Source organism: Caulobacter sp. GW821-FHT10A10, assembly GCF_059415745.1.
In genome coordinates this window covers 316,130-430,258 of sequence record NZ_JBWKNV010000001.1, presented here as the reverse complement: position 1 = coordinate 430,258, position 114,129 = coordinate 316,130, and the positions used below count along the sequence as shown (strand labels likewise).

Sequence of the window (114,129 nt, the reverse complement as noted above, 5' to 3'; positions counted from 1 at the left end):
GCTGGCCAAGCAGCAGGCGGCCCAGCGCTGGTCGGTGATCCATCCCGCCCTGGTGGCGCGGCTGAAGCAGTCACGGCCGCTGGAGCTGGGCGGGGTGTGGATGATGCGCGGCGGCCGGGTCTGCGGCGTGGTCAACGGCAAGACCAGCTTTGGCGGCTTCACGGGCATGACGCGGTTCTACACCGACGGGGATACGCCGGTGTTCGCCTATGACGACCGCGGGGCGTTCCGCGAGCACTGGCACCAGTGCGATCGCGACCGCTGGGCGGTGATCCGCCAGGGCTCGGACGAGACCGGCCTCTGCGCCACGAAGTTCGGCGCGACGCGGTGCTACACGGTGCGGCGAGAGGCGAGGACGATGCCGCGGTGAGGGGGGCGAGCGTCTAATGCTCCCTCTCCCATAGGGAGAGGGCTGGGGTGAGGGGTTACGGTGTTTGACGGAGTGCCGGCACGCCGTCAAACACCGTAACCCCTCACCCTCCCACGCTTCGCGCGGGCCCCTCCCTCTCCCTCTGGGAGAGGGGCTTTTAGGTCACCGCGCGAACGGGAACGGCGTCACCGACTTGCTCGCCTCTTCCACCAGCAGGGTCCGGTTGATCGGGGCCGCCGCGCGCTGCGGGCAGGCGGGGCGTTCGCAGATGCGGCAGGAGGGGCCGATCTCGACGGTGACGGGCGAGGCGATGTCGAGGCCCCGGGCGTAGACCAGCTTGGACGCGTATTTCAGTTCGCAGCCCAGGCCGATGACCAGCTCGTCCTCCAGCCCCGCCTGCAGGCCCGACACCCGCCGCACGGTGCGCGACAGGGTGAAGTAGCGCTCACCGTCGGGGGTCTCGATCACCTGGGTGACGATGCGGCCGGGGGTCTTGAAGCTGTCGTGCACGTTCCAGCGCGGGCAGGCGCCGCCGAAGCGCGAGAACGGGAAGGGGCCGGCGGCGAAGCGCTTGGAGATGTTCCCCGCCGCATCCAGCCGCATCATGAAGAACGGCACGCCCCGGGCGCCGGGGCGGCTGAGCGTGGTCAGCCGTTGCGCGGCCTGTTCGTAGCTGACGCCGAACCGCGAGCGGGCCCGCTCGATGTCGTAGCCGGTGGCCTCCATGGCCGCCTGGAACGGCTCGTAGGGCATCATGATCGCGGCGGCGAGGTAGTTGTCGAGGAACACCTTCAGCAGTTGGCGCGTGGCGCGATCGGGGGCGGCGAAGCGGTCGGCCAGGCGGGTGAGGGCGTCCGGCGTCTCCATCAGGCCCAGCTGGTAGCACATGGCGAAGATGCGGCTGGCCGGGGCCAGGGTCTCGGAGATCATCAGCCGCTTGCGGTGGTGGTCGTAGCGGCGCAGCGAGCCGGACATCACCTCGACCGGCATGACCCGTACCTGGATGCCGAACCGCTCCAGCAGGCGTTCGCGCACGGCGGGGCCCAGGTCCTGCGGGTCGGCGTCGAGGGCGGCGACGATGGCCTCGGCCGCCGTCTCCAGTTCGGCGAAGTGGTTGCGCTGCGAGCCGACCAGGTCGCGCACCCAGTCGGTGGGCGAGGACGAGACGGCGGGCGTTCCGTCCGGCCGCTCGAAGGCGCCCAGGTCGATCATCCGGCCGCGGTCGAGATAGGCGCGGTAGAGGCGGGCCACGGCCTCGGCCAGGCCCGGCGACAGCTCGGCCACCTCGGCGGCCTCGTGGCGGCCGATGCCGAGGTCGGCGAACATCTTGTCGGCCAGAACCTCTTCCAGACCCGCGCCGCCGCCGGGATCGTCGGCCGACAGGGTGCGCAGGTCCAGATCGTAGGCTTCGGCCAGCCGCAGCAGCATCTGGGCCGTGACCGGCCGCTGGTTGCGTTCCAGCAGGTTCAGGTAGCTGGGCGAGACGCCCAGTTCCTCGGCCATGCGGGCCTGGGTGACGCCGATGTCGCGCCGCAGCCGCTTGAGCCGGCCGCCCAGGAAAAGCTTCTTGTCCGTCGTCGTGACCATGGATGTCACGTTGTCATGGATTTACAAATTACACAAAGTCAATTCGTGACAAATCGTCTTCAATAGGTTCGACCGTATCAGCCCGGCCGCGTTAGCTCCCCAAGACGAAATCAACGCCCGCCTCCCAATCAGCGGGCCCCGATGGGGAAGTACGACGACCATGCGCAAGACCTACGCCGAGCACCGCCAGGACCTCCTCGCCCGCTACCCGCAGGGCCTGACGCCGGGCGGCGTCGCCATCGACGACATCATCCAGCTGAAGCTGCAGAACACCTATTCGACCCACCTGGACATCGCCCGCGACATGGCGACCGTCATGCGCGCCGACATGGCCGCCTACGACGCCGACAGCAGCCAGTTCACCCAGTCGCTGGGCTGCTGGTCGGGCTTCCACGCCCAGCAGATGATCAAGTCGGTCAAGCGCCTGCGCGGCACCACCAAGGGCGCCTATGTCTATCTGTCGGGCTGGATGGTCGCGGGCCTTCGCAACCGCTTCGGCCACCTGCCGGACCAGTCGATGCACGAGAAGACCTCGGTCGTCGATCTGATCGAGGAGATCTACGTCTCGCTGCGTCAGGCCGACGAAGTGGCGATCAACGACCTCTTCAAGGCCCTGACCGCCGCCCGCAAGGCCGGCGACCAGGTCGCCGAACAGGCCGCGATCAAGGCCATCGACGGCTTCGAGACCCACGTCGTTCCGATCATCGCCGACATCGACGCCGGCTTCGGCAACGAGAACGCCACCTACCTGCTGGCCAAGGAGATGATCAAGGCCGGCGCCTGCTGCCTGCAGATCGAAAACCAGGTCAGCGACGCCAAGCAGTGCGGCCACCAGGACGGCAAGGTCACCGTGCCGCGCGAGGACTTCATCGAGAAGCTGCGCGCCTGCCGCCTGGCCTTCGAGGAACTGGGCGTCGACGAGGGCGTCATCGTCGCCCGCACCGACAGCCTGGGCGCTGGCCTGACCCAGAAGATCCCGGTCAGCCAGGAGCCGGGCGACCTGGCTTCGGACTACATCAAGTGGCTGAAGACCGAGGCGATCACGCCGGAAAACCCGATCCAGCCCGGCGAGCTGGCCCTCTATCGCGACGGCGAGTTCCAGAAGCCGGTGCGCATGCCCAACGGCCTGTTCGCCTTCCAGGACGGCACCGGCCGGGCGCGCGTCATCGAGGACTGCATCGCGTCTCTGACCCAGGGCGGCGCCGACCTGCTGTGGATCGAGACCGACACCCCCAATGTCGACGAGATCGCCTCGATGGTGGCCGAGGTCCGCAAGGCCGTGCCGAACGCCAAGCTGACCTACAACAACTCGCCGTCGTTCAACTGGACGCTCAATCTGCGCAAGCAGGTGCGCGACCAGTGGATCGCCGAGGGCAAGATCCATGCGGACAGCTATCCGGAAGGCGCGGCCCTGATGTCGGCCGACCTGGACGACACCGACCTTGGTCGCGAGACCGACGAGCGCCTGGCGCGCTTCCAGGTCGACATCGCCGCCCGGGCCGGGGTGTTCCACAACCTGATCACCCTGCCGACCTTCCACCTGACCGCCAAGAGCATGGACGAGCTGTCGCGCGGCTACTTCGGCGAGGGCCGCATGCGGGCCTACGTCAACACCGTGCAGCGCGAGGAAATCCGCCGCGGCGTGTCGGCCGTGAAGCACCAGCACGAGGTCGGTTCCGACCTCGGCGACAGCTTCAAGGAAATGGTCGCCGGCGAGCGCGCCCTGAAGGCCGGCGGCCACGCCAACACCATGAACCAGTTCGCCGCCGAATAGCGGCGAGCTTCAACCCCTCCCGTCCCCCCAAAGCCCGAACTGAGGAGAAACGTCATGACCAACGTCACGCAATTCGCTCCCGCCGCCATGCCGGATTCGACGGCCCAGGACCGCGCCGTGGACCGTCTCGCCGAGGCCTCGCACCGCCTCAACGAAGCTGTCCGCCGCGCCATCGAGGCCGGCTACTCGGTCGAACTGGTGCGCACCTCGCGCCACCACGACGGCTCGGGCAACTGGGGCGACCAGATCGTCCCCACCATCCGGGCCACTGAAAAGAGCGCGTAAGACGCTCGATGCGTAGCGGGGAAGGAGGCGCCTGCTTCCTCCCTTCATCCGCTCGCTCAAATCGTCATCCCGGAAAGCGCGCAGCGCTTATCCGGGACCCAGGGGCCGGCGCATCGTCGTCGAGGCTTCTTCGCGGTGGCCGACGCAATGCGGTCGCCCCTGGGTCCCGGCTCTTTCGCCCGCCTTCGCGGCGGGCGACCGGGATGACGAGCATTGGGTGCGCCCCGCGCATCCGATAGATTTTCCAAAGTCCGCGTCACCACACCACGGAACACGCCATGCCCCTCGACATCGCCGCCAACGTCCAGATCCTCGGTCCGATCGAGGGTCGCGCGGTAGAGATCCTCACCCCCGAGGCCGTGGCCTTCGTGGCCGACCTGCACCGTCGCTTCGACGCCCGCCGCCGCGCCCTGCTGGCCGCGCGCGAGGCCCGGCAAGTCCGGTTCGACGCCGGCGAGCTGCCCGATTTCCTGGCCGAGACCTCGCACGTCCGCGCCGCCGACTGGACCGTCGCGCCGATCCCGGCCGACCTCCAGGACCGCCGCGTCGAGATCACCGGTCCGGTCGACCGCAAGATGATCATCAACGCCCTCAACTGCGGGGCCAAGGTGTTCATGGCCGACTTCGAAGACGCCACGGCCCCCACCTGGGCCAATGTCGTCGAGGGTCAGGTCAACCTGAAGGACCGCTGGAACGGCGTCTTGGACCACGTCGATCCGAAGTCCGGAAAGGCTTACGCGCTGGGAACCAACCCGGCCGTCCTGAAGGTCCGGCCGCGCGGCTGGCACCTTCCCGAACGCCACCTCGAAGTCGACGGCGCGCCTGTCGCCGGCGCGCTGTTCGACTTCGGCCTCTATGTCTTCCACAACGCCCACGCCGCCATCGAAAAGGGCTCGGGCCCGTACTTCTACCTGCCCAAGCTCGAGAGCCATCTTGAGGCCCGGCTGTGGAACGAGGTGTTCGTCCGCGCCCAGGAGGCGCTGGGCCTGCCCGTCGGAACCTTCAAGGCCACGGTGCTGATCGAGACGATCCCGGCCGCCTTCGAGATGGACGAGATCCTGTTCGAGCTGAAGGACCACATCGTCGGCCTCAACTGCGGCCGCTGGGACTACATCTTCTCGTTCATCAAGCGCCTGGGCCGCACCCCCGCCTTCCTGACGCCGGACCGCTCGGCGATGGTGATGGGCAAGGCCTTCCTGGGCGCCTATTCGCTGAAGCTGATCCAGACCTGCCATCGTCGCGGCGCCTTCGCCATGGGCGGCATGGCCGCCCAGATTCCGGTCAAGGGCGACGAGGCCGCCAACCAGGCCGCCTTCGCCAAGGTCAAGGCCGACAAGGAGCGCGAGGCCGGGGCTGGTCACGACGGCACGTGGGTCGCCCACCCCGATCTGGTGCCGGTGGCCATGGAGGTCTTCGACCGCCTGATGCCGGCTCCCAACCAGCTCGACAAGACGCTGGAGGGCCTGGAGATCACCCAAGCCCAGATGCTGGAGCTGCACGACGGCGCCCGCACCGAGACCGGCGTGCGCGAGGCCATCCGCGTCGGCGTCCGCTACACCCAGGCCTGGCTGGAAGGCCGGGGCGCGGTGCCGCTCTACAACCTGATGGAGGACGCGGCGACCGCCGAGATCTGCCGCACGCAACTGTGGCAGTGGGTGCGTCTGGCCGCCGAGCTCGACGACGGCCGCGTGCTGACCTCGGAGCTGTTCATCAGCCTGTTCACTCAGGAGATGGGCGACCTGCGCCGCGAGCACGGCTCGCCCAAGCTGGAAGAAGCCGCACACCTCTTCACGCGCATGGTGCTGGAGGACGGGCTGGAGGAGTTCCTGACCCTGCCGGCGTACGAGCTGATCGCTTAAGCGCCCAACTCTTCGACCGATAACTTTCAGCCCGTCATCCCGGAAAGCGCGTAGCGCTTATCCGGGACCCAGGGGCGGCCGCACCGTCGTCGAGGCTTCTTCGCGGTGGCCGGCGCGCTGCGGCGCCCCCTGGGTCCCGGCTCTCCGCTACGCTGCGGCCGGGATGACGTGTTGGAGAGCGGAGCGGCAGGCCGGGCCGGGTCTGTCGCTTCGCCATCCGCCTCAGGAAGACCTCACCGACACAGCCCCTTCGGATCCACCGGCTTGCTCAGCGGCGGCGGCAGGGCCGACAGGTCGACGCCGGTGTTGCGGGCCGTGCGTTCCATGATGCCGTCGCCGCCGAGCCACTGCTCGGCTTGCACATAGGCTGGGTCCTTCTGGGCTTCTTCCAGAGTCACGTAGTGGCCGCCGGCCGCGTCGAGGCGGTCGAGCACCTGGGGCAGCATCCGCGCCGACCAGCCGCCGACATGGGTCAGCAGCACCTGAGGGATCACCCGGCCGTAGACCTTCAGCGAGACCGCCCGCATCCGCACCAGGGCGTCGTCGACGCCCTTGAGGTACTGATCCTCCATCAGCTTGATCGCGGCCGCATCGCCCTTGGCGGCGCAGCGGGCGTAGGCGTCGGTATAGGCCCAGTCGTCGAACGAGACGCTGACGTGGGCGATCTTGTAGCCGTGGGCCTTAAGCCAGGCGGCCGCGCCGTCGTGGCGTTCGCGGGTCGCGCCTGTCGAAAGATTGGGAAACCTCAGATACCGCCAATCCTGGCGCCGCATCCGCGAGGCCACGGCCGGTTCGCCGGCTTCGAGGTCGGCGATCCAGGCCTCGAGGCTGGCGGCCTTGTCGATGTTGAGGTGGGTGGCGGTGTGGTTGCCCAGCGGATGGCCGGCGGCGCGCCAGGCGTCGAGCGCGGCGTTGCTGTCGGGATCGTCGGCGTTGGCGCTGTTGACGAAGCCGAAGGCCTCGACCACGCCGTGGGCCTTGAACAGGGCCATGTGCTCCTGGGTGATCGACAGCCGCGTCATGCCCGGCGGCAGGGCGCCGTGGTCGGGCAGGTCGTCGACCGTGACGGCGATGTCGAAACGTTCAGGAAGCGGCTTTGGTGGGGCGGCGAGGACAGGGCCGGCGGCCAGGGCCAGCAGCAAAGGCAAGGCGGTGGCGGCGCGCGCGATCTGGCGGTGGCTGGGCGTCATGAAGCTTCCCCCGGACTGTCCTGGGCTCCGTCCCTATCAGGTCGAAAGCGGCCTTGGCCAGGGCGTTGGGGTGTTTCGCGGACAATTGGTATGGCCAATTGTCCGCGGGTTGCAGCCATCCGTCAGGCGGTGCGGTGAAGCCTATGCATGTCGTCGCGCCGCAGGCCGCCGATCGCGGCGGCGACGCTGGCGGCGAAGGCGCTGGTCAGGGCGCCGATCCCCAGGAACAGCGAGATTTGGGCCGCGATCTGGCCGGCCCGCATCACCTCGGCCGGGGCCAGGGTGTCGGGCGGGCTCACCGCGGGCGAGGCGGTCAGGGCGCCCAGCAGCAGCAGGGCCACGACGCTGGTCGCCCAGGCCAGCAGGCCGTGGGCGGTGTCGCGGAAATGCACCTCGTGGTCATGGACGTGCAGCCACTTGGTGCGCAGCCGCCCGGCCAGGTAGCCGCCCAGCATGCTGGCTACGACCTGGCAGGCGACGAAGACCGCGCCGACCAGAGGTGTGAAGTCGGCCGCGGTCAGCCCTGTCGGCCAGCGCGGGGCCATCTTCAAGCCAAGGCCGGCGCCCAGCGACACCAGCACGAACAGCAGGGCCACGGTCGCCGCGGCGCCGGCCAGGACGGCGTCCCAGCTGACGGCGGACTGGTGCTCTTCGGGGACGAGGTCCGACATCCGATCTGCTCCCGCCGGTTCAGAAGTGATGGGTGCAGAAGGCGAGCAGCAGGATGATCGGCAGGGGCACGCCGAGGAGCATCAGAAGGATCGATCGCATGGCCGGGTCATCCCTGCGCGAGGTGGGGGCGGAGGCCTCTTTCGAGGCGGCGCCTGTTGCTCGCTGAACGGCCCCGGTCGGCCAATCGTTCCGGCCCCGTCGCGCGGGGCGCGCCTCAGGTGTAGCGGTCGCGTGTGGCGGCGATGCGGGCCTTGGCCTCTTCCAGCTCCTGCACCTCGGTCGCCGCCAGCAACGAGTTGAGCACGCGGGTGAGGTGGCGGCGCATGGCGTCGCGGGCGTCTTCCGAGGAGCGGGCGCGCAGGGCGGTGACGATGGCCGTGTGTTCGTCGATGCGCGGGATCACCCCGGCGGCGTGGGCCTTCTGGCCCATCAGCTTGGTCTGGGGGGAGCGGGCGCGGGCCTCCCACAGCATCTCGACGGCGGCGACCATGGCGCTGTTCTGGGTCTCGGTCGCGATCAGCATGTGGAAGCGGCGGTCGGCGTCCTCGGCGCGGTCGACGTCGCGGGCGTTCTCGGCCTGCATCTCGCCGACTAGGCGGTCGAGCTCGTCCAAGGCCTCGTCGGTGATGCGCTTGGCGGCCATGGCGCAGGCCTCGGCCTCAATGGCGCGGCGGGCCTCGAGCAGCTCGAACGGGCCGATGTCGGTGTCGCCGGCCTGGCCCTGGGCCGGGGCCTGGGCCTTGACGTAGACGCCCGAGCCCAGCCGCACCTCGACCAGTCCGTCCAGCTCCAGCGCGATGATGGCTTCGCGGATGGTCGGGCGGGAGACCGAATAGGTCTGGGCCAGGTCGCGCTCGGACGGCAGGCGCTGGCCCACGACGTAGCGGCCCTCGGCGATCTGGCCGGCCAGATCGCGGGCGACGCGCTCGTAAAGACGGCTTTCGGCCTTGGTGGACATAAGCGACCTTATAAATTGGTCAGGCCAATATGGACAGGCCGAACCGCTGGGACTATTGAACTCCCAATGGAAGACCACGGGAATCTCGACGTGCATACTAGTCAAACCGAGCCGTTCAAGGCAGCCGGCCTGCCGCCGCTGCGAATTACGGCGGCGCGGGTGATCGTCACCTCGCCTGGCCGCAACTTCGTCACCCTGAAGATCGAGACCGACCAGGGGGTCTACGGCATCGGCGACGCCACCCTGAACGGGCGCGAGAAGGCGGTGGTTTCCTATCTGGAAGACCATGTGATCCCAGTGCTGATCGGCCGCGACGCGCGCCGCATCGAGGACATCTGGCAGTATCTCTATCGCGGGGCCTATTGGCGTCGCGGCCCCGTGACCATGCGGGCCATCGCCGCCGTCGACGTGGCCCTGTGGGACATCAAGGCCAAGGCGCTGGGCGCGCCGCTGTACGATCTGCTGGGCGGGCGTTCGCGCGACGGCGTGCTGGTCTACGGCCACGCCAACGGCTCGGACCTGGAAGACACCGTCGAGGCCGTCGGCCGCTATATCGACGCCGGCTACAAGGCCGTGCGCGCCCAGTCGGGCGTGCCGGGGCTGGATCTCGCCTACGGCGTGGGCCGCGGCGACATGTACTACGAGCCGGCCGACGCCACCCTGCCGACCGAGACCACCTGGGACACCCGCAAGTACCTGCGCTATCTGCCGACCCTGTTCGAGGCGCTGCGCAAGGAGCACGGCTTCGACGTCGCCCTGCTGCACGACGGTCACCACCGGATGACCCCGCGCGAGGCGGCCCAGCTGGGCAAGAGCCTGGAGCCCTACGACCTCTTCTGGCTGGAGGACTCGACCCCGGCCGAGAACCAGGAAGCCTTCCGCCTGATCCGCCAGCACACCACCACGCCGCTGGCCGTGGGCGAGGTGTTCAACACGATCTGGGACGCCAAGGACCTGATCCAGGAACAGCTGATCGACTATATCCGCACCACCATCGTCGGGGCCGGCGGCCTGACCCACCTGCGCCGCATCGCCGACTTCGCCTCGCTGTGGCAGGTGCGCACCGGCTGCCACGGCGCCACCGACCTGTCGCCGGTGACCATGGGGACCGCGCTGCACTTCGATACCTGGGTGCCGAACTTCGGCATCCAGGAATACATGCGCCACTCGCCCGAGACCGACGCGGTGTTCCCGCACGACTACCGGTTCGACAAGGGCCTGCTCTACGTCGGCGACACCCCTGGCCACGGCGTCGACATCGACGAGGCCCTGGCGGCCAAGTACCCGTACGAGCCGCGCCAGCTGCCGGTGGCGCGTCTGGAAGACGGGACGATGTGGAACTGGTGAGGCGGGGCTGACGCGCTTCACCCAAAACGCCCGTCATTCCCGCCCTTGTGGCGGGAAGCCCTGGTTCCGCGCGTACGTGAGGCGCAAGCGGCGTGCTTGGCACGCCGCCCCATCCGCCCTTGCGGTTGACAGAGGGGTTCCCGCCACAAGGGCGGGAATGACGGGAGTTCAGGAACGGCCAGCGGTGAAACCTCTCACCCTCCCACCGCTTCGCGGCGGGCCCCGCCCTCTCTCTCAGAGAGAGGGTTTCAGGTCGGCCGCCGCCTCTGCATCCGCGTGAGGTCCAGCGGCTCCAGGATCCGCAGCAGCAGGTCGCGCATGGCGGCCTCGGCGTCGGCGGGGCGGCGGGCGAGGATGGCGTCGGCGATGCGGGCGTGGGCGGGCAGGTGCTGGTCGGCCTGCTGCTCGATCCCCGGCCGCTGGGCGCCGAAGCGTAGCGCCGCCTCGATGACGTCGCGCATGTGGCGGTGGAAGCGGTTGCCGCTGGCCTCGAGCACGGCCACGTGGAAGGCGATGTCGGCCGTCAGCGGATCCTCGTCGCCCTGCTCGGCGGCGGCCATGCGGGCCAGGGCCTGCTCGATCCCGGCCCGGCGGCGGGCGTCGGCCTCGCGCGCGGCCAGGGCGGCGGCCATGGGCTCGACGCTGAGCCGCAGCTGGGTGAACTCGATCAGCAGGTCCAGCGAGAACTTCCGTGTACGGATCCACGACAGGATGTCCGGATCCAGCAGGTTCCAGTCGTCCTCGGCGTTGACCGTCGTGCCGCGCCGCGCGCGGCTGGCCACCAGGCCCTTGGCGATCAGCATCTTCACCGCCTCGCGCACCACGGTGCGGGAGGTCTGGTAGCGATCGCAGATCTCGGTCTCGGTCGGGAAGGCCCGTACGGCGAAGGCGCCGGTGACGATCAGCTGGCCCAGGTCGTTGGCCAGGGTCTGGCTGAGGGTTCCCGCCGTGGTCAGCGAACGCGTCACGAGCGGGCTCCGTAGATGGGCGTTTGGCGGGGCGAGGGCGAGGGCGGGGACGGCCGCGGCGTCGGCGCGCCCACCCCCTTGACGGTCAGGTCGTCGAACCACGGCGTGGACAGGCGGGTCTTGTCGGCGCCGGCCAGCAGGCCCGCCATGCCGGCAGGATAGAGCGTGTCCTCGGCGGTCAGCACCGGGGCGTCGTTGACCAGGCCGGTGATGCGCGGACCCTGGAACCGCAGGGCCAGCCGCAGCCAGCGGCCAGGTCCGGCGCCGGCCAGGACGGTGTCGCCCAGCACCAGTTCGCCGCCTTCCCCTTCGAACTTGCCGGCCTTGATCAGGGCCTGCTGCTCGGCGTCGCCCACGGCCTTCTTCGGATCCTTCTTGCCGCGGATGGCGACCAGGCGGCAGCGGCCGTCGTGGGCCAGCTCCAGAAAATAGCCCTTGGGAACGAAGCCGTAGCCGGTGCCGACATGGTTGATCCGGCCCATCACGGCGGCCGTGTCGCCGGGGTTCAGCCAGACGGCGGCCGAGACCTCGTAGTCGGTCCAGTCGGCGTCGCCGAGGATGCTGTAGGGCCGCCAGTCCGGGGCCCAGGAGATGGTCGGGATCGGCACGACCTGGCGCAGGCATCGGCCGGCCTTGCCGTCCGGCCGATCGGCCAGCTCGAAGGCGCCGGCGATGTCGGCGGTGTAGCGCGGCAGCCAGCCGTGGGCGGCCGGACGCGCGTAGGTCGCGAAGGTCTCGCGATAGGGGAACGGGAAGCGGGCCGGCGGCGGCACGGTCTCGAACGATCCTTTGCGCTGGCCGCGCGTGGTCGACAGCGAATAGATGGCGTTCGGCGCCAGGGTGATCGAGACCGCCCCGTCCTCGACGGCGAGGTCGCCCTGGCGGACGAACTGCTCGTCCGCGTCGCTGCGCCAGACGCATAGGGGCTTGATGGAAAGCCCGCCGCCGACGGCGATCCGCAGCGTCTGCGGGCCTTCCGCGTCCTTGGTCTCGACGATCAAGCTCCAGTCTTCGCCCGGCGACTTCAGCGTCACGTAGGAGCCGCCGCCGGGCAGCATGCCGCTGCCGCCGGCGAGATAGGTCCAGCCGACCTGGCTGAACTGGCCGTAGTGGGCGTAGCCCCACAGGGCCTCGCGCACCTTGTAATGGCCGCTCCACGGCTGGTGGGCGAGGACGGCGGCGGGGTCTTCCGGATAGGGCTCGATCGGATAGACGCCGGCGATGTCGTACCAGTTGACCACCTTGGTCGCGCCGCTGAGGACGAAGTTGTGGTTGAAGGCGCGGACGATGCCGATCGTGCAGTCGAAGCCCTTCAGATAGACGTGGTCCTCGGTGTTCCAGATCGGCTTGCCCATCGCTTTGGCCATGGCCTGCACCTCGGGCGAGGCGTGGCCGTTGGCGTAGAAGACGTGGGCCCCGATGACGTCGATGGCGGCCGCCAGCTCAGGATCGGCCCGCATGTCGGCGACGAAGTCGAGCTTGTCCTTGGGCCAGTTGTCGAAGGCGTGCAGCTTGACCTTGGCGAACCTGCGCTGGTTCAGCGCCTGGCGGAAGGCCTTCACGAACGGATAGTCCGCGCCCTTCTCGTTGCGGCAGCCGATGGCGTCCATCTCCAGGCCGTGGACCGAGCGCAGGCCCTCCAGCCACTTGATGTAGTAGTCGATGGTGTCGGCCGACCAGAACTGGCCGCCGCCCAGCCAGCCGGGCGCGCTCCAGGCCGCGCCGTCGAGGCTCAGGTCGGGGTTGCGCTTCCTGGCCTCGCGCAGGATCCACCACGTGTAGCCGCGCTCGTAGCTGAGGTCGCCGCGCGTGTGCATGTGGCTGGGCATCGAGCCTTGGGTGGAATTGCCGTCGCCGGGAATCTCGACCAGCAGGGCGCTGACCGAGGCGCCGAATTTCGGCTTGTAGAGCAGGTCGAGGATCTGGCCGCGCTGGGGCTCGGGATAGTCCTTCAGCAGCACCGAGGTGGCGCCGCCGCCATTGACCACGCCGATCCCGTCGAAGCGCGGGCCGCCGGCGTCGCCGCGCAGGGTGACGGTGTGAGCGGCTGGCGCGGCGAAGGCGCGGCCGATGAAGGCGTGGCAGAGGAGCGAGGTCGCGCCCAGCAGGTGCAGGCGGCGCGAGAGGTCCGGTCGGCCGGACGGCGGGCGCGGCCCGCGGAATTTCCAGATCGCCATCGGTGAGCCCTGTCGGTCGCGGACCGGCGGGGGCCGGTCGCAGGTACAAGCAAAGGGGGCCCGGAGGGCTCCGCCCCGGCGCGGACGCCGGGGCGGAAGGCAGGCTTAGTTGCGGTAGGTGAAGCCCACCGCGACGCGGGCGCCGCCGTAGGACACCGACCACGGGTTGGGCTTGCCGTCGAAGCCGCGGCTGTCCGAACCGACCGACAGGCGGGCGGCGTTCAGCATGTTGCGGGCTTCGGCGTAGATCTCGAAGTTGCGGTTCAGGCGACGCGAGATCTTGGCGTCGAGGTACTCGTACTTCTCCGAGTAGAAGGGCTCGCTCGGATTGTACGGGAAGCCGACGAAGTTACCGATGTTGGTGTTCGGCGGGTTGCGCACCGGCGAGGCGCTGGTGTTGCCGCACGGCGAGATGCAGCTCAGCACCCGGTCGCGGGTCTGGTAGGCGATGCGGGCCTTGGTGACGCCGTCGTCGTACCAGAACACCAGGTTGGCGAAGTACTTGGACTGGCCGATCGGGTCGAGCGCCTCGCCGGTCAGCGGGTCCATGTAGGTGACCGAGTTGTTCGACTTGGTGGTCGAGACGTTGAAGTCCATCCCGGTCTTGCTGAACTTCCAGGGCAGGAAGGTGAAGGCGGTCTTGGCCACGAACTCCCAGCCCGACTGCACGTAGCCCGGACCGTTCTGGTAGGTGGTCATGGCGAAGTCGACGTCGGACAGCTGGCGGTCGGTGCCGGGCACCACCGTGTCGCTGCCGTCGAAGATCGAGCGGTTGTTCTTCAGCGGCACGGCGATAGCGCCGCCGACCCGGACCTTCTGGCGGTAGTAGGCGAGGCTGAACGAGGTGTCCTTGTTGGGATACCACTCGATCGAGGTGTTGTTCTTGGTCGCCTGATAGGGCTTCAGGTCCGCGTTGCCGAAGGTGCCGCAGCTCATGTCCTGCGCCGAGCCGTCGGTCTCGAGCGTGTCGAGGCGGCGTTCGTCATAGGTGCACGAGCCGCCCGGCCAGAGGTACTTCATGGCCGGCGGGGCGACGGTCTTGGCCCAGTTGTAGCGCAGCGCGACCTTGTCCGGGATGGTCCAGAGGACGGCGTTGTACGACGGCAGCCAGCCCGTGTAGGACTTGTTGAGGGTCACCTGCTTGGTGATCGCGCCGGTGCTGATCCCGAGGGGGTTGGTCGGGTCGGCCGGGTTGAAGCTGCTGTTCTTCAGCGTGTAGTTCAGCGTGACGTAGCCCGAGCCGGCCACCTCGGTCTTGAACATCCGGCTGCCCAGGTTGCCCTTCAGTTCCATGCCGAACGGCAGGTCGTACGCCAGGTCGGCCATCCAGTACCACGAGCTCATGGTCTCTTCGGTGGCGTTGAACGGCTGGTCGTAGACCTTGCCGTCGCTGGCCGTGCACGACTTGATGCAGCCCAGGTTGTAGTTGGCGGCGCTGGCCAGCTGCGAATAGGCCTTCGGCACGTCGATGCTGTCCCACAGCTCCAGGCCCGAAGTGCCCTCGTAGCCCTTCATGAAGGGGCCCGAGTTCTCTTCCAGCGAGTTCTGGTAGATCGAGATCAGCTGGGCCTGGGTCAGGGTCTCGATGCCGTACAGGAAGTTCAGGCCCGTGGTCGGGTTCGGGGCGTAGCCGTAGACGCAGGCGTTGGCCGCGGTGGTGGTCGGCAGGTTCTGACAGGCCCGCACGTCGCTGCGCAGGGTCAGGGTCGGCACGAAGACGCCGGTGGTGGGCGAGTAGCCGCCGTTGCCCCAGGATTCGGCCGTGGCGTTGCGGTACAGGGCGCCCACCTTGAAGCGGGTGAACACCGGCATGTCGGGCAGGTAGGTCAGGTCGAACTTGACCTGGTCCTCGGCGCTTTCAACGAGGCGCGGCGTGAACGACAGGCGATAGGCGTTGCTGTACGACGGCATGCCAACCGCCGTGGGGTTCAGCATCTGCACGAAGTTCGTCATGTTGGTCTCGTCGTACGAGGCCGGCGTGTCGATCGTCCAGATGCCGTTCTCCAGCACGCGCATCGTCGCGTTGCCGTAGTTGTAGGAGCGCGTCAGGCGAATGTCCTGGCGGCTGTACTTGCTGTCGTTGTGGCCGTAGGTCAGGTCGGCGGTGATCGGGCCGTGTTCGTACTTGGCGCCGCCCGACCAGTACTTGGTGTGCCAGTCCTGCTGGTTGTTGATGTGGTCGATATTGACCCCGGCGTTGGTGATGTCGAACTGGGTCAGGTGGTGGTTGCCGTCGACCTGGATCGAGCCCGGCACGATGTTGGCCGCCACGCCGTACAGCGGGAAGGCGTTGTTGGTGACAGCCGTGCCCGGCGTGGTGTCGATGGTGAAGGCGCTGGTCGGCAGGCCCGGCATGTAGATGTAGTAGCCGCCGCCGTTGATGGCGCTCAGCACGTTGGGCGTGCCGGCCGGATAGAAGGTGTTGGTGGTCAGCGAGGTGGCCGTCTGGCCGGTGGACGCCGTGTACAGGGTGGCGATGCCGCCGCGGGTGCGCTGGCGGTTCTCTTCCAGCTGGTCACGGTTGGAGACCTGGTACTTGGCGAAGATCGTCAGGTCGTCGTTGACGCGGTAGTCCAGGCGGATGTCCCACGACAGGCGCTCTTCGTACTGCGACCAGTTCTGGTCGCGCACCAGGTTGGGCGTGTAGTCGTTCCACTGGTTGAGGCAGCTGATCTGCGAGTTGATCTGGGCCTGCTGGGCCGCCAGGCGGTTGGCGCCGTTGCTGCCGGCGACGATCGTGTTCAGCTGGGCGTCGTTCAGCAGCGGGAAGGCGGCCAGACACTCGGCCTTGGTCTTGGCCGCGGCCGACTTGGTCAGCACGTCGGTCGGGGTCGGGGCGTTCCAGAAGCCGCCGCCGGTCAGGGCCCACGAGCCGATCGGGTCGGTGGCGCCGGTGCCGTTGGCGGTGGCCGGGTTGTAGGTGAAGGTCTTGTCCGGCGAGTTGTCGAAGTCGGCGAAGCGCGTGTAGCCCTGGGCGTTGTTCGAGCCGCCGTTGTTCAGCGAGTGGCTGTCGTTCAGGCGCTTGCTGTAGCTGATGTTGGCGATGACGCCGAGGCGGTCGTCGAGGAACTTGCGCGAGGCGACGACGCCGATTTCCGGCGAGGCCTTCTGCGACAGGGTGTTGCCGGCGGCCGCGCCGCGCACCGAGATGTAGGGCTTCTTGAAGTCCAGGCCCGTGCGGGTCTGGATCTGGATCGTGGCGCCCAGGCCGCCCGGGGTCATGTCGGCCGTCTGGCCCTTGATGACGTCCAGGCTCTTGATCATTTCGGCGGGGAATTCGCGCAGGTCGGCGCTGCGGCCGTCGCCGCCGCCCACGGCCAGGTTGGCGCCCGAGGCGGCCACGCCCATGCCGTCCAGTTCCACGCGGGTCAGGTCGGCGCCGTTGCCGCGGACCACAACGCCGTCGCCTTCGCCCCAGCCGTTACGCTCGATGGCGACGCCGGCGATGCGCGACATGGCTTCGTTGACGTTGCTGTCGGGGAAGGAGCCGACGTCGTCGGCGACGATGGAGTCCTGGGCGGTGACGCTGCGCTTCTTGCGCGAGATCGACGACTGCTGCGAGGCGCGGGCGCCGACGACGATGGTCTCGACCTGCGTGGGCTCTTCCCGCTGCGCGGCGGCCGGGGCTCCGGCCGAAGAAGCGGTCTTGATGACTTCCTGCGCTCCGGCGATCTGCGGCGCGATAGCCGCGCTCAAGGCAATGACGGACACAGCAGCGGCCATCTGGCCGCGCGCGCTTAGGCGCTCCATTAGATTTCCTCCCGATGTATTTTATTTGGTCGAGGGCCCCTCAGCCCCCGCCGGACCTTGCAAGTCCGTTCATGCCCCCTGCGGTCACGCCTGCACGCGACCGGGCCGGCCTAGGGCGGTCCCGCCCTTGGTCTGAAAGCCATTGTTCCCTCTCCCCAGCCCTAGCGGGTGAACTTGGCCAGTCCCAATATGTTCAGGCCAGTTCCACTATGTGGCATGACCACTTCATTACATATCGGAGATATTTTGGCAAGAATTGATATTATCAATGTGATGAGGGCTGTGGCCGAAAAGGCGCGCTTCCGAGCGCCGCCGCCACAGGTGGATACGCCGTTTTCTATTGAAAATTAAAGGGTTGGGCTGGTTGAGCGATTGCTTCGCGGGGCATCGTGCCACGCGGCGGCGGACGCGAAATCCGCCGCATTGTCGCCGCATGTTTCGTGAGCGCCACATATCCGCGCCGCGAGAGACGACTCGTGGCCTGACCGCCTGCGCCGGTGAAATCTCGGGGCGGCAGGCGGCCGTCACATGCCCCTGGCGGTCCAGGAGGGACTCGAACCCCCGACCTTCGCTTTAGGAAAGCGCTGCTCTATCCTGCTGAGCTACTGGACCGTGCGGCATGGCGCGGATCGGGTGCATAGCGCATGTTGCGGCGGGTGCGAAGCCCGGCTGCTGCGGCGGCGCGGCTGATTGTCGCAAGTAGAGCGCGCGTCGGCGGCCGCAAGCGCAAACGGTAGCGCTACAAAGCCTTGATCTCCTTCGGCTGTCGGTCAGCGAAAGGACTCTGTTAACCTTCCCGGCAACCGGGAGTAATCATGTGCGGCGCCACGCCTCTTGTTGTTGTCCCCCCGACGCGTGCTAGGTTTGGGGGCAAGTAGCCCCGCGAGCGTCAAATCCTTATGCTGGACATGGCCGAACACGACTTGTCGGGCGGTGAAGATGATTCTGCGCTGCTGACTCTGGTCGAGACGATCGAGGAGCTGTCGGCGACGCGCACGATCGACGAGGTGGCCGCCGTGGTCCGCTCGTCCGCGCGCCGGATCTCCGGCGCCGACGGCGTGGCCTTCGTGCTGCGCGACAACGACTGCTGCTGGTACCTGGACGAAGACGCCATCGGCCCGCTGTGGAAGGGCAAGCGCTTCCCGCTGACCGCCTGCATCTCGGGCTGGGCGATGCTGAACCGCCAGACGGTGGTGATCCCCGACATCTACAAGGACGACCGGATCCCGCACGACGCCTACCGGCCGACCTTCGTCAAAAGCCTGGTGATGACGCCGGTGCGCACCCGCGATCCGATCGCGGCCCTGGGCGCCTACTGGGCCAAGGAGCACACCCCCGCGCCGGAGATCGTCGCCAAGCTGCAGGTCATGGCCCGCGCCACGGCCGCGGCCCTGGAAAGCGGCCGGCTGCACGCCTCGCTCAACAAGGAACTGGAGCGGCGCACCTTCCTGATGCGCGAACTGGACCACCGGGTGAAGAACACCCTGGCCTCGGTGCAGTCGATCGCCAGCCAGACCCTGCGGACGGCGACCTCGCCGGCGGCGTTCAACGAGTCGTTCGAGTCGCGCCTGCTGGCCCTGTCGCAGGCCCATGAGTTGCTGACCAAGCAGGCCTGGGGCAAGGCTCACCTGCGCGAGATCCTGGCCGCCGCCATGCGCCCGTTCGGAGGGCTGGAGGACGGCCGTTTCGTGGTCGAGGGGCCGCCGATCGAGATCACCCCCGAGGCGGCGGTGGCCGTGCACATGACCCTGCACGAACTGATCGTCAACGCGGCCAAGTACGGAGCGCTGTCGGCCCCGGAAGGCAAGGTGTTCGTCTCCTGGCGGGTCGAGAACGAGGGTGGGCTGCACCCGACCTTCGCCCTGGAATGGCGCGAGCGCGGCGGTCCGCCCGTCGTGGCGCCGGCGCCTGGCGGCGAGGGTTTCGGCTCGCGGCTGATCCGGCGCGGCCTGTCGCGCGACCTGGGCGGTTCGGCGCAGCTGGACTTCGCTCCCGAAGGCCTGGTCTTCACCTTCCGCGCGCCCCTGTCGCAAAGGCTGGCGGCGGCATGAACGGGCGGCGGATCATGATCGTCGAAGACGAGGCCCTGGTGGCCATGATGGTCGAGGACCTGCTGACGGATCTCGGCTGCGAGGTCTCCGGCTCGTTCGGGGCGGTGGGCGAGGCCCTGGCCTATCTCGACGACGACAAGCCCAGTCTCGACGGCGCGGTGCTCGACATCAATATCGGCGGCGAGATGGTGTTTCCCGTGGCCGAGGCGCTGCGGGCCAAGGGCGTGCCGTTCGTGTTCGCCACCGGCTACGGCGCCCTGCCGCGCAAGGGCTTCGAAGACGTCACCGTGCTGGCCAAGCCGATCAATTTCGGTCACCTGCGCGACGCCGTGCACGGGTTCGGCCACGCGGCCTGAAGCCGCCCCGAAAAAGCCGCGCTTGGGCGAGCCGATATTGCTCGCCATGACCCGCAAGATCCTTACCGCCGCCGTGATCGGCGCCCTGAGCCTGGGCGCTCTGAGCATGGGCGTGCTCGCCGCCGAGGCCCAGCCGCTGCGCAACCACATGCGCGAGCGCATCGCCCAGCGCCTGCAGGAAAGGCGCGCGGAAGAGGAGCGGCCGGTCGACCTGCAGGCCATCGTCCCAGGCGCCCGCAAGCTCACCGAGGCCTATGGGACGGCCAAGGGCCAGGCGATCGACGTCTATATTCCGCCGGGCGCGCACGATGCGCCGGTGATCGTCATGGTCCACGGCGGGGCGTGGAAGATCGGCGACAAGGCCAATGTCGGCTCGATCGAGAACAAGCTGAAATACTGGCTGCCCAAGGGCTACGTGTTCGTCAGCGTCAACTATCGCCTCTTGCCCGAGGCGATGGCCTACGAGCAGGCGCAGGACGTGGCGCAGGCCGTGCAGTGGGTGCAGGGCCACGCCGCCGACTGGGGCGCCAGCGACCGGCGGATCGTGCTGATGGGCCATTCGGCCGGGGCGCACATCGTGGCCCTGCTGTCGTCCAAGCCCGAGATGGTCGGCAGGCCCTGGGCCGGCACGGTGGTGCTGGACTCGGCGGCGATGAAGGTCTCGTCGGTGATGGACGGTCGCCACCCGGGTTTCTACGACGAGGCGTTCGGCAGCGATCCGGCCGGCTGGGCGAAGGTCTCGCCGATGGACCAGTGGACGCCGGCGGCCGTGCCGATGCTGGTGGTCTGCTCGACCAAGCGCCCCGACAAGCCCTGCGACGACGCCCGGGCGTTCCGGGCGCAGGTGGAGAAGGCCGGCCAGGCCATGCCTGTGCTGCCGCAGGGCCTCAGCCACGCCGACGTCAACCGCACGCTGGGTTTGCCGGGGGCGTATACGCAGGCGGTGGACGGGTGGATCACGCAGCGGGTCGGGCGCTGACCTCGTACCTTCTCCCATGGGGAGAAGGAGGGGCCCGCGCCGCAGGCGTGGGAGGATGAGGGGGTAAGGCGTCAGGCGGTGTAACCCCTCACCCTCCCACCGCTTCGCGGCGGGCCCCTCCCTCTCCCTATGGGAGAGGTTCTACGAGTTAGGCTCCCCGTACACGATCCCGCGCCCGTCCGTGCCGACATAGACCCGGCCATAGACGCGCATGTCGGCCGCCAGGCACCGGAAGCGGCGGCCGTATTCGTGGCGGGGGTCGTTGACGCGGACCCAGGTCTTGCCCTCGTCGTCCGAGCGCCAGATGGCCTTCACCCCGTCCTTGCGGCCAATGGCGAAGAGGGCGGGCCAGGGCTTGCCGGGCGGCGGGGCGCCGAGGTCGAGCTGGTCGACCTGCACGCCGCCGTCGATCCGCGTGAAGCGCGCGCCGCCGTTGGTGGAACGGAACAGGCCCTGGGTCGAGACCAGCCACAGATGACCGGCCTGGCCCGGAACGGCCTTCAGCGGCCAGGGGATCTCGCGCCAGGTCACCTGGTCGGTCGAGAGGTCGGCGGGCAGGCCGCGCACGGGCGCCTCGGCGAAGCTCGTACCGGCGTCGGTGCTGAGGAAGCGCTTGCCGGTCGAAAGGTCGAGGGCGGTGAAGCGCCTGGGATCGACGCGGTCGGGCACGGGGCGCACCCAGGCCGGCAGGCCCTTGCTGGCTTGCCAGGTCGCGCCGCGGTCGCGGGTGATCTGGGCCTGGGCGGTCATGACCATGAACACCGAGCCGTCGGCGTTGACGACGATGGCGGCGTCGTCGTGCGGGTCGGGGCCGCGCCGGCCCTGGCCGGGGGGCGGCGGGGCGCCCGTGATGCGTGGCGCGGTCATCGGCGCCCAGGTCCGCCCGTGGTCGCCGGACCAGGCCAGGGTCGGGCCGCCGTGACGCTGGTGCGGCGTGCCGCTGCGAACGACTATGGCGGGCTGCACACCCGCGTAGTCGATGAAGTTGGTGTTGCCGAACACCGGGGTGGTGAACTGGTCGGTCGGCGAGACGGCCAGGTCGTCGTGCACGAAGCCGGAGATGTCGCCGAAGCCGCTGAGCAGCTGCGGGCCTTCCGGCAGGCTGGCCAGGGTGATGATCGCCGTCTGCTCGATGCCCTCGACCCACGGGAACCAGGTGGTGGGGCGGCCGGCGGCGGCCTTGGTGAACTCGCGGGTGGCGTAGATGGTCGCGCCGGTGGTGTAGCAGGCGAAGTCGGGGTCGAACGGATCGATGGCCAGGCCCGCCATCCACCAGCCGAAGTCGGCCTCCGGCTCGCCCCAGTGCAGGAACGGCGTGGTGCTCACGTCGCGGTGGGCGTCGGGATAGAGGTCGGTCCAGGTCGCGCCGTGGTCGGTGGAGCGCCACAGGGTGTCGTGCGGGTTCCAGCGGTTGAGGCTGGTCACCGCCACCGCGCCGCTTCCGTCCACCGCCACGCCCATGAAGCCGCCGCCGCGCTGGGGGGCGGGTTTCGCGGGCGTGACCTCGGTCCAGGCGTTGGTCGCCGTGTCGAGCCGCCAGACCGCGCCGTCGGCGACGTTCGACGGGCCGATCCCGCTGGAATAGGTGACGTAGAGCCGGCCCTGGCCGTCGAGCGCCGCCTTGCAGGCCAGATAGGCGTGGGGGGCGGGGATCGGCTTCCAGCTCGTCCCGCCGTCGTCGCTGCGCCATAGGTGATGCTCGGACGGGTCGGCGACGCCGACGAAGATCGTCTTGCTGCCCTGGCCCGGCTGGCCGCTGCGGGGATCGAAGATCACGAACGACAGGCCGCCGTGCGTGGGCGCGGGCCGGGCGTTGAGGCCCAGGCCCGGCAGCGGGAAGCTGGCGGACTTGACCCAGGTCGCGCCCCGGTCGCGGCTGACCTGCAGGCCGTCGTGGCGCGAGGCGAAGTAAAGGGTGCGGGTGTCGTTGGGATCGATGGCCAGGCGCTCGCCCAGGCCCCGGCCGTCCTCGTTGCCGCCCATGCGGAAGGGGACGGGGATCACGGTCCAGTCGGTTCCGCGGTTCTCCGAGCGCAGGATGGCGGCCGGGTCGGGCCGGCCCATGCCGCAGGCCAGGTAGACGAGGTTCGCATCAATGGGATCGGGCGCGACGCTCTCGACGCCCTGCCAGCTGCCCTGGGCTTGGTCGTCGAGCAGCGGGATCCAGCGGCTTTCCGAGACCTGCCAGCGATAGGCCCCGCCCATGTCCGAGCGCAGATAGGCCAGGCCCCTCTCGACCGGGCTGAACACCACGCTGGGCACGAAGCCGCCGCCGCCGACCCGCACGTTGCGCCAGCGATAGGGCAGGGCGCGCGTCGCCGCGTGGGCCGTCGCCCCAAAAGGCAGCGCTGTCATCGCCGTTCCGAGAAGCAGGCCCTGGAGGGTTTCGCGGCGGCTCGGAGCGGAAGTGGACGACATGGCGACCCTAATGCGAAGCGTAGTTTTCCGACGATCTCGCATGAGCCGAGGCCGTTTCGCCAGCCACAATTGTTAGCGCTAACCAAGCTCTACCGACGCGCGCCGTGGCCGAAAGGACGCAGCCTGAACGCAAATGCGAATCCATTGCATCCTGAGGTTTGACACTACTGGGGTTGGCGCCTATTCGCTCCTGCGACTTATTATTGATTGCACGAGCGCCCCCATGTCCCGATCCCTTCGCGCCTTCCTCCTCGCCGCGGCCATGAGCCCGGCCCTGCTGGCCGCCGCCCACGCGGCCGAGGCTCCGGCCGCCGACGGAACGGCCGATAACCTGGACGGCGTTGTGGTGACGGGCGCCAAGACCCGCACCTCGGCGGTGACGGGCCTGGACATGAGCCTGCGCGAGACGCCGCAGTCGGTGACCATTATCGACGGCGCGACGATCCACGACTTCGCCCTTACCAACATCAACGACGTGCTGGCCCTGACCACGGGCGTCAATGTCGAGAAGGTCGAGACCGACCGCACCTATTACAACTCGCGCGGCTTCGACATCACCAACTTCCAGGTCGACGGCGTGGGGCTGCCGCTGATCTGGGGGATCCAGTTCGGCGAACTCGACACCGTGCTGTTCGACCGCGTCGAAGTGGTGCGCGGCGCCAACAGCATGATGACCGGCACCGGCAACCCGTCGGCCACCGTCAACTACGTGCGCAAGCGCCCGACCGCCGAGTTCCAGGCGAGCGGCGCCCTGCAGTACGGCTCGTGGGACTCCAAGCGCCTGGAGGCCGACGTCTCGGGCCCGCTGAACGAGAGCGGCACGCTGCGCGGCCGGCTGATCTACGCCAACGAGGACCGCGACTCCTATCTCGACCACTACAAGGTCAACCGGAACGTCTACGCCGCCCTGCTGGCCTGGGACGCCACCCCCAACACCACGGCCACCTTCGGCTGGTCGATGCAGGACAACCGGGCTTCGGGCGTGCTGTGGGGCGCCCTGCCGCTGACCTACAACGACGGGTCCTTGATCAACTACGACGTCTCGTCCTCGACCTCGGCCGACTGGACCTATTGGGACGTTCGCGATCAGACCGCCTTCGCCGAGGTCGAGCATCGCCTCGACAACGGCTGGCGCCTGAAGGCCATCGCCACGGCCAAGCGCTTCGAGGAGCACGCCAAGCTGCTCTACGCCTACACCGGCGAGGACGGCATCGACCCGACGACGGGCCTGGGCGTCTACGGCATGGCGGGCGTCTATCCGTCGATCTATGAGAGCTACACCCTGGACGCCTACGCCTCGGGTCCGTTCCAGGCCTTCGGGCGCGAGCACCAGCTGGTGGTCGGCGGCCAGGTGTCGCGCTCGGAAGGGCATGAGTACGAGGACTTCTCGAACGACTCGATCACCTATGCGCCGGTCACGAGCTGGGGTTCGACCCAGCCGGCCGAGCCGACCTATCCGGGCGCCTATCTGGCGGCCAACGAGACCACCAAGCTGGCCCGCTTCTACGCCGGCGCCCACATCAGCGTGACCGACAAGCTGAAGCTGGTGACGGGCTTCAACGCCCTGAAGCTGAAGGCCTACGGCTTCTCGTACGGCGCCGACATGGCTCGCGACGAAAGCAAGGTCAGCCCGTATCTCGGCGCGGTCTACGACCTGAACAAGAACGTCTCGCTCTACGCCAGCTACACGGACATCTTCAATCCGCAGTCGGAGGTCGACTCCACCCGCGCCAAGCTCGCCGCCGTGCACGGCAAGAGCTACGAGGCCGGGGTCAAGAGCGAGTGGTTCGACGGCCGCCTTTACGTGACCGGCTCGGTGTTCAAGGCCGTGCAGAACGGCCTGGCCGCCTGGGCCGGCTATTTCGACGACGGCAAGAGCTACTATTCGGCTCAGGACACCGAATCCAAGGGCTACGAGATCGAGGCCAGCGGCCGGATCACCGACAACTGGCGCATCGGCGCCGGCTGGACGTCGCTGGAGATCGAGGACAAGGCGACCGGCGCCGACGCCCGCGTCTTCCTGCCGCGCAAGACGCTGAAGGCCTCGACCACCTACAGCGTGCCGTCGCTGCGCAACCTCAAGCTCGGCGCCGCCGTGCGCTGGCAGGACGAGATCACCACCGACGCCGCCGATGTCACCCAGGACGCCTATGCGGTGGTCGACCTGATGGCCGGCGTCGACGTCACCGACCGCATCCGGGGCACGTTGAACCTCAAGAACGCCGGCGACGAGAAGTACCTCAACAGCCTGATGTGGGGGCAAGCCTACTACGCCGCGCCCCGCAGCGTGTCGGTTCGCCTGGACTATCGCTTCTAATAATCGTTATTAAGAGGGCGCGGCGGCTCGAAAGGCCGCCGCGCCCTTGATGTTTGTTTTCGAGCCTTTCAGCCGCGTCGCATGGCGCGGAACCGAAGGGCTCCGGGAGGCCGGATGGACGCGCGCAATCTGGAAACACCCTACGCGCCGGACGTCACGCCGGTCCCGCAGCCGCCCGCGGCCTCGGTGGCCAAGGCCGTGCGCGCGGCCGTGCGGCCGACCCTGACCTTCGTCCACCGTTGGGTGGGCCTGTTCATCGCCGGCTTCCTGTTCATCTCGGGCGTCACCGGCGCGGTGATCTCGTGGGACCACGAGTTGGACGACGTCCTCAATCCGCACCTGATGCACGCCCGGACCGACGGTCCGGCCCTGCCGACGCTGGACATCGTCAAGCAGGTCGAGGCCCGCGATCCCCGGGTGATCGTCTCCTACTTTCCGCTGGTGGCCGAGCCGGGCGAGGCCTTGGCCATCGGCGTCGACGCCCGCCAGGACCCCAAGACCGGCAAGCATTACGAGCTGGGCTACAACCAGGTGTTCATCGACCCGGCGACCGGCGTCGAGCAGGGCCGGCGCGAGTGGGGCGCGGTGTGGCCGATCACCACCGAGACCTTCGTCTCGTTCCTCTACGTGCTGCACTACACCCTGCACATCCCCGAGTTCTGGGGCATCGACCGCTGGGGCGTCTGGCTGCTGGGCGGGGTGGCGGTGCTGTGGACGCTGGACTGCTTCGTCGGCTTCTACCTGACCCTGCCGGCCAGCCCGACCAACGGCCGCAAGCCCGCCAAGAGCTTCTGGAGCCGCTGGAAGCCGGCCTGGCAGATCAAGACCAAGGCCAGCGCCTACCGGATCAATTTCGACATCCACCGGGCCTTTGGCCTGTGGCTGTGGGGCGTGCTGTTCGTGGTGGCCTTCACGGCCTTCTCGCTGAACCTCTACAGCGAGGTGTTCTATCCGGTGATGTCGAAGATCTCGAAGGTCTCGCCGACGCCGTTCGACACCCGCGTGCCGACCAGCCACGACAACCCGATCCTGCCCAAGCAGACCTACGAGGCGATCATCGCCAAGGCGCGGGCCGACGCGCAGGCGCGCGGCTTCACCGCCCCGGTGGGCGGGGCGTTCTACTCGCCGCACTACGGCGTCTACGGCGTGGCCTTCCACAAGGTGGGCGACGACCATGGGGCCGGCGGCGTGGGTCCGCCCTACCTCTATTACGACGGCGCCGACGGCCGCTATCTGGGCGAACGCCTGCCCTGGAAGGGCACGGCCGCGGACATCTTCGTCCAGGCCCAGTTCCCGCTGCACTCGGGCCGGATCCTGGGTCTGCCGGGCCGCATCCTGATCTCGCTGACCGGCCTGGTCGTGGCCGCGCTGAGCGTCACGGGCGTGGTGATCTGGCTGAAGAAGCGCCGGGCGCGGGTGCTGCGCCGGAAGCCGGCTTAGGGCAGTTCGTCACCTCCTCGTCGTCATCCCGGAAAGCCCGCAGGGCTTATCCGGGACCCAGGGGGGCTGGGCGCGGCGCTCGAGCAGGCGTTGGCCGGCGCACTGCGGCGGCCCCTGGGTCCGGCTCTCCGCTACGCTGCGGCCGGGATGACGAACGAAGGGATCAGCAGGTCGTGTGGCCGCTTCGCGTCCAGGCGGCCGAGGCTTCGGCGATTTCCCGCAGGACCTCCAGGTCCACGTCCGCCAGCCGCTTGACGTAGACGCAGGAGACGGCGGAGCGGTGCTTGCCGAGCTTCGCCAGCAGGGCCTCGCGTTCGGGGAAGTCCGAGGCGAAATAGAGCACCAACTCGGTCTTGCGCGGCGAGAAGCCGAGCAGCGGCCAGTCCATCGGCTTGGCGCCGCCGGTCGAATAGGACCCGAAGCCGACGATCGAAGAGCCCCACATCACCGCCGGGGCGCCGGCGACCTCGGCCAGCAGGACGCGGACGGCCTGCGCGTCGGCCCGACGGCTTTCGGGCGAAGCGGCCAGGAAGTCGTCGACGCTGGCGTCCGTCGGACGGGTCTTGGGTTCGGCGGCCATGGCGGGCTCCTGAGCGAGCGGCGAGATTGAGCGGCGAGGCGGCTTCTGCCAAGCTCTCGCGTGGAGGGGCCCATGCATACGCAGCTGAACCGGGGCGAGAGCCGCCGGGTGATGTACCTGGAAAACAAGGACGGACTGATCGACGGCGTCCAGGCGCGGATCGGCTGGGTGGAGTTCTCCCGCAGCGGTCAGACCGTCTACTACCGCGGCCGCGCCCTGCAGAAGGGCCAGGGGATCCGCGGCAACTTCTTCGACGCCGACACGGGCGAGGAATACTGGTTGTCGGGCGTCAAGCAGCGCGGCTCCAACGCCCATCCGGGCGAGCGCGGCGTCGCCATCGAGATCGATCCCGACGCGGCCGAGGCCTATCAGGCGCTGCGGGCGGGCTGACCCCCAAACGAAAAACGCCCCCGGTGAACCGGGGGCGTCTTCGAAGACGTCGTCGTGGAGGCTAGGGCCTCAGGCGGCGGTCTTGACCAGCGACTTGGTCAGGATGCCGATGGCGGCTTCGCGGTCGATGCGCTCGATGGCGGCGACTTCGCGGGCCATGCGGTCCAGGGCCGATTCATAGAGCTGACGCTCCGAATAGGACTGTTCCGGCTGGTTTTCGGCGCGGTGCAGGTCGCGGACCACCTCGGCGATCGACACCAGGTCGCCCGAGTTGATCTTGGCTTCGTATTCCTGGGCGCGACGCGACCACATGGTGCGCTTCACGCGGGCGCGGCCCTTCAGGGTGGTCAGCGCCTGATTGACGACGTCGCCTTCGGCCAGCGGGCGCAGGCCGGCGGCCTTGGCCTTCTTGGTCGGGACGCGCAGGGTCATCTTTTCGTGGTCGAAGGTGATGACGTAGACTTCGAGCGACATCCCGGCCACTTCCTGGGTCTCGATGCCCTGGATCGTCCCCACGCCGTGGGCGGGGTAGACGACGTGATCGCCGACCGAGAATTCCAGACCGCTCTTGCTCATTCGTTCGTCCTCATAAAATTGGGCTCGCGCCCAAAACGCCGTTTCCAAGCATCCCAAAAAGCGATAGCAACCCGTCCGTCGGAGAGGCGGGGCCAAGTCGGATCAGGATTTGGAGTGTCTCTTAAGTCACCCTTCGCCTTCGATCGGGCGAGCCGTTGGACGGCTGTCGTCTTCCACGAGACATGCGGGTGCGAGGGCGCATCCGTCACGTCGGAAGCGACAATAGCATAAAATTCAGCCTCATGAAAGGCTTGCGACCCGGCATGGGGTCGCGACGGCTGTAAACCGGCCGTGGAAACGGGGATTCAGGCCCGGATCAGGAGCCCTTGCCGGGCTTTTCGCTGAAGTACTTCTCGAACTTGCCGGTCTCGCGCTCGAAGTCGGCGCGGTCGGCCGGCGGCTCGCCCTTGACGGTGATGTTCGGCCAGACCTTGGCGTAGTCCGAGTTGATCCGCAGCCACTTGCCGTCGGCGTCGTCCTCGGTGTCCGGCTTGATGGCGTCGACCGGGCACTCCGGTTCGCAGACGCCGCAGTCGATGCATTCGTCCGGATTGATCACGAGGGTGTTCTCGCCCTCGTAGAAGCAATCCACCGGGCACACCTCGACGCAGTCCATGAACTTGCAGCGGATGCAGGCGTCGGTGACGATGTAGGTCATCGGAACTTGGCGGCTTTCTGGGACGGACGGACGTAACGCGGCCGCGTTTTCGGAGCGACGGGCTCGAATGTCAATGCGGCGCGGCGCGCGGCGGGGCTAGGATTTCTGACGACGCCCGTAGACGGGCGCCCCCGAACAGCGCTTTGACCACGCTCTGTCGGGCTTCCGACCATGAAGAACGAGGTTCGTCGAAAGATACCAATTCTTATGGAAGGCGTTTCACTGTGTAGTTGAGGATACGCCGCACAACAACGTCGGGAAGCCGACACCAGAATGACCAGCATGGCCCTGAAGACCGCTCCGCCGGCGACGGCGGAGGACATCAACGCGCAACTGCGGCTTCGAATGGCCTCGTTCGAGGCCTTCGTCGCGCATGCGCCGTTCGCGGCCGCGCTGATCGATCGTTCGGGCCGGCTGGCGGCCGTCAGCGCCGAGTGGGGCGACGAGGACCTGACCCCGGGCCTGGCGCCGGGCGAGCCCTTCGCCCGCTGCCTGATGAACCTGGAGGACGTCGAGAGCCTGGAGCGCTGCCTGGCGTCGGGCGAGCCGTTCTCGCGCTACCGGGCCCAGGTGGTGGAGGGCGCCCAGCGGATCTGGCGTAGCGAGTTCGCCGCCTGCCGCAGCGACGAGGGGATCATCTTCGCCGTCATCGTCACCGCCCGCGACGTCACCGGCTACGCCCAGACCGCGCTGCGGGCCGAGCGCAACGAGCAGCGGCTGAAGCTGGCGCTCGAGCTCGACGACCTGATGGTGCGCGAGGTCGACCTGAAGACCGGCGAGGTCTACGTCTCGGGCACCTGCCCCGAGCTGGAGAAGTGGTGCCTGTTCGACGCCGATCCGCTGGAGATCGTGCACGAGGACGACCGCGAGCGGATGGCCCAGATCATGCGCGCCCGCCGCGACGGCGAGGCGGCGGTGTTCGAGTTCCGCCTCAACCGCGACGACGGGATCGAGACCTGGGTGCGCTCGGTCGGCAAGCGCTTCGTCGGCGGCGACGGCAAGCCCGAGCGGCTGGTCAACCTGTTCAAGGACATCACCGACCGCCGCCGGCAGACCGAGGCCGTCGAGAACCTGGCCTTCCGCGATCCGCTGACCAGCCTGCCCAACCGCGCCTATTTCCAGCGCAAGTTCCAGGAGGCGGTCGACGCCTCGGAGATGGCCGGCGAGATCTTCGGCCTGATCATGATCGACGTCGATCACTTCAAGGACATCAACGACACCCTGGGCCACGACGCCGGCGACGCCTTGCTGCGGCGGCTGGCCGACGTGCTGCGCCACGCCTTCCGGGCCGGCGACACGGTGGCCCGCCTGGGCGGCGACGAGTTCGCGGTGATCCTGCGCGGCCTGCACGGCGAGGGCGACATGCTGCGGCCGATAAAGGCCCTGCAGGAGCTGCTGCGCCAGCCGATCCAGCACGCCGGCCGCAGCTTCTCGGTCAGCGCCAGCATCGGCGCGGCCCTGCACGGCGACCCGGACGCCGACCCCAGCCACATCTTCAAGAACGCCGACATCGCCCTCTATCGGGCCAAGGACGAGGGGCGAAACCGCTCGATCCTGTTCGACCCGTCGATGCGCTCGGCCCTGGAGCAGCGGCTGGAGCTGCTGCGCGACGTGCGCGCGGCGATCGAGGCCGACGAGTTCATCCTCTACTACCAGCCGGTGATCGACCTGGAGAGCGGCAGCGTGGCCGGTTTCGAGGCGCTGATGCGCTGGGCTCACCCCGAGCAGGGAATCCTGACGCCCGACCGCTTCATGCCGGCCTTCGAGGATCAGGACCTGTCGCTCAAGCTGGGCGACGTGGCCTTCGAGACGGCGCTGAAGCAGATGCGGGCCTGGCTGGACGCCGGGATCGAGTTCGGCCGGGTGGCGGTCAACATCTCGGCCGCCCAGTTCCGCTCCGGCCGTCTGGCCGAGGAGGTGCAGGAGCGCCTGGCTCGCTGGGGCGTGCCTTGCGACCGCCTGACCATCGAGGTCACCGAGCACGTCTACATGGGCTGGGCCTCGGACGTGGTCAGCGACACGGTCCGCAAGCTGCACGCGGCCGGGGTGATGATCGCCCTGGACGACTTCGGCACCGGCTACGCCAGCCTCGCCAATCTGCGGCAGTTCCCGATCGACCGCCTGAAGATCGACAAGGGCTTCGTCCAGAACGCCGAGGACGCGGCGATCGTGAAGGCGGTGATCACGCTCGGCTCATCGATGGGCATGAAGGTAGTGGCCGAGGGCGTCGAGGACCTGGCCCAGCTGGAAGCCCTGGCGACCTATGGCTGCGACCAGGTGCAGGGCTACCACTTCAGCCGCCCGATGCCGCCCGAGAAGGTGCCGGGGTTCGTGGACGGGTTTTCGCTCTGAAGCGGGTGAGCGCCGCCCCGAGGGGCGACGCTCCGATCCGGACCGTCAGGCCAGGACCTCCGCATCGTTGTACAGCGTCCGCCACTTGCTGGCCGAGCGGTAGACGACCACGCCGGTGCCGGCGCCGGAGGCTTCGCCGGTCTTGCGGCCGTTGGTGGCGTAGGCCAGCGAACCATCGCCGCCGCCCGACGCATTGAGCGTCGCGACCGTCGCCGGGACCAGCTTCAGCGACTTGGCCAGCGAGACGGCGCTGGCCGTGATGTTGATGTCGGCCGAACCGTTCAGGCCCAGGGCGAAGCCGGCGATCGTGGTGGTCTCGCCGTTCTGGCCAAACAGCGCGACGCTGTTGCCGTTGGGAGTGGCCGCCACCAGGCTGGCGTCGAAGCCGCTGCTGTTGCGGGCCAGCGCCCACCGCTGCTGGGCGTTGGACACCCCCAGCACGCTGCGGTTGCCGAACACGTTGACCACGGCGTCGGCGGTGCGCACGTCGTTGGTGTCGCTGAAGATCGCCTGGGGGACCTTCAGGAAGTTGCCGGCGTCGCCCGCCCCGCTGATCTGGATGTCGGCCGGCAGCGCGTTGAACATGGCGCTGAAGGCCACGTCGAACGAGTTGCCCAGCATCGTCCAGCCGGTGTTGGTCGAAGCGCTGTCGAAGTGGATCGACGAGCTGTTCTCGAACCGGTTGCCGACGAAGGTCTGGTTGCGGATGTTGCTCTCGACCTGGACGGCGTAGCCGCTGGAGACGTGGAACCAGTTGCCCGAGAACACGGCCCCGCCGTTATTGGTGACGCCGCCGTTGGCCAGAACCACGTGGATGGCGTTCTGGTTGAAGCGGTTGCCGGTCAGCACCACGCCCAGATGCCCGCCGCCGTCGGCGCCTTCCAGCCGCAGGCCGGCCTGGGTGGCGACCTCGATCTGGTTGTTGGCCACCGTCGTCGAGCCGTGCGACTTGATCTGCAGGTTCACGGCGCTGCCGCTCAGATAGTTGCCGCAGATCCAGCTGTCCGAGCCCTCGAAGTCGATGCCGTAGGTTCCGAAGCCGCCGAAGGTGTTGTCCTCGATCCAGTTGATCCAGGCGGCCACGCTGTTGGCGCGGAACTTCAGGCCCGCGCCCGAACCGTTGACGACGTAGTTGTCGCGGATGGCCGAGTTGATGGCCGACAGGTCGATCAGGTTGGCGCAGGTGAACGAGGCCTTGGCGCCGTCGAGGATCAGGTTGTCGATCTCGATGGAGTGCAGGGCGTTGGTCAGGCTGGCCTGGGTGATCATGGCCGACAGGCCGTTGGCGGCCAGGCGCAGGGTCAGCCGCCGCATCAGCGGCGCGGCGGTGTCGTTCTCCGGCGCCGGGCCAAGGCCCGTCAGGCGAACGCCCTTGGCCATCAGGATCGACGACTTGATTGGGTGGGCGAACGGGCGCTTGAAGCCCACCATCCCGCCGCCCTGGCCGCTGACATAGGCGATGGCGCTGGTGATGGCCGGAGCGGCGTCGGTCGTGCCGTCGAAGGCCAGGCCCCACCATTCCACATAGGCGCGGTCCTCGGCGGCGCGCCGCCAGCGGCGGCCGGCCGCGTCGACCAGCAGGGTGGCGCCGTTGTCGGCGCTGGTGGTGTCGGTGGAGTCATAGATGAAGACCCCTTCGCCGCCGTCCTTGGCGACCGAGCGGCTCATGACATAGGCCGTCGGGGCGGGCAGGGTCGTGGCGGCGCGCAGGGCCGCGTAGGTTTGATATTCGTTCATGATTTGTTCCTAAAAATATATTTTGAAATCAGTCAGTTAATTGGTGGTCGGCCGTAATCGCGGCCGCCGTCGTCGATGACAGTTCGTTTGAAGGCTCGGTGCGTCTCCTTGGCTGACGGGACGCGCGGCGGCGTCCCCTCGACCTGGAAACACTAGGCGGTGGCTGCGACGGAAGCGGACGTGGCGCCGTTCTATTTCTTGCCCAGGTCCATCTTGCTGATCCGGCCCTGGTCGACGGCCCAGACCTCGTTCGGGCCTGTGCCCACGGCGATCGGCAGCTTGTAGAGCAGGCTGAGGAACGCGTGGGTCTCGACCGGGGTGGGCGAGACCAGGTGGGTGGCGAAGACCATGACCGGCTGCTGGCCGGCCTGGGCCTTGGGCCGTTCCATCAGCAGGCACGACATCGACAGGGCGTCGACCCGGGTGACGGTCTTGCCGTCGGCCGCGACGCTGATGCGATAGTGGCCGCCGAGCGGGATGGCGCCCTCGGCCGGAGACGGCGCCAGCAGCCAGACGATGAAGCCGTCGCCCTGCGGGTCGCGAACGATGGCGGTGTTGTAGCCGGGGCGGCAGGTGGGCGGCTGGGCGGCGATGGCGGCCGCGCGGGCCGAGAAACTCAGGCGCTCCTCGTCGGTCAGCTTGCGGTCGGCCGGTTCGGTGACGGGGCCGGCGCCCTTGCCGTCGACCACCACGTCGTAGCCGATCTCCAGGCCGTTCCCCATGGACCGCAGGAAGCGGACCGTGGCCGTCTTGCCGTCGTCCTCGACCAGCCAGCCCTGGATGCCCGCGCCCTGCAGGTCGGGGACCTTGGCGACCAGGGCGTCGGTGGCCAGCCAGGCGGCGATGTCCTGGCGGTAGATGGCGGCGCCGAAGGCCTCGATCTGCGGCAGGTCGAAGGCGCGGATCGGTGTCGGGGGCTTGGCGGGCTTGCCGGAGGGCGGGGCGGGGGCCTGGGCGGCGGGCTGGGCGTGGGCGACGCCGGTGAGCAACAGGGCCAGGCTGACGGCCACGGCCGAACGGAACGACGCCACGCGATCTACTCCCTCGAATGAAACTCCACCGAAGGTAGCGAATGGCGCGGCGGCGTCTATGGCGAAGGTTGGGGGCGTTGGTTTGATCCCTCTCTCTTTGAGAGAGGGAGGGGCCCACGCCGCAGGCGTGGGAGGGTGAGAGGTAACAAACTCACCGAATGGAACGCGGCCTTTCGGCGATGGGCGGTGTGTATTTGGATACTCGGCGCGCCTGGGAAGCGCGGCGGAGCGTGTCGGGAATTTTCGGCCAAGGGTGAAACCTCTCACCCTCCCACCGCTTCGCGGCGGGCCCCTCCCTCTCTCAAAGAGAGAGGGGACCATTGGTCTACCCCTCCACGGCCTCGTAGAGCCCCCGGGCCTCGGTCGCCGGGCCGCGGCGTTCGCCGCAGTCGAGAATGCGGACGTTCACCAGCCGGCCGCCGATGGCGAAGACCAGGACGTCGCCGGCCTTGAGCACCCGCGAGGGCTTGTCGATGCGGCTGTCGGGCGAGCCGGCGCGGGTCAGGCGGATGCGGCCCTCGTCGACGAAGCGGGCGGCCATCGAGCGGGTCTTGAAGAAGCGAGCGCGCCACAGCCAGACGTCGGCGCGACAGTGTTCCGCATGGTGCTCGCCGTGATGGGCGTCGTGGTGGGCGTCGCTCATGAAGCGACCTGGTCGCGCGGGACGGCGATCGCCGGCTTGCGGCGGCGGGGCTTCCTGCGCCGTGCCGAGGGGACCGGAGGCGGCGGCTCGGTCAGTTTGGCCAGGGCGGCGAACGGCGAGTCCGGGCGGGCCTTGACGGACTTGGGCTCCAGCCGCTGGGCGCCGCGGCGCTTCCAGATGATCGGGGCGTCGGGCTTGGCGCGCACGGCAGGGGTGTAGTCTAGCGAGCGCAGCACCGACGAGGCCTCGGCCGCGCTCCAGCCCAGGGCCTCCAGCGCGGCCGGGGTCAGCACAACGCCGCCCGGGCGCTGTTCGGCGCGCAGCAGGGCGTCGAGCTTTTCCAGGGTCTCGACCGGGACCAGGTGCTTGCCGGCGATGCGCAGGCCGCTGGCCGCCAGGGCGCGGGGCGGCGGCAGGGGCGAGGGCAGGGGAAGCAGGCCGACCAGGGGGCCTCGCCAGCCGCCGGGATCCAGGGCGCGGGCGCAGGCGATGGCTTCCGAACGCAGCACGCCTGGCGAATAGAGCGAGAAGGCGCCGATGCGCACGCCCAGGCTTTTCAGCGTGCGGCGCTCGGCCTGGCTGAGGGCCTTCAGTTCCGGATCGAGCGGGCGCTTGTCGAGCACGCCGCCGGCCTCGAGCAGGCGGTGGGCGACGCCGCGCGGCAGGCCGCGCAGCTCGCCGCCAGCCAGGGCCTGCTGCAGCTTGCGCAGGGGCGCCAGGCAGCGGTCGACCTCGGAGGCCAGGAAGGCGTCGAGCCGCCGTTCGGCCCGCTCGCGGGCCGGGAGGGGGCCAAGCTCGCCCAGCAGCCGGGCGCGGGGCGACAGCAGGTCGCCGCCGGCGCGCACGGCCCCGGCCGCCTCGCCGCGCCACAGGATCATGCCGTCGGGCGTCAGGGCGAAGGCTTCGTCCGGCTCAGCGGCCAGGAGGCCCAGGCGGCGGGCGATCTCCGGCCCCACTGCCCGCTGGGCGGCGTTGCGCAGGGCCTTCTCCTCCAGCGGGCTGGAGCCCTTCTCGGCGATGAAGGTGACGCCGGTCAGCCGGCCGACCACATGGCCCTCGACGCTGATCTCGCCGTCGGCGGCGACGCCGGCCAGGATCGTCTCGCGCTCGCCCAGCTGCTTCATCAGCACGCTGGTGCGGCGGTCGATGAACCGCGCCATCAGCTTTTCGTGCAGGGTGTCGCTGATCTTGTCTTCCAACTCGCGGGTGCGGCCCTGCCAGTGGACGGGGTTGGCCAGCCAGTCGGGACGGTTGGCGATGTAGGACAGGGTGCGCACGCCCGAGAGCCGCGCGGCCAGGCTGTCGATCTCGCCGTCGGTGCGGTCCAGCGCCTTGAACTGGCCGTTGATCCAGTCCTCCGGCAGGCGCTTGCGACCGGTGGTCAGGTCGTCGAACAGCGTCTTGACCATCCGCTGGTGGTCATCGTCGGTGGTCTTGCGGAAGTCGGGGGTCTGGCAGACGTCCCACAGCTTCAGCAGGGCCGAGCGGTCGGACTTGCAGCGGGCGACGACGTCTTCATGCGTGGCCAGTTTGCGAAGGGTGCGCTCGTCCAAAGCTTCCTGGGAAAGGGTCAGGCCGTTGCGGTTCGGCGGTTCGGACAGCGAGCGCAGCAGGCTAGGCAGGTTGCCGAAGTCGAGCCTGGCGCTGCGCCACTCGGCGGCCATCACCGGCTGGAAGGCGTGCTCCTCGACGGCCTGGACGAGATCCTCGTCCATCTCCTCGCAGTCGCCGGTGACGCCGAAGGTGCCGTCGCGGGTGTAGCGGCCGGCGCGGCCGGCGATCTGGCCCACCTCCTGCGGGTGCAGCCAGCGGGTGCGGCGGCCGTCGAACTTGCGCAGGCCCGCGAAGGCCACGTGGTCGACGTCCATGTTCAGGCCCATGCCGATGGCGTCGGTGGCCACCAGGAAGTCGACCTCGCCGCTCTGGTAGAGCGCGACCTGGGCGTTGCGGGTGCGGGGCGAGAGGCTGCCCATGACCACGGCCGCGCCGCCCCGCTGGCGGCGGATCAGCTCGGCGATGGCGTAGACGGCGTCGGTGGAGAAGGCCACGACCGCCGTGCGCCGGGGCAGGCGGGTCAGTTTCTTGGAGCCGGCGTAGGACAGGTTGGAGAACCGCTCGCGGCCGACGATCTCGGCGTCGGGCAGCAGGCGGCGGACCAGCGGGGCCATGGTCGAGGCGCCCAGCAGCATGGTCTCGAACCGGCCGCGGGCGTGCAGCAGGCGGTGGGTGAAGATGTGGCCGCGCTCGGGATCGGCGCACAGCTGGATCTCGTCGATGGCCACGAAGTCGACCTCGCGGCCCAGCGGCATGGCCTCGACCGTGCAGACGAAATAGGCCGCGCGCGGCGGGACGATCTTCTCCTCGCCGGTGATCAGGGCGACGCTGGCCTTGCCGCGCAGCTTGACGATGCGGTCGTAGATCTCGCGCGCCAGCAGGCGCAGCGGCAGGCCGATCATCCCCGAGGCGTGGCCGAGCATGCGCTCGACCGCCAGGTGGGTCTTGCCGGTGTTGGTGGGCCCCAGGACCGCGGTGAGCCGCGACGGGGCGAGGCCTGTGGAACGGTCGCTCATGACCCTCCGAAAGTGGGGCGGGATTCGGGGCGAGGCAAGCGTGGGCTTGGAATTGTGGGCGCGGCCTTCCGCCCTACCCGGGGGCGGCGAATTATAGGATGAGAGAGGCGTTCTAGGGGGAGGTGACGCGACCATGGTGTCTCGCCGCATGTTTCTGGCCGGCTGCTGCGCGGCCTGCGCGCCGACGGGCGGGGTTTTCGCCGCCGACGGCGGCGTCGGGGCGGCTCGAAGCCCGGCGCTGGGGACCTTGCCTTACGACCGCGTGCGGCTGGGTCCGGGGAAGATGCGCGACCAGCTAGACTGGCAGCATCGGCTGTTCATGGGGCTCGACGACGACCGGCTGCTGAAACCGTTCCGCCAGCGCGCCGGCCTGCCCGCGCCAGGCGAGGACATGGGCGGCTGGTACGACGACAGCCCCGACTTCCACATCGACGTCAACGACTGGAGCACGGCCAACTGGCACGGCTACATCCCGGGCCACAGCTTCGGCCAGTACGTCTCGGGCCTGTCGCGCTATGTCGCCATCACCGACGACGCGGCGACGCGCGAGAAGGTGCGGGGGCTGGTGGTGAAGTACGCCCAGACCATCTCGCCGCGGTTCTTCGAAGGCTACACCCTGCCGGCCTACACCTACGACAAGGTCGTGATCGGGCTGATCGACGCCTATCGCTACGCCGATGTGAAAGAGGCCGGGCCGGCGCTCGACAGGGTCACCGACGCCGTCCTGCCGGTGCTGCCGGAAAAGGCCCTGACGCGGGAGGAGCGCCGCCAGCGGCCCTATTCCAGCGAGGCCGAGATCTGGGACGAGCCCTACACCCTGCCCGAGAACCTGTTCCTGGCCTGGCGACTGGGCCTGGGCGAGCGCTATCGCACGCTGGCCCTGCGCTACATGCAGGACGAGGCGCTGTTCGATCCGCTGGCCCGTGGCGAAAGTCCGCTGGCCGGCAAGCACGCCTACAGCCACGTCAACGCCCTGAACTCGGCGATCCAGGCCTGGTACGCGACGGGCGACGAGAAGTACCTGAAGGCCGCCCGCAACGGCTTCGACTTCGTGCTGGCCCAGTCGTTCGCCACCGGCGGCTGGGGCCCCAACGAGGAGCTGCTGGGCGCGGGCGACAGCGAGACCCTGCTGAAGTCGCTGACCGAAACCCATCGCAGCTTCGAGACGCCGTGCGGCGCCTACGGACACTTCAAGATCGCCCGCTCGCTGCTGCAGATCACCAAGGACAGCCGCTACGGCGACAGCATGGAGCGGGTGCTCTACAACACCATCCTGGGCGCGCGCGACACCACGCCGAAGGGCGAGACCTTCTACTATTCCGACTACAGCGACGCGGCCTCGAAGTTCTATCGCGACGAGCTGTGGCCCTGCTGCTCGGGGACCTTCGTCCAGCTGGCGGCCGACTACGGGATCAGCGCCTATCTGCAGGACGGGGCGAAGCTCTATGTGAACCTCTATGTCCCCTCGACCCTGTCGGCGAGCGTGGACGGGGCGGCGGTGTCGCTGCGCCAGGAGACCCGCTATCCGCTGGAGCCGACGATCGCGATCGCCGTCGATCCGGCCCGTCCGACGCGGTTTTCGCTGATGCTGCGGGTTCCCGCTTGGGCGGGAGCGGGGAGTCGGGTCCTGGTCAACGGCCAGCCGGCGGGCGTGGCGGCGCGGCCGGGGACGTTCGTCGCGCTGGAGCGCCTGTGGCGGCCGGGCGACAAGGTCGAGATCGCCTTCGACATGAGCCCGCGGCTGGAGCCGCTGAACGCCGCCCATCCCGAGGTGGTGGCCCTGCTGACCGGGCCGCTGGTGCTGCTGCCGATCGGTCCCGGCGAGGTGAAGCTGACCAAGGCCCAGTGGCTGGCGGCGCGCCGACGGGGAGAGGACTGGACGGCGGCTTCGGCGAGCGGCGAGGTGGTGTTCAAGCCGTTCATGGCCATCAGCGACGAGCGCTACCGGCTGTACGGGCGGCTGGCCTAGCTCGTATCGACATTCAGCTTTTCGCGCGCTTCAAATCCGTGTTTCCCCGCGAAGGCGGGGAGCCAAGCTGGATTTCAGCATGAGGCGCGGCCGTGGATCACCTGCGGCCTCGGCTTGGGTCCCCGCCTTCGCGGGGATGCTCGGTAAAAATTGAGCTCAGGCCGATGAATGTCGATTGGCCCTAGAGGGCGACCGGGATTCTCAGGAACACCCGCCCGGCCGGCGTCGGCGCGGGCAGGGCGCCGGCGCGGATGTTCACCTGCAGGGACGGCAGGATCAGGGTCGGGGCCGGCAGGGTCGCGTCCCGCGCCGTGCGCAGGGCGACGAAGTCGTCCTCGGCCCGGCCGTCGCGCACGTGGATGTTGCCGGCCCGCTCGTCGGCGACGGTGGTCTCCCAGCGATAGTCCGACCGGCCTTGCGGCAGGTAGTCGTGGCCGACGAAGACGCGGGTTTGCGGCGGCAGGGCCAGGACCTTGCGGATCGAGCGGTACAGGGTTCGCGCGTCGCCGCCGGGGAAGTCGGCGCGGGCGGTGCCGTAGTCGGGCATGAACAGGGTGTCGCCGACGAAGGCGGCGTCGCCGATCAGATAGGTCAGGCAGGCCGGGGTGTGGCCGGGCGTGTGCAGCGCGCCGATCGACAGGTCGCCCAGGGGCAGGACGTCGCCCTCGTTCATCAGCACGTCGAAGACCGCGCCGTCGGCGGCGAGTTCGGCCTCGAACACGGGGATGAAGGTCTTCTGCACCTCGACGATCCGCGCGCCGATGACGATCTTCGCGCCCGTCCTGGCGCGGATGTAGTCGGCGGCCGACAGGTGGTCGGCGTGGGCGTGGGTCTCCAGCACATAGGCCAGGGCCAGACCCCGGGCCTCGACGACGGCCAGCAGGGCGTCGGCCGAACGGGTCGAGAGCCTGCCGGCCTTGGGCTCGTAGTCGAGCACGGGGTCGATGATCGCGGCCGTGCGCGTGGCCGGGTCGGCGACGACGTAGCTGACGGTGAAGGTGGCGGGATCGAAAAACGCTTGAACGTCGGGGCGCATGGCCGGAGCCTCCGGTGGCGGGATCTTTATATTAGATATTGCTAAATTAGATCAAGCTAATATATGGCGATCATGTTCGATCTCTCGCGTTTCGACGTCAGCCAGTTCGAGGCCAGCGCCGCGCAGGCAGCCAAGCTCCTGCGCGCCCTGGCCAACGAGCGGCGGCTGATGATCCTGTGCCAGCTCGCGGACGGCGAACGGTCGGTGGGGCAGATCCAGCCCCTGGTCGGCCTGTCGCAGTCGGCCCTCTCGCAGCACCTGGCGGTGTTGCGCGAGGAGGGGATCGTGGCCGCGCGCCGCGAAGCCACGAGCCTGTGGTACCGGATCGCCGATCCGGCCGCCCTCAAGGTGGTCGGCACGCTCGCGGAGATCTTCTGCCCTCCAGCGGAGACCGCCGGCCATGACCACGATCCTCAATCCCCTGACGCCTGACGAGGCGGCCCGGCGCCTGGCGCAGGGCGCCGCCGTGCTGATCGACATCCGCGAGCCCGATGAGTTCGCCCGGCGACGGGCCAGGGGCGCGCTGTCGCGGCCGCTGTCGACGCTGGACGCGGCGGGCCTCGACCCGACCGACGGGCGCCCCGACGCGCTTGAGGTGATCTTCACCTGCCGCTCGGGCATGCGCACGGGCGCCAACGGCCAGCGTCTGGCGGCGGCCTGCGCGGGTCCGGCGCACGTGTTGGAGGGCGGGCTCGACGCCTGGGATCGGGCCGGCCTGCCCGTCGAGACCGACCGCAAGGCGCCGCTGGAGATGATGCGCCAGGTGCAGATCGTGGCAGGGCTGCTGGTGCTGACCGGCGTGATCCTGGGGCTGACCGTCTCGCCCTGGTTCCTGGGCGTGGCCGGCTTCGTCGGGGCGGGGCTGACCTTCGCCGGCGTCACCGGCTTCTGCGGCATGGCCCGGCTGCTGGCCCTGGCGCCCTGGAACCGTCCGGCGCGGGCTTGAGGCCATGGACGCGAGTCTGGTCGCCGCCGCCCTCAGCGGGGCGGTGGTCGCGCTGCTGCTGACGCTGTTCGGCGGCGGCGGTTCGGTGCTGGCGACGCCGCTGCTGCTCTATGTGGTCGGGGTGAGCGACGCCCATGTGGCGATCGGCACCTCGGCGGCGGCCGTGGCGGTCAACGCCGCCGTCGGCCTGGCCGCCCAGGCGCGGGCCGGCCGGGTGAAATGGCCCTGCGCCCTGACCTTCGGCGCGCCCGGCCTCGCCGGCTCGCTGGTCGGGGCGCATGTGGCCAAGGCCTTGCCGGCGGGGCATCTGCTGGCCTGGTTCGCCCTGGCCATGGCCGCCGTCGGGCTTTTGATGTTCCGCGCCCCGCGCTCGCCGGGCGACCCGGACGTGCGCATCGACCCGGGCAAGGCCGCGCGGCTGGTTCCGGCCGGGGCGGCGACCGGGCTGGCGGCGGGGTTCTTCGGCATCGGCGGCGGCTTCCTGATCGCGCCGGGACTGATGGCGGCGGCCGGCATGACCCTGGCCAACGCCGCGGCCTCGTCCCTGGTGTCGGTGGCGCTGTTCGGCGCGGCGACCAGCGTCAGCTACGCCGCCTCGGGCCTGGTGGACGGGCGACTGCTGCTGGCCCTGGTCGCGGGCGGCGTCGTCGGGGTGCTGGTGGGCGCGCGCCTGGCGCCGCGTCTGGCCTCGCGGGTCCTGCTGGCCCGCCGGCTGTTCGCCGCCATGGTTGTGGCGACGGCCGTCTACGTGCTGTGGCGCGCACTGGCCTGAATAGGCGAGCGATCTCGGCGCGGCGCGCCTGGGTGGTGCAAGATAGCGATCATGAAAGATATCACCGCTAGAAGATAGATATCGAAATTTTGAACATCGTTATTGTTGTGATCGCCGACAAGCTCGGCTGTATGTTCAAATACAAATCCGAGATCGATGTAACATTTTTGGAATGTGGCGTTATTTTGCCTTCAATGCATCGACTCATGTTGACAACATCGTCGTCTCGATAAAGTTTTTCAGGGTCGCAGAGATCAAAGATCCGCGGCGCTATTGAAGATCGCTCGAACATTCGCCGTGGCGCGCAACCCCCGCGCCTTGGGCGACGACACCGAAACGCCGGCGCCGACCCATGGCGGCCGTCGCCTCGCCTGACGCCCGCCGTGCGTCCGGGCGGGTTCCTTCGGCGTCCCCTGCAAGCCCGCCCAGATCGTCTCGCCACGCCAGTTCGCTGGTCGTGACCGCCGCCGCGACGGGCTTGTCCGCATCTTCAGTCAACAAACCGCGGCCCATGCGCCGCGACGACAAGGGCGGTCACCGCCTGTCTCTCGGAGGGAAACCATGTCGACCAACCCTAAAGCGCGCCGGGACAACCGGCTCCTGATCACCACGGGCCTGGCCGCCGCCATCCTGGGCTCGAGCTCGTCGATCGCCCTGGCGCAAGCCACCCAGACCACGGACACGACCAAGGCCGCGCCGGAAGCCACGGTCGAGAACAAGGTCGAGGAGATCGTGGTCGTCGGCACCCGCGCCAGCCTGCAGAGCGCCATGGGGCGCAAGAAGCGGGCGGGCACGATCTCGGACTCGATCGTCGCCGAGGACATCAGCCAGTTCCCCGACAAGAACGTCGGCGAGGCCCTGGGCCGGGTGACCGGCGTGCAGCTGGCCCGCGACTTCGGCGAGGGCAACACCGTCTCGATCCGCGGCGTCGAGCCCGACCTGAACCGGGTCGAGATCAACGGCATGAGCACGTTGTCGACGGCCGGCAACATCAACGTCTATGGCGGCGGCGGCCGCGCCAACGACTTCCGCGAGCTGGCCTCGGAGCTGGTCAAGTCGATCGACGTCTTCAAGGGCTTCACCGCCGACATGACCGAGGGCGGCGTCGGCGGCACGGTCTCGGTGACCACCCGCAAGCCGCTGGACTTCAAGAAGCCGACCCTGTCGCTGACGGGCTCGATGCAGAACCTCGACACGGCCAAGGGCTGGAAGCCGCGCGGCAACCTGTTCGCCGCCACCCAGCTGTTCGACGGGCGCCTGGGCCTGATGGCCAACGTCACCTACGACAAGGTCAACACCCGCGGCGACTACGTTCGCAACTCGTCCTGGGGGCGGTTCGCCGACTTCGACGGCTCGGCCGACAAGACGGTCGACTACTACTCGACCTCCTACAGCCAGGACATCAACGACATGGTGTCGGCCGTCGACACCTATGCCGGCTGCTCCAGCCTGACCTCGCCCGACACCAGCCAGATCTCGACCAGCAACCTGCGCACGGCTTGCCAGAGCCAGTGGTACGACTACGCCCCGCGCGTGGCCCGCTACGGCGTCTGGACCCGCGAGGACGAGCGTCTCTCGGCCGAGTTCACGGTGCAGTACAAGGTCAGCGACCGGATCGACATCTGGGCCAGCTACAACCGCAATGAGCGCAGCCAGCGCCTGAACGACATCAACTACGGCACCGACTTCACCTCGGCCACGCGCCTGCGCAACACCGCCGCCAGCGGCACGTCGTGCTCGTCGACCGACACCACGGCCAGCTCGGTCGTGGTCGACAAGAACCACAACGTCATCCAGTACACCCTGGGCAACTGTCTCACCACGTCGGGCAGCGGCGGCTACAACGGCTTCAGCATCAGCTCGCGCGACTTCGCCTACGACTCGTCGAGCGACTACTACAATTTCGGCGGCACCTATCGCGGCGAGCGCCTGCAGATCGATTTCCAGGGCTCCAATTCGGAAACCTCGACCGTTTCGCAGACCAACAATGTCAGCGTCAGCTTCGACACGCCGGGCATGACGGTGACGCTGAACCCGACCACGGGCGCGCCGTCGTTCGCCTTCGCCAGCGGCTACAGCCCGGCCGACGCCTCGGCGATCCGCCAGTGGCAGATCCAGTACCGCCCGTCGAACTCGCAGTCGGAAGAGAAGCAATACAAGCTGGACTTCGACTACGAGACCGACCTGCCGTTCCTGAAGAAGATCGAGTTCGGCGGTCGCGCCACCGACTTCTCGACCTCGGGCTACGGCTATGGCGGCTACATCATCGACGGCGGCGACAACCTCTATTCGACCACCGACGACGTCGTGATCTACAGCAACGCGGTGAACTCGACGGCGACGGTCAGCAACTCGGCCACGGCCGATCAGACGACCGCAACCGCCGCCTCGGCCGCCTACACCACCGGCTACTGGTCGACGACCGAGACCTGGTCGCGGGCGTTCTCGAACGCGGTGTTCGCCGACGCCATGACGGCCCTGCCCAGCGCCTTCTACTACGGCGGCGGCTCGCTGCCTTCGACCTGGCTCTATCCGAACTTCGCCAAGGTCGCCCAGTACCTCGACACCTCGCACTTCAACCTGAACAACCTGGTGACCACCACCGGCAGCGACGGCAACACCTACGAGCAGATCCCCTACCGGATCGCCGAGCAGACCGACGCCCAGTACCTGAAGTTCAACTACGCCTTCCCGCTGTTCGACTACGACGTGAACGGCAACTTCGGCTGGCGCCGGGTGCACACCAAGACCGTGGCCTCGGGCGCCCAGACGCGCAGCGAGACCTACGCCTCGACCAACGGCGGCACCTCGACGACCTATGTGCTGAGCAACAGCCAGGCGACGATGACCAAGGACTACACGGTCTGGCTTCCGAGCTTCAACATCGGCCTGTGGCTGCAGCCCAACAAGCTGTCGGCCCGCGCCGGCTTCGCCCAGCTGATGGCTCGTCCGCGCATGGACTACCTGATGCCGACGGTCAGCTGCACGACCGACAATTCGCCGGACGCCAACGGCGAATATGACGAGCCCAGCTGCACGGCCGGCAACCCGGACCTCAAGCCCTATCGCGCCAACCAGTACGACCTGTCGTTCGAGTGGTATCCGAACAACGACACCCAGCTGTCGCTTGGCCTGTTCTACAAGGACATCAAGTCGTTCTACCTGTCGTCCAAAACCCTGATCGGCAAGGTCGACGTCTATGGCGACGGCGTCCTCTACAACTACAACACCTACATCAACGGCGACGGCGCCAAGATCTCGGGCGTCGAGCTGACCGGCAAGACGGCCCTGACCTGGCTGCCGGGGGTGTTCTCCGGCTTCGGCGTCGACGCCAACTACACCTATCAGGAAGCCAAGGACGTCGAGCTGTACTCGACCCTGGACGGCTCGCCGCTGCCGTTCCCGGGGCTGTCGAAGAGCAGCGCCAACCTGACGGTCTGGTACGACAAGGGCCCGGTGAACGCCCGCCTGGCCTACAACTATCGCTCCAAGTACCTGTCCTCGGCGGCCGACACCTCGGGCCAGCCGGTGTTCAAGGAGCCGACCGGTTATCTGGACGGCAAGATCACCTGGAAGCCGGGTCCGCAGGGCCTGCAGTTCTTTGTCGAGGGCAAGAACCTGACCAAGGAAGAAGAGGTCTCGACGGCGGGCGACATCCGTCTGATCGAGCAGGGCTATTTCGGCCGCCGCTTCTTCATGGGCTTTACGTACAAGTACTAAGCTTCAGCCCGGTGCGTGGTCCTCGTCCTTCGACAAGCTCAGGAGGAGGTCGGATCGACATTCACCGGCCTGAGCTCATTTTTCACCGAGTATCCCCGCGAAGGCGGGGATCCAAGCCGAGGTTGGAATCGATCCACGGCCGCGCCTCATCCTGAAATCCAGCTTGGGTCCCCGCCTTCGCGGGGATGCTCGGATTTGAAGGTCGCGAACAGCCGAATGTCGATCCGTCTCAGGATAAGGCCAAGGCCGTCCTGCTTCGGCGGGGCGGCCTATTTCTCGAACACCACCTTGCCGTCGACGATGGTCAGCACGGCCTGGGCCTTGAGGATGTCGGCCGGGGCGATGGTCATCAGGTCGCGGTCGAAGACGGTGAGGTCGGCGGCCTTGCCGGCCTCCAGCACGCCGCGCTGCTGCTCGGCGAAGGCCGCATAGGCCGGGGCCCAGGTCAGCATGCGCAGGGCCTGGTCGCGGCTGACGGCCTCTTCCAGATGCCAGTCGGCGCCCGCGAAGCCCGTCAGGCTGTGGCGATAGACGGCGGCGTAGAACTCGATGCGCGGATCGCCGACCTCGACGGGCGCGTCGGACCCGGCGGCGACGACCGCGCCGCTCCTGAGCATGTCGGCCCAGGCATAGGCCCCTTTCAGCCGGTCCTTGCCCAGGCGCGCGGGTGCGAAATAGAGGTCGCCGATGGCGTGGCTGGGCTGCATCGAGGCGATGATGCCCAGCCTGGAAAAGCGCGGCAGGTCGGCGGCGTCGACCACCTGGGCGTGCTCGATCCGCCAGCGGCGGTCCGTGTCAGTCCCCAGCACCTCGCCGAACCAGTCCAGCACCATGCGGTTGCCGCGATCGCCGATGGCGTGCATGGCGACCTGGGCGTTGACGGCGCGGGCCTGTCGCATCAGGGCCAGGCCCTTGTCGTGCTCGGTGAGGATCAGGCCCTGGCCCTCGGCGTCGCTGTAGGGCGCCAGCAGGGCCGCGCCGCGCGAGCCCAGGGCGCCGTCCATATAGAGCTTGATCCCGCGCAGGCGGATCAGGCCAGTGGCGTCGGCGCTGGGACCGGTCTTCAGCACCTCGGCGGCGCCGGACGGGTCCATGTAGTTGTCGACGCGCAGGGAAAAGCGGCCCTCGGCGGCCAGCTGGCGCAGGATCTCCAGGTCCTCGGCATCGACGCTCATATTGCCAAGGCCGGTCCAGCCGCGGCTGGCGTAGAGCCTGCCGGCGGTCTCCAGCGCCTGGCGCTTGAGGGCCGGGGAGGGCGGCGGGATGACGCTCTCGACCAGGGCCTGGGCGTGGTCGATCAGCATGCCGGTAGGCTCGCCGGTCTCGTCCTCGAGGATCTGGCCGCCGGCCGGGGCGGCGGTGTCGCGGGTGACGCCGGCCTTGGCCAGGGCGGCGCTGGAGGCGACCACGGCGTGGCCGTCGGCGCGGCCCAGCACGACGATGCGGCCGGGGGCGGCGCGGTCGAGGTCGGCGCGGGCGGGGAAGCGCTTCTCCGGCCAATGCGTCTCGATCCAGCCACGGCCGTAGATGGGCGCATCGCCCGGGTGGACCTGGGCGTAGGCGCGGACGGCGGCGACCAGGGCCTCGACGGAGTCGACCTGGTCGAGATTGAGGGTCAGCTCGCGCAGGCCGATGCCGGTCAGGTGGGCGTGGGCGTCGACGAAGCCGGGATAGGCGGCCGCGCCCTTCAGGTCGATGTCGCGGACGCCGGGGGCGGCCTTGGCGCGGGCGGCGGCCAGCGGGCCGACGAAGGCGATCGTCTTGTCACGGATCAGCACTGCCTCGGCGCTGGGCGCGGCGGCCACTCCGGTGTGGATCGGCCCGCCGTGCACCAGGATGTCGCCGGCGAGCGCGGGCGGGGCGGCGAGGAGCAGGGCGGCGACGAGCGGGACGAGGCGGCGCAAGGGCGATCTCCGGAACCGGGGCGGGGAGAAGAGCGTGACCGTGGAAAGGTAGAAGGCCCGGCTCGCAACCTGCAACAGCGGTGTTAATCTGTCGCCATGGGACAGGGCTTCATGCTTTTCGAGACGGCGATCGGCCGTTGCGGCCTGGCGTGGGCGGCGGGCGGACTGATCGGCGTGCAACTGCCCGAGGCCGCCCCCGGCGCGACCTGGGCCCGGCTGCGCCGGCGCTATCCCGACGCCGCCGAGGCCGCGCCGCCGCCGGAGATCGACCTCGTCGCCGACCGCATCATCGACCTGCTGGCGGGAGGTCGCGACGACCTGGCCGACGTGTCGCTGGACCTCACCGTCGTGCAGCCCTTCAACCGCCGGGTCTATGAGATCGCCCGCGCCATCCGCCCCGGCGAGACCTCGACCTACGGCCAGGTGGCCAAGGCCATGGGCGAGCCGGGGGCGATGCGGGCGGTGGGCAAGGCCCTGGGCGAGAACCCCTGGCCGATCGTCGTGCCCTGCCATCGGGTGCTGGGCGCCGACGGCAGGATGGGCGGCTTCAGCGCCGACGGCGGGGCCGAGACCAAGGCCCGGCTGCTGACCATCGAGCGGGCCCGCGTCAACGACGTGCCGACCCTGTTCGACCTGGAGTTCTCGGTCGCGCCGCCGAAGGGGCGCTGAGAGCGTGTCGTCGCGCCGGTCCGTCGCCGACGCTCGCGCTTCACTTCACACCAAATAAAAAGGCGGCGGATCCGAGGATCCGCCGCCCGATAGCTCATTCTATTCCGTGAGGATTAGAACTTCTTCGACACGTTCAGGAAGAACTGACGGCCGATGTAGTCGTAGCCGCTGTACAGCGGGGCGTTGCCGACCCGGTTGTAGTAGCCCGACGAGATGACCGGCGGATCCTTGTCCATCAGGTTGCGGACGCCGAAGGTGGCTTCCCAGTCGTTCTTGGAGCTGTACTGGACCGACAGGCTGTGCAGGAAGTAATCCGGCACATCGAAGTCGTACTGGGTGGTCTGCTTGTTCACGCCCAGGTAGGCGTAGCTTTCCTGAGCAGCGATCCATTCCAGACCGTAGCGGAACTTGTAGGACTTCCAGGCGTAGGTGGCGTCGAAGGTGCCCGTGTATTCCGGCGAGTTGATGGTGCCGTTGTACTCGTCCATCTCGTCGTCGCTGAACAGCTTGGAAGCCTGCGACAGGTACTGGGTGATCTGGGCGTTCAGGGTCAGACGGCCCTCGCCGAGGTCACGCTTGTAGCGGAAGTTGTAGTCCCAACCCTTCACGACCTGGATCGCGATGTTGGTGTAGCTGTCGTGCACGGTCAGGGCGTTGGTGCCCGTGGCGCGCGCGTCGACGAAGCGGCAGAAGCCGCCGCCCGAGCGGAACTGCGGGTCGTCGTAGCAGGCCTGCAGGATGTTGCTGGCGCCGAAGCGGGCGACACCGTTGTTGATCTTGATGTTGTAGTAGTCGATGGCGACCGACAGGCTGCCCCAGCCCGAGGGCAGTTCAGGCTGCAGGATGATGCCGCCGGTGTAGTTCTTCGAGGTTTCAGCCTCGAGGCCCTGATCGGCGCCGCCGGCCGTCAGCACCTTGACGCTTTGGGTCGAGGTGTAGGCGGTGTTGGCGAGTTCGGCGTTACAGTTCTTGTAGCGCTGCGAGGTCGGATCCTGCGCACCGTAGTTGTCGCAGGGGTCGATGGTGTTCGACAGGAAGCCGCTGGTGGCGCCTTGGTACTGTTCGAACAGCGCCGGGGCGCGGAACGAGGTGCCGTAGGTGCCGCGGAGCGACAGCCAGCCGACCGGCGTGTAGACGCCGCCGACCTTGTAGGTCTGATCCGAACCGTACGACTTGTAGTCGGTGTGACGGCCCGACAGGTTGATCGTCAGGTCCTTGGCGAACGGCGCGTTTGCCAGCAGCGGGACTTCGACTTCGCCGAACACTTCCCAGACCTGGTCGTCGCCGCGGGTGATCGTCGACGAGGTCAGGTTGTAGAGGTTGCCGGTCTGGCTGTTGATGTCCGGGGTGTCGTCGATCTCGTTGCGGCGGATTTCGGCGCCGACCGAGGCCTTCACTTCACCGGCCGGCAGCTTGAACAGCGGGCCGTCGAAGTTCACGGTGGCGACGGCTTCGTTGTAGTTCGTCTTACCGCTGACCTTCTGGAAGGTGTAGTCGATCCAGTCCTGCGGCAGCTTGCCACCGACGGTGTCGCTGGTCAGAGCCGGACCGGGAACGCAGCCGGCGGCCGAGTTCGTGGTGTTGACGCGGCAGGTGTAGCCGTTGCGGACGAACTGGGCGGGCGTGCCGGCCGGAGCCACCACGACGTCCATCGATTCGGCCAGACGGTCGGTCAGCCACGACTGCTGGGTGTAGGTCGAATCCGAGTTCGAGTAGCTGGCCGAGAAGTCATAGCGCCAGTTCGGCAGGAAGGTCAGGTCGCCGCGGATGCCCGTGGTGGCCTTTTCGAACTTCACGACCTGGCTGCTGACGTCGTTGCCGAAGCCGATGAAGGCGCGGACGCCCGTGGCCTGGCCCTTGGTCATCACGCTGCCGCCGGCGGCGAGGAACGTGCTGAAAGCCAGGTTCGACGGGATGAGGGGGCTGCCCTTCATGTAGTCGAGCGACAGCTGGCGGTAGCCGGTCTGCTGCGAGCGGCGCTCGTTGCCGAGGACTTCGAAGTAGACTTCGGCGTTGCCGAGGGCCTGCAGGTCGTAAGCGCCTTGACCGAAGGCGGTGTAGATCTTCACCGGCGAGATCAGCGAGCGCTTCAGCGTGCGCGGATCGAAGGTGTCGCGGACGTTCAGGTTGTTCGAACCGCCGCCAACGCCTTCCCAGCCGACGAGGCCGGTGGTGACGGCCGAGTTCGGACGCCAGCGGTTGAACGCGGTGCCCACCGAGCCGGCGGCGCCGACGCCCGTGGCCGAGGTGGTGCCGATCGTGTTGATCGTCACGCCGTTCGAGCCGGTCGTGGTGATCGGGTAGCACTTCGGCGACTTGGTGATCGGGTCGACGAAGTCGAGCGAGCCGCCCGAGGCGCGGTTGATGAAGCTGTCGGTGTTGCAGCGGGTCCAGTCGCGGTCAGCGAGGGTGAGGTCGCTGCGCTCGAGGTATTCCAGCGAGCCCGACAGGGTCCAGCGGTCGCCCGTCGTGCCGGCGACGACCGACAGACGGTTGGTGTTGCCGCCGCCGTGAGCGGTCTTGTTGTACTGGTTCTCGACCGTGATGCCTTGGGCGTTCTGCTTGGTGATGATGTTCACCACGCCGGCGACGGCGTCAGAACCGTAGATCGACGAAGCGCCGTCCTTCAGGATTTCGACGCGGTCGATCATGGCGCTGGGCAGGACGTTCAGGTCGGCCGAGCCGACCGAACCGCGCGAACCGGCCGGAGCGACGCGGCGGCCGTTCAGCAGGATCAGGGTGCGCGAAGCGCCCAGGCCGCGCAGCGACAGGGTGTTGGCGCCCGGGCCGCCGTTGGTGACGTAGCCGCCGAAGGCGTTGTTGATCTGAGCCGAACCGCCGGTGACGGCGGTGCCTTGCAGGGCCTCGGTCGTCGAGGCGAAGCCGGCCAGGGTCGATTCCTCGCGGGTGATCACTTGGACCGGCGAGGGCGAGTTGAAGGTGTCGCGACGGATGCGCGAACCAACGACCACGAGTTCTTCGACTTCGTTAGCGTCGGTCTTGGCCTTGTCTTGCGCGAAGGCCGGAGCCGCCATGGCGGCCATGCTCAGCATAACGCCGAGAGCAGACCCCGCACACAGCGCGGTCTTCATCGTCTTATCAATCATTCGAGTCCCCAAAAGTACCTGTCGCTGACGCCCCTCAGGGTCCGCGACCGCCGCACGCATAAGGCGCAGCCCCGGCGGACAGTAGCGGGCCGACACTCGGTCGCAACACTTTTGACGCAATTTCGACGCGAATGAAAAACGACGCGGAAGAATGGTTGCCCAAATGGCACAATGAGACACTCGGCGCGAAAATTTTCCCCCTTTCCGTGCACGAAGTCGCCCTTGTCGCCCTCTGAATGCGGTGGCAGCTTGCCAAGATTGCGCGGCGCGTCATGCACCTATGCGGGCATGGGGCGCCCTCCAGGGGTTGGGGATTGAAAGTTTATGCTTAGAAGTCTGGTGCTGGCGGCCATGGCCGTTTTCGGAGCGACTACGGCGATTGCGGCGCCGAAACCTCCCACGGTCGAGCAGCTCGCCGCATATCCGGCGGTGTCGAGTTTCTCACTTTCCCCCGACGGGAAATATATCGCCGGTCTGCGAGGCCAGGGCGAAGATCGCGTCATCCTGGTGTGGGAAGCCGGCGATCTGAAGAAGGCGCCGAAGGTCCTGGCGTCCAAGCAGATGAAGATCCAGTCGGTCCAGTTCATCAAGAACGACCTGCTGGCCGTGGGCCTGTGGAACCCGTACGAAGACCTGCTGGGCGGCGGCGTGACCAAGACCTTCGCCGAGAAGCTGTTCTTCGTCGATGTCGACGGCAAGAACTGGCGCGAGCCCATGTACCAGGACGACGGCGGCAGCCAGGCGATGTCGGTGCTGATCAAGCGCTTCGGCCCGCAGGTGCTGGATACGCTGCCCAACGACCCCGATCACGTGCTGGTCGTCTCGCAGGTGGGGACCAAGCGCGGCGACGTGTTCAAGGTGAACGTGAAGAACGGGCGGTCCGAGCGCATCCAGCGCACCGCCGACAACGTCTCGGGCTACTTCACCGACCTGGACGGCAAGCTGCGCGGCCGCGTCCGCGGCGACGTCGACGGCAAGGGCGCCTACACGACGACCGAACTGCGCACCGCCGACGGCGGCTGGGAGGAGCACTTCCGCACCTATGTGAAGGACCGCGACGTCACCAGCATCGTCGGCTTCACCAAGGATCCGAACATCGCCCTGGTGCTCAGCAACGTCGGCCAGGACAAGGCCGTGGTCTACGAATACGACATCGCCAAGCGCCAGATGGGCGAGGTGCTGTTCAAGCATCCCTATTTCGAGGCCAACGCGCCGCGGGTGTTCCGCTACGCCGGGCCGCGTTTCGGCGAGATCGTCGGGCTGAGCTATGACGGCCCGGTCGGCGGCGACGTGGTCTGGGTCGACCCGGACCTCAAGGCCCTCGACGCGGCCCTGCGCCAGGCGCTGAACATCACCCCGACGCCGACCACCTTCGTCGACGTGGAGACCGGCAAGAGCGCGGAAACCAAGTACTTCTCCGACAAGTACTACCGCATCATCGACTACTCGCCCGACCTGAAGACGGTGATTCTGTCGGTGGCCGGATCGACGACTCCGCCGTCCTACTACCTGTTCAAGGATGGTGAGCTGCAGCTGCTGTCCAAGGCCTATCCGGACATCGACCCGGCCGCCCTGGGCACCCGCAAGCTGGTCTACTACAAGGCCCGCGACGGTCTCGACATCCCCGCCTTCCTGACCCTTCCGAACCCCGAACTGTGCGGCCCGGCGCCCTATCGCACCGTCGTCCACCCGCACGGCGGTCCGTGGGCGCGCGACCACATGGGCTTCGACGGCTCGATGTGGACGCCGCTGATGGCCTCGCGCTGCATGGCCGTGCTGCAGCCGCAGTATCGCGGCTCGGACGGCTGGAGCCGCCGCCTGTGGAAGGCCGGCGACGCCGAGTGGGGCCAGAAGATGCAGGACGACAAGGACGACGGCGCAAAGTGGCTGATCGATCAGAAGATCGCCCAGCCCGGCCACATCGCCATGTTCGGCTTCTCCTACGGCGGCTACGCCTCGATGGACGCCGCCGTGCGCCCGAACGGCCTCTACAAGTGCGCCATCGCCGGCGCCGGGGTGTCGGACATCCGCCGCATCTGGAAGGACTTCTACACCAACCCCTACTTCATGGACGCCCAGGGGCCGACCGTGAAGGGCGTCAGCCCGGTGGACTTCGCCGACCAGATCAAGATCCCGATCATGGTCTATCACGGCGAGCGCGACCGGACGGTGCCGATCGAGCAGTCGGAATGGTTCGTCAACAAGGCCAAGAAGTCGGGCCAGGTGGTCGAGTACCACGTGTTCGACGACTACGATCACGGCCGGGCCTGGACCCGCAAGATCATGGCCGATCAACTGCGGATCATCGACGACTACTTCGCCAAGGGCTGCGCCGGCGGCCTGTAGGCGAGCCGGCTTGGACGGGCGGCGACAGCCGCTCGTCCTTCCGCCGCCTGACGGAAACAAGAACGCCCGCGCGATCGCATCGCGCGGGCGTTTTCTTGTCTGGAAACGTGGAGGGGTCAGACCGCCTGGGCGGCCAGGCCCTCCAGCACGCGGCGCAGGTCGGCCTCGCGGAACGGCTTCTGCAGCACCGCCGAGCCCTTGTGCGGCTCGGTCAGGCCCGCCTCGCCGTAGCCGCTGGCGAAGGCGAACGGCACGCCGCGGGCCTTCAGGGCGTCGGCGACCGGGAAGATCGGGCGGCCGCCCAGATTGACGTCGAGCAGGGCCGCGTCGATCTCGGCCGAGCCGGCCAGGCGCAGGGCCTCCTCGATCTCGGCGGCGGGACCGACGACCTCGCAGCCGAGATCGCCGAGCATGTCCTCGACCAGCATCGAGACGAGGGCCTCGTCTTCGACCACCAGAACCTTCAGGGCGGCGAGGGTCTTCATCTGTTTCACGGCTCCAGGGCGGCCAAGGGCAGCGTCATCGCGCAGACCAGGCCAGATTGATCATAGGCGAGACGGACCACGCCGGACAACTCGCCGGCGAGGCCCTTCTCGAGAAGGCGGGCGCCGAACCCGCGACGGGTCGGCGGTGGGACGGGCGGGCCGCCGCTTTCGGTCCAGCGCAGGCTCAGGCGGGCGGAGGCGTCGGGCGAGGCCGGCTCGGTCGACCAGCTCACCGCCACGCGGCCGCCCGGCGTCGACAGGGCGCCGTACTTGGCGGCGTTGGTGGCCAGCTCGTGCACGGCCATGCCGACGGCCACGGTGGCCTTGGGATTGAGCCGCAGGTCGCGGGCGTAGTCGAAGTCCAGCCGCTCGCGGCCGCCGAAGGCTTCCAGTTCGGCGTCAACGATCTCGCGCAGGCTGGCGCTTTCCCAGTTCTGCTCGGTCAGCAGGTTGTGGGTCTGGGAGAGGGCGATCAGCCGGGCCTCGAAGGCTTCGCGGAAGGCGGGGAGGTCGCTGGCGGCGCGCAGGGTCTGGGCGGCCATCGACTGGACCGTGACCAGGGTGTTCTTCACACGGTGATTGAGCTCGTTGAGCAGCAGGCGCTGGCGTTCCTCGGCCCGCTTGCGTTCGGTGACGTCCAGCGACACGCCGGCCATGCGCCGCACGCCGCCGCCGATCAGGCGTTCGTCGCGCACGGCGGCGCGGCCGCGGGCGTGCACCCAGCGCGTCTCGCCGCTGGGGATCACCACGCGATACTCGATGTCGTATTCGCCGCCGGTGCGAATGGCCTCGTCCATGGCGGCCAGCATGCGGTCGCGGTCGCTGGCGTGGATGGTGGCCACCAGGTCGTCGAAGCCGAAGTTCTGGTCGGACGTGCGGCCGTAGTTCGACTTGCAGATGTCGGAGGCTTCGTAGGCGCGGGTCTCGACGTCGAGCTCCCAGGAGCCGAGGCGGCCCGAATCGAGGGCGAACTTCAGGCGTTCCTCGGTGCGGCGGCGTTCGGTCAGTTCGCGGTCGCCGGCCTCGCCCGCGCGGCTTCGCTCGATGGCGACGGCGGCCTGGGCGGCCAGGCCCATGATCACCGTTTCGGCGCGGGCGTCGAAGCGGGCCGGTTCGCGGTGGCCGAAGAACAGGCCGCCCAGCACAAGGCCGTCGGCGGTCTTCACCGGGGCGGCCAGATAGCTGCGCACCGGCAGGTGGCCCTGGGGCATGCCCCGGTTGGGCTCATTCTTGCCGTAGCGGGGATCGGCGGTGATGTCGTCGGAGCGCACCACGCCGGCGCCGTCGAAGGTGGGGGCGAAGATCGCCGTCTTGCGCGGCATGGGGAAGTTGGCGAAGGCCTCGTCCGGCGCGCCGGCCAGGCCGTACAGCATGTAGCTTTCGCCGGCGCGGTCGATGACGTTGTAGAAGAACGCCCCGAACTGGGCGCCGATCAGCTCGACCCCGCCGTCGATCACCGCCTGGACGGTTTCGCTGAGGCTCTGGTGCGCGCCGATGGCGGCCGCGATCCGGCTGAAAGCCTGGTTGCGGCGCACTTCCTCGGCGTGAGCTTGCTGGGCCTCGGCCAAGCGCCGGCGGAGATCGAAGATCTCCTCGGTCGCGGCGCGTGCGTCAGCCTCCAAAACGGTCACCCCTGGGCTCCCCCTAGACCCCACGCCGGTACCACGGCGCATCGTGGTCAACGCACCGAGTGCGGACCGGTTCCGGTTCGCCTGCAGAAAGCTTGACCATTGCGCGGATGCGGCGCCAAGGGGCGCCGAGGCGGGGGCTGTGGGCGAAATCTGACCAGTCGGTCAGCCGGCCGCGCCCTCGGCGACCAGGAAGGCGCGCAGCGGGGCCGGATCGACGCCCTTGGCGACGAACGCATCGCCGATGGCGCGGACCAGCACGAAGGTCAGGGCGCCGCCCTCGGCCTTCTTGTCCTGGCCCATGTGGGCGATCAGGGCGTCGGCGTCGAAAGGTTCGGCGCGCACGTCCGACAGCTTGGTCGGCAGGCCGGCGGCCTTGATGGCGGCCTCGGCGCGGACGGCGTCCTGGGCCGAGCACAGGCCCTGCGCGGCCGAGAAGCGGAAGGCCTGGGCCATGCCGACGCCGACGGCCTCGCCGTGCTTCAGCGCGTCGCCGAAACCCATCTCGGCCTCGATCGCGTGGCCGAAGGTGTGGCCGAGGTTCAGCAGGGCGCGGCGGCCGGCTTCCTTCTCGTCTTCCTCGACGATCTCGGCCTTCATCTCGACGCTGCGGCCGACGGCGCGGACCAGGGCCTCGGTGTCGCGTTCCAGAACGGCGTGGACATGCTTCTCCAGCCACTCGAAGAAGTCGAAGTCGCCCAGCAGGCCGTACTTGACCACCTCGGCATATCCGCAGGCCAGTTCGCGGGCGGGCAGGGTGGCCAGGACGTCGAGGTCGGCGAGCACCAGGCGCGGCTGGTGGAAGGCGCCGATCAGGTTCTTGCCGCGCGGCGTGTCGATGGCGGTCTTGCCGCCGACCGAGCTGTCGACCTGGGCCAAGAGGGTGGTCGGGATCTGGATGAAGTCGACGCCGCGCTTGTAGATCGCCGCCGCGAAGCCGGCGAGGTCGCCGATCACGCCGCCGCCGAAGGCCACGATCATGTCGCCGCGCTCGAGGGCGAGCGCCAGCAGCTGGTCCGACAGGTGGGCCAGGCCCTCGAAGCTCTTGGTCTCCTCGCCCGGCGGCAGGACGATGACGTCGACCGCGGCGCCGGCCTTCTCCAGCGACACCGACAGCCGCTCGACATGGTGCTCGCCGACATTGGCGTCGGTGACCACGGCGCAGCGCTTGCGCTTCCCCAGGAACGGCACGACGTACTCGCCGGCCTTGTCGATCAGGCCCGTGCCGATGACGACGTCGTAGGCGCGATCGCCCAGGCCCACGGGAACGGTGCGGATCACGGCTGTACTCTTTCGGAAACGTCGTCGGCGGAAGCGGCGAGGCGGCCCTGCAGGGCGGCGATGACGGCCTCGACGGCCACCATGTGGGGCGTGTCGCCGGTCTCGACGGTCAGGTGGGCTTCGCCATAGGCGGGATAGCGGGCGGCGGCCTGCTCGCGCAGGACGTCCATCGGGTCGCGGTTCTTCAGCAGCGGCCGGCCGTCCTTGCGGCCGACGCGGCGGGCCAGCAGCTCGAGATCCGCCTTCAGCCAGACGGCGATGGCCTTGTCCTTGATCAGGGCGCGGGTCTCGGCGTTGACGAAGGCCCCGCCGCCGGTGGCCAGCACGTGGGGCGGATCCTCCAGCAGGCGGGCGATCACCCGCCGCTCGCCGTCGCGGAAGGCGGCCTCGCCCATCTCGGCGAAGATCTCGGGAATGCCGCGTCCGGCGGCGCGCTCGACCTCGTTGTCGGCGTCGCGGAACGGCAGGTCGAGGGTCTGGGCCAGGCGCCGGCCGACGCTTGACTTGCCCACGCCCATCAATCCGACCAGCACGATGGTCTGGTCACGGAGCTCTGGATAGCGCGGCGGGGCGAGGTCGGCGGTCATGGTCGATCCCCCCGATACACGACCCGAGCCGCCGCCGCCACGCCCCGGGTTCCGCTTATTCCTGGGGCGGGCGTTAGTTTTGCGGCAGGGCGGGGCTGGGCGGGGGAGTTTGGTGGCCGTTGCGTCCTTTGCGGAGGTCGAGCGCGAAAACCCTCTCTCTTAGAGAGAGGGAGGGGCCCATCGCGTAGCGATGGGAGGGTGAGTGGTTACACCTTCAGCCGGCGTGCCGGCACAGCGCTCGCAGCGCCAAGATCGTCGCCAAGATCGTCCGGGGGCTTCGCCTACCCACTCACCCTCCCACGCCTGCGGCGCGGGCCCCTCCCTCTCTCCATGAGAGAGGGGACGGCGAAAACCGCATTTAGAACTGCGCCTTCACCTGCGCCCCCACCGCCAGGGCGTTGGGCGTCGAGCGATAGCTGAAGGCGCCGGGGTCGAGGATGTACTGCACGTCGGGGCGGACGATCAGCCAGCGGGTCGCCTGCCAGCCGTAGCTGAGTTCGATCGCGGTTTCGCCGGCCGGGAGGGAGGCGTAGTCGACCAGGGTCGGCGAGGCGTCCGCATAGGCCTGGCGCAGGCGTGGATTGAGCTTTGCGTGCACCACGCCCAGGGCCACGGTGTCGGCGTCGCGGCCGGGGAAGGTTCCGGTCTGTACCAGGCCCGCCTCGTACCAGCGGGTGATCGGGGCCGAGGCCTTGGGATTGAGGGTGACCTGGCCGAACAGCGACAATCCTCGCCCGCCGCTTCCCTGGCGCCAGACCATCTGGTCGGCCAGCAGGTAGACGCCGTAGCGGCCCTTCACCTTGCCCGTCTCGCCCTGCCGCGTGACGCGCGAGCTGTCGTAATAGGCGCCGAGCTTGTAGTGGCCGGGCAGCTTTCCGGCGGCGCCGCGGTCGTATTCGACCTCCAGCGGCAGCATCACCCCGGTCGAGCCGGAGGCGAACGGCTTGTAGGCGTTGGCCTTGTCGTTGAGCGACGGGTTCACCTGGTAGACGCCGGTGCGCACCAAGAGATCCGGCCGCAGCGCGTAGCGCGCGGCCAGGCCCCAGCGGGCGTTGGGATAGTTGTACCAGCCGCTGTCGCCCGACATCGATAGCGGGTGGGCGCAGAAGGCGGCGTTGACCAGGTTGCAGCCGATGGCCATGCCGCCCAGGTCGTTGCCCATGGCGAAGTAGCCGGCCCGCAGGTTCAGTCGGCCCAGCTTCTGCTCGATGGAGGCTTCGGTCAGCCGGGAATACTGGCCGCCATAGGCCTCCTGGATCGGCAGGCGGTTGCCGACCACGTCGGACGACACGCCCTTGCCGCGCCGGTCGTTGAAGGTGAGGTGCGCGATGGCGCCCGACCAGCCCGACAGCTTCTCCAGGTCGAAGTCGGCGCCGATGCGGATCTGCTGGGTGTAGCCGCCGCCCCGTCGCAGGCCGCCGTCGATGGCGCTGAAGGTTTCCGAGACATAGTCGCCGCGAAAGGCGATCCCGTCTTCGGCGAGGTCGGTGCGGAGCCCGCCCCAGTCGCCGGTCAAGGTCGTGCGCTCTTCAGCCAGAGCGGACGAGGCGAGAGCCGACGAGGCGAGGAGCGCCGCCGCCAGACCGGCGGCGGCGCTTAGCCGTTCGAGGCGCCCGCTCATTTCAGGGCGTAGGCGATGACGTAGTCGCCGCGGTCGGGCGACTGGCGGGCGCCGCCGGCGGTGATCACCACGTACTGCTTGCCGGTCTTGGGCGAGCGGTAGCTCATCGGGCCGCCCTGGCTGCCGACCGGCAGGCGGGCCTTCCACACTTCCTTGCCCGTCGCCGAGCTGAAGGCCCGCAGGTAGTAGTCCTGCGTGCCGGCGAAGAAGACGAGGCCGCCCTGAGTGGCCAGGCTGCCGCCCAGGGTGGGCAGGCCGATCGGCATCGGCAGGCCCATCTTGATCCCCAGCGGGCCGGTGTCGCGCACCGTGCCGACCGGGACCTGCCACTTGATTTTCTGGGTGGTCATGTCGATGGCGGTCATCGTGCCGTAGGGCGGGGCCTGGCAGGGAATGCCCAGCACCGACAGGAAGCGGTTCTTGTTCACTGAATAGGGCGTGCCCTTCAGGGGGACGGCGCCCATGCCGGTGTTGACCGCCTCGCCGCCGGCGGCGGCCGTGGCCTTGGCGGCCTGGGGCGTCATCTCCACCCAGAGGCCCAGGCGCATGTCGTTGACGAAGATGGTGTTGGTGGTCGGGTCGGTCGACAGCCCGCCCCAGTTCATGCCGCCCAGCGAGCCGGGGAAGCTCAGCGACTTGTCCGTGCCCGGGGCGGTGTAGAGGCCCTCGTAGCGCATGCCCTTGAAGGCGATGCGGCACAGCAGCTGGTCGAAGGGCGTGGCGCCCCACATGTCGGCTTCCTTCAGGGTCTGGGACCCGATCTGCGGCATGCCGACCGACTTGGGCTGGGTCAGGGCGTAGGGCTCGCCGGGGATGTTGGCGGCCTTGACCGGCACGTTCTCGACCTTGGTCAGCGGGTTGCCGGTGGCGCGATCCAGCACATAGAGCTGGCCGGCCTTGGTGCCGAAGACAAGGGCGGGAATGCTGCCGCCGCCGGCCTTGGGGAAGTCGATGAAGCTGGGCTGCATCGGCACGTCGAAGTCCCACAGGTCGTTGTGGACGGTCTGGAACACCCACTTCTCGCGGCCGGTGGTGGCGTCGAGCGCCAGCATCGAGGCGCCGTAGCGGTGGTCGAGCGCGCTGCGGGTGACGCCATAGAGGTCGACCGAGGCGCTGCCCACCGGCATGAACACGGTGTTGGAGGCGGCGTCGTACGACATCGACGACCAGACGTTGGGCGTCGAGCGGGCGTAGGTCTTGCCGGCCGGCGGCTCCTTGGTGACCGACGGATCGCCCGGGTCGAAGGCCCAGCGCAGGGCGCCGGTGATGACGTCGAAGCCGCGCACCACGCCGCCGGGCATGTCGACCTGGACGTTGTCGGCGATGCGGCCGCCGACCACGATGGTGGTCCCGGCCAGGGTCGGGGCGGCGGTCAACTGGTACTGCGGGTCGGGCGCGTCGCCGAGGCCAGCCTTCAGGTCCACCCGGCCGCCGGTTCCAAAGCCCTCGCAGGCCTTGCCGGTGTCGGCGTCGAAGGCCATCAGCACGGCGTTGATGGTGTTCATCAGGATGCGGCGGCGGCAGGGGGCGCCTTCGGGCACGGTCGCGGCCAGGATCGGCGTGGCGCCGGAGACGGTGGGCTGGGCCAGGGGCGCGCCGGCGTCGAAATAGGCCAGGCCCCGGCAGCGCATCCACACCGAGGCGTGGGCGTCGACGATCGTCTTCCACTTCTCGCGGCCGGTGTCAGCGTCCAGCGCGACGACGTTGTTGTGCGGGGTGCAGATGTAGACGGTGTCGCCGACCTGCAGCGGGGTGTCCTGGTCCTCGGCGCCGTTGCCGTCGCTGACCGCGATGTCGCCGGTGCGGTAGGTCCAGGCGACCTTCAGGTCTTTGACGTTGTCGCGGGTGATCTCGGCCAGGGCGACGAAGCGGCTGGCTCCAGGGGTGTTGCCGTAGGCCTCCCAGTTCTTCTGGGCCTTGGCCGGATCGATGGGGACCAGGCCCGCCGCCGCGCCGGCGAAGGCCACGGTGGGGTGGGCGACGAACATGCTGGCGAAGCCGGCGGCCGAGCCCACGGCCAGCACCGCGCCCAGCGCCAGGGCCGGAACGAAGGCCGGCGCCTTGCCGCTGGCCCGCGCCATCAGCGGATAGGAGAAGGCGACGACGGCCGCGCCGACGCTCAGCGCCAGCAGGCGCGAGATCAGCGGCCAGAACGAAAAGCCCGACTCCCAGACCGCCCACAGCACGGTCAGCACGAACACCGCGCCGAACAGCAGGGCGCCGCTCGCCTTGGCCCGGGCGATCTGCACGCCGGCCGCGACCAGCGCCAGGCCCGCGACCAGGAAGTAGGGACTGCCGCCCAGGCTCAGCAGCTTGCCGCCGCCGACCACGAAGAACAGCCCGGCGGCCAGGATGACCGCGCCCAGCAGCAGCAGCCACAGCCTGGCCACGGGCGCGAGGCGAGTATCGGGGGGAGAGAGGGGCATTCGGCGGGATCTCCTGCGGATGATCGGCGCTGCTCGACCACTCCCGTCCGACCGGACGTTGGAGCCCCCCAAGGCTCAAGCTCACGCTACGTAAGCTGTACATTTCCGCAATTGGACCCAAATCCGGCGGCTCGCAAGCCTTTCTGGACGACCAAGGTTACGTCCGCGCCCCCTTCCGGCCGCCGGACCGTCTTCTGCCTGCCGTGCTTCCTTGCCATAGTGGGCGCATGGCTTTCTCCCCGCGTTCCTCGCTCCTGCTCGCCGCCGCCGCCCTGTCGGTGATCGCCGTCGCTTCCGCTCAAGCTCAAGAGCCGGCCGTGGCCGTGACCACCCTGGCGCCGCCGGACCTGTTCTCGACGCCGGCCGCCGAAACCGGCCTGCCGGGCGATCTGTGGAAGGACGCCTCGCCGGAACTGATGCGCCAGATCCTGCCGACCCTCGCCGCCAAGCCGCTGTCGCCGGCCTTCGCCGAGCTGGCCCGCCGGGTGCTGGCGACCGGGGCCCATGCGCCCAAGGGCGTGGGCGATGATCCGGCGATGGGCGGCGCGCGGGCTCTGGCCCTGGTCGCCCTGGGCGAGGCGGCCGGGGCCAAGCAGGTGCTGGACCGCACCCCAGGCCTCGACCAGAACGCCGCCCTGGCCATGGCCGCGGCCGAAGCCAACCTGATCCGAGGCGACGACGAGCGGGCCTGCGCCATCGCCGATGCGCTGAGCGTCGATCGCGGGGCCGGCTACTGGCTGCGCCTGCGGGCCTTCTGCCAGCAGCGCGCGGGCCAGCTCGACCAGGCCCAGCTGACCTTCAACCTGGCCCAGCAGCAGGGCAAGGATCCCGCCTATGCCCGGCTGATGACCGCCCTGTTGGCCAAGACGCCGGCCACGGGGGCGGGCGACCTCAGCAGCGGGATCAACTACGCCCTGTCGACCACGCTGGCGCTGGACATCAAGACCCCGGCGGCGGCCGCCACGGCCTCGCCCGCCCTGCGGCCGGTGATCGCGCCGGCCCCGACCGACGTGGCGGCCGCGCAGGTCTCGGACTGGGCCTTTCTGCGCACCGCCAGGCCGGGGGCGGACTACGCCGCCGCCGCTCGCGCCGCCGCGCCGCTGATCGCCACGGCAGCCTCGGCCGGAGGCCCGATCGACCAGGCGCTGTTCCTGCGCGCGTCCCTGGCGGCCGGCGACGTCAAGACTGCCCAGGCGATCCGCGGCGGCATGACCGCCGACGCCATCCCCGGGGTGACGACCCAGGATCTGGCCCTGTTCGACGCGGCCCTGGCGGCGGCGTCGGGCGGCTCGACCGACCAGGCGCTGGACCGACTGGTGGAGCTGGGCGCGGCGGGCGGGCCCAAGTCGCCGGTCCAGCCGGCCGCCGTGGTGCTGCAAGGCCTGGGCGGCGTGCTGAGCCCCGAGGACCGCGCGACCTTCGCCGGCTTCGAGGCCGGCAAGTCCACCGCCTCGGCCGCGCGCCTGGCCTTGCTCGACAGCGCCGCCGCCGCCGGCCGCAAAGGCGAGGCCGCGCTGCTGGCCCTGTCGGTCGCGACCGAGGCTGGCGTCGCCGGACCGTCGGCGGGCGACCGCGCCCGCATCGTCTCGGCCCTTAACCGCGTGGGCCTTGCCGCCGACGCCCGGGCGATCGCCGTCGAGGGTCTGCTGCCCGCGCCGCCGGCCCCGCCGAAGGCGGCAGCCGCGAAACCCGCCGCCAAGCCCGCCGTGAAGAAGAAATGAGCGGCAAATCCGAAGGCTGGGTCGAGGCTTTCCTGGAAATGATGGCCGTCGAGCGCGCGGCGGCCGCCAACACCCTGCGCGCCTACGAGAAGGACCTGGCCGACGCCCGGGGCTTCCTGGGGCGAACGGGCAATGATCTCGACGCCGCCGACGCCGAGGCCGTCGAGGCCTATTTCCAGGACCTCGGCGCGCGCGGACTTTCACCGGCTACCGCCGCCAGGCGACGTTCGGCCGTGCGGCAGTTCTACCGCTTCGCCCTGGGCGAGGGCTGGCGGGCCGACGACCCCTCCCGCCGGGTGGTCGCGCCCAAGGCCGGCCGACCCTTGCCCAAGGTGCTGTCGCGGGCCGAGATCGACGCCCTGCTGGCGGCGGCCTCGGCCAAGGACGGGGCTCAGGGCCTGCGCCTGACCTGCATCATCGAGCTGCTCTACGCCTCGGGCCTGCGGATCTCGGAGCTCTTGGCCCTGCCGCTGTCGGCCCTGGCGCGGGATCCGGCCTTCCTGATGGTCAAGGGCAAGGGCGGCAAGGAGCGGCTGGCCCCGCTGAACGACGCGGCCCGCACGGCGGTGAAGGCTTATTTGGAGGAAAGGCCGCAATTCCTGCCAAGGGGCGAGAAGGCCAGCGCCTGGCTCTTTCCCTCGCGCGGCAAGGGCGGACGGCTGACGGGGCGGCGGGTGTCGCAACTGCTGGAGGACGCCGCCATCGCCGCCGGCATCGACCGCGAGAAGGTCAGCCCCCACGTCCTGCGCCACGCCTTCGCCACCCACCTGCTGGAGGGCGGCGCCGACCTGCGGGTCATCCAGACCCTGCTGGGCCACGCCGACATCGGCACCACCCAGATCTACACCCACGTCGCCGGCGAGCACCTGGCCGAGGTGGTGCGGACCAAGCATCCGCTGGGGCGGAAGGACTAGATTGCGCCGCGCCGCTGCTGTCCGAAGACCAGTGCGGCGATGACGGCCAGGGCGATCACCAGGATCGGCATGGCGAGGCAGACGGCGTTCAGCAGCAGTTGCGGCGGCCCGCCGCCCGGTGGGGGCGGCAGGGCCGACAGAAACAGCAGCGCGCTTCCGGCGGTCGCCAGCGCGGCCACGACGCGCAGGGCGACCAGGACGCCGCGTCCGGGCGCCGGCGCGCGCCTAGCCGCCAGTCCGCCGGCGGCGAGCACGACCAGGGCCAGCGGCAGGCCGATGAAGCCGAAGAGGATTTCCGGATAGGACCCGTCGGGCCGCCCCGCCAGCATCCAGGCCAGGGGCGTGAAGGCGAAGAGCGCCATCACCGCCGTGAGCGCCGCGCCTAGCGCAAGCAGTCCAAACCTCATCGGCGCCCGTCGCCCCTTCGTTCCGTGCCTTGGCCGAGCAGCATGCCACGCGCCCGTGCAGGCCGTGTGCAGCGTCTGTCGACTAGCCGCGAAAGCCTAGGTCGTCATGGGGTCTGGAGTCACGATGCCGACCGAGAAGATCCGGTAGATCCCGTCCTCGCAGCCGCTGCCGAAGGCGCCGGCGTCGATGGCGGCCTTGGCCGCCTCCAGCGTGTCGAACAGGCAACGGGCGTTGACCGGCAGTTCTTTCGCGACGCCGTTACAGGACAGCGGCGAGTGGCAGAGGAAGTCGTCGAACACCACGACGTCATAGCCGATCAGTTGGGTTTTCAGGCCTTCCGACGGCGGGATGACGGCGGTGTCCACGCCGGGCGCGGTCGGCGGCGACAGCGGCCGCCAGCCGCCGGGATCGAAGGCCTGGCCGTCGTACGGGATCTCCTGCTCGTAGACCTCGTAATAGAACAGCACGCCGTCATCGGCGGTCTTGCCCGCGCCCGGATCGGGCAAGCGGCTCCACAGGTCGGCGGGCGTGTTGGCGACACCGAAGCCGTTGTGCGCCCAGATGTTCTGGAGATCGATCACGTCCTCGTTGACGCAGTCGGAGGCGCTGCAGACGTCAACAATCGTCGCCCCCTCCAGGAATTGCGGCGGGGGGACGATGCGCTTGAGGAGATAGCCGGCGGGGATCACGAGGCGACGCCCAAGTCCTCACCGCCGGGGCAGGGGGCCCAGGTCACCGGTCCCCAGGGCCGCGCGTTGGCCCAGGCCATGGCGGCGTCGAGGCTTTCGAACAGGCCGCCGCCCCAGCCGTCGACCTTGTAGAGCCAGCCATCGGGGCCGAGCGACCGGGGCGCTTCCGGTTTGCGGACTTCATCCTCCTGGCCGACCGCTAGAGCGTCCTCGTACTCTTCGAGGGCTTCCTCGTAGGTGTAGTCGTAGTTGCTGGCCTGGATCTCGACGGTGCGAGGCAGGCTGCCGTCATAGAGCCAGACGCCGGTGGCGACGATCTTGCCCCTTATTCGATCGACCATGGAGGACACCCCGCTGACTTGGCGGCGGCGAAGATGCGCGAGCCGTGGCGCGTTCGCAATCAGGCCGGCGCGCCGAGCGGATAGGCGAAGGGCTGAACCGACTCCGGCGCCAGCTCGGACGGCGCTTCGGCCCAGCTTTCGAAGCTGCGCTCCGAGACCGCACGGCCGCGCACCCGCACGCTGGCGGGCGAGGGCCAGGTCCGGGCCAGCAGGCGGGCCTCGGCGAGCGCGCGGCGGCGGGCGGTGAAGAACAACACCTCGCCGGTGTCGGTGATCTTCACGCACCAGCCGCCGTCATAGGGCGACACCTCGAACGTGCAGCTCATGGCGGGGCGTTTCCTATTCGGCCGCGTAGACCAGCGGGTGGGCGTGGGCCCAGAGATGGGCGCGATAGGTCTCGAAGCACTGCTCGCCGCACAGCAGGCGCATCACCGCGCCCTCGGCGATGAACGGCGCGCGTGAGGGATCCTCGGCCACCAGCGGGACCAGGGCCTCGGCGTTCCAGGCCTTGGAGTGCTCGACGTCGAGCTGGGCGTGCAGGGCGAAGTACTTGCGGGCCTCGGGGGCGACGCCCAGACGCTTGAGACCGGCGTCGACGCAGGCCACGCGGCCCGGCGCGGTCAGCTCGACCACGCCCAGGGCGCCGATCGACTGCCAGACATAGCGGCGGCTGGCGGCGAAGGCGGTCATGGTGTTGGCCAGGCACAGCGACTGCCATAGGGTGGAATCGATGGTCGGGGTCAGGCCGAAATGGGCGGTGGTGCGCGACAGCATCGGGCCGTGCATGCCGCGGGCCGAGCCGCGGCCCATCTCGTCCCAATAGTTGCGGGCCAGCTCCAGCTTGGCGCGGTCGGGAACCTTGACCTGGGTCATGGCCACCAGGTCGTCGAAGCCGGCCTCGCCGGCCGCCTCCTGGGTGAGGAACCACTTGAGGTCCTCCATCGAGGCCTCGCCCTCCAGCCAGTCGAACAGCGGGTCCCATTGGCCCGGACCGTGGGCTTCGAGGGCCTCGAACCAGGCGATGAAGCCGTCGGGGTCGCGCGGGACGTCGGCGACCAGCGGCGCGACATGGGCGCGGAAGGCCTCGACGAACTCGCCCTCCAGGCGCTGCATCCGGCCGTCGTCGTCCAGCGTCTGGCGCCAGTCGTCGGAGGGCGCGGCGGGCGCCAGGCGGCGGTGGTTCCAGTGGGCCAGACCCTTGTGCAGGGCTTCGGCGTCGGGAAACTGCGGGCTGAACGCGCCCAGGCGAGAAAGACGTTCGCCACCAAACACGGCTCTACTCCACGAGGTTGGGAAGGATCGGGCCGCTCCGAGGAGCGGCCCTTTTGGATCAGCGCTCGACGCCGGCTTCGTCGGTGACGTCGGACGGCAGTTCGTCGCCGCGATCGGCGCCGCCGAGACCGTCGTCCTGACGATCCTTGTCGTCGCGGACGCGATCGCCCTGCTGGTTCTGCTGGCCCGGCTGGGGGCGCTGCTCGTCACCGCGCTGCTGTTGCAGGCCCGGGTTTTCGCGGCCTTGGTTTTCGGTGTTGTCGGTCATGGTCGTCGCTTCCCTGATGTGCGCGCCGAGGCCGGCGGCGAGGAGGCAAACGAGCGTCCGCGTCAGCCGTTCCTATGTCGGAAAGGCGACGGCGGTCAGGGCTTAAAGTCTTGAAATCAATGGGAACTCAAAGCCCGCGTCGGGTGTTCGCGGCGGCGCTTTCGAGCCGCGCCGCCGCGCCGTTTCCTACTTCGTCAGCACCAGGCTTTCCGGGAACGGGCCGCCCTTGAAGTCGAGATGGCCGGCCGCGCCCGCCGCGCGCTTGCAGAAGCCGGCCTTGATGATCTGCTTGGCCAGTTCGGGGGCCTGCATCAGGCTGACCTGGTCGCCCAGGCACCGGTGCTCGCCGAAGCCCAGGTGCAGGTAGTGATAAGCCGGGCGGCCGGGCTTGAAGGTCTCCGGATCGGGAACCACCGTGCCGTCGTGCATGGCCGAGGCGACGCTGGCGAAGACCACCGTGCCGGCCGCCAGGGTGGTCTGGCGCGGGGTGCCGGCGGCGATCGTGTAGGGCTCGACCAGCAGGCGCACCACGAACGGGGCCATCGGGTTGAAGCGCAGGGCCTCCCAGAAGATGGCGTCGAAGGTCGCGTCGTCATTGGCCTGGGCCGCGCGCTTGGCGGCGACCATCTGGTCGGGCCGGTCGAGCAGCTGGTCGATCGCCTGGACGATGGCGGCCGAGGTGGTCTCGATGCCGCCGACCAGCAGGCCCATTGTGTTCGAAAGGATCCGGCCCTGGTCGAAGCCGATCTGCGGCGGAGTCTGCAGGCGCAGCATGCGGGAGACCACGTCGTCGAGCTTGGGATCGGCCTTCACCTGCTTGGCGCGGCGAGGCAGGAAGTCTTCCAGATAGGACCGCATCTCGGCGCCGGCGGCGATGTTGGCCGCATGCACCTTGGGATCGTCGGTCAGGTTGTGGAACATGTCGTTCTGGGTGGCGTAGGACCAGCGCAGCATCGCCGTCAGGTCCGGCCCCGGGAAGCCGAAGTACTGGCCGGTCAGGGCGATCGGGCCGGGACGGGTGACCTGCGAGACCAGCTCCAGCCGGCCGTCGGGCGAGGCGCCCTGGGCGATCAGCTTGGCGCCGATCTTGGCCACGGTCTGGCGCACGCTGGGCAGGTCGACCTGCTGGATCAGGGCGCGCATGATGCTTTTGTCGCGCTGGTTGTAGACCGTGCCGTCGCGGGCCAGCATGAACGGGCCGACGGCCGGGTCCATCTTGGGGGCGTAGGGCTTGACCGTGAACTGCAGGTTCCGGGTCAGGGCCTCCTCGACGTCGGCGAACATGGCCAGGATGGTCGGCCCGCCGGGCGTGACCAGGATCGGCCGCTTGGCCCTCAATTCCTTGAACAGCGCCAAGGGCTTGGTGGCGATCCACTGATAGAGCAGGCCCAGTTTCTGCTGCGGCTGCTGCGCGGCGTCATAGGCGTCCAGGAACGATGATGCTGCGACATCGACCATCTTTGACCTCGGCTTGGCGGGTTTGGTTGTTCTGAAAAAGCGGCCCCGAGACGCGCCCGCCACGAGAGGGCGAGCGCATCACTTCCAGAAATTGTATCCCATGTTGATGAGTCCTCAAAATTGCATTCTTATGGGGTGCGTCGCGGAGGGGATCGTCGATGTCGGGATTCAAGAAAGCCGCCCTGTGGGTCTTGGCGCTTGTCGTCTTCGTGGCGGTGGGTATCGGGATCCAGAAGGTGCTCGCCTTCGTCGAGCCGCCGCTGCCGCCGGCCCAGCCGGTGCGCGAGGCCCGCTGGCTCGACCAGGGCTGGAGCGAGAGCGACCGCTACTGGTTCCACCACGCCACCCAGGGCACCTCGACCCTGCCGATCCCCTACGCCTGGTTCGTGGCCGTGGCCGAACCGAAGATCCTGCCCGGCAAGGAGAAGCTGTTCATCAACGACGGCTACATGCAGAAGCTGGGCTTCATCCCCAGCCCGCCGTCGGGCGGCGGTCAGGCCGGTCCGGCCGGCTGGCGCGAGAAGGCCTACGGCTACAAGCACAAGATCGGCGGCGTGCCCGCCGACGCCTCGGTCGAGAGCAACAAGGGCCTCAATCCGGCCGGCATGCCGGTGGGCTTCGCCATCACCAAGGCCTATGCCGACCCGACCACCGGCAAGATGCTGCCCGACCAGGTGGGCCTGACCTGCGCCGCCTGCCACACGGGCCACCTGGAATATAACGGCGTCTCCCTGCGCATCGACGGCGGCAACGCCGCCTCGAGCCTGGGCCAGCTGACCAGCACCCTGGGCGCGGCCCTGCTGCTGACCGACGTGCTGCCCTGGCGCTTCAATTCGTTCGCCGACCGGGTGCTCGGCCCCAAGGCCACCAAGGCCCAGCGCAAGCAGCTACACGCCGACCTGAAGGCGACGATCAAGACCCTGGCCGCGGCGGCCAAGGCGACCTCCGAGATCGACAAGCGCGACGGCGTGCCCGAGGGCTTCAACCGCCTGGACGCCCTCAACCGCATCGGCAACGAGGTGTTCTACGTCAACCTGCTGCCGGTGAAGTCGGCGACCTTCGACCCGCTGGTCAACTACGCGGCCCTGAGCGCGCCGGTGAAGTATCCGCACCTGTGGACCACGCCGTGGTTCACCTGGGCGCAGTACGACGGCTCGATCGGCCAGCCGGCCATCCGCAATGTCGGCGAGGCGATCGGGGTGCTGGCGCGGGTGAACATGACCACCTACGACCAGCCCCACAAGCTGTGGGATTCGTCGGTGCCGGTGGGCAATCTGGCGCGGATGGAGCAGCAGATCGAAGGCCCCAACCCGCTGGATCGCGAGCCCGACGGCCGGGTGCGCGGCTTCAAGGGCCTGTCGGGTCCGAAGTGGCCGCAGGACGTGCTGGGCCGGATCGACATCGCCAAGGCCGAGGCGGGCCGCAAGGTCTACGCCCTGCGCTGCCAGGGCTGCCACCTGCCGCCGGTCGACGACCCGAACCAGGCGCTCTACACGCCGTCGCTGTGGACCACGGCCAACGAGCACGGCGAGAGCTATCTGAAGGTCAACATCATCCCGCTCAGCGTTGTGGGCACCGATCCCGGCCAGGCCGAGATCCTGTCGGCCCGCAAGATCAAGACGCCGCTGGCCCTGGGCCTGCAGCCCGGCGTCACGGATCCGAACACCGGCGTCACTTGCTTCACGACGCCGACCAAGCCGGCCACGGACATGACCTTCGGCCAGGCCCTGGCCTCGGCGGTGCAGTTCGTGGTCGACAAGTTCCACGTCGACGAGGGCACGCCGATCAAGAGCGTCGAGGCCGACGCCGACAAGGGCAACCGCCCCAACTGCATCCAGGCCCCGCCGGCCTACAAGGCCCGGCCGCTGAACGGCATCTGGGCCGCGCCGCCCTATCTGCACAACGGCTCGGTGCCCTCGCTCACCGCCCTGCTGGGGGCGCCGGGCGACCGGCCGTCGAGCTTCTGCCTGGGCAACCGCGCCTACGACCCCAAGGCCGTCGGCCTGGACGTCAAGGCCGCCTGCCCGCGCGGGGCCTTCAAGCTGGACGTCAGCGTCAAGGGCAGCTCGAACAAGGGCCATGAGTTCCGCGACGCCCCGGCCGGGACCAAGGGCGTGGTCGGCCCGGCGCTCAGCGCCGAGGAACGGGCGGCGGTGATCGAGTTCCTGAAGACCCAGTAGGAAGACGCAGTCGGAAAAGACGGCCGGAGGCCTTTACGCCTTCGGCCGCCGCATCCTAGAAAGCCCGCAACTTTTGTAAGGGCTTCGCCTTCGCGCCGCCCGGCCGCTGAAGGGGCCTCTGCATGTCCGACGAAACCCGCGATTCCAACGGCGCGATCCTGGCCGACGGCGACAACGTCACCCTGATCAAGGACCTCAAGGTCAAGGGCTCGGGCGGGGTGACCCTCAAGCGCGGGACCCTGGTCAAGAAGATCCGCCTGACCGGCGACCCCGAAGAGATCGAGGCCAATGTCGACAAGGTGAGGGGCCTGGTGCTGCGGACGGAGTTCGTGAAGAAGGCCTGAGGCGGCGTCTAGCCCGCCGCCGCCAGCCGGGCCAGGCCGTATTCGACGCGGCCGTCCCAGGTTTCCAGCAACGGCTCGCCGGCCCCGAGGGCGGCGTGCAGGTCGGCCAGGGAGCGGGCCGGCGTCGTCTCGGCGAGGCGGGCGTCCGGCCGCTCGCCCGCCGCCAGGGTCAGGAACATCACGCCGTAGAACAGGTGGCTGACCCGGCGCGCCAGGGCCAGACGGCCGCGTTGCACGTCGGTCGGCGGCGCGCCGAAATAGGCGGCCAGCAAGCGGTCGGTCGCGGCCGGGGTCGGGGCGAACAGGTTGGCGATAGCGGCGAGGTCGACATAGCGGTCGGCCAGGAACGCCGCCTCCCAGTCGATCAGCCACAGCCGGACGCCGTCGCTGAGGATGTTGCGGGGATTGAGGTCGTTGTGGCTGGAGACCGGCTCGCACCCCGCCGCGCGGCCGGCCGTGGCCAGTCCGTCCCATAGGGCCGCCGCGGCCTCGCGGGTGGCGGGCGCCAGCAGCGGCCGGGCCAGCAGGCCGCGCACCAGACCCTCGAGGGCGTCCAGATAGTCGAGTCCAGATTTGGCCAGGGGCGGGAAGGCCGGCGTCTCGTGCAGCAGGCGCACGGTGCGGGCCAGTTCGGCCGCCAGGGCTTCGCCGCCGCCGGGGAAGTCCGACAGGGGCCGGGCCTCGATCCACTCCACGATCGTCACGCCGCTCTCCGCATCGGCCCAGCGCAAGCGAGGCGCCAGCAGGGCGTCGGCTGCGATGCGCTGGCAGGCCTGGGCGCGGGCCGGATCGCGCACGGCGTCGCGGGCCGTATCGATGCGCAGCGCATAGGGCACGCCGCCGACGCGGATGCGCCAGCTGCCGGCGCCGGAGAGCCCGCCGGTCAGCCGAGTCTCGGAATCGACGGCGTCGGCCGCGAACGCTGCCCGCAGAGCGCGGGCGACGGCGGGGATCCGGGCGACGGAAGAGGGGGCGGACGAGACGGCGGACGACATGGGCGGCGGCTCCCTGAAAAGCGCGCCGCCTAATTCGCCCGGATAAAAATCAGAGTCAATATTACCCGGATTAAATCCTATTCGCTCCGCGCGGCCCGCTCCAGGGTCGGCACGTCGATCTTCACCATCTGCATCATGGCGGCGAAGACGCGGCCGGCGACGGCCTTGTCGGGGCCGGTGGTCAGCTCGATCAGCTGGCGCGGGGTGATCTGCCAGGACAGGCCGTACTTGTCCTTCAGCCAGCCGCAGGCCGAGGGCTGGCCGCCGCCGGCCAGCAGGGCGTCCCAGTAGTGGTCGACCTGCGCCTGGCCGTCGCAGTCGACGGTGAACGACACCGCCTCGTCGAACTTGAAGTGCGGGCCGCCGTTCAGCGCGGTGAAGCCCTGGCCGTCGAGCTCGAAATAGACGGTCGACACCGAGCCGCCCGGCCCGGCCGGCGGCGGCACGTCGTCGGGATAGCGGTTGATCGACAGGATGCGGGAGTTGGGAAAGATCGAGACGTAGAAGTTGGCGGCTTCCTCGGCCTCTTTGTCGAACCACAGGAACGGCGTGATCTTCGGCATGGCGTTTCCTTCCTCGGCGGCGGCCCGATCGGCCGCGTCTTCCCAAGGACGATGGAACGCCGACGCAGCCGACATCGTCGAGACGAATTCTCGCGCGGCTTCAGATCGAGCGGTCGACCGACAGTCCGACGTTGCGCAGCGTCGCCAGGGCGACCGCCGCCGTCGAGGCGGCGGCGCTGATCGGCGCGGAGGTCAGCGCCGAAGCGGAGGACGTGGTCGCCGTCGCCCCAGGGGCCGAGGTCGCGTCCGAGATCGCGGTGGGCGAGGCCAGGGGCGCCGGCTTGGCGGCGATGGCCGCGGCGGCCTCCCTGGCCTTGCGGGCGGCGATGACGTCCGACCAGCGGAAACCCCACGCGGAGCTGTCGTCGACCTGGTCGCTGACGTCGCGGCCGTTGGCGACGGCGACAGCCTCGCCCGTCGAGCGCACCGACACCGACCAGCCGGCCTCGCCGGCCGACTGGGTGAAGTCGCCGAGCTTCAGCTTGCCCTCGGTCGTGCGGTAGAGCGGCGCGCCCGAGACCTCGAACCGGCTGTTCATCCCGCGGAGCGTGCTTCCCAGCCAGGACAGGCCTGTGTTGATCCACTTCTCGGAAATGTAGACCATCATGTCGGCCTCGCCGCCCATCCCCCGGGCGCGCAGGTCGTCGAACTTGGCCGTGTTGTTCAGCATCCAGACGCCGCCGTTGATCAGGCTGATGTCCAGGCCCAGCATCTCGATGTTGTTGCGCGCGGCCTTGGCCATGCCGACAGCCATCTGGTTGTTCTCGGAGGCGAGCGAGCCCTTGGGGTAGGTCTCGGCCGGCGTGGCGACGGCCGTGGCCGCGCCCGTGGTCGGGGTGATGGCGACACCGGTCGTGGGCGTCGCGTCGGACGCTTCGGGAGGCTTCCGCGCGGCGTCTTGCGCCAAGGCCGCCTTGGCCTCCGGGGACAGGTCCACCTTCACGGCCGGCTCGACATACTCCGGCAGGTTCAGCGCCTGGATGGATGTCTCGACCTGCGCCAGTATGGCTTCCCGCCGGTCGTACGCGCCCGCCGCCTGGGCGTACATGTCCTTGCGGTTCTGGGCCTGCTTCAGATAGGCGGCCTCGTCGAACGACACGTGAGCAAACTCGAAAAGACGTCGCAGCCCCGGCAGGCTCGCCTGGGCGTCCGCCACGGGGTCGTAGCTGTAGGGGGAGGGGGCGACGGCCGTGACCATGGAAATCCTCACCGGTGCGCGTGCTGCGCGTGTCGAGTTTTCAAACTCAACATGAAGGCGAGTCGTCAACAGGGCGTAAACCTTGCCGCGCTCCGGGCCGCGCTCCCGGGCCTCAGGCGTAGCGGTCGGCCAGGTCGAGCAGCGCCTGGTCGGGCGCGGCGTAGCTGACGATCCGCACGTCGAGCGCCTGGTCGCGGACGGTCTCGAGGGCGCGGACGATGGCCGCGTCGATCCAGGCGGTCGCGTTGCCGAACGCCCCGCCGCCCAGGCGGGTGAGCCAGACCACTCGGTGGCCGCGCGCGGCGTTGAGCACGGCGGCCAGCAGGGTCGCCTCGTAGGCGGCTTCCAGGACGAGCGTGGCGAAGGGCGCGGCCAGGGCCTTGGTGACCGGCGCGTAGGCGATCGGCAGGGCCGAGCAGAAGGCCTGGGAAACGGTCTGGCCGGGCGTTTCGGGCGCGTCGGTGACCTCGGCGTCCCAGACCAGGCCGATGCGCAAGGCTGCCCGCAGGGCGTCGCGCTCGGGCTCGTCGAGATAGGCCAGCACGGCGGCGATGGCGTCCAGGCCCGCGTCGTCGAGCAGGGCGTAGCCGTTGCGCATCTTCCAGAGGGCGTCGAGGGGACGTCCGGTCAGGTCGGACAGGCGCGGGCCAAGGTCGGCCAGGCCGTCGAACTGGCGCTCGCGGCTCTGGCCCGGCCGGCCGCCGACCGGGGCTAGGTAGTTGCGGTAGATGGTGGCCGCGCCGGCGGCGATGGCGCAGGCCGGCCCCTGGGTCGGGTCCCAGGCGTAGCGCGCGACGCCGTCCTCGGGGCTGACGCCCGGATCGACCATCTCCAGCAGGTTGAACTGCGAGGCGACCTGGAACAGGCCGCCGGCGGCGTCGGCGCGATTGTGCAGGGCGCGGGCGTCGCCGCGCACGACCTCGACCCGGAGCCGGCCGGGAAGCGGGGCGGCCGCCGCGCGGGTGCGCAATTCCGCCAGAGAGGGCAGCTCCAGCGTGCCGATCCCCCAGGTGCGGTCGGTCGCGTCGGAGGCCAGGCGGCCGTCCTCCACGCGCAGGCGGGCCTGGGTGGCGGCATAAGCTTCTTCGGGGAAGCCGGTAAGGCGTTCGAACCAGTCCATGCCGCTCAGAACCGCATCCAGTCGATGAAGGCCCGCAGGGCCGGCGAGAGCTGGCGGCGGCTGGGATAGTAGAGGAAGAAGCCGGGGAAGGGCTCGCACCAGTCTTCCAGCAGCGACACCAGGCGTCCGGCGGCGATGTCGTCGGCGACGGCCTCGCGGAACGGGAAGGCCAGGCCTGCTCCGCCCTTGCAGGCCTCCAGCAGCACCGCGCCGTTGTCGGTGAGCAGCACGCCGGGCGGGGTGACGACGACGAGGCGGCCCTTGCGCTCGAACTCCCACGGATAGGGCGCGCCCGAGGCGCGGCGCACCAGCAGGCAGCGGTGGCCGCTCATCAGGTCTTCCGGCTCCTTGGGGGCGCCGTGTCGCTCAATGTAGTCGGGCGTGGCGACCAGGGCCTGGGAAAGCTCGCCGCTGAGCGGGATGGCGATCATGTCGGCCTGCAGCCGCTCGCCCAGCCGCACGCCGCAGTCGAAGCCGCCGGCGACGATGTCGGACAGGGCGTCCTCGCAGACGATCTCGACCCGCACGTCGGGATAGGCGTTCATGAAGCCGCCGATGCGCGGGGCCAGCAGCATGCGGGCCGCGGTGGTGGCGATGTTGATGCGCAGACGGCCCGCGGGGCGGTCGCGGAACTGGGCGATCTCGTCGAGCGCGGCGTCGATGTCGGCCAGGGCGGGACCGAGCCTGGCGAGAAGCCGCTCGCCCGCCTCGGTGGGGGCGACGCTGCGGGTGGTGCGGTTGAGCAGCCGCACGTCCAGCCGGGTCTCCAGATTGCGGATCGCGTGGCTGAGGGCGGAGGCCGTCACCCCCAGGGCCTGGGCGGCGGCGCGGAAGCTGCGGCGCTCGGCCACCAGGGCGAAGACGGCGAGGTCGGGCAGGGGGCGGGTCGACATTGCTGAGAGATGCTCAGGAGTGCGTTGAGACCGCAAGCGGTTATCGTTTCGCCCGCCAAGGCCCATCTCCCTGCCGTCGCGGCGACGTCCGCGCCCCCATTTCGCACAAGGAGCTGCCCATGAAGACGCGCAAACTCGGCGACGGCCTGGAGGTCTCCGCCCTCGGTCTCGGCTGCATGGGCATGAGCTGGGCCTATGGCCCCGCGCCCGACAAGCAGGCGATGTTCGACCTGATGGCCAAGGCGGTGGACCTGGGCGTCACCTTCTTCGACACCGCCGAGGTCTATGGCCCCTATGTCAACGAGGAACTGGTCGGCGAAGGCCTGAAGCCCTTCCGCGACAAGGTGGTGATCGCCACCAAGTTCGGCTTCGACATCGGCCCCGACGAGTCCGGGACCGTGCGCATGAAGGGCGTCAATTCGCGGCCCGACAACATCCGCGCCGTGGCCGAGGCTTCGCTCAAGCGCCTGGACGTCGAGGCGATCGACCTCTTCTACCAGCACCGCGTCGATCCTGGCGTGCCGATCGAGGACGTGGCCGGGACGGTCAGGGACCTGATCGCCGAGGGCAAGGTCAAGCACTTCGGCCTGTCGGAAGCCGGCGCGGCGACGATCCGCAAGGCCCATGCGGTGCAGCCGGTGGCGGCGCTGCAGAGCGAGTATTCGTTGTGGACGCGCGGGATCGAAGCCCAGGTGCTGCCGACCATTCGCGAGCTGGGTATCGGCCTGGTGCCCTACAGTCCGCTGGGCAGGGGCTTCCTGACCGGCGCGATCAAGGCCGGCGACGGCTTCGGCAAGGACGACTTCCGCTCGACCCTGCCGCGCTTCCAGGGCGAGGCGATCGCCAAGAACCAGTCGCTGGTCGAGGCGCTGGTCGAACTGGCCGGCGAGAAGGGCGTGACGCCGGCGCAGCTGGCCCTGGCCTGGCTGCTGGCGCAAGGGCCCGACATCGCGCCGATCCCGGGCACGACCAAGGCTGCGCGGCTGGAGGAAAACATCGGCGCGGTGGACGTGACGCTGAGCGCCGACGACCTGGCCAGGATCGCCGCGGCGGTGCCGGAGACGGCGGTCGAAGGCGAGCGGTATGCGGAAGCTGGGTTGGCGATGGTGGGCAGATAAGCTCGTCCTTCTCCCCTTGCGGGAGAAGGTGTCGGCGCCAGCCGACGGATGAGGGGTCTCTCAGACCTTGAACGCCGCGGCGGCTGACCGGCTGTCGCGGCGTTTGCGTGGGTGCGACCCCTCACCCGACCTCCTTCGGAGGCCACCCTCTCCCGCAAGGGGAGAGGGGCTTGAAGATGACTGCCGCCCGCGCTCAAACTCGCCCCCATGACCGACAATCCCCTGCAACGCCTGGACGCCCTGGAGCTGGTCAAGCTCGGCAAGTCGGCGATCACGGTGGGGGGCTTGGGGGCCGGGATCGTCATCGTCATCACGGCTCTGCTGGCCGCGCGGCTGGCGGCGGCGGGCCTTAGGCGCTTGCGGGCGCGGGCGGCCGACAACGCCTCGTCGCTCTATGTGGTCGAGAAGCTGACGACCTACGGCCTGGTGGTGGTCGGCCTGCTGGCGGGCCTGTCGACCATGGGCATCGACCTGACCTCGCTGACGGTGTTCGCAGGCGCGGTCGGGGTGGGCGTAGGGCTTGGCCTGCAGGGGGTGATCAAGGACTTCGCCTCGGGCGTCAGCCTGGTGTTCGAACGGCTGATCGCGGTGGGCGATTTCGTCGAGCTGTCGAACGGCTCGCGCGGGGTGGTGCACGAGATCGGGCCGCGCGCCACGCGGATCCGCACCAACGACGCCACGGACGTGATCGTGCCCAACTCGGTGCTGGTCAACGACCAGGTGATCAACTGGACCCTGCGCAACACCACCCGCCGCATCCGCGTGCCCTTCGTCACCGCCTTCGGGGTGGACAAGGAGACGGTGCGCGAGGCGGTGCTGAAGGCGGCCCGCAGCGTGCTCTTCACCAGCGCCGACGACGCCGTGCGCCGCACCCAGGTGTGGCTGGTCGGCTATGGCGAGCACGCCCTGAAGTTCGAGCTGATCGTCTGGCCGACGGTTGAGGCCGTGCGCCGGCCGGCGGCGATCTTCGCGGCCTATACCTGGGCCATCGACGACGCCCTGCGCGGCGCCGGCATCGAGATCCCCTATCCGCAGCGCGACGTGCGGCTGCGGGGGCTGTTTGGCGAGGAGGGCGAAGACGCGCGGGCGGCCCTGCGGCTGGAACCGCGCGCGGCCCGCAAGGCCAGGGGCAAGGCGGCGACCCACGTCTCGCAGAACGACGCCGCCGACGAGCTGGGCCGCGAGGATCCGGACGAGGCGCCGCCGCCGAGGACGCCTTCGTCCTGATCCTATCCTCCCGTCATTCCCGCCCTTGTGGCGGGAAACCCTCTGTCAGCCGCAAGGGCAGATGGGGCGGACTGCCAAGCAGTCCGCTGGCGTCTCACGTGCAGCGGAGCCAGGGGTTCCCGCCACAAGGGCGGGAATGACGGGAGTTTGGAGAAAGGGAAGGGGGGCCTTCCCCCGCGTCGCCCTTGACCCCCTCGCGCCCGCGCCGCAGTCTTCTCGCAACTGCGAAATAAGAACACAGGGAAGACGCGCATGAAGACCGCCCGAGGCTTCTTCAAACCCCTGGCCATCGGCGCGCCGGCGCCGTGGCGCGAGCTGCCCGCCCGCGTCGAGCGGATGATCCACTTCGTGCCGCCGCACCTGGAGAAGGTGCGGGCCAAGGTCGGCGAGATCGCCTCCACGGTCGACGTGATCCTGGCCAATCTGGAGGACGCCATCCCCGCCGACGCCAAGGGCGCGGCCCTGGCGGGGACGATCGCCCTGTCGCGCGAGGTCGACTTCAAGGCCCTGGGCGTGGGCCTGTGGGTGCGGATCAACTGCCTCAACTCGCCCTGGCACCTGGACGAGGTGGCGACCCTGGTCGAGAAGGCGGGCGACAAGATCGACGTGATCATGGTGCCCAAGGTCGAGGGACCGTGGGACATCTTCTATATCGACCAGCTCTTGGCCTCGCTGGAGGCCAAGCACGGGGTGACCCGGCCGATCCTGTTGCACGCCATCCTCGAGACGGCCGAGGGGGTGATGAACGTCGAGCAGATCGCCGGCGCCAGCCCGCGCATGCAGGGGATCTCGCTGGGGCCGGCGGATCTCGCCGCCAGCCGGGCGATGAAGACCACGCGGGTCGGCGGCGGGCATCCGGGCTATCGGGTGGTCGAAGATCCGCATACGGATGGTTCACCCCGCGCCAGCGTGCAGCAGGATCTCTGGCACTACACCTTCGCCAAGATGGTCGACGCCTGCGCGGCCCACGGGATCAAGCCGTTCTACGGTCCGTTCGGGGCGATCGACGATCCGGTCGCCTGCGAGCAGCAGTTCCGCAACGCCTTCCTGATGGGCTGCGCCGGGGCCTGGAGCCTGCACCCCAGCCAGATCGCCATCGCCAAGCAGGTCTTCAGCCCCGACCCCGCCGAGGTGGCCTTCGCCAAGCGGATTCTGGAGGCCATGCCCGACGGCTCGGGCGTGGCGATGATCGACGGCAAGATGCAGGACGACGCCACCTGGAAACAGGCCAAGGTGATGGTCGACTGCGCCAAGCAGATCGCGGCCAAGGACGCGGAATACGCGGCGCTCTACGGGTTCTAGGTTTACAGTCGCGCCGATCGCCCGGAGATTGCGCGGCCAAGCTTCGCTGCCGGGACGACCATGACCAAGACCGCCCTGAACCTTTCGATCGCCGTCGCCGCGCTGGCGCTCGCCACCCCGGCCCTGGCGCAGGGACCGGCCCTGCCGACCGGCGAACTGATGGTGGCGTCCGGCGGACCGACCAGCGTCTCGTTCGTCGCGACGGACTACAAGCGCGACGGCGACGTGATCGAGGCGGTCGGGCTGGACGTGCACGATCCGGGCATGGAGGTGGCGGGCGACCTGGGGGTGAAGATTGTCTGGCGCCGCCGCATCGACTGCCAGGCCCGGACCTACCAGGAGCTCGGAACCTCGGTCTACAACGCCGCCGGCAAGGTGATCCTGACCATGCCGCAGGAACCCGCCAGGCCGGTCGGCGAGGGCGGCTACGCGATCTTGTCGCAGATCGTGTGCGGCGGCATGCGCGCCCCGCCCGAATATATCGCCACCGGCCAGGAGGCCGCCGTGGTTCTGGCCCGCAAGCTGCTGGCCGCGCGGCGCTGAGCCGCTTTGCGCGAGCCCCGCACGTCCGGGTTGACACCACCTTTTGCTCAAAGTTAGCATAACCCATGTCGCCGGATAGACCGGCGGCGGACATCGGCGTGAGGGAGTCTCATGCGCTTCGACTATCTGGTCCTGATCGGACGCTTTCAGCCGTTCCACAACGGCCACGCCGCCGTGTTGCGGCACGCCATGCGCCTGGCGCGCAAGGTGATCGTTCTGACCGGCAGCGCCGGCCAGCCCCGCACCATCCGCAATCCCTTCAACGCCGCCGAACGGGCCGTAATGATCCGCGCCGCCGCCGGGGACGACGCCGCCCGCCTGATCGTCGAACCGCTGCGCGACCGCCTCTATGGCGACACCCTGTGGGTCGGCGACGTGCAGCGCATCGTCGCCGAGGCCGTGGCCAGGGACGGCGCGGACGAGGGCGCGCCAGAGGACGTGAAAGTCGGCCTGATCGGCCGCAACAAGGATGACGCCACCGCGACCTATCTGGCCGCCTTTCCGCAATGGGAACTGGTCGACGTGCAGCACGCCGACGTGCTGTCGGCCACCGAGCTGCGCGACTGGCTGTTCACCGGCGAGGCTGGGGGCCTGCGGCTGGTCGAGGCCAATGTGCCCGGGCCGGTGTTCGAGATGCTGGGCGCGTTCCGCGACGGCTCGCCCGCCTACGCCCAGCTGGCCCGCGAGCACGCCTTCATCAAGACCTATCGCCAGGCCTGGGCCGCCGCGCCCTATCCGCCGACCTTCGTCACCGCCGACGCGGTGGTCGTCCATTCCGGCCACGTGCTGCTGGTGCGCCGCCGGGCCGAGCCGGGCAAGGGGCTGTGGGCCCTGCCGGGCGGCTTCGTGAACCAGGGCGAGACCGTGCAGGCCGCCGCTATCCGCGAGCTGCATGAGGAGACGAAGGTGAAGATCCCGCCGGCCGTGTTGCGTGGCTCGATCAAGGCCGCCCGGGTGTTCGACCACCCCGACCGCTCGCTGCGCGGACGCACGATCACCCACGCATTCCATTTCGACTTCCCCGCCGGTCCGCTGCCGCGCGTGAAGGGCTCCGACGACGCCGAGCAGGCGCGCTGGGTTCCCGTCAGCGAGGCGCTGCTGATGGAGGAGCAGTTCTTCGAGGACCACTTCCACATCCTCGAACACTTCGTCGGCGCCGCCTGACGAGCGCCAAACCCGCCCCGCCAAAACCCGCCTTGAGAGACGAGACGGTCACACCCCGCGCGAAGGAGCTTCCGCGATGTTCGACAACCTGATCCTCGACACCGACAGCTACAAGGCCAGCCACTGGCTGCAATATCCGCCTGGGACCACCGGCGCCTTCTCCTATGTGGAGAGCCGCGGCGGGCGCTACGACCGCACGGTCTTCTTCGGCCTGCAGGCGATCCTGAAGACGGCGCTGGCCGCGCCGGTGACCCACGCCATGGTCGACGAGGCGGCGCAGCTGCTGGCCGCGCACGGCGAGCCCTTCAACGAGGCCGGCTGGCGGCGGATCGTCGACGTGCACGGCGGCCGCCTGCCGGTGCGCATCCGCGCCGTGCCTGAGGGCGCGGTGGTGCCGACGCACCAGGCGCTGATGACCATCGAGAACACCGACCCGGAGTGCTTCTGGCTGCCGTCTTACCTGGAGACCCTGCTGCTGCGGGTCTGGTATCCAGTGACCGTCGCCACCACCAGCTGGGGCGTCAAGCAGACGCTGCGCGCGGCCCTGGAAAAGACCTGCGACGACCCGGCCGGCCAGCTGCCGTTCAAGCTGCACGACTTCGGGGCGCGGGGCGTCTCCAGCCGGGAGAGCGCCGCGATCGGGGGGCTGGCGCACCTCGTCAACTTCCTGGGCAGCGACACCCTGAGCGCCGTGCAGGCCGGGCGCGCCTGGTACAACGAGCCGATGGCCGCCTTTTCCATCCCCGCCGCCGAGCACAGCACGATCACCAGCTGGGGCCGCGCCCACGAGGCTGACGCCTATCGCAACATGCTGAAAAGCTTCGGCAAGCCCGGCGCGTTGTTCTCGGTGGTGTCCGACAGCTACGACCTGTTCGACGCCGTCAGCCGGATCTGGGGCCAGGAACTGCGCGACGAGGTGATCGCCAGCGGCGCGACCCTGGTGGTGCGACCCGACTCCGGCGACCCGGTGACTATCGTCGCCGAGACCCTGAAGCGCCTCGACGAGGCCTTCGGCAGCACGATCAACGCCAAGGGCTACAAGGTGCTGAACCATGTGCGGGTGATCCAGGGCGACGGGATCAATCCGGTCAGCATCGCGGCCATCCTGGAGCGGGTGATCGCCGACGGCTTCAGCGCCGAGAACCTGGCCTTCGGCATGGGCGGCGGCCTGCTGCAACAGCTCGACCGCGACACCCAGCGCTTCGCCCTGAAGTGCTCGGCGGCCAAGGTCGACGGGGTGTGGATCGACGTCAGCAAGAACCCGGTCACCGACCCCGGCAAGCGCTCCAAGGCCGGGCGGCTGATGCTCCAGCGCAATGCGGCGGGCGAGTTCCGAACGGCGGCCGTCGGCGAGGACGAGGCGGTGGAAGCCGGCTGGACCGACGCCATGGTCACGGTGTGGGAGAACGGGGAACTGCTGGTGGATCACACGCTGGCGCAGGTGCGGGCGCGGAGTGAGGCGGCTTAACCGCTCCGCGCTGCGGCCGCTGCGGCTGAGGCTCGCAAGTCTGCTCGATCAGGAGGTTCAACGTGACGTACGCCGCCGAGACCGACCGCCGCCTGATCGTCCTGTGGCGGGTCTTCGACGCCTGCAACCTGTCCTGCCCGTTCTGCGCCTACGACAAGCGGGTGGGCGGACCCAGGCACGCCGTCGATCCGGCCCAGGTGGAGCGGGTCATCGACCTGCTCGGCGACTGGCGTCGGGCGCAGGGCCGTTCCGTCCTGCTCAGCTGGCTTGGGGGCGAGCCCCTGCTCTGGGAGCCGCTGTCGGCGCTCAGCGCCCGCGCCGTCGACCAGGGGCTGGAACTGAGCCTGACCACCAACCGCACGAGGCTCGGCTCGCCCCGGGTCCGTGACGAACTGGTGCGGCGCTATCGCGAGGTGACGGTCAGCATCGACGGTCCGGCCGCCTTCCATGACCGGATGCGCGGCTGGCCGGGGGCGTTCGACAAGCTCTCGCGCTACGTGCCCGCGCTCGTGGCCGACCGTGACGCGGCCGGCGCCGCGCTCAAGGTTCGCGCCAACGTGGTGCTGATGCGCGACAACATTGCCGACTTCGAGGCGCTGTGCCGGACCCTGGCCGGCTGGGGCGTCGACGAGATCAGCTTCAACCAGATGGGCGGTCGCGATCGTCCCGAGTTCTTCCCCGACCATCGCCTTCGTCCGGACGACGTGACGTTCCTGGCCGCGCTGCTGCCGGGGCTGCGCGCCGAACTGGCGGGTCTCGGCGCGAGCTTGGTCGGCGGAGCGTCCTATGTCGCGCGGATCGCCGACACCGTGGCGGGCCGGCCGCTGCCGATCGACGACTGCCGGGTCGCCGAGCGCTTCCTGTTCATCGACGAGGCCGGCCGCATCGCGCCGTGCAGCTTCACGCCGCAGCATTTCGCGCTGTCCGTCGACCAGCTTCGCGAGCCGGCGGACCTGGAGGCGCTGCCGGAGCGGCTGCGCGACCTGCAACGGCGCATGCCCTCGCGCGACTGCGCCGACTGCCCCAGTACCCAGCAGTTCGCCAAGTTCGAGCCGACCGGCGCCGAGGCCTGATGCGGCTTGGCGCTCGGCCCGCTGATCAGCCTTCTCCGCAGTACCCCCGCTTTCGCGGGGGGCTTTACGGTGGAGACAAGCTCAGGCCTTGGCCGCCAGGCGCTTGACCAGGGCATGGGCGACGGCGTCGCTGCTGGCGGGGTTCTGCCCGGTGATCAGGTCGCCGTCCTCGACGACGTAGGGCGACCAGTCCGGGCCTTTCTCGTAGAGGCCCCCGTTCGCCTTCAGCATGTCCTCGACCAGGAACGGCACTATGTCGGTCAGCTCGACGGCGTCTTCCTCGCCGTTGGTGAAGCCGGTGACCTTACGCCCGGCCACGAGCGGGCGGCCGTCGGCGGCCTTGACGTGGCGCAGGGCGCCCGGTGCGTGGCAGACCAGGGCCTGGGGCTTGCCGGCGCGGTCGAAGGCTTCGATCAGGGCGATCGAGGCGGGCGACTCCGCCAGGTCCCACAGCGGTCCGTGGCCGCCGGGATAGAAGACCGCGTCGAAATCGGCGGCGTCGACGGCGTCCAGCGGAACGGTCTTGGCGAGGGCTTCCAGCGCGGCCTCGTCGGCCTGGAAGCGGCGGGTCATGTCGGTCTGGAAGTCCGGCAGGTCGCTCTTGGGATCGAGCGGCGGCTGCCCGCCCTTGGGCGAGGCCAGGACGATCTCGGCGCCGGCGTCCTTGAACACGTAGTAGGGCGCGGCGAGCTCTTCCAGCCAGAACCCGGTCTTCTTGCCGGTGTCGCCGAGGGTGTCGTGCGAGGTGAGGACGATCAGGATTTTCATGGCGCGCTTCTCTGCTGCGAAGATCGGTCGGGGGCGTCGATCTTGCCGCATATAGGATGGGCGGGCGCCGGCCGCCGCCATGATCGCGGCGCGCGGTGAAGAGGGACTTCAGGCTCACGCCTTACCCCTTCCGTAAAATCCCCGCGAAAGCGGGGACCCAGGCTTTTTATCGTGGAGGGCGGCGCGTTTCAGAAAACGCCTGGGCCCCCGCTTTCGCGGGGGTTTTACGGTGGGGGATGGGGTCAGGTCGGTAGAGGTGAGCCTACGACCGATAATCCCCGTTGATGGCCACGTACTGCTTGGTCAGGTCGCAGGTCCAGACGGTGGAGGATCCCTTGCCGACGCCGACCTCGACGGTGACCTCGAGTTCCTGGTGCTTCATGTAGGCGCTCATGGCCGCCTCGTCGTACTCGGCCGAGACCAGACCGTCGCGGGCGGCGAAGAGGTCGCCGAACTTGACGCTGATCTTCTCGCGGTTGACCGGCTCGTCGGCGCGGCCGACGGCCATGACGATCCGGCCCCAGTTGGCGTCCTCGCCGGCGAAGGCGGTCTTGACCAGCGGGCTCTCGGCGATGGTGCGGGCGATCTTGCGGGCCGACAGCGGGCTTTCGGCGCCGTTGACGGTGATCTTGACGAACTTGGTGGCGCCCTCGCCGTCGCGGACCAGTTGCAGGGCCAGATCCAGCAGCACGCCTTCCAGCTTCTCCCGGAAGTCGGCCAGGCGCTTGTCGCCGGGGCGGCTGATCTTGGGCGCGCCCGACTGGCCGGTGGCGAACAACAGGAGCGTGTCGTTGGTCGAGCGGTCGCCGTCCACCGTCACGCAGTTGAAGGTGGTGCGGGTGTAGAGCGACACCAGGGTTTGCAGGGCGGCCGGGGCGATGGCCGCGTCGGTGGCGACGAAGGCCAGCATGGTGGCCATGTCCGGCGCGATCATGCCCGAGCCCTTGGCGATGCCGGCGATCTTCACCTCGTGACCGTCGATCACCGCCGTGGCGTAGGCGCCCTTCGGGAAGGTGTCGGTGGTCATGATCGCCGAGGCGGCGGCGGCCCAGCCGTCCGGCGTCAGGCGGGTTTCGACCTCGCGCAGGTTGGAGGTGATCTTGCTGTCGTCGAGGATGACGCCGATGACGCCGGTCGAGGCCATCATCACGTCGCGCTGGCGGCAGTCGAAGCGCTTGCCCACGGCCGTGGCCACGCGGCGCACGGCGTCGGCGCCGGGCTTGCCGGTGAAGCTGTTGGCGCAGCCGGCGTTGACCACCAGGGCGCGCACGTCGGCGCCGCCGCTGGCGGCCAGCTGTCGCTTGCACCAGTCGACCGGGGCCGAGCCGACGCCGTGGCGGGTGAAGACGCCGGCGCCCGAGGTGCCCTCGGCGAAGCGCATCAGCAAGAGGTCGGGACGCTCGTGCTTGTAGAAGCCGGCGCGGCCGGTGGCTATCTCGACGCCGGCGATCGGCGGGATGGTCGGGAACGGCACGACCAGCGGCGAGACGGCCAGGCCCGGCTTGCCCGGCGCGGCGGCGGGCGTCGCGGGCGCGGCGGTCGGGGCCGGGGTCTCGCCGGCCGACTTCTGGGCGCGGCGCAGGCCGGCGCGCTTCAGGGCCGAGGCCAGCGGATCGAGGGCGCGGTCCAGCGCATGGCCGACGCTGGCGCCGACCTGGCCGACGATCTCGGCCGGACTGGCGGCGGCGGGCGCCTTCTCGACGGTTTTCGGCGCGGCGGTCTTGGCCTTGGACTTCGGGGCGGCCTTGTCGGTCGAGGTCGTGGTGGGCTTGCGGGTCATTTCTTTGCCGGGGTCTGGGCGGGCGCCGAGGCGGGCGGCGCGCTGTCGAGGTCGGAAACGGGGGCGGCGGCGCCGGCCGGAGCGGAGGCCGGTTCCTGCGGCGCGCCGGGGACATCCTGGCCCTTGCCGACCAGCATCTCCACCTTGGCGCCGGAGCGCAGCTTCTCCAGCAGGTCGCGGACCTGGTCGTAGGTCAGGAAGCGCACGATCTGGGGGCGGGCCTCTTCCAGGCTGAGCGGGGCTTCGAGGCGCTTGTCCTCGACGCGCAGCACCACCCACTGGCCGTCGGAGTGGAACGGACCGATCAGGTCACCGGCCTTGGCGTCCTTCAGGGCGCCGGCATAGGCCTCGGGCATGACGTCGACGGTGAAGTAGCCGAGGTCGCCGCCCTTGAAGCGGGTGGCCTCGTCTTTCGAACGCTCCATGGCCAGGGCGTCGAAAGAGGCGCCGGTGGCCAGCAGCTTCTTGACGCTTTCGGCTTCGGCCTGGCTGGGCACCAGGATCTGGCGGGCGCGGATCTCTTCGGACTGCTTGGCCAGCTTCTGCTGCTCAGCGTAGAGGCCGCGGATGTTGTCTTCGGTGACGGCCTTCTCGACCATGCCCTCGACCAGCATGTCGCCCAGGATGCGTTCGCGGGCGGCGGCCAGGCGGCGCTGGGCCACGGGGTCCTTGTCGAGCTTGCGCTGCATGGCCTCGGCGGCCAGCAGCTTCTGGTCCACCACCTCGTCGAGCACGCGGCGGAAGAGGTCGGACGAGACGTCGAGCGGCTCGCCTTCGCCGATCAGGCCCTGGGCCACCGCCTCGCGCTTGACGTCGGAGGCCCAGACCGCGTGGCCGTCGACCCGCGCCACGGCCGTGTCGCCCGGCTCGGGCGGGCGCTCGTCGACCCCGCCGCGGCCGCAGGCGGCGACCAGCAGCGCCAGGCCGAGAACAGCGGCGAGCATCAATGGACGACGGGGGCGGACGGGGTGCATCGGACGCGGTTCTCCGCTGAACTCAAGAAAAGCGCTCTAGAGCGCGTCAGGCCAAAGGGGAAGCCGTTTCGGCGGCCTTGGGGTCTAAACTTCGCGCCGAGCTGTCCGGTTCTGGCCAAGCGGATGGAACTCCAGGCGCTTCCAGCGGTTTCGGCGTCGCGCCGGCGCGCGGTACGGGCATAATTCGTGTGGCGCGGGCAAGCTTGGCCGATCGGTGTTTTTCGACGGCGAGGCGGGCCGGGCCTTCGTTGACACTGGGAGGGGCGGTGCTTAAGTCTCGCGCGCGCGCCGTTTTCCGTGGTTTTCCGCAACCCGGCGCAACCTCATTACCGTAGTGAAGGCCCACAAGCCTTAGCGCCGGCCTCACTAGTTCTCGCTCCGGATCCTTTCTGCATGCTCGGCTTCGCCAAAAAGCTCTTCGGTTCCTCCAACGAACGCAAGGTCAAGTCGCTGCAGAGCCGCGTGGCCAAGATCAACGCGTTCGAGCCGGCGATGGCCGCCCTGTCGGACGAGGCCCTGAAGGCCAAGACCCAGGAATTCAAGGACCGCCTGGAAAAGGGCGCCACCCTCGACGACATCCTCGACGAAGCCTTCGCCGCCGTGCGCGAGGCCTCCAAGCGCGTGCTGGGCATGCGCCACTTCGACGTGCAGCTGGTCGGCGGCATGGTGCTGCACTTCGGCGGCATCTCGGAAATGCGCACCGGTGAAGGCAAGACCCTGGTCGCCACCCTGCCGACCTATCTGAACGCGCTGGCCGGCAAGGGCGTGCACGTCATCACGGTCAACGACTACCTGGCCACCCGCGACGCCGAGTGGATGGGCCAGCTCTACAACTTCATGGGCCTGTCGTACGGCATCATCGTCAATGGCCTGTCGCAGGGCGACCGCCAGCGCGCCTACAAGTCGGACATCACCTACGGCACCAACAACGAATTCGGCTTCGACTACCTGCGCGACAACCTCGTCTATGACGTCAACGAGATGGTCCAGCGCGGCCACCACTACGTGATCGTCGACGAAGTCGACTCGATCCTGATCGACGAAGCCCGCACCCCGCTGATCATCTCGGGCCCGACCGAGGACCGCAGCGAGTTCTACAAGACCATCGATCTGCTCGTTAAGGAGCTGATCAAGGACAAGACCACCTACGACCACGACGAGAAGCAGAAGCAGGTCATCCTGACCGAGGACGGCCAGGAGAAGATCGAAGAGATCCTGATCGCCGGGAACCACTTGGCCGAGGACACCGCGGGCCTCTACGACGCGGCCAACATCTCGGTGGTGCACCACGTCAATCAGGCCCTGCGGGCCAACGTGCTGTACACGCGCGACAAGGACTACATCGTCAAGGGCGGCGAAGTGGTGCTGATCGACGAGTTCACCGGCCGCATGATGACCGGCCGCCGCCTGTCGGAAGGCCTGCACCAGGCCATCGAGGCCAAGGAAGGCGCCGACATCCAGCCCGAGAACCAGACCCTGGCCTCGGTGACCATCCAGAACTACTTCCGCCTCTACACCAAGCTGTCGGGCATGACCGGCACGGCCTCGACCGAGGCGCAGGAATTCGACGACATCTACAAGATGGGCGTCAGCGAAATCCCGACCAACCGCGTCATCCAGCGCATCGACGACGACGACGAAGTCTACCGCACCGAGGAAGAGAAGAACCGGGCCATCCTGGTTCAGATCGCCGACTGCCACGAGCGCGGCCAGCCGATCCTGGTCGGCACCGTGTCGATCGAGAAGTCCGAAGAGCTGTCCAAGCTGCTCGACGCCTACGAGTGGGAAGTCGACGGCAAGAAGCGCAAGGGCATCCCGCACCAGGTGCTGAACGCCCGCTTCCACGAGCAGGAAGCCGGCATCGTCGCCGACGCCGGCGTGCCCGGCGCGGTGACCATCGCCACCAACATGGCCGGCCGCGGCACCGACATCCAGCTGGGCGGCAGCATCGACATGCGCCTGTCCAAGTGGAAGATCGAGCAGCGGGGCCTGGGCATCGAGGTGACGCCGGAAGCCGAGGCCGAGCACCGCGCCGAGCTGGAAGCCGAGATCGTCGACGCCAAGAAGGCGGCCCTGGCCGCCGGCGGTCTGTTCGTTCTGGGCACTGAGCGCCACGAAAGCCGCCGCATCGACAACCAGCTGCGCGGCCGCACCGGCCGTCAGGGCGACCCGGGCCGTTCGAAGTTCTTCCTGTCGTGCGAAGACGACCTGCTGCGCATCTTCGCCGGCGAGCGCCTGGACGCGATCATGCGCACCTTCGGCGTCCAGGACGGCGAGGCGATCACCCACAAGTGGCTGAACGCCGCCATCGCCAAGGCTCAGACCCGCGTCGAGCAGCGCAACTACGAGATCCGCAAGAACCTCCTGAAGTACGACGACGTCGTCAACGACCAGCGCAAGGCCGTCTTCGAGCAGCGCCAGGAGTTCATGGAGTCGAGCGACCTGTCGGAAGTCATCCACGAGATGCGCCGCGACGTGGTCGACGACCTGGTCGCCCGCCACGTGCCGCCCAAGGCCTATGCCGAGCAGTGGGACATCGAGGGCCTGCACGAGCGCGTCCAGGCGATCCTGGGCCTCGACCTGCCGCTGAAGGAGTGGGCCGCCGAGGAAGGCGTCGACGACGAGGCCTTCCGCGAGCGCATCGGCAAGGCCGCCGACGAATACGCCGCCCAGCGCGAAGTGATCATCACCCCCGAGCAGATGCGTTCGGTGGAAAAGAGCTTCCTGCTGCAGATGATCGATCTGCAGTGGCGCGAGCACCTGATGCACCTGGACCACCTGCGCAACGTCATCGGCCTGCGCGGCTACGGCCAGCGCGACCCGCTGAACGAGTACAAGACCGAAGCCTTCAGCCTGTTCGAGAAGCTGCTGGGCGACCTGCGCAGCAACACCACCCGCTGGCTGATGACGGTCGAGATCGCCTATGCCGAGCCCGAGCCGCTGCACACGCCGGAAAACCTGATCCCGGTGCACCTGGACCCGCTGACCGGCGAGAACGCGGCCCTGGCCGGCGCCCTGCCCGAGGGCCTGTCGCCCCAGCAGCGCGAGGCCCTGCCGGTCTCGGCGCTGCCGGAAGGCTGGGACCGCACCAACCGCAACGGTCCGTGCCCCTGCGGCTCGGGCAAGAAGTTCAAGCAGTGCCACGGCTCGCTGGTCTGACGACCGGCGGGTTCGAAAGGGCCTGAAATGCGAAAGCCCGCTCCGGGAGACCGGGGCGGGCTTTTTCGTGGATGGGAGAGCGCGTCAGGCGGGGATCAGATCGGTGCGGGCGAAGTCGTCGCCGACGAACAGCAGCCGGCCGCCGCAGTCCTTGGCCGCGACATAGGCGAAGCAGTCGCCCCAGTTCAGCCCGGCGGGGTGGAAGCCCTTTCCCCATCGGCCGTAGGTTTCAGCGACGCGATGGGCGACCGCTTCGGAGACCGGTTCCACGGTCATATCCAAGTTCTCGATAAGCGTGGTCAGGTCGTTGGTGACGCGACGACGCCGAGCGACGACCAGGGCCTCAACCAAGGTTCCAGCGGAGATCAAAACCTTCGGTTCATGCACCAGGACCTCGGAGCACCGATCGGCTTCCGCCTCGTCCAGTACGATCGCCATCAGCGCGGAAGTATCGATCGCGATCACCCGGGCAGGCCGTCGTCACCGTAGAGGAAGTCCTGGCTTCGGGCGGCGCAGGGGCCGGGCGTTGCGTTCGCCGCGCCGGACTTGCGAACGGCGTCGATGATCGCGCGGCGGCTGGCCGGATCATGTTTGGCGTTGACGGGCACCAACCGCACAGCCGGGTGGCCGTCGTGGGTCAGCACGACCTCGTCGCCGGCCTCGGCCTTGCGGACGAGGTCGGTCAGTTGGCCTTCGGCGTCGGTGACCGAGATTTCCATGGGGCCATCGCTCCGGACCATCGAGAAGGTCCAGAACGAAAGATGGAGCGGAGTGGGGCGTGCGTCCACCTCTACCCGTAAAATCCCCGCGAAAGCGGGGACCCAGGCTTTTTCTGGAAGGCTTGGCGCTCGACGATAAAACGCCTGGGCCCCCGCTTTCGCGGGGGTTTTACGGGAAAGAAGGGGCCGTCAGCCGATCTTCTTTTTGCCGCCCGGGCCTTTGAGCGCCTTCCAGGCGAGGAATCCCAGCAACCCCGCGCCGGCGATCACGCCGCCGACGACGAGGAAGGGGAGGGGGGCGATCTCGGCGGCGAGGCCGAGGCCGGCTTCGACGCCGGCGTCCGCGACCGAGGAATCCTTGCGCTTGCGGCCGACGGTTTCTCCGAGGAACGGATCGCCGTCGCCGCTCACGATTACTGCAGGCCTTCGCGGCCGATGGCGTAGAAGCGCTCGGCGCGCTGGCGCTTGAGTTCGGCGGGGGTGAGCAGCGACAGCTTCTTCAGCTCGTCCTCCACCGCGTCGCCGACGGCCTTGATGGCGACTTCCGGATCCGAATGGGCGCCGCCGGCCGGTTCCTCGACGATGCGGTCGACGATGCGCAGCTTGATCAGGTCCTGCGCCGTGATCTTCATGTTGGTCGCCGCGTCCTTGGCCCGGGCGCCGTCGCGCCACAGGATCGAGGCCGCGCCTTCCGGCGAGATCACCGAATAGATCGAGTGCTCGAGGATGAGCACGCGGTTGGCGCCGGCCAGGGCGATGGCGCCGCCGGAGCCGCCTTCGCCGGTGACCGTGGCGACCATCGGGGTGCCCAGGGTCAGGCAGCGCTCGGTCGAGCGGGCGATGGCTTCGGCCTGGCCGCGCTCCTCGGCGCCGAGGCCCGGATAGGCGCCGGCGGTGTCGACGAAGGTCAGGACCGGCAGGTTGAAGCGCTCGGCCATGTCCATCAGGCGCACGGCCTTGCGGTAGCCTTCGGGGCGGGCCATGCCGAAGTTGTGCTTCAGGCGGGTGGTGGTGTCGTGGCCCTTCTCGTGGCCCATGACCACGACCGGCATGCCGCGGAAGCGGCCCAGGCCCCCGACGATGGCCTGGTCGTCGGCGAACTTGCGGTCGCCGCGCAGCTCGACGAACTCGTCGATCAGGCCCGCGACATAATCGCGCAGGTGCGGCCGCTGCGGGTGACGGGCGACCATCGTCTTCTGCCAGGCGTCGAGACCGGCATAGGCTTCCTTGCGCAGAACCTGCACGCGCTCGCGCAGGGCGACGATCTCGTTGTCGAACGCGCCGGGGCCAGCCGTCTCGGAAAGCTTGGAAAGCTCTTCGATCTTGGCTTCCAGGTCGGCGATGGGTCGCTCGAAGTCGAGATAGTGCGCGGGCATGAGTCTCTTAACGTCGCCGTTTGCGAAAGGTGGCGAACCTAGTGCGTGATGACGTCCAGGGAAAGCGCATTCGCGCCAAATTGGAACCATGGTTCCGGGCGAGGATTCCCCTCGTGATGGGATTCATCCCCAACTGAGTCCTGTTAAGAAACCGAACCCCTATGGTGAATCGCTTGGCGTTCATTATATTGGGTTTTCAAGAGCCGGTTGCGGAAGTCAGCTGGCGCTGCGGCCCCGCCCATCGAACATGGACACGGCCCGCCTGGTGAGGACGATCGTTCCCATGCAGGTGTTTACCTTCTTCTGCGTCGAGCGCGACGGCTCGGTTCCCCGTTTCGATGTCACGGCCTGCGCCGACGACAACGCCGCGCGCCTGCGCGCCGGCGAGCTGTTCGACATGCATCGCGGCTGCAACGAGGTCGAGGTCTGGCGCGGCGCCACCCACCTGTTCAAGGTCGGGGCCGGCGCGGCCGCGTAAGATCCTTCGAAGGTTCGTCGGGGGACGGATTTCGACAAGCGCGATGCCGCATGGGACGCCTAAGCTGGCGCTCCCAACCCGCGAGGATTCGCCATGACCGACGCCACCCGCCCTTCCGCCATCGCCGAGGACAGCGGCCACGGCGGCGTTCAGATCCTGGTCACCGCCGGCCCTTCGCGTATCGCCGGCGATCTCAAGCCGTCCGAAGGGGGGCTCGACACCGGCCCCAATCCCCACGACCTGGTCGCGGCGGGCCTGGCGGCCTGCACCACCCAGACGCTTCGCCTGTACGCCAAGCGCAAGGACTGGGCGGTCGGGGCGGTGCGGGTTGAGGTGACCTGGCGCCGGGCGCCGGGCCAGGTTCCGGCCGACGTCTTCGACCGCGTGATCTCGCTGCCCGCCGACCTCGACGACGCCCAGCGCCAGCGCCTGATGGAGATCGCCGAGGCTTGCCCGGTGCACAAGATGCTCAGCGCGGGCGTGAAGGTCGAGACGCGGGCGGGATAGGGGCCGCATGCTGAACCCCTCTCTCTTTGAGAGAGGGAGGGGCCCGCGCCGAAGGCGTGGGAGGGTGAGAGGTAACAAACTCACCGGATGAAGCGCGGCGCTTCAGCTCGCCTTTCTTCTCGACCGCGACGCCTGTTCGAACCCACGAGGATTTGCCGGCCGGCGGTGAAACCCCTCACCCTCCCACCGCTTCGCGGCGGGCCCCTCCCTCTCCCTATGGAAGAGGGGGCGACGCTTGCGCCCATCCCCCAATCGCGATCACATGCCCGCCGTGTTGCACGGGGGCCAGCGTGACCGAAGCCTTGATCGTCCGGGGGCTGGACAAGACCTTCGCCAAGCCGGCCGTGCGCGAGCTGGACCTGACGGTGCATCCGGGAGAGCTCTACGCCCTGCTCGGCCCCAATGGCGCGGGCAAGACCACCACCCTGCGGATGGTCGCGGGCCTGACCAAGCCCGACAAGGGCAGCATCGAGATCTTCGGGATCGACGCCCGGGCCGATCCGGCGGCGGCCAAGGCGATCACCGCCTGGGCGCCCGACGAGGCGATGATCTACGACCGGCTGACGCCGCTGGAATATCTGGAGTTCGTCGCCGGTCTGTGGAACGTCGAACCCAAGCACGCCAAGGCTCGGGCGCTGGAGCTGCTGGAGACCCTGGGTCTTGCGGCCGAGGCGCGGCGGCGCTGCGAGGGCTTTTCGCGCGGCATGAAGCAGAAGGTGGCCCTGGCCGGGGCGCTGATCCACGATCCCCGGCTGCTGATCCTCGACGAGCCGCTGACCGGCCTCGACGCCGCCGCCGCGCGGCTGGTGAAGGACATGCTGCAGGCCCGCGTCGACGCCGGCGGCACGGTGATCCTGACCACCCACATTCTAGAGGTGGCCGAGCGCATGGCCGACCGCATCGGCATCATCGCCGGCGGACGGCTGCTGGCCGAGGGCACGCTGGACGCCCTGCGTGGGCAGGCGGGCAAGGACGGCGGCACGCTGGAAGACGTCTTTCTGCAGCTGACGGCCGACGGGGCGGCGGCGTGAGGCTGCTGCGATCCGGCTCGGTCGCCTGGCTGCTGGCCCAGGAGATCCGGCTCTACTGGCGCGGCCTGACCGGCAAGAAGGCCGGCGCCGGGATCGGGGCCTGGATCGGCGGTTCGATCCTGCTGCTGGTGATGCTGAGCGGCGGGGCCTCGCTGGGCTTCGTGCTGCGCAAGCTGGACGTGCCGATGGTCCCGATGGCGGCGGCCATCGCCCTGGCCTGCTGCGCCACGGCCTTCACCCTGATGCTGTCCCAGACCCTGGCGGCGGCCAGCGAGGCGCTCTACGAGCGCGGCGACCTTGATCTGCTGTTCTCCTCGCCGATCCCGCCGCGGACGGTGCTGTTCGTCCGCGCCCTGGGCGTGGCGGCGGGGGTCATGACGGTGTTCCTGATCTTCCTGACGCCGCTTGTCGGGCCGGCGATCATCCTGGGCCATCCCGAGTGGCTGGGACTGTTCGGCGTGCTGGCGGCCCTGGCCTTGCTGGCGACGGCGGCGGGCCTTTCGCTGGCCATGACCCTGTTCTCGCTGATCGGACCGCGCCGCACGCGCACTGTGGCCCAGGTGCTGGCGGCCCTCGTGGGCGCGGCCTTCTTCCTGACCAGCCAGATCCGCACCATCCTGGGCAAGGGCGCCAGCGAGAGCCTGTTCCAGACCCTGGCGCGCGAGACGTCGGAAGGCCGGCTGAAGCTGCTGCCCATCGCCTGGCTGCCGCTAAAGGCGATGCTGGGCGAGCCCCTGCCGCTGCTGGCGCTCCTGTCGATCGGGGCGGGGGCCTTCACCCTGTCGGCGCTGTCGCTGGGCCGGCGGTTCGCCGACGCCGCGGCCGCGACCCAAGGATCCCAGACCAGCGCCGCCAGGCCCGTGCGCGGTCGCGAGCGGGCCTTCGCCAAGGGGGTGTTCGCCGCCACCCTGGCCAAGGAGCTGCGGCTGATCCTGCGCGACGCGGGCCTGCTGTCGCAGGTGCTGCTGCGGGTGCTGTATCTGGTGCCGACCGCGGTGATCCTCAGCCGCAACGCCGCCCACGGCGGAGGCATGGCCCTGGCCGGCGGGGCGGGGGTGGTGGTGTTCCTGGCCGGGCAGGTGGCCGGAAGTCTGGCCTGGATCACCCTGTCGGCCGAGGAGAGCCCGGACCTGCTGGCTGTTTCGCCGGCCGCCGTGCGTAGCTTGCGCCGCGCCAAGCTGGCGGCGGCCCTGTTGCCGGTGGCCCTGCTGCTGGCCGCGCCGCTGGCGGTGCTGGCCTGGCTGGCGCCGGCCACGGCCTTTTGGACCGCCGTCGGCGCGGGCCTGGCGGCCTGGGCCTGCGGGCTGATCAATGTCTGGCACCAGAAGCCGGGCAAGCGGGCCGACTTCAAGCGCCGGCGCGGGGCCTCGTGGTTCGCGACCCTGGCCGAGGTGGCGATCTCGGCCCTGCTGGCCGGCTTTGTCGGCCTGTCGGTGGCCGGTCTGCCGCTGTGGGGTCTGGCGCCGCTGGCCGTGGCCCTGCTGGCCCTGCTGGCGCTGCGCCGTAGCGACGCCCAGATCGCCAAGGTGCTGCGCCTGGCGGCCTGACGCTCCGGATTTTCGTGAATTTGCACAGGTATTGTCGCCTGAAGGGTTCAGCCTTCTCGCGAACAGCCTATGGTGGGGCAAGCCGGGGGCGGCGACTGGAAAGATCGACCGCCCATGCCCGATCCCTACAGCTTCGAGCGTGCGGACGTTTCCCCGGATTCCAAGCCGTGGATCGTGATCCAGTCGTTGCTGCAGCTGGCCTTGATCGCGCTGGTCTGGCTGCTGGCGATCGCGCCCGTGGGCCTGGTGGTGCTGGGGCTCGCCGGCGCGCGGAGGCTGAAGGCCGGCTGGCGAGCGCTCAGCAGTCGAGCAGGGCGGTGATCGTGCACGCCACGCCTTCGGGGCGGAACTCGATGCGCGCTTCGCCCGACAGCTCGGCCGCCAAGCCTCGCTCGATCAGCCGCGAGCCGAAGCCGCGCCGCGTGGGCGCCTCGACCGTCGGGCCGCCGCGCTCGATCCAGCTGAGGGTGAGGCGCGGGACGGCCGAATAGTCGACGCTCCACGACAGCAGGATCTGGCCGCCGGGTCGCGACAGGGCGCCGTACTTGACCGCATTGGTCGCCAACTCGTGCAGGGCCATCGACAGCGACAGGGCCGGGCGCGGCGACAGCCGCACGGGTGGGCCGTCGAGCACGAAGCGACCCTCGCCGCCGTGCAGGGCGGTCAGACGGTCGATGACGTCCATCAGGTCGGCGCCTTCCCAGTTCTCGCGGGTCAGGACGTCGTGGGCCTCCGACAAGGCGATGATGCGGGCGGTGAACGCCTCCTGGGCGGCCGGCAGCGAGCGGGCGGCGTGGAAGGTCTGGCCGGCGATGGCCTGGATGGTGGCCAGCGAGTTCTTCACGCGATGGTTCAGCTCGTTGACCAGCAGTCGCAGGTGCAGCTCGGCGCGCTTGCGGTCGGTGACGTTGACCGTGGTGCCGATCATCCGCGTCGGCTTGCCTTCGGCGTCGAAGAAGGCCTTGCCCTTGGCCGACAGCCAGCGCTCGACCCCGTCCTGGCGGCCGATGACCCGGAACTCGACGTCGTAGTCGGCGCGGATGCGGCCGTCGAGCGTGCGGCGCAGGGCCTCGCGGACCTCGGCGCGGTCGGAGGGGTGCAGGTTGGTGTAGAAGTCCTCGCGCACCACCGGCGTGCCCAGCGGGACGCCGAACATGGCGTAGCAGCGGTCGGACCAGGTGAGCACGTCGTTGCGGATGTCGAGGTCCCAGGTGCCGACGTCGGCGGCCTCGATGGCCAGGCGCAGGGTCTCTTCCTGGGATTCCAGCCGGCGGGCGGCGGCCTTGCGGTCGGTGATGTCCCAGCCGACGCCGACGAAGCGGATGCACTGGTCGCGGTCGAAATAGGCCCGTCCGAAGGTCTCGATCCAGCGCAGCGCCCCGTCGGAAGCGCGCACGATGCGGTACTGGACGTTGATCAGGCCGTCGCCGGTCGGGTCGATGGCGGCGGCCACGGCCGCCTGGACCCCGTCGACGTCGTCAGGATGGACGAGGGCCAGGAAGGCTCCGAAATCGAGCGGGCCCGGCTCGGCTACGCCGAACAGTTCGCAGGAGCGCTTGTCCCAATAGCGCTGGCCGGTGCTGGGATTGTGGTCCCAGCGGCCCATGCCGGCCGCCTCCATGGCGATGTCGCGATCGAGGCGGGCCTCCAGCAGCTCGGCTTCCATCGCCTTGCGATCGGTGATGTCGAAGACCACGCCGGCGTTGCGGTCGGCCTTGCCGTCGGCGTCGAGATAGCAGCTGCCGCTGGCGACGACCCAGCGGATCGAACCATCGGCCTGGACGAGGCGGAACTCGTCGGAGAAGTCGCCGCCGGTCTGCATGGCGGCCAGGGCGACGCCGGCCACGCGGTCGCGGTCCTCGTCGTGGACGGCGGGGGTAAAGCGCTGGGCGGGCAGGCCCAGCGACGCGAAGGCCGGGTCCACCTGGTGCAGTATGGCGTAGCGGGCGTCGCAATAGACCTTGTTGGCCTTGATGTCCCACTCCCAGGCGCCGACCCCGCCGGCGGCGCCCAGCGCCATGTTGTAGCGGGCCTGGGTGTCGCGCAGGGCCTTCTCGGTCTCGACCGCGCCGGTCACCTCGACGGCCGAGATCAGCACCCCGCCGACGCCGGTCGGGGCGGTGTCGTCGGGCACCGGGCTGTAGCTGACGGCGAAATGGGCCAGGCGCGCCTCGCCGCCCTCGCGCTGCACCTGCAGGGGCATGCGCTCAAGGGCGTAGCCGCCGCTTTCGCCGCGCAGGATGTCCTGGTGGATGCCCAGCAGGGTGGCGCGGAACTCGTCGGAATGCTGGGTGAAGGGACGGCCCAGGGCGTCGGGGTGGCGCTCGCGCAGGGCTGGCGCGTAGGCGTCGTTATAGACCAGGATGAACTCGGGACCCCAACGCAGGGCCATGGGGAAGTTGGTCGCCAGCAGCATGTCGACGGCCAGCTTCAGGCTGGGAGACCAGGTCTCGCGCGCGCCCAGCGGGGTGCGCGACCAGTCGAACGCGCGAACGCGTTCGGCCATTTCGCCCCCGGCTAGACGCGTGAACGCAGGCAAGCTTCGCCCGTCGCCTTGCGGCATGGCGTCTGGTCCCTCCCACCGGCTCCCCTAAAGCCGGGTCCTGGCGAACAATGATCCGAGGGCTCAATGGGTTGCAAGGGTCGAGGGACCACCCTGCGCGCAAGCGTCGCAGTACGGGGCGGCTCAAGGTTGTAGTTTTCGTCGCGGGGGCGACCCGGCTCGACCTGAGGGGAGGCGCAGGCAAAGAAAGGGCCGCCTTCCCGGAGGAAGGCGGCCGATATCTTCAGGTCAGCTCAGGACCGATCAGTCGATCGGGCTCCAGCGGGTTTCGACCGTCTGGACGCCGCCGCCGCGCTTGGGGCCGCGGAAATCGCCGCCCTGCTTGGCGCCGCCCTGGGCCTGCTGGCCGCCGCGACCTTGACCACCCTGGCCTTGACCGCCGCGGCCGCCGTTACGGCCGCCGCCGTTGCGGCCCTGGCCCTGGGCCTGACGACCTTCGCCGCCGCCCTGAGCGCCGCCCTGGCCGCCCTTGCCCTGGCCGCCGTTACGGTTGCGCTTGCGGCGCAGTTCCGACGGGACGTTGTTGCGCGGGTCCGCCTTGCGCGGATCGACGTACTTCTCGGCCGGAGCCAGCTTGTCGGCGACGGCCGCGGCGGCCGCCAGGGCCTTGTCGTTGCGGCGGTCGAAGGACGGGATCTTCTGGCGGGTGGCCTTCTCGATGTCCTTCAGCAGGCTGCGTTCGTCGTCCGAGCAGAAGCTGATGGCGACGCCGTCCTTGCCCTTGCGGGCGGTGCGGCCGATCCGGTGGACATAGGCCTCCGGCACGTTGGGCAGCTCGTAGTTGAAGACGTGGCTGATGTCGTTGACGTCGATGCCGCGGGCGGCGATGTCGGTCGCGACCAGGGCCTTGACCTCGCCGGCCTTGAAGGCCGCCAGGGCGCGCTCGCGCTGGCCTTGGGTCTTGTCGCCGTGGATCGAGGCGGCCTCGATGCCGGCGGCGGTCAGGTACTTGGCCACGCGGTCGGCGCCGCGCTTGGTGCGGGTGAAGACGATCGAACGCTCGACGCTGCGGTCCGACAGCAGTTCGGCCAGCAGCGGGCGCTTGCGCTGGGCTTCGATGTAGATCAGCGACTGCTCGATGCGCTCGACCGTGGTGGCCTGCGGGGTGATCGACACCGAGGCCGGATCCTTCAGCAGCTCGCCGGCCAGCTTGCCGATCTCGCTGGGCATGGTGGCCGAGAAGAACAGGTTCTGGCGGTCCTTGGGCAGCTGGCTGGCGATCTTGCGGATCGGCACCACGAAGCCGAGGTCGAGCATCTGGTCGGCTTCGTCGAGCACGAAGATCTCGACGCCGCCGAGGGTGGCGCTCTTTTCGCCCAGGTGGTCCATCAGGCGGCCCGGGGTGGCGACGACGACGTCGACGCCGGCGGCCAGGGCGCGCATCTGCGGGCCGTACTTCACGCCGCCGAAGATGGTGGCGACCGAGAGGCCCAGGTGCGCGGCGTAGGCCTTGAAGTTGTCGGCGATTTGCGTCGCGAGTTCACGGGTCGGGGAGAGGACCAGGCAGCGGAAGCCGCGGCGCGGGGCCGGACGGCGGTCCTCGGCCAGGCGGTGCAGGATCGGCAGGGCGAAGGCGGCGGTCTTGCCGGTGCCGGTCTGGGCGATGCCCAGCAGGTCGCGGCCCTTCATGACGACGGGGATGGCTTGCGCCTGGATCGGAGTGGGCTGGGTGTAGCCCTTGTCGGCCAGGGCCTTGAGGATCGGCTTGGCCAGGCCAAGGTCAGTGAATTGAGTCACTACGGACGTATCTTTCATACGGTCGCGAGACGGCGCGCGCGGTCCTCGCACGGCTCGCCTGGCGGCGGGTCGGTGGGGAGCGCCCCGCGTGATACGGGCGGTCTATGAGAAGCTTTCAGGGCGCTCGACAGGCTGAACCGAAAAGGGTCCGTCACGCGGCTGGAGCACCGATAGCGCCGGCTGGCGCGAGGCTCATATCGGATATTGCAGGTGCGAAGTCAAGTGCGGGCCTTGAAAGGCAAGGGGTTGCGGTGGTTTGGCGCATAGATGCTCCCCCTGAAGGGGGAGCTGTCGCCCCCCGGGTCCGGCCAAAGGCCGGCCCGAGGATAAACTCCGCGACTGAGGGGGGAGTGAGCCTCCTGCTCCAATCCGTAAAATCCCCGCGAAAGCGGGGACCCAGGCTTTTTCTGAAACGCGTGGCGCTCGACGATAAAACACCTGGGTCCCCGCTTTCGCGGGGATTTTACGGGAGAAGGGCGACTGGCGGTTCGGAAGCTGAAAACGGCCCCCCTCCGGCCCTCCGGGCCACCTCCCCCAGAGGGGGAGGATCTTCTAGGCGCGGCGCTCTTCGAGATGCTCCCCCGCCGGGGGAGCTGTCGGCGAAGCCGACTGAGGGGGCGTCGCCACAGTATTCGAAAACGCCACCACCTCCGACAGCCCGCGCGGTTCGGCCGCCTCGACACCCAGGAGCGCCGCGATCTCCAGCGCCGGCTTGGGGCGGCTGATGAAGTAGCCCTGGATCTCGCCGCAGCCCTGGCGGCGCAGCTCGTGCAGCTGTTCCTCGGACTCCACGCCCTCGGCCGTGGTGGTGATGCCCAGGCTGGCGCCCAGGTCGAGCACGGCCTTGATGATCGCCAGGGCGTCGGCGTCGTCGAGGATGTCGCGCACGAAGGTCTGGTCGATCTTGATCTTGTCGAACGGGAAGCTGCGCAGGTAGCTCAGCGAGCTGTAGCCCGTGCCGAAGTCGTCCATCGAGATGCGCACGCCCAGGGCCTTGAGGTCATGCAGGATGGCGGTGTTCTGGGCGCTGTCCTGGAGCAGGACGCTCTCGGTGATCTCCAGTTCCAGGCGCTCGGCGGCCAGGCCCGAGGCGGCCAGGGCCTGGACGACGGTGGCGGCCAGGCGGCGGTCGCGGAACTGGGCGGGCGACAGGTTCACCGCCAGACGCACGTGCGCCGGCCAGCGGGCGGCCTCGTCGCAGGCGGCGCGCAGCACCCAGTCGCCCAGGGCGCCGATCAGGCCGATCTCCTCGGCCAGCGGGATGAACTCGCCGGGCGAGACCATGCCGCGCTCCGGATGGCGCCAGCGCAGCAGCGCCTCGCAGCCGGTGACGCGGTCGGCCTCGAGGTCGAACAGCGGCTGGTAGAACAGTTCGAACTGGCCCTCGGCCAGGGCGCGGCGCAGGTCCAGCTCCAGCGCCCGGCGGGCCTGAAGCTGCTCGTCCATGGCCCGCTCGAAGAAGTGGAAGGTGCCCTTGCCGTCGGCCTTGGCGCGGTAGAGGGCCATGTCGGCCTTCTTGAGCAGCTCGTCGCTGTCGAGGCCGTCGTCGGGCGAGACCGCAACCCCGACGCTGCCACCGATCACCACCTGGTGGCCGCGCAGGTCGAACGGGGCCTCCAGGGCCTCGACGATGCGGGCGGCCAGGCGCGTGGCGCCGGTCAGGTCGGTGAGGCCGGTCTGGACCACGGCGAACTCGTCGCCGCCCAGGCGGGCGACGGTGTCGCCTTCGCGCACGCAGCCCCGCAGGCGCTCGGCGGCGGCCTTCAGCAGGGCGTCGCCGACCGGATGGCCCAGGGTGTCGTTGACCACCTTGAAGCGGTCCAGATCCACGCAGTGCACGGCCACCAGGTCCTCGCGCCGCGCGGCGCGGGCCAGGGCGTCGGACAGATCCTTCTGGAACAGCAGGCGGTTGGGCAGCTCGGTCAGCGGGTCGTAGTGGGCCAGGCGGGCGATCTGGGCCTCGGCCCGCTTGCGCTCGGCGATGTCCTCGGAGATGCCCAGCAGGTATTCGGGGCGGCCGTCGGCGTCGAGGATGGCGATCTTCTTGGTGCGCAGGATGGCGGTCGCGCCGTCTTTACGGGGGATGAGGTCTTCCTCGATCACCTTGATGTCGCCCGAGCGGATCACCTCGGCGTCGCGGGCGTGATAGATCGCCGCCTGGATCGGATCGTAGAAGTCGTCGTCGGTGCGGCCGATCATCTCCTCGCGCGTATAGCCCAGGATCTTCTCGCCGGCCCGGTTGAGCAGGACGTAGCTCTGGTCGTCGGCGCGCTTGACGAACACCATCGAGGGAATGGACTCCACGACCGCGCTCATGAAGGTGCGGGCGCGTTCCTCGTCGGCCTTGGCTTCGGCCAGGGCGTGCAGGTTCTGGCGGTTGGTCTCGCTGGTGGCCTGCAAGAGGCCGATCACCGTGCCGACGCCCAGATAGCGCCCGCCGTCGGTGACGATGAAGCCGCGTAGCAGGTCGGACGCCCGGTAGGACAGGCTGTCGCTGGTGAAGGCGGCCAGCTCGACGTCGGCCTCGACGACCAGCGGCTCGGAATCCATCAGCACCTCGATCGGCCGGTTGGCGTAGAGGGCCCGGCCGTACTCGGCCGCCATCCGCAGGAAGAAGGCGTTGCGCTCGACCAGCCCCACGGGCCGGTCGTCGGCGTCCAGCACCGGGACGATCAGGGTGTCCGGCTCCTCGCGGAACCGTTCGTACAAGGTCTTGCCCAGGTCTTCCGCCCGCGCCGGGGCCAAGGAAGAAACCGTGTCGCGCAAGGTGAACATCGGAATACGCCCTCCACTCGCGAGGGGGAATGAGGGTTTCACACCTAACGAGGTGCTAAACTTGACCGTGCGGGCTCCAGGTTTCGTGAAAACTTCATGGCGGTGTCACAGTGATTGCGGGCGCGTTTACTGTGAGAGTGCGGGTTGAATATTCAGTGGTCGGACGATGCGGCGCGCGCCTTGTGGCGACCACGTACACCTCATCCGTCAAATCCCCGCCTTCGCGGGGATGCACGGAGAAAAAGGGGGCGCTGCTGGCCCAGCCGAAGGTTCCCTCCAGCATTTCCAAGGCCTAGTTAGGAGCCGTCCGAGGAGTACCCCCATGCCCAGTTCCCTGCCGCTTCGCCATTTCCTTCTGGCCCTGGCGGTGGTGGCGGTGTGGGGCACCAACTTCGTGGTCATCCGCCAGGCGCTGAACCACCTGCCGCCGCTGACCTTCGCCACCCTGCGCTTCACCCTGGTGCTTCTGCCGCTGGTGTTCTTCGTCAAGAAGCCGGCGGTGTCGTGGCTCAACCTCGCCGGCTACGGCCTGCTGATCGGGGCGGGGCAGTTCGGCCTGCTGTTCGTGGCCATGAAGGGCCACATCTCGCCGGGCCTGGCCTCGCTGATCCTGCAGACCCAGGTGTTCTTCACCATCGCCCTGGCCATGCAGATCAATCGCGAGCGGGTGCGGGGCTTCCAGATCGTGGCCCTGCTGTTGGCCGTCGCCGGGATCACGATCATCGCCCTGCACGGCGGCGGCTCGGCCACGCCGCTGGGCGTGGCGCTGGGTCTGCTGGCGGCGCTGAGCTGGGGCTGCGGCAACATCGTCGCGCGCCAGGCCGGGCCGGTGAACATGCTGGGCTACGTGGTCTGGGCCAGCCTGTTCTCGATCCCGCCGCTGCTGGTCATGGCCCTGTGGCTGGAGGGACCCTCGGCCATGGTCAAGGGCGTGACCGAAGCCGGCTTCGGCACCTGGCTGGCCGTCGCCTGGCAGGCGGTGGGCAACACCATGTTCGGCTACGGCGCCTGGGGCTGGCTGCTGGCCCGCCACCCGGCCGCGACCATCACGCCGATGGCCCTGCTGGTGCCGGTGTTCGGCATGAGCGCCTCGGCCCTGCTGCTGGGCGAGGGCCTGCCGGCCTGGAAGCTGCTGGCGGCGGGCCTGGTGCTGGCCGGCCTGGCGGTCAACATGCTGTGGCCGAAGATCCGGGCGCTGCGGGCGGCGCAGGCGGCCTGATCCCGACTTGACGTCAGGTTGCGCGCGCTCGACCTTCGCCATGTAGGGGAGGGCGTGATGCAGCGCAGGACATTTCTGATCGGTGCGGCGGGTCTGGCCGCGGTTCCGGCGATCGCGACGGCCGAGGGCGGCTGGAGCGAGCCGATGGCGATCCATTTCGAGACGGACTCGGCCAAGATCGGCGCCCGGCAATGGAGCGAGCTCGAGGCGGTGTTCAAGGCGTTCCAGGAACGGCCGAACCCGCGCAACGGCGACTCGGTGCAAGTGATCGGCTACATGGACGAAGCCGAGCGGTCCCGGTTCCTGAGGGCGCTGCCTTTGGAGCGCGCCCAGAGCGTCGCCGACGCGTTCAACGAGCTGGACAAGGCGTCGAGGCGGGCCAGGCCCCGGCGCGCGACGAGTCTGCTGGTCCAGACGCGTGGACCGCTCGAGGCCAACCGCGTGGCCCTGGTCTCCTGGCGGGTCTCCTCTTGAAAAGGCGCCGCCGCCCCGGCATCGAGGCGGCGTTCCTTTCCTGAGTGATCGCCCATGACCGCCGCCCGCTACGACTTCGCTTCCGACAACGTCGCCGGGGCCATGCCCGAGGTGATGGAGGCGCTGGTCGCCGCCAACGCCGGCACGGCGTCGGGCTATGGGACCGACCACGTCAGCCAGGCGGCCGGCGACCGCATCCGCGCGGCGCTCGACGCCGACGCCGAGGTCAAGTTCATGCCGTCGGGCACGGCGGCCAACGCCTTCGCCCTGACCCTGCTGGCCTCGCCGCACGAGGCGGTGCTGGCCCACGAGCACGCCCACATCTGCACCGACGAGACCGGCGCGCCGGGTTTCTTCGGCCAGGGCGTGGGGCTGATCGGCCTGCCGGGAGCGTCGGGCAAGATCGAGCTTTCGGCGCTGGAGGCGGCCCTGGCCCAGCCCGACGTCTCCTACCGCCAGCCGGCGGCGGCCCTGTCGCTGACCACGGCCACCGAGTACGGCACGGTCTATTCGGAGGCCGCGCTGAAGGCCCTGATCGATCCCGTGAAGGCCAAGGGCTATGGCGTGCACCTGGATGGCGCGCGGCTGGCCAACGCCGTGGCCGCCGGCTTCGACCTGAAGGCGGTCAAGCGCCTGGGCGTCGATATTCTCGTGATGGGCGGGACCAAGGCCGGCTCGACTCCGACCGAGGCGGTGGTGTTCCTTGACCCCGCCCACCGCCGCCGCCTGGACTCGCGGATCAAGCACGCCGGACAGCTGGTCTCCAAGGGCCGGTTCCTGGCCGCGCCGTGGCTGGGCTTGCTGGACGAGACCGGCGGGACCGGCCCCTGGGCGGCCCGCGCGGCGCACGCCAACGCCATGGCGCAAAAGCTTGCGGCGCTGATGCCCTATCCGATCCTGCACCCGGTGGAAGCCAACGGCCTGTTCGTTCAGATGAGCGACGCGGCGCTGGACCGGCTGCGCGGCGAGGGCTGGTTCGTCTACCGCTTCCTGGACGGTTCCGCCCGCTTCATGTGCTCGTGGGCGACCACCTCTGAAATGGTAGAGCAGTTGGGCATCGCTCTCGCCAAGATTGCTCTCGACGAACCCGCATAGCAGCGCTATGCGTGCGAGGGACTGTTTCGGGGTTGAAACAGTCGGGGGCATATCTGGGGGCTCACCGTGTCCGTTTTTCGTAGCGTCGCCGTCACGGCGTGCCTGTTTCTGGCCGCCTGCACCACGACCAACACCCGTCTCGCCGACAAGTCGCCGACCAGGCCGGCCGCCGGCGCCAAGATCCTGATCGTCCAGCCGGACATCGAGCTTGGCCTGCTGACCGTGACCGGCATCCAGGAGGCGCGCGCCGACTGGTCCAGCCAGGCCCGAGGCAACATCAAGCGCGAACTGGAAGAGGCCGCGACGGCCAAGTCGCACGTCTTCCGCTCGCTGGATCCGACCTCGGTCGAGGACCCGCGCGCCCTCCAGCTGCTGCGCCTGCACGAGGCCGTCGGCAACTCGATCCGCGGCTTCAACTACGGCCTCTATTCGCTGCCGACCAAGAAGAGCTTCGACTGGACGCTGGGCAGCGGAACCCAGACCCTGGCCCAGGCCTATGACGCCGACTACGCCCTGTTCACCTACGGCCGGGGCGCCTATTCGAGCGGCGGCCGCAAGGCGGCCATGGTCGGCGCGGCCCTGCTGGGCGTCAGCATGCCGATGGCCCAGCAATACGCCTTCACCTCGCTGGTCGACCTGAAGACCGGCAAGGTGGTGTGGTTCAACGTCGCCGTGGCCGGCACGGACTCCGACATGCGCTCGCCCGAGGGCGCGGAGACCTTCGCCAAGGCCCTGCTGAAGGACGCGCCGCTCTGATGCCCCGCGTCCTTCGCCCCAGGGCGAAGGGCCTGGCCCTGCTGGCCGCCGCCGTCCTGGCGGTCGCGCCGGCGGGCGCCCAACCCCGCGCCCCGCACCTGCGCCCGACCGACACCTCCGACGAGGGCGGTATCTGGGCGCTGTCCGAAAAGGCCGAGCTGGCGGCCCGCCAGTCGGTCGAACGCAACCGCGACCCGGCGCTGAACGCCTATGTCACCGGCGTCGTCGCCAAGCTGGCGCCCGAGTACCAGGGCGACATCCGCGTCTATGTGATGGACCGGCCGTTCTTCAACGCCCAGATGGCTCCCAACGGCTATGGCGAGGTGTGGTCGGGCCTGCTGCTGCGGGTGCAGAGCGAGGACGAGCTGGCCTTCGTGCTGGGCCATGAGGTCGGCCACTTCGCCGAGAACCACTCGATCGAGGCCTATCGGGCGCTGAAGGCCCGGCTGGGCGCGACCATGGCCGTGCAGTTCGCGGTGGCGGCGGTGGCCATGGGGGCGGCGGTCAACGCCGGCTCGACCCAGGGCGCCAACGACATCATGCGCGCCGCCGGCGCGCTGAACGACCTGCTGTATCTGGGTCAGCTGGCCGCCTATTTCGGCTATTCGCGCGAGAACGAGGTCGAGGCCGACGGCCTGGGCTTCAAGCGGGCCGTCGCCGCCGGCTACGACCCGGCCGCCGGGGCCACCCTGTGGCGCTCGCTGATCGCCGAGACCGGCTCGTCGAGCTTCAAGCGCGTGCGCGACCAGGAAGCCCGCTCCAACATCTTCAGCACCCACCCGGTCAGCAGCGAGCGGGTCAAGGCGCTGGACGACCTGGCCGCCCGCACGCCGACCAAGGCCTCCACCGCCGACCGCAAGGCCTATCGCGCCGTCATCCGCCCGCACCTGGCCGCCTGGCTGAAGGATGATCTGCGCCGGCGCGACTACGGCCAGAGCCTGGCCCTGATCGACCGCCTGGCGGCCGAGGGCGAGGACCAGGGCCTGCTGACCTTCTACCGCGCCGAGGCCTATCGCCAGCGGCGCGGCGAAGGCGACCTGGAACTGGCCCGCAAGGCCTACGCCCAGGCCGGGACCTATTCCGACGCGCCGGTCGCCACCTGGCGCACCCTGGGCGACCTGACCCTGCAGGCCGGCGACCGCCCGGGCGCCAAGGCCGCCTACGAAACCTATCTCGCCCGCGCCCCCCAGGCGCAGGACCGCTGGCTGGTCGAGGCCAGCCTCAAGAAACTCTCCGAAGGAAGCGCGACATGATCCGCACCAACACGATCCGTCTGCTGGCCGCCTCCGCCCTGCTCATGAGCCTGTCGGCCTGCGTCAGCGTCACCTCGGCCCCGGCCGGCCCCTACAAGGTCGGAACCGCCCAGGTCACCCTCGGCCACGAGTGGTCGGACATCAGCGCCATCATGTTCGCCCGCCCGGCCAAGGTGCGGCTGCTGTCGATGGACGGCCCGTTGCTGAACCGCCTCTACGTGACCGACGGCCTCGCGCCCGGCGAATTCATGGTCAAGCCGACGGCCAAGGAGCGCCCGACCCCGACCTACCGCGCCGGCATGGCGCCGACCGAGTTGGTGGAGTTCGTCACCGACAGCGTCGCGGCCCTCGACTATCAGCGGGTCGAGACCGACAACCTGCGCCCGGCCAAGGTGGGCTCGGCTGACGGCCTGCGCTTTGACCTCAAGGCCAAGACCAAGGAAGGCCTCGACATCTCTGGCGCCGCCCAGGTGGCCGAGGTGAACGGCAAGCTCTACGTCGTCCTGTTCCTGGCGCCCAGCGAGCACTACTTCGCCGCCGAACTGCCGGAAGTGGAGACGGTGCTGGGCTCGGTGAAGGTGGGGTGAGGCTTTAGTCTCAAGCCTCTCAACCCTCCCGTCATTCCCGCCCTTGTGGCGGGAACCCCTGGTTCCGCTTTCACGTGAGGCGCAAGCGACGTGCTGAGCACGTCGCCCCCTCTTGCCCTTGCGGCCGATAGAGGGCTTCCCGCCACAAGGGCGGGAATGACGGGAAGTTGGGAGAGGGACTGAGCCTCACCCCTCGAAATACCGCTCCACCTGCTCGGCCCAGCCGTAGGAGGGCTTTGCCAGTTGGTCGCGGTCGTAGGCGGGGCTGTCCTTGAAGCGGTCCTTGGTGATCTCGACGGCATACGCCTCCGATTTGTCGTCGAAGGTCAGCACGCGCCAGGGCAGGGGATGGTACTTGCCGCCGGTGAACAGGCCGGCGGGCTCGACGGCGACATAGCGGCCGATGCCGGCGTCGCGATCGACGAACACCTCGCGGATGACGCCCAGCTTGTGGCCCTTGGGGTCGGTGACCGGCGTGCCGATCAGGTCGCCGCTCTTCACCAGACGATCGTCGACGGCCATGGCGTTTCTCCTTTGAAGCTCCCTTCGGCAACGCGCCTCGCGCAGGGGGAGTTGCCAACCCCGGCGAAGCTCGCGATGGATCGGGCATGAGCACGCCCGCCGCCCCGCCAACTGACCGCCCGATCGTCCTGGTCGCCGCCGCCGCCCTGATCGACGTCGACGGGCGGGTGCTGATCTGCCAGCGGCCCGAGGGCAAGTCGCTGGCCGGGTTGTGGGAATTTCCCGGCGGCAAGGTCGAGAAGGGCGAGACGCCCGAGCAATGCCTGATCCGCGAGCTGCACGAGGAGCTGGGCATCACGGTCGCCCAGGCGTGCCTGGCGCCCTTCGTCTTCGCCTCGCACACCTACGAGACCTTCCACCTGCTGATGCCGCTCTACCTGCTGCGGCGCTGGGAGGGACAGGTGACGGCCAAGGAGCACAAGGCGATGGCCTGGGTGAAGCCCGCCCAGCTGTCGGACTACGACATGCCGCCGGCCGATCTTCCGCTGGTCGCCTGGCTGCGGGATGTGCTTTAACTCAGACAAATAGCGCGAAGGCGCGAAACGTCCGAGGAAACGAGCGGTGACTTTCGACTTGCAGCCTTCGCGGCGCGTGATGCTGGCGGGGGCCGGGGCCCTGACCGTTTCCGGAGCAGCCGTTTCCGGAGGGGTGATCGCCGCGCCCGCGCCGGCCGCCCCGCTGTTCAATCCCGTCGTCCGCCAGCGGGCCGACGCCCAGGTCTTCAAGCATACGGACGGCTTCTACTACCTGACCGGCTCGGTGCCGGAATACGACCGGCTGATCATTCGCCGGTCGCGCACCCTGGCCGGGTTGGCGACCGCGGAGGAGGCGGTGATCTGGCGCAGGCCCAAGGACGGCAAGCTGGGGGGCTATATCTGGGCGCCCGAACTGCACTGGCTGGACGGCGCCTGGCACATGTATTTCGCGGCCGGCGACGCGGGCGAGCCGTTCCACATCCGCACCTATGTGCTGCGCTGCCAGGACCGCGACGCCCTGTCGGGCCGTTGGAGTCTGCTGGGCCAACTGCAGACCCCGTGGGACACCTTCACGCTCGACTCCACGGTCTTCAGCCACAAGGGCGTGCGCTACATCTGCTGGGCGCAGACCGAGCCGGGCATCAAGACCAACAGCAACCTTTACCTGGCGCCGCTGGCCACGCCCCTGACCCTGGCCCGGCCGCCGGTGCGCCTGACCGTGCCGACGCTGGACTGGGAGACCCGCGGCTACAAGGTGGCCGAGGCCCCGGCCGCCCTGATCCGCAACGGCCGCGTGTTCATCGCCTATTCGGCCAGCGCCACCGACGACCGCTACTGCCTGGGCCTGCTGACCGCCGACGCGGACGCCGACCTGATGTCGGAAGCCTCATGGAGCAAGTCGCCGGTCCCGGTGTTCGTGTCGTCGGAAGAGACGCGCGTCTGGGGCCCGGGCCACAACTCGTTCACGGTGGACGAGCAGGGCCGCGACGTCCTGGTGTTCCACGGCCGCGACTACAAGGCCATCAAGGGCAATCCGCTGTTCGATCCCAACCGCCACACGCGGGTGCAGCGGCTCTACTACAAGCCCGACGGAATGCCGGACTTCGGCGTGCCGGCGGGGCGGGGCGTGATCCCCGATCGCCTGTCGCCGCTGGATCGGCCGGGCGCGTTCCTGAAGGTCGAAGGCCAGGCGGTGAGCGTGGGCCAGGGGCCGCTGGCGACGATCCAGATCCGGCAGGTGCTGGGTCCATCTGGCCAGGTGACGCTGGAGCCGATCCTGCAGCCGGCCTCCGGACTAGACATCGCGGACGACAAGGTGATCGTCGAGGCGTCCAATCCTCTCGCCGACCGGGTGGCGACCTTCGTCCGGGTGAAGGGCCTGGCCGGCAAGGGCGTGTCGTTCAAGGAGCGGGAGAAGAGCGGCCGCTACCTGATGCACCGCGACGGCGCGGTGGTGGTGGGGACGGCCACGGACGCCAAGACCCGCGCGGCGGCGACTTGGCTGGTGAGCTGACCAACGAGATCGGCCCGTCATCCAAGGAACCTCCCCCTGTGGGGGAGGTGATCGCGAAGCGATCGGTGGGGGGAGCGGGACGGAAAATGACCAAGGCTGCGGAAGCTGAAAACGGCCCCCCACCGGCCTTCGGCCGCCTCCCCCAGAGGGGGAGGTTTCCTCAGCCCGCCTTGTCGCCCGCCGGCTGTTCCTTGACCCCCAGGGCGTCGGCCAAGCGCATCTTCGCTGACCCCGGCCGCAGCGGCTTCTGCTGGCTGGCGTGCGGCGCCCAGCCCGTCGCGGTGACGATCTCGAAGGTCGCCGGCACGCGGCCGTCGGCCTCGGCGAAGCGCTGCTGGTAGATCTCAAGCGCCCGGAACAGCACCTTGCGGCTCAGCGGCTTGCGCGAGCGGTCGAGCAGCACGCTGGTCTCGCCCATGCGGCGCAGGTCCTGCAACAGGGCGATCGGGTGGGCGTAGCGCACCTTGACCCGGTCGACGTCGGCCACCGGCAGGGTGAAGCCGGCGCGTTGCAGCAGTCCCGCCGCATCCACCGTGTCGGCGAAGGGCGAGACGCGCATCGAGACGCCGCCGGCGATCTCGTCCTCGGCGGCCATCAGCGACTGGCGAAGCTCGGTCAGGGTGGCTCCGCCGAACAGGGCGCCGATGAAGAGGCCGTCGGGCCGCAGGGCGCGGCGGATCTGGATCAGGGCGCCGACAAGGTCGTTGGTCCAGTGCAGGGCCAGGGTCGAGACCACCAGGTCCAGCGTCTCGTCGCCGAACGGCAGGCGCTCCTCGTCGGCGACCACGGTCGAACCAGTCCGTCCAGCCAGCATGCGGGCCGAAAGGTCGGTGTCGATCAGCAGGCCGATCTTGGCCGCCGCATCGCTTTCGGAGAGCGCTGAGCGGAAAGCGCCGTCTCGGCTTCCGAGATCGACGGCGACCGGAAACTCCCGCAGGATCGCCTCCAGCCGCATGACCGCGTCACCGGCGGCGCGCGCCTTCAGGAAGCCGGCCTGGCCGAAGTGGGGCGCGGCGCGGTCGAGGCGGGCTCGGAGAAGGTCGCGGTCGAAGAGGAGGGGCGAACTGGTCATGCGGGCGGAACATGGCGATTTCCTTCGACAATGGAAACCCGGCCCGCGCCTGACCGGTCTCGGACGCGGCTTGCTCGACCTGATCCTGCCGCCGCGCGCCTTCGACGGCGAGCCGGCCTTGACCTCCGGACTGTCGGCCGGGGCCTGGAGCCGCATCGTCTTTCTGGACGGCCCCGTCTGCGACGGCTGCGGCGCGCCGTTCCCGTTCGATCAGGGCGAGCCGCTGTGTGCGCTTTGTCTGGCGAGACCGCGAACCTTCGCGCGGGCCAGGGCCGCCTGCCTCTATGACGAACACTCGCGGGATCTGATCCTGAAGCTGAAGCACGCCGACCGCACGGACCTTTCTGGCTTGTTCGCCCGCTGGATCTCGCGCGCCGCGCCCGACCTGCTGGAGGAAGCCGACGTCGTGCTGCCCGTGCCCATGCACCGCGCGAGGCTTCTGCGCCGCCGCTACAATCAGGCCGCCGAGATCGCCCGGCCGCTGGCCCGCGCGGCGGGGCGGCCCTACTTGGCCGACGCCCTGGTGCGCAAACGCGACACCGCCAGCCAGGGCGGCAAGTCGGCCGACGGCCGTCGCCGCAACGTCGCCGCCGCCTTCGCCGTGCCCGATCGCAAGCGCTCGCTGGTCGAGGGAAAACGGGTGCTGCTGGTCGACGACGTGCTGACCACCGGGGCCACCGCCGAGGGCTGCGCGCGAGCGCTGCTGGCGGCCGGAGCTTCGGCTGTCGACCTGACTGTCGTCGCGCGCGTTACAGAAATGCGAACCCGTCCTATATGAGGGCTGGAATCCGAGCTTTTGGAACCGACATGGCCAAGGTCACCATCTACACCCGTCCCTTCTGCGGCTACTGCGCCCGCGCCCTGAAGCTGCTCAACGACAAGGGCGCCGACTTCTCCGAGATCGAAGCGGGCATGGATCCCAAGCTGCGCCAGGAGATGATCGACCGTTCGGGCCGCGCCACCTTCCCGCAGATCTTCGTCGGCGAGCAGCACATCGGCGGCTGCGACGACATGATGGCGCTGGAGCGCGAGGGCAAGCTCGACCCGCTGCTGGCCGCATGACCACGGTCCGAGTTGGCCCTGTCCGTGTAGGGTTGGTCCAGACGCGAACCCCGGCCACCCAGGCCGCCGCGCTGGAGCATGTCGCGCCGCTGGTGCGGCAGGCGGCCGAGGCGGGCGCTGCGTTCATCCTGACGCCCGAGGGCGTCAACGTGCTGCAGAAGGACAAGGAGAAGCTGCTGCCGACCCTCGTCCCGCTTGAGGACGACGTGGTGGTGCGCGGCCTGCAGGCCCTGGCGCGGGAATACGGCGTCTGGATCGACGTCGGCTCGGCCCTGGTGCTGCGCGAGGACGGCAAGGCCGCCAACCGGCAGGCCGTGATCGACCCCTCGGGCGCGATCGTGGCGACCTACGACAAGCTGCACATGTTCGACGTGCAGCTGCCGACCGGTGAGACCGCGCGGGAGTCGGCCGTCTACACCCCCGGCGAGCGGGCGGTGGTGGTCGACACGCCGCTGGGCCCGACCGGCCTGACCATCTGCTACGACATGCGCTTTCCGGCCTTGCACCGGGCCCTGGCGCTGGCGGGCGCCAAGGTGATCACCGCGCCCGCCGCCTTCACCCGCCCGACCGGCGAGGCGCACTGGGACATCCTGCTGCGCGCCCGGGCCATCGAGACCGGCTCGTTCGTGATCGCGGCCGCGCAAGGCGGCTTCCACGAGGACGGACGCGGCACCTGGGGCCGCTCGATCGCCATCGGCCCGTGGGGCGAGGTGATCGGCAAGCTTGACCATGACGAGCCGGGCGTGCTGATCGCGGATCTCGACCTGGCGGCCGCCGACAAGGCGCGCGCGGCCATCCCGGTCCTGACCAACGCCCGCGACTTCGTCGGGCCGTGAGCCCATACTGACGTCATGATCAAGTACGCCCTCGCCTGCGATCACGAACATGAGTTCGA

General features: G+C 69.3%; 96 protein-coding genes, 1 tRNA gene and 2 pseudogenes (2 of these 99 only partly in view). 50 read left to right on the top strand and 49 right to left on the bottom strand.

The annotated features are described in order from the left end of the window. Both AC07NS_RS02070 and AC07NS_RS02065 read left to right on the top strand, forming a co-directional pair. A protein-coding gene (locus tag AC07NS_RS02070; RefSeq protein WP_494601091.1) for a hypothetical protein crosses the window boundary here: on the top strand, positions 1–370 show its 3' portion. 185 nt of this gene lie to the left of the window's left edge; 370 of the gene's 555 nt are visible here — the last part of the coding sequence; its start codon lies beyond the left edge, outside the window; its stop codon occupies positions 368–370. Between the two features lie 47 nt (positions 371–417). After that, positions 418–523, top strand: a pseudogene (locus AC07NS_RS02065) (hypothetical protein); the annotation flags it as partial. A gap of 9 nt (positions 524–532) precedes the next feature. Here the strand turns inward: AC07NS_RS02065 and AC07NS_RS02060 are convergent. After that, entirely contained in the window at positions 533–1,957 is a 1,425-nt protein-coding gene (locus AC07NS_RS02060) for a helix-turn-helix domain-containing protein (RefSeq protein WP_494601089.1), read from the bottom strand. Between the two features lie 160 nt (positions 1,958–2,117). Between AC07NS_RS02060 and AC07NS_RS02055 the strand changes: the two genes are divergently transcribed. The 3 genes from AC07NS_RS02055 (at position 2,118) to aceB (ending at position 5,875) form a co-directional block, all read left to right on the top strand. After that, positions 2,118–3,731, top strand: coding sequence for an isocitrate lyase (locus tag AC07NS_RS02055; RefSeq protein ID WP_494601087.1), 1,614 nt, complete (start codon positions 2,118–2,120; stop codon positions 3,729–3,731). 54 nt (positions 3,732–3,785) lie between these two features. Next, entirely contained in the window at positions 3,786–4,016 is a 231-nt protein-coding gene (locus AC07NS_RS02050) for a hypothetical protein (RefSeq protein ID WP_370443965.1), read from the top strand. 278 nt (positions 4,017–4,294) lie between these two features. Further along, on the top strand, positions 4,295–5,875 hold the full coding sequence (gene aceB / locus AC07NS_RS02045) for a malate synthase A (protein WP_494601085.1): 1,581 nt from the start codon (positions 4,295–4,297) through the stop codon (positions 5,873–5,875). A gap of 233 nt (positions 5,876–6,108) precedes the next feature. Here the strand turns inward: aceB and AC07NS_RS02040 are convergent, their stop codons facing one another. From AC07NS_RS02040 to AC07NS_RS02030, 3 genes are all read right to left on the bottom strand, one after another. Next, positions 6,109–7,065: a polysaccharide deacetylase family protein gene (locus tag AC07NS_RS02040; RefSeq protein WP_494601083.1), complete on the bottom strand. Its 957-nt coding sequence runs from the start codon at positions 7,063–7,065 to the stop codon at positions 6,109–6,111. Positions 7,066–7,187: 122 nt separating this feature from the next. Beyond that, a complete protein-coding gene (locus AC07NS_RS02035) occupies positions 7,188–7,736 on the bottom strand; it encodes a hypothetical protein (protein WP_494601081.1) in 549 nt (182 codons plus the stop codon). Between the two features lie 215 nt (positions 7,737–7,951). Beyond that, positions 7,952–8,695, bottom strand: coding sequence for a FadR/GntR family transcriptional regulator (locus AC07NS_RS02030; RefSeq protein ID WP_494601080.1), 744 nt, complete (start codon positions 8,693–8,695; stop codon positions 7,952–7,954). A gap of 138 nt (positions 8,696–8,833) precedes the next feature. Between AC07NS_RS02030 and manD the strand changes: the two genes are divergently transcribed. Then, positions 8,834–10,042, top strand: a complete 1,209-nt coding sequence (gene manD / locus AC07NS_RS02025) for a D-mannonate dehydratase ManD (RefSeq protein ID WP_487288180.1) — start codon at positions 8,834–8,836, stop codon at positions 10,040–10,042. A gap of 248 nt (positions 10,043–10,290) precedes the next feature. On the opposite strand, the gene AC07NS_RS02020 is transcribed toward manD, so the two are convergent. The 4 genes from AC07NS_RS02020 to AC07NS_RS02005 all read right to left on the bottom strand — a co-directional run bounded on the left by AC07NS_RS02020 (position 10,291) and on the right by AC07NS_RS02005 (position 17,549). After that, positions 10,291–11,010, bottom strand: coding sequence for a FadR/GntR family transcriptional regulator (locus AC07NS_RS02020; protein ID WP_487288007.1), 720 nt, complete (start codon positions 11,008–11,010; stop codon positions 10,291–10,293). After that, entirely contained in the window at positions 11,007–13,187 is a 2,181-nt protein-coding gene (locus AC07NS_RS02015) for a galactocerebrosidase (protein WP_494601078.1), read from the bottom strand. The genes AC07NS_RS02020 and AC07NS_RS02015 overlap by 4 nt, the downstream gene beginning before the upstream one ends. 105 nt (positions 13,188–13,292) lie before the next feature. After that, positions 13,293–16,937, bottom strand: a complete 3,645-nt coding sequence (locus AC07NS_RS02010; RefSeq protein ID WP_494601077.1) for a TonB-dependent receptor — start codon at positions 16,935–16,937, stop codon at positions 13,293–13,295. Between the two features lie 535 nt (positions 16,938–17,472). After that, positions 17,473–17,549 (bottom strand) — tRNA-Arg (locus AC07NS_RS02005). 296 nt (positions 17,550–17,845) lie between these two features. Between AC07NS_RS02005 and AC07NS_RS02000 the strand changes: the two genes are divergently transcribed. The 4 genes and pseudogenes from AC07NS_RS02000 to AC07NS_RS01985 all read left to right on the top strand — a co-directional run. Next, a complete protein-coding gene (locus AC07NS_RS02000; RefSeq protein WP_494601075.1) occupies positions 17,846–18,988 on the top strand; it encodes a sensor histidine kinase in 1,143 nt (380 codons plus the stop codon). After that, the gene (locus tag AC07NS_RS01995) at positions 18,985–19,344 is read left to right on the top strand and encodes a response regulator (protein ID WP_058349276.1); all 360 of its coding nucleotides are present in this window, start codon (positions 18,985–18,987) and stop codon (positions 19,342–19,344) included. Before AC07NS_RS02000 ends, AC07NS_RS01995 begins: the two co-directional genes overlap by 4 nt. A gap of 46 nt (positions 19,345–19,390) precedes the next feature. Beyond that, entirely contained in the window at positions 19,391–20,323 is a 933-nt protein-coding gene (locus AC07NS_RS01990; RefSeq protein ID WP_494601074.1) for an alpha/beta hydrolase, read from the top strand. 62 nt (positions 20,324–20,385) lie between these two features. After that, a pseudogene (locus AC07NS_RS01985) lies at positions 20,386–20,475 on the top strand (hypothetical protein); the annotation flags it as partial. Here AC07NS_RS01985 and AC07NS_RS01980 read toward each other — a convergent pair. Then, positions 20,465–22,678 (bottom strand): WD40/YVTN/BNR-like repeat-containing protein, encoded by a 2,214-nt coding sequence (locus AC07NS_RS01980; RefSeq protein WP_494601072.1) that lies wholly within the window; start codon positions 22,676–22,678, stop codon positions 20,465–20,467. The pseudogene AC07NS_RS01985 and the gene AC07NS_RS01980 overlap by 11 nt on opposite strands. Positions 22,679–22,964: 286 nt before the next feature. On the opposite strand from AC07NS_RS01980, the gene AC07NS_RS01975 reads away from it, so the two are divergent. Beyond that, a complete protein-coding gene (locus tag AC07NS_RS01975; protein WP_494601070.1) occupies positions 22,965–25,058 on the top strand; it encodes a TonB-dependent siderophore receptor in 2,094 nt (697 codons plus the stop codon). Positions 25,059–25,172: 114 nt separating this feature from the next. Next, positions 25,173–26,498, top strand: coding sequence for a PepSY-associated TM helix domain-containing protein (locus AC07NS_RS01970; RefSeq protein ID WP_494601069.1), 1,326 nt, complete (start codon positions 25,173–25,175; stop codon positions 26,496–26,498). Positions 26,499–26,661: 163 nt separating this feature from the next. Here AC07NS_RS01970 and AC07NS_RS01965 read toward each other — a convergent pair whose 3' ends face one another. Then, entirely contained in the window at positions 26,662–27,078 is a 417-nt protein-coding gene (locus tag AC07NS_RS01965) for a DUF1801 domain-containing protein (RefSeq protein WP_494601068.1), read from the bottom strand. 72 nt (positions 27,079–27,150) lie between these two features. Here AC07NS_RS01965 and AC07NS_RS01960 point away from each other — a divergent pair, with 72 nt between their 5' ends. After that, complete coding sequence (locus tag AC07NS_RS01960; RefSeq protein ID WP_494601066.1) at positions 27,151–27,468, top strand: hypothetical protein; 318 nt, start codon at positions 27,151–27,153, stop codon at positions 27,466–27,468. 69 nt (positions 27,469–27,537) lie between these two features. Here AC07NS_RS01960 and AC07NS_RS01955 read toward each other — a convergent pair whose 3' ends face one another. Both AC07NS_RS01955 and fdxA read right to left on the bottom strand, forming a co-directional pair. Continuing rightward, the gene (locus tag AC07NS_RS01955; RefSeq protein WP_110117731.1) at positions 27,538–28,044 is read right to left on the bottom strand and encodes a CarD family transcriptional regulator; all 507 of its coding nucleotides are present in this window, start codon (positions 28,042–28,044) and stop codon (positions 27,538–27,540) included. Between the two features lie 316 nt (positions 28,045–28,360). Beyond that, positions 28,361–28,702 (bottom strand): ferredoxin FdxA, encoded by a 342-nt coding sequence (gene fdxA / locus AC07NS_RS01950; RefSeq protein ID WP_101714978.1) that lies wholly within the window; start codon positions 28,700–28,702, stop codon positions 28,361–28,363. A gap of 273 nt (positions 28,703–28,975) precedes the next feature. Here fdxA and AC07NS_RS01945 point away from each other — a divergent pair, with 273 nt between their 5' ends. After that, complete coding sequence (locus AC07NS_RS01945) at positions 28,976–31,054, top strand: putative bifunctional diguanylate cyclase/phosphodiesterase (protein ID WP_494601065.1); 2,079 nt, start codon at positions 28,976–28,978, stop codon at positions 31,052–31,054. Between the two features lie 45 nt (positions 31,055–31,099). Here the strand turns inward: AC07NS_RS01945 and AC07NS_RS01940 are convergent, their stop codons facing one another. The 4 genes from AC07NS_RS01940 to AC07NS_RS01925 all read right to left on the bottom strand — a co-directional run bounded on the left by AC07NS_RS01940 (position 31,100) and on the right by AC07NS_RS01925 (position 37,035). Continuing rightward, positions 31,100–32,791 carry a right-handed parallel beta-helix repeat-containing protein gene (locus AC07NS_RS01940; protein ID WP_494601063.1) on the bottom strand — a complete coding sequence of 564 codons (1,692 nt, stop codon included), beginning with the start codon at positions 32,789–32,791 and terminating at the stop codon, positions 31,100–31,102. 191 nt (positions 32,792–32,982) lie between these two features. Continuing rightward, positions 32,983–33,822, bottom strand: a complete 840-nt coding sequence (locus AC07NS_RS01935; protein ID WP_494601062.1) for a hypothetical protein — start codon at positions 33,820–33,822, stop codon at positions 32,983–32,985. A 325-nt stretch (positions 33,823–34,147) separates the two neighbouring features. Then, entirely contained in the window at positions 34,148–34,465 is a 318-nt protein-coding gene (locus tag AC07NS_RS01930) for an RNA-binding S4 domain-containing protein (protein ID WP_494601060.1), read from the bottom strand. Beyond that, positions 34,462–37,035, bottom strand: a complete 2,574-nt coding sequence (locus AC07NS_RS01925; protein ID WP_494601058.1) for a helicase-related protein — start codon at positions 37,033–37,035, stop codon at positions 34,462–34,464. The genes AC07NS_RS01930 and AC07NS_RS01925 overlap by 4 nt, the downstream gene beginning before the upstream one ends. Before the next feature lie 133 nt (positions 37,036–37,168). Here AC07NS_RS01925 and AC07NS_RS01920 point away from each other — a divergent pair, with 133 nt between their 5' ends. Continuing rightward, positions 37,169–39,004, top strand: a complete 1,836-nt coding sequence (locus AC07NS_RS01920; protein ID WP_494601057.1) for a beta-L-arabinofuranosidase domain-containing protein — start codon at positions 37,169–37,171, stop codon at positions 39,002–39,004. Positions 39,005–39,185: 181 nt separating this feature from the next. Here the strand turns inward: AC07NS_RS01920 and AC07NS_RS01915 are convergent, their stop codons facing one another. Further along, positions 39,186–40,040 (bottom strand): MBL fold metallo-hydrolase, encoded by an 855-nt coding sequence (locus tag AC07NS_RS01915; RefSeq protein WP_494601055.1) that lies wholly within the window; start codon positions 40,038–40,040, stop codon positions 39,186–39,188. Between the two features lie 72 nt (positions 40,041–40,112). Here AC07NS_RS01915 and AC07NS_RS01910 point away from each other — a divergent pair, with 72 nt between their 5' ends. From AC07NS_RS01910 to AC07NS_RS01895, 4 genes are all read left to right on the top strand, one after another. Then, positions 40,113–40,472: an ArsR/SmtB family transcription factor gene (locus AC07NS_RS01910; protein ID WP_494601845.1), complete on the top strand. Its 360-nt coding sequence runs from the start codon at positions 40,113–40,115 to the stop codon at positions 40,470–40,472. Further along, complete coding sequence (locus AC07NS_RS01905) at positions 40,441–40,986, top strand: rhodanese family protein (RefSeq protein ID WP_494601053.1); 546 nt, start codon at positions 40,441–40,443, stop codon at positions 40,984–40,986. Before AC07NS_RS01910 ends, AC07NS_RS01905 begins: the two co-directional genes overlap by 32 nt. 4 nt (positions 40,987–40,990) lie before the next feature. Beyond that, complete coding sequence (locus AC07NS_RS01900; protein WP_494601052.1) at positions 40,991–41,758, top strand: sulfite exporter TauE/SafE family protein; 768 nt, start codon at positions 40,991–40,993, stop codon at positions 41,756–41,758. Positions 41,759–42,319: 561 nt separating this feature from the next. Then, complete coding sequence (locus AC07NS_RS01895) at positions 42,320–45,478, top strand: TonB-dependent receptor (RefSeq protein WP_494601050.1); 3,159 nt, start codon at positions 42,320–42,322, stop codon at positions 45,476–45,478. Between the two features lie 269 nt (positions 45,479–45,747). Here the strand turns inward: AC07NS_RS01895 and AC07NS_RS01890 are convergent, their stop codons facing one another. Next, positions 45,748–47,382 carry an amidohydrolase gene (locus tag AC07NS_RS01890; protein WP_494601048.1) on the bottom strand — a complete coding sequence of 545 codons (1,635 nt, stop codon included), beginning with the start codon at positions 47,380–47,382 and terminating at the stop codon, positions 45,748–45,750. A 96-nt stretch (positions 47,383–47,478) separates the two neighbouring features. On the opposite strand from AC07NS_RS01890, the gene AC07NS_RS01885 reads away from it, so the two are divergent. Next, positions 47,479–48,051: a methylated-DNA--[protein]-cysteine S-methyltransferase gene (locus AC07NS_RS01885; RefSeq protein ID WP_494601046.1), complete on the top strand. Its 573-nt coding sequence runs from the start codon at positions 47,479–47,481 to the stop codon at positions 48,049–48,051. A 113-nt stretch (positions 48,052–48,164) separates the two neighbouring features. Here the strand turns inward: AC07NS_RS01885 and AC07NS_RS01880 are convergent, their stop codons facing one another. Further along, entirely contained in the window at positions 48,165–51,158 is a 2,994-nt protein-coding gene (locus AC07NS_RS01880) for a TonB-dependent receptor domain-containing protein (protein ID WP_494601044.1), read from the bottom strand. A 324-nt stretch (positions 51,159–51,482) separates the two neighbouring features. Between AC07NS_RS01880 and AC07NS_RS01875 the strand changes: the two genes are divergently transcribed. Next, positions 51,483–53,504 carry an alpha/beta hydrolase family protein gene (locus AC07NS_RS01875; protein WP_494601042.1) on the top strand — a complete coding sequence of 674 codons (2,022 nt, stop codon included), beginning with the start codon at positions 51,483–51,485 and terminating at the stop codon, positions 53,502–53,504. A 116-nt stretch (positions 53,505–53,620) separates the two neighbouring features. Here the strand turns inward: AC07NS_RS01875 and AC07NS_RS01870 are convergent, their stop codons facing one another. The 6 genes from AC07NS_RS01870 to AC07NS_RS01845 all read right to left on the bottom strand — a co-directional run bounded on the left by AC07NS_RS01870 (position 53,621) and on the right by AC07NS_RS01845 (position 61,532). After that, positions 53,621–53,989 carry a response regulator gene (locus AC07NS_RS01870; RefSeq protein ID WP_110120688.1) on the bottom strand — a complete coding sequence of 123 codons (369 nt, stop codon included), beginning with the start codon at positions 53,987–53,989 and terminating at the stop codon, positions 53,621–53,623. A gap of 5 nt (positions 53,990–53,994) precedes the next feature. Beyond that, on the bottom strand, positions 53,995–55,620 hold the full coding sequence (locus AC07NS_RS01865; protein WP_494601041.1) for an HWE histidine kinase domain-containing protein: 1,626 nt from the start codon (positions 55,618–55,620) through the stop codon (positions 53,995–53,997). A 162-nt stretch (positions 55,621–55,782) separates the two neighbouring features. Then, positions 55,783–56,898 carry a 3-dehydroquinate synthase gene (aroB, locus tag AC07NS_RS01860; protein WP_494601039.1) on the bottom strand — a complete coding sequence of 372 codons (1,116 nt, stop codon included), beginning with the start codon at positions 56,896–56,898 and terminating at the stop codon, positions 55,783–55,785. Continuing rightward, positions 56,895–57,485: a shikimate kinase gene (locus tag AC07NS_RS01855; protein ID WP_494601038.1), complete on the bottom strand. Its 591-nt coding sequence runs from the start codon at positions 57,483–57,485 to the stop codon at positions 56,895–56,897. Before AC07NS_RS01855 ends, aroB begins: the two co-directional genes overlap by 4 nt. A 358-nt stretch (positions 57,486–57,843) precedes the next feature. Further along, positions 57,844–59,106, bottom strand: a complete 1,263-nt coding sequence (locus tag AC07NS_RS01850; RefSeq protein WP_494601036.1) for a carbohydrate porin — start codon at positions 59,104–59,106, stop codon at positions 57,844–57,846. Further along, a complete protein-coding gene (locus tag AC07NS_RS01845) occupies positions 59,103–61,532 on the bottom strand; it encodes a membrane-bound PQQ-dependent dehydrogenase, glucose/quinate/shikimate family (protein ID WP_494601035.1) in 2,430 nt (809 codons plus the stop codon). The genes AC07NS_RS01850 and AC07NS_RS01845 overlap by 4 nt, the downstream gene beginning before the upstream one ends. A gap of 227 nt (positions 61,533–61,759) precedes the next feature. Between AC07NS_RS01845 and AC07NS_RS01840 the strand changes: the two genes are divergently transcribed. Beyond that, entirely contained in the window at positions 61,760–63,253 is a 1,494-nt protein-coding gene (locus AC07NS_RS01840; RefSeq protein WP_494601034.1) for a hypothetical protein, read from the top strand. Continuing rightward, entirely contained in the window at positions 63,250–64,167 is a 918-nt protein-coding gene (locus AC07NS_RS01835; protein ID WP_494601033.1) for a site-specific tyrosine recombinase XerD, read from the top strand. The genes AC07NS_RS01840 and AC07NS_RS01835 overlap by 4 nt, the downstream gene beginning before the upstream one ends. Here the strand turns inward: AC07NS_RS01835 and AC07NS_RS01830 are convergent. The 7 genes from AC07NS_RS01830 to AC07NS_RS01800 all read right to left on the bottom strand — a co-directional run bounded on the left by AC07NS_RS01830 (position 64,164) and on the right by AC07NS_RS01800 (position 68,603). Next, positions 64,164–64,574 (bottom strand): hypothetical protein, encoded by a 411-nt coding sequence (locus tag AC07NS_RS01830; RefSeq protein ID WP_494601032.1) that lies wholly within the window; start codon positions 64,572–64,574, stop codon positions 64,164–64,166. The genes AC07NS_RS01835 and AC07NS_RS01830 overlap by 4 nt on opposite strands. A gap of 96 nt (positions 64,575–64,670) precedes the next feature. Then, the gene (locus tag AC07NS_RS01825; RefSeq protein WP_494601031.1) at positions 64,671–65,264 is read right to left on the bottom strand and encodes a hypothetical protein; all 594 of its coding nucleotides are present in this window, start codon (positions 65,262–65,264) and stop codon (positions 64,671–64,673) included. After that, positions 65,261–65,605, bottom strand: a complete 345-nt coding sequence (locus tag AC07NS_RS01820) for a hypothetical protein (protein WP_494601029.1) — start codon at positions 65,603–65,605, stop codon at positions 65,261–65,263. The genes AC07NS_RS01825 and AC07NS_RS01820 overlap by 4 nt, the downstream gene beginning before the upstream one ends. 59 nt (positions 65,606–65,664) lie before the next feature. Then, positions 65,665–65,931 carry a hypothetical protein gene (locus tag AC07NS_RS01815; protein ID WP_494601027.1) on the bottom strand — a complete coding sequence of 89 codons (267 nt, stop codon included), beginning with the start codon at positions 65,929–65,931 and terminating at the stop codon, positions 65,665–65,667. A gap of 13 nt (positions 65,932–65,944) precedes the next feature. Further along, positions 65,945–66,877, bottom strand: coding sequence for an iron-containing redox enzyme family protein (locus tag AC07NS_RS01810; RefSeq protein WP_494601026.1), 933 nt, complete (start codon positions 66,875–66,877; stop codon positions 65,945–65,947). Positions 66,878–66,935: 58 nt separating this feature from the next. Then, on the bottom strand, positions 66,936–67,145 hold the full coding sequence (locus AC07NS_RS01805; protein WP_494601025.1) for a hypothetical protein: 210 nt from the start codon (positions 67,143–67,145) through the stop codon (positions 66,936–66,938). 186 nt (positions 67,146–67,331) lie between these two features. After that, entirely contained in the window at positions 67,332–68,603 is a 1,272-nt protein-coding gene (locus AC07NS_RS01800; protein WP_494601024.1) for a cytochrome P450, read from the bottom strand. A 158-nt stretch (positions 68,604–68,761) separates the two neighbouring features. Here AC07NS_RS01800 and AC07NS_RS01795 point away from each other — a divergent pair, with 158 nt between their 5' ends. Together AC07NS_RS01795 and AC07NS_RS01790 are read left to right on the top strand one after the other, a co-directional pair. Then, a complete protein-coding gene (locus tag AC07NS_RS01795; RefSeq protein ID WP_494601022.1) occupies positions 68,762–70,783 on the top strand; it encodes a di-heme-cytochrome C peroxidase in 2,022 nt (673 codons plus the stop codon). A 122-nt stretch (positions 70,784–70,905) separates the two neighbouring features. Then, on the top strand, positions 70,906–71,127 hold the full coding sequence (locus tag AC07NS_RS01790) for an alkylphosphonate utilization protein (RefSeq protein ID WP_487288045.1): 222 nt from the start codon (positions 70,906–70,908) through the stop codon (positions 71,125–71,127). 8 nt (positions 71,128–71,135) lie between these two features. Here AC07NS_RS01790 and AC07NS_RS01785 read toward each other — a convergent pair whose 3' ends face one another. The 5 genes from AC07NS_RS01785 to AC07NS_RS01765 all read right to left on the bottom strand — a co-directional run bounded on the left by AC07NS_RS01785 (position 71,136) and on the right by AC07NS_RS01765 (position 75,896). Next, positions 71,136–72,122, bottom strand: coding sequence for a phosphotransferase (locus tag AC07NS_RS01785; protein ID WP_494601020.1), 987 nt, complete (start codon positions 72,120–72,122; stop codon positions 71,136–71,138). A 77-nt stretch (positions 72,123–72,199) separates the two neighbouring features. After that, complete coding sequence (locus tag AC07NS_RS01780; RefSeq protein ID WP_494601018.1) at positions 72,200–72,685, bottom strand: VOC family protein; 486 nt, start codon at positions 72,683–72,685, stop codon at positions 72,200–72,202. A 100-nt stretch (positions 72,686–72,785) separates the two neighbouring features. After that, positions 72,786–73,883 carry a hypothetical protein gene (locus tag AC07NS_RS01775; protein WP_494601017.1) on the bottom strand — a complete coding sequence of 366 codons (1,098 nt, stop codon included), beginning with the start codon at positions 73,881–73,883 and terminating at the stop codon, positions 72,786–72,788. A 112-nt stretch (positions 73,884–73,995) separates the two neighbouring features. Then, a complete protein-coding gene (locus tag AC07NS_RS01770; RefSeq protein WP_494601016.1) occupies positions 73,996–75,003 on the bottom strand; it encodes a hypothetical protein in 1,008 nt (335 codons plus the stop codon). Positions 75,004–75,008: 5 nt separating this feature from the next. Then, the gene (locus AC07NS_RS01765) at positions 75,009–75,896 is read right to left on the bottom strand and encodes a LysR family transcriptional regulator (protein ID WP_494601015.1); all 888 of its coding nucleotides are present in this window, start codon (positions 75,894–75,896) and stop codon (positions 75,009–75,011) included. A gap of 119 nt (positions 75,897–76,015) precedes the next feature. Here AC07NS_RS01765 and AC07NS_RS01760 point away from each other — a divergent pair, with 119 nt between their 5' ends. The 7 genes from AC07NS_RS01760 (at position 76,016) to AC07NS_RS01730 (ending at position 83,791) form a co-directional block, all read left to right on the top strand. Then, positions 76,016–77,014, top strand: coding sequence for an aldo/keto reductase (locus AC07NS_RS01760; protein WP_494601014.1), 999 nt, complete (start codon positions 76,016–76,018; stop codon positions 77,012–77,014). A gap of 207 nt (positions 77,015–77,221) precedes the next feature. Continuing rightward, positions 77,222–78,241 carry a mechanosensitive ion channel family protein gene (locus tag AC07NS_RS01755; RefSeq protein ID WP_494601013.1) on the top strand — a complete coding sequence of 340 codons (1,020 nt, stop codon included), beginning with the start codon at positions 77,222–77,224 and terminating at the stop codon, positions 78,239–78,241. A gap of 252 nt (positions 78,242–78,493) precedes the next feature. After that, on the top strand, positions 78,494–79,543 hold the full coding sequence (locus AC07NS_RS01750) for an HpcH/HpaI aldolase/citrate lyase family protein (RefSeq protein ID WP_494601012.1): 1,050 nt from the start codon (positions 78,494–78,496) through the stop codon (positions 79,541–79,543). Positions 79,544–79,603: 60 nt separating this feature from the next. After that, positions 79,604–80,086, top strand: a complete 483-nt coding sequence (locus AC07NS_RS01745) for a hypothetical protein (protein WP_494601011.1) — start codon at positions 79,604–79,606, stop codon at positions 80,084–80,086. Between the two features lie 111 nt (positions 80,087–80,197). Then, positions 80,198–81,250: a bifunctional nicotinamide-nucleotide adenylyltransferase/Nudix hydroxylase gene (locus tag AC07NS_RS01740; protein WP_494601010.1), complete on the top strand. Its 1,053-nt coding sequence runs from the start codon at positions 80,198–80,200 to the stop codon at positions 81,248–81,250. 76 nt (positions 81,251–81,326) lie between these two features. Beyond that, positions 81,327–82,718, top strand: coding sequence for a nicotinate phosphoribosyltransferase (locus tag AC07NS_RS01735; RefSeq protein WP_494601008.1), 1,392 nt, complete (start codon positions 81,327–81,329; stop codon positions 82,716–82,718). A gap of 62 nt (positions 82,719–82,780) precedes the next feature. After that, positions 82,781–83,791: a radical SAM protein gene (locus tag AC07NS_RS01730; RefSeq protein ID WP_494601007.1), complete on the top strand. Its 1,011-nt coding sequence runs from the start codon at positions 82,781–82,783 to the stop codon at positions 83,789–83,791. Between the two features lie 81 nt (positions 83,792–83,872). On the opposite strand, the gene AC07NS_RS01725 is transcribed toward AC07NS_RS01730, so the two are convergent. The 3 genes from AC07NS_RS01725 to AC07NS_RS01715 all read right to left on the bottom strand — a co-directional run bounded on the left by AC07NS_RS01725 (position 83,873) and on the right by AC07NS_RS01715 (position 87,283). Continuing rightward, positions 83,873–84,559: a type 1 glutamine amidotransferase domain-containing protein gene (locus AC07NS_RS01725; RefSeq protein ID WP_494601005.1), complete on the bottom strand. Its 687-nt coding sequence runs from the start codon at positions 84,557–84,559 to the stop codon at positions 83,873–83,875. A 262-nt stretch (positions 84,560–84,821) separates the two neighbouring features. Beyond that, positions 84,822–86,033: a bifunctional glutamate N-acetyltransferase/amino-acid acetyltransferase ArgJ gene (gene argJ / locus AC07NS_RS01720; protein ID WP_110133309.1), complete on the bottom strand. Its 1,212-nt coding sequence runs from the start codon at positions 86,031–86,033 to the stop codon at positions 84,822–84,824. Between the two features lie 302 nt (positions 86,034–86,335). Next, positions 86,336–87,283, bottom strand: a complete 948-nt coding sequence (locus tag AC07NS_RS01715; protein ID WP_494601003.1) for a peptidylprolyl isomerase — start codon at positions 87,281–87,283, stop codon at positions 86,336–86,338. 423 nt (positions 87,284–87,706) lie between these two features. On the opposite strand from AC07NS_RS01715, the gene secA reads away from it, so the two are divergent. Further along, a complete protein-coding gene (gene secA, locus AC07NS_RS01710) occupies positions 87,707–90,472 on the top strand; it encodes a preprotein translocase subunit SecA (RefSeq protein ID WP_494601002.1) in 2,766 nt (921 codons plus the stop codon). A gap of 84 nt (positions 90,473–90,556) precedes the next feature. Here the strand turns inward: secA and AC07NS_RS01705 are convergent, their stop codons facing one another. The 4 genes from AC07NS_RS01705 to AC07NS_RS01690 all read right to left on the bottom strand — a co-directional run bounded on the left by AC07NS_RS01705 (position 90,557) and on the right by AC07NS_RS01690 (position 92,567). After that, positions 90,557–90,937, bottom strand: a complete 381-nt coding sequence (locus AC07NS_RS01705) for a type II toxin-antitoxin system VapC family toxin (RefSeq protein ID WP_494601000.1) — start codon at positions 90,935–90,937, stop codon at positions 90,557–90,559. Then, positions 90,934–91,191 carry a type II toxin-antitoxin system Phd/YefM family antitoxin gene (locus AC07NS_RS01700; protein WP_494600998.1) on the bottom strand — a complete coding sequence of 86 codons (258 nt, stop codon included), beginning with the start codon at positions 91,189–91,191 and terminating at the stop codon, positions 90,934–90,936. The genes AC07NS_RS01705 and AC07NS_RS01700 overlap by 4 nt, the downstream gene beginning before the upstream one ends. Positions 91,192–91,380: 189 nt before the next feature. Continuing rightward, complete coding sequence (locus tag AC07NS_RS01695) at positions 91,381–91,602, bottom strand: hypothetical protein (protein ID WP_494600996.1); 222 nt, start codon at positions 91,600–91,602, stop codon at positions 91,381–91,383. 2 nt (positions 91,603–91,604) lie between these two features. Then, a complete protein-coding gene (locus AC07NS_RS01690) occupies positions 91,605–92,567 on the bottom strand; it encodes an acetyl-CoA carboxylase carboxyltransferase subunit alpha (RefSeq protein WP_494600994.1) in 963 nt (320 codons plus the stop codon). Between the two features lie 283 nt (positions 92,568–92,850). On the opposite strand from AC07NS_RS01690, the gene AC07NS_RS01685 reads away from it, so the two are divergent. The 5 genes from AC07NS_RS01685 (at position 92,851) to AC07NS_RS01665 (ending at position 96,451) form a co-directional block, all read left to right on the top strand. Beyond that, a complete protein-coding gene (locus AC07NS_RS01685; RefSeq protein ID WP_110121916.1) occupies positions 92,851–93,045 on the top strand; it encodes a hypothetical protein in 195 nt (64 codons plus the stop codon). Between the two features lie 93 nt (positions 93,046–93,138). After that, the gene (locus AC07NS_RS01680) at positions 93,139–93,552 is read left to right on the top strand and encodes an OsmC family protein (RefSeq protein ID WP_494600992.1); all 414 of its coding nucleotides are present in this window, start codon (positions 93,139–93,141) and stop codon (positions 93,550–93,552) included. Between the two features lie 257 nt (positions 93,553–93,809). Continuing rightward, on the top strand, positions 93,810–94,583 hold the full coding sequence (locus AC07NS_RS01675; protein WP_494601843.1) for an ABC transporter ATP-binding protein: 774 nt from the start codon (positions 93,810–93,812) through the stop codon (positions 94,581–94,583). Beyond that, a complete protein-coding gene (locus AC07NS_RS01670; protein ID WP_494600990.1) occupies positions 94,580–96,130 on the top strand; it encodes a putative ABC transporter permease subunit in 1,551 nt (516 codons plus the stop codon). The genes AC07NS_RS01675 and AC07NS_RS01670 overlap by 4 nt, the downstream gene beginning before the upstream one ends. A 114-nt stretch (positions 96,131–96,244) precedes the next feature. Further along, a complete protein-coding gene (locus AC07NS_RS01665) occupies positions 96,245–96,451 on the top strand; it encodes a hypothetical protein (RefSeq protein ID WP_494600989.1) in 207 nt (68 codons plus the stop codon). Here the strand turns inward: AC07NS_RS01665 and AC07NS_RS01660 are convergent. The 3 genes from AC07NS_RS01660 to AC07NS_RS01650 form a co-directional block, all read right to left on the bottom strand. Continuing rightward, positions 96,429–98,636 (bottom strand): PAS domain-containing protein, encoded by a 2,208-nt coding sequence (locus AC07NS_RS01660; protein ID WP_494600987.1) that lies wholly within the window; start codon positions 98,634–98,636, stop codon positions 96,429–96,431. The genes AC07NS_RS01665 and AC07NS_RS01660 overlap by 23 nt on opposite strands. 300 nt (positions 98,637–98,936) lie before the next feature. Next, a complete protein-coding gene (locus tag AC07NS_RS01655; RefSeq protein ID WP_494600985.1) occupies positions 98,937–100,430 on the bottom strand; it encodes a DEAD/DEAH box helicase in 1,494 nt (497 codons plus the stop codon). 552 nt (positions 100,431–100,982) lie between these two features. After that, positions 100,983–103,205 carry a putative bifunctional diguanylate cyclase/phosphodiesterase gene (locus AC07NS_RS01650; protein ID WP_494600983.1) on the bottom strand — a complete coding sequence of 741 codons (2,223 nt, stop codon included), beginning with the start codon at positions 103,203–103,205 and terminating at the stop codon, positions 100,983–100,985. Positions 103,206–103,527: 322 nt separating this feature from the next. Here AC07NS_RS01650 and AC07NS_RS01645 point away from each other — a divergent pair, with 322 nt between their 5' ends. From AC07NS_RS01645 to AC07NS_RS01620, 6 genes are all read left to right on the top strand, one after another. Further along, complete coding sequence (locus tag AC07NS_RS01645) at positions 103,528–104,424, top strand: EamA family transporter (RefSeq protein WP_494600981.1); 897 nt, start codon at positions 103,528–103,530, stop codon at positions 104,422–104,424. A 57-nt stretch (positions 104,425–104,481) separates the two neighbouring features. Beyond that, a complete protein-coding gene (locus AC07NS_RS01640; protein WP_494600979.1) occupies positions 104,482–104,898 on the top strand; it encodes an OmpA family protein in 417 nt (138 codons plus the stop codon). 54 nt (positions 104,899–104,952) lie between these two features. Next, the gene (locus AC07NS_RS01635; protein WP_494600977.1) at positions 104,953–105,993 is read left to right on the top strand and encodes a beta-eliminating lyase-related protein; all 1,041 of its coding nucleotides are present in this window, start codon (positions 104,953–104,955) and stop codon (positions 105,991–105,993) included. A 66-nt stretch (positions 105,994–106,059) separates the two neighbouring features. Continuing rightward, positions 106,060–106,749 (top strand): hypothetical protein, encoded by a 690-nt coding sequence (locus AC07NS_RS01630; RefSeq protein WP_494600975.1) that lies wholly within the window; start codon positions 106,060–106,062, stop codon positions 106,747–106,749. Next, positions 106,749–108,002 (top strand): M48 family metalloprotease, encoded by a 1,254-nt coding sequence (locus AC07NS_RS01625; protein WP_494600973.1) that lies wholly within the window; start codon positions 106,749–106,751, stop codon positions 108,000–108,002. Before AC07NS_RS01630 ends, AC07NS_RS01625 begins: the two co-directional genes overlap by 1 nt. After that, the gene (locus tag AC07NS_RS01620) at positions 107,999–108,589 is read left to right on the top strand and encodes a hypothetical protein (RefSeq protein ID WP_494600972.1); all 591 of its coding nucleotides are present in this window, start codon (positions 107,999–108,001) and stop codon (positions 108,587–108,589) included. Before AC07NS_RS01625 ends, AC07NS_RS01620 begins: the two co-directional genes overlap by 4 nt. Positions 108,590–108,775: 186 nt before the next feature. Here the strand turns inward: AC07NS_RS01620 and AC07NS_RS01615 are convergent, their stop codons facing one another. Further along, positions 108,776–109,111: a PRC-barrel domain-containing protein gene (locus AC07NS_RS01615; RefSeq protein ID WP_494600970.1), complete on the bottom strand. Its 336-nt coding sequence runs from the start codon at positions 109,109–109,111 to the stop codon at positions 108,776–108,778. 86 nt (positions 109,112–109,197) lie between these two features. Between AC07NS_RS01615 and mutT the strand changes: the two genes are divergently transcribed. Next, on the top strand, positions 109,198–109,626 hold the full coding sequence (gene mutT, locus AC07NS_RS01610) for an 8-oxo-dGTP diphosphatase MutT (protein WP_494600968.1): 429 nt from the start codon (positions 109,198–109,200) through the stop codon (positions 109,624–109,626). 46 nt (positions 109,627–109,672) lie between these two features. Next, entirely contained in the window at positions 109,673–111,100 is a 1,428-nt protein-coding gene (locus tag AC07NS_RS01605) for a family 43 glycosylhydrolase (protein ID WP_494600966.1), read from the top strand. Between the two features lie 160 nt (positions 111,101–111,260). Here AC07NS_RS01605 and AC07NS_RS01600 read toward each other — a convergent pair whose 3' ends face one another. Continuing rightward, positions 111,261–112,172, bottom strand: a complete 912-nt coding sequence (locus AC07NS_RS01600) for a methyltransferase domain-containing protein (protein WP_494600964.1) — start codon at positions 112,170–112,172, stop codon at positions 111,261–111,263. Between AC07NS_RS01600 and AC07NS_RS01595 the strand changes: the two genes are divergently transcribed. The 4 genes in view from AC07NS_RS01595 to AC07NS_RS01580 are tightly spaced (at most 29 nt apart) and all read left to right on the top strand, a layout consistent with a single transcriptional unit that may run on beyond the window. Further along, positions 112,171–112,950, top strand: coding sequence for a ComF family protein (locus AC07NS_RS01595; protein ID WP_494600962.1), 780 nt, complete (start codon positions 112,171–112,173; stop codon positions 112,948–112,950). The two genes, AC07NS_RS01600 and AC07NS_RS01595, sit on opposite strands and share 2 nt — an antisense overlap. A 29-nt stretch (positions 112,951–112,979) precedes the next feature. Then, a complete protein-coding gene (gene grxC, locus AC07NS_RS01590; protein ID WP_110120192.1) occupies positions 112,980–113,234 on the top strand; it encodes a glutaredoxin 3 in 255 nt (84 codons plus the stop codon). Next, on the top strand, positions 113,231–114,070 hold the full coding sequence (locus AC07NS_RS01585) for a carbon-nitrogen hydrolase family protein (protein WP_494600960.1): 840 nt from the start codon (positions 113,231–113,233) through the stop codon (positions 114,068–114,070). The genes grxC and AC07NS_RS01585 overlap by 4 nt, the downstream gene beginning before the upstream one ends. Before the next feature lie 15 nt (positions 114,071–114,085). After that, positions 114,086–114,129, top strand: the beginning of a protein-coding gene (locus AC07NS_RS01580; RefSeq protein WP_494592670.1) for a DUF1178 family protein. The gene runs 391 nt beyond the window's last position; only the first 44 of its 435 coding nucleotides appear in the window; the start codon lies at positions 114,086–114,088; its stop codon lies off the right edge, out of view.

Bases quoted from the DNA above. Each gene is read 5' to 3' on its own strand.
- AC07NS_RS01975 (WP_494601070.1), top strand. From the start codon at position 22,965: ATGTCCCGATCCCTTCGCGCCTTCCTCCTCGCCGCGGCCATGAGCCCG.
- AC07NS_RS01940 (WP_494601063.1), bottom strand. From the start codon at position 32,791: ATGAACGAATATCAAACCTACGCGGCCCTGCGCGCCGCCACGACCCTG.
- AC07NS_RS01910 (WP_494601845.1), top strand. From the start codon at position 40,113: ATGTTCGATCTCTCGCGTTTCGACGTCAGCCAGTTCGAGGCCAGCGCC.
- AC07NS_RS01585 (WP_494600960.1), top strand. From the start codon at position 113,231: ATGACCACGGTCCGAGTTGGCCCTGTCCGTGTAGGGTTGGTCCAGACG.
- AC07NS_RS01900 (WP_494601052.1), top strand. From the start codon at position 40,991: ATGGACGCGAGTCTGGTCGCCGCCGCCCTCAGCGGGGCGGTGGTCGCG.
- AC07NS_RS01615 (WP_494600970.1), bottom strand. From the start codon at position 109,111: ATGGCCGTCGACGATCGTCTGGTGAAGAGCGGCGACCTGATCGGCACG.
- AC07NS_RS01925 (WP_494601058.1), bottom strand. From the start codon at position 37,035: ATGAGCGACCGTTCCACAGGCCTCGCCCCGTCGCGGCTCACCGCGGTC.
- fdxA (WP_101714978.1), bottom strand. From the start codon at position 28,702: ATGACCTACATCGTCACCGACGCCTGCATCCGCTGCAAGTTCATGGAC.
- AC07NS_RS01880 (WP_494601044.1), bottom strand. From the start codon at position 51,158: ATGATTGATAAGACGATGAAGACCGCGCTGTGTGCGGGGTCTGCTCTC.
- AC07NS_RS02035 (WP_494601081.1), bottom strand. From the start codon at position 7,736: ATGTCGGACCTCGTCCCCGAAGAGCACCAGTCCGCCGTCAGCTGGGAC.
- AC07NS_RS01715 (WP_494601003.1), bottom strand. From the start codon at position 87,283: ATGCTCGCCGCTGTTCTCGGCCTGGCGCTGCTGGTCGCCGCCTGCGGC.
- AC07NS_RS01980 (WP_494601072.1), bottom strand. From the start codon at position 22,678: ATGACAGCGCTGCCTTTTGGGGCGACGGCCCACGCGGCGACGCGCGCC.
- AC07NS_RS02030 (WP_494601080.1), bottom strand. From the start codon at position 8,695: ATGTCCACCAAGGCCGAAAGCCGTCTTTACGAGCGCGTCGCCCGCGAT.
- AC07NS_RS01650 (WP_494600983.1), bottom strand. From the start codon at position 103,205: ATGTTCACCTTGCGCGACACGGTTTCTTCCTTGGCCCCGGCGCGGGCG.
- AC07NS_RS01850 (WP_494601036.1), bottom strand. From the start codon at position 59,106: ATGAGCGGGCGCCTCGAACGGCTAAGCGCCGCCGCCGGTCTGGCGGCG.
- AC07NS_RS01760 (WP_494601014.1), top strand. From the start codon at position 76,016: ATGAAGACGCGCAAACTCGGCGACGGCCTGGAGGTCTCCGCCCTCGGT.
- AC07NS_RS01820 (WP_494601029.1), bottom strand. From the start codon at position 65,605: ATGGTCGATCGAATAAGGGGCAAGATCGTCGCCACCGGCGTCTGGCTC.
- AC07NS_RS01700 (WP_494600998.1), bottom strand. From the start codon at position 91,191: ATGGAAATCTCGGTCACCGACGCCGAAGGCCAACTGACCGACCTCGTC.
- AC07NS_RS01905 (WP_494601053.1), top strand. From the start codon at position 40,441: ATGACCACGATCCTCAATCCCCTGACGCCTGACGAGGCGGCCCGGCGC.
- AC07NS_RS02055 (WP_494601087.1), top strand. From the start codon at position 2,118: ATGCGCAAGACCTACGCCGAGCACCGCCAGGACCTCCTCGCCCGCTAC.
- AC07NS_RS01990 (WP_494601074.1), top strand. From the start codon at position 19,391: ATGACCCGCAAGATCCTTACCGCCGCCGTGATCGGCGCCCTGAGCCTG.
- AC07NS_RS01845 (WP_494601035.1), bottom strand. From the start codon at position 61,532: ATGCCCCTCTCTCCCCCCGATACTCGCCTCGCGCCCGTGGCCAGGCTG.
- AC07NS_RS01955 (WP_110117731.1), bottom strand. From the start codon at position 28,044: ATGAGCAAGAGCGGTCTGGAATTCTCGGTCGGCGATCACGTCGTCTAC.
- AC07NS_RS01780 (WP_494601018.1), bottom strand. From the start codon at position 72,685: ATGCCGAAGATCACGCCGTTCCTGTGGTTCGACAAAGAGGCCGAGGAA.
- AC07NS_RS02000 (WP_494601075.1), top strand. From the start codon at position 17,846: ATGGCCGAACACGACTTGTCGGGCGGTGAAGATGATTCTGCGCTGCTG.
- secA (WP_494601002.1), top strand. From the start codon at position 87,707: ATGCTCGGCTTCGCCAAAAAGCTCTTCGGTTCCTCCAACGAACGCAAG.
- AC07NS_RS01660 (WP_494600987.1), bottom strand. From the start codon at position 98,636: ATGGCCGAACGCGTTCGCGCGTTCGACTGGTCGCGCACCCCGCTGGGC.
- AC07NS_RS01790 (WP_487288045.1), top strand. From the start codon at position 70,906: ATGTCCGACGAAACCCGCGATTCCAACGGCGCGATCCTGGCCGACGGC.
- AC07NS_RS01600 (WP_494600964.1), bottom strand. From the start codon at position 112,172: ATGACCAGTTCGCCCCTCCTCTTCGACCGCGACCTTCTCCGAGCCCGC.
- AC07NS_RS01875 (WP_494601042.1), top strand. From the start codon at position 51,483: ATGCTTAGAAGTCTGGTGCTGGCGGCCATGGCCGTTTTCGGAGCGACT.
- AC07NS_RS01965 (WP_494601068.1), bottom strand. From the start codon at position 27,078: ATGGCCGCCGAACCCAAGACCCGTCCGACGGACGCCAGCGTCGACGAC.
- AC07NS_RS01645 (WP_494600981.1), top strand. From the start codon at position 103,528: ATGCCCAGTTCCCTGCCGCTTCGCCATTTCCTTCTGGCCCTGGCGGTG.
- AC07NS_RS02050 (WP_370443965.1), top strand. From the start codon at position 3,786: ATGACCAACGTCACGCAATTCGCTCCCGCCGCCATGCCGGATTCGACG.
- AC07NS_RS01680 (WP_494600992.1), top strand. From the start codon at position 93,139: ATGACCGACGCCACCCGCCCTTCCGCCATCGCCGAGGACAGCGGCCAC.
- AC07NS_RS01785 (WP_494601020.1), bottom strand. From the start codon at position 72,122: ATGTCGTCCGCCGTCTCGTCCGCCCCCTCTTCCGTCGCCCGGATCCCC.
- AC07NS_RS01945 (WP_494601065.1), top strand. From the start codon at position 28,976: ATGACCAGCATGGCCCTGAAGACCGCTCCGCCGGCGACGGCGGAGGAC.
- AC07NS_RS02060 (WP_494601089.1), bottom strand. From the start codon at position 1,957: ATGGTCACGACGACGGACAAGAAGCTTTTCCTGGGCGGCCGGCTCAAG.
- AC07NS_RS01665 (WP_494600989.1), top strand. From the start codon at position 96,245: ATGCCCGATCCCTACAGCTTCGAGCGTGCGGACGTTTCCCCGGATTCC.
- AC07NS_RS01690 (WP_494600994.1), bottom strand. From the start codon at position 92,567: ATGCCCGCGCACTATCTCGACTTCGAGCGACCCATCGCCGACCTGGAA.
- AC07NS_RS01620 (WP_494600972.1), top strand. From the start codon at position 107,999: ATGATCCGCACCAACACGATCCGTCTGCTGGCCGCCTCCGCCCTGCTC.
- AC07NS_RS01725 (WP_494601005.1), bottom strand. From the start codon at position 84,559: ATGAAAATCCTGATCGTCCTCACCTCGCACGACACCCTCGGCGACACC.
- AC07NS_RS01895 (WP_494601050.1), top strand. From the start codon at position 42,320: ATGTCGACCAACCCTAAAGCGCGCCGGGACAACCGGCTCCTGATCACC.
- AC07NS_RS01765 (WP_494601015.1), bottom strand. From the start codon at position 75,896: ATGTCGACCCGCCCCCTGCCCGACCTCGCCGTCTTCGCCCTGGTGGCC.
- grxC (WP_110120192.1), top strand. From the start codon at position 112,980: ATGGCCAAGGTCACCATCTACACCCGTCCCTTCTGCGGCTACTGCGCC.
- AC07NS_RS01840 (WP_494601034.1), top strand. From the start codon at position 61,760: ATGGCTTTCTCCCCGCGTTCCTCGCTCCTGCTCGCCGCCGCCGCCCTG.
- AC07NS_RS01970 (WP_494601069.1), top strand. From the start codon at position 25,173: ATGGACGCGCGCAATCTGGAAACACCCTACGCGCCGGACGTCACGCCG.
- AC07NS_RS02040 (WP_494601083.1), bottom strand. From the start codon at position 7,065: ATGACGCCCAGCCACCGCCAGATCGCGCGCGCCGCCACCGCCTTGCCT.
- AC07NS_RS01915 (WP_494601055.1), bottom strand. From the start codon at position 40,040: ATGCGCCCCGACGTTCAAGCGTTTTTCGATCCCGCCACCTTCACCGTC.
- AC07NS_RS01745 (WP_494601011.1), top strand. From the start codon at position 79,604: ATGACCAAGACCGCCCTGAACCTTTCGATCGCCGTCGCCGCGCTGGCG.
- AC07NS_RS01885 (WP_494601046.1), top strand. From the start codon at position 47,479: ATGGGACAGGGCTTCATGCTTTTCGAGACGGCGATCGGCCGTTGCGGC.
- AC07NS_RS02015 (WP_494601078.1), bottom strand. From the start codon at position 13,187: ATGGCGATCTGGAAATTCCGCGGGCCGCGCCCGCCGTCCGGCCGACCG.
- AC07NS_RS01855 (WP_494601038.1), bottom strand. From the start codon at position 57,485: ATGACCGCCGACCTCGCCCCGCCGCGCTATCCAGAGCTCCGTGACCAG.
- AC07NS_RS01750 (WP_494601012.1), top strand. From the start codon at position 78,494: ATGAAGACCGCCCGAGGCTTCTTCAAACCCCTGGCCATCGGCGCGCCG.
- AC07NS_RS01930 (WP_494601060.1), bottom strand. From the start codon at position 34,465: ATGAGCGACGCCCACCACGACGCCCATCACGGCGAGCACCATGCGGAA.
- AC07NS_RS01685 (WP_110121916.1), top strand. From the start codon at position 92,851: ATGCAGGTGTTTACCTTCTTCTGCGTCGAGCGCGACGGCTCGGTTCCC.
- AC07NS_RS01595 (WP_494600962.1), top strand. From the start codon at position 112,171: ATGCGGGCGGAACATGGCGATTTCCTTCGACAATGGAAACCCGGCCCG.
- AC07NS_RS01800 (WP_494601024.1), bottom strand. From the start codon at position 68,603: ATGGTCGATGTCGCAGCATCATCGTTCCTGGACGCCTATGACGCCGCG.
- mutT (WP_494600968.1), top strand. From the start codon at position 109,198: ATGAGCACGCCCGCCGCCCCGCCAACTGACCGCCCGATCGTCCTGGTC.
- AC07NS_RS01835 (WP_494601033.1), top strand. From the start codon at position 63,250: ATGAGCGGCAAATCCGAAGGCTGGGTCGAGGCTTTCCTGGAAATGATG.
- AC07NS_RS01775 (WP_494601017.1), bottom strand. From the start codon at position 73,883: ATGGTCACGGCCGTCGCCCCCTCCCCCTACAGCTACGACCCCGTGGCG.
- AC07NS_RS01735 (WP_494601008.1), top strand. From the start codon at position 81,327: ATGTTCGACAACCTGATCCTCGACACCGACAGCTACAAGGCCAGCCAC.
- AC07NS_RS01870 (WP_110120688.1), bottom strand. From the start codon at position 53,989: ATGAAGACCCTCGCCGCCCTGAAGGTTCTGGTGGTCGAAGACGAGGCC.
- aceB (WP_494601085.1), top strand. From the start codon at position 4,295: ATGCCCCTCGACATCGCCGCCAACGTCCAGATCCTCGGTCCGATCGAG.
- AC07NS_RS01960 (WP_494601066.1), top strand. From the start codon at position 27,151: ATGCATACGCAGCTGAACCGGGGCGAGAGCCGCCGGGTGATGTACCTG.
- AC07NS_RS01995 (WP_058349276.1), top strand. From the start codon at position 18,985: ATGAACGGGCGGCGGATCATGATCGTCGAAGACGAGGCCCTGGTGGCC.
- AC07NS_RS01635 (WP_494600977.1), top strand. From the start codon at position 104,953: ATGACCGCCGCCCGCTACGACTTCGCTTCCGACAACGTCGCCGGGGCC.
- AC07NS_RS01755 (WP_494601013.1), top strand. From the start codon at position 77,222: ATGACCGACAATCCCCTGCAACGCCTGGACGCCCTGGAGCTGGTCAAG.
- AC07NS_RS01770 (WP_494601016.1), bottom strand. From the start codon at position 75,003: ATGGACTGGTTCGAACGCCTTACCGGCTTCCCCGAAGAAGCTTATGCC.
- AC07NS_RS01830 (WP_494601032.1), bottom strand. From the start codon at position 64,574: ATGAGGTTTGGACTGCTTGCGCTAGGCGCGGCGCTCACGGCGGTGATG.
- AC07NS_RS01625 (WP_494600973.1), top strand. From the start codon at position 106,749: ATGCCCCGCGTCCTTCGCCCCAGGGCGAAGGGCCTGGCCCTGCTGGCC.
- AC07NS_RS01920 (WP_494601057.1), top strand. From the start codon at position 37,169: ATGGTGTCTCGCCGCATGTTTCTGGCCGGCTGCTGCGCGGCCTGCGCG.
- AC07NS_RS01795 (WP_494601022.1), top strand. From the start codon at position 68,762: ATGTCGGGATTCAAGAAAGCCGCCCTGTGGGTCTTGGCGCTTGTCGTC.
- AC07NS_RS01640 (WP_494600979.1), top strand. From the start codon at position 104,482: ATGCAGCGCAGGACATTTCTGATCGGTGCGGCGGGTCTGGCCGCGGTT.
- AC07NS_RS01740 (WP_494601010.1), top strand. From the start codon at position 80,198: ATGCGCTTCGACTATCTGGTCCTGATCGGACGCTTTCAGCCGTTCCAC.
- AC07NS_RS02010 (WP_494601077.1), bottom strand. From the start codon at position 16,937: ATGGAGCGCCTAAGCGCGCGCGGCCAGATGGCCGCTGCTGTGTCCGTC.
- AC07NS_RS01815 (WP_494601027.1), bottom strand. From the start codon at position 65,931: ATGAGCTGCACGTTCGAGGTGTCGCCCTATGACGGCGGCTGGTGCGTG.
- AC07NS_RS01805 (WP_494601025.1), bottom strand. From the start codon at position 67,145: ATGACCGACAACACCGAAAACCAAGGCCGCGAAAACCCGGGCCTGCAA.